The sequence below is a fragment of the Dokdonia sp. 4H-3-7-5 genome (assembly GCF_000212355.1).
Lineage (GTDB): Bacteria > Bacteroidota > Bacteroidia > Flavobacteriales > Flavobacteriaceae > Dokdonia.
Genome location: NC_015496.1, coordinates 1,326,442 through 1,441,784 on the forward strand (window position 1 = coordinate 1,326,442; position 115,343 = coordinate 1,441,784).

Here is a 115,343-nt window from a genome sequence, read left to right on the forward strand (position 1 = left end):
CACTACCGCAAATAACAATCCCAAAATCTGCCTCACCCTTTTCTACATCGCTAGCGACAGGGTGTCCAAAGTCTGGATAATCAACACTTCCATCATCGTTTGTACCGTAGTTATTAACGGTATGTCCAACTTCTTTTAAAAAATTTACAATAAGATTCTTATAACTGGTTCCTGCGTGGTCGTTACCTATAGAGATTTTCATAGTACGTTTGTTTTACACATCAAAGTTAAGGAATAGCATTCTCGTTTTATGAATAAGTGGTAACGTGATATCCTTCTTATATGAACAATAAGGTGGGTGATGGGTTTTAACTACATTATTGTATAAAGCACAACAATTGTTAATAACGTTAAGTGACTAATATGTAGTTATTTAAATCAATATTTACATAGTGAATTATCATAATTAGGGATTAAATGTTCTAATAATAGACTATTGTTAATAACCCTTGAATACCTGTTGATAGCGTTTGTCAATAACTTTTGACGGTAAATGATAACTCTACTTGCAGATTAAGATTAAAAAAACAATACTAGACTTAGGGTACACGAACCAAATTTTTCTTTGTTTAATAGTGATCAATTTTATGAGCACAAAAAGAGCCGATTTTTAATAAGTTGATAACTCGACTTATGAGCAATTTGTAATAATCTATGGTTATCAACATTTGTTAACAGTGATTCATAAACCTCATGTTTTCAGTAGAAAAACAATATCATAACTGTATGATAAGGTGTGAACAACTATCAAAAAGTGATATTTACAATAATCCTTCTTAAAAGTTATACCGCTATTCACAGTATATAATAAGCATCATTATTTTTTAAAATTTTAAAAGAAAACAAATGATATATATATATATGTGAATAACATCTAAAATTTAAAAAATTGAATTCTGTAAAATGAAACGTCTCTCTAGTAAATTCATTGAAAAAAGGGAGTGACTATTTTGTATTATCCTGGAGTGAATTACTTTTTAAAAAGGGTACTTATCTTTCTGTATCCTTGAAAAGAAGTTTGCTAGAAAGCTCAAGACATGAGTATATGCTTCTATCTTTTATAAAAAGAAGAAGGATTCGTTTCAAAAGAAAGCTTAAATGATATTTACGAGTGGTAAGAAACTGTTTTGGTTGTAGCAGGTGCTGCTGTATGACGGCTATTTGTTTCCTCTTCAAAAGCTGCATTGATATATACCACAGCGACAATTACCCCAACTAAGAATATAGCAAGGAGCAGAATCGTGTTTTTATGTATTAATTTGGAGGTATTCATAGTTGTCATCTACTTAAAGACGTAATAAAAATCAAAACGTTACAGCAAAATTAAGATTTTATTAAGATAATACTAATATTTTGTTAAAATTAGAGTGTTAAACTTTAGTATAGATCTTGTTAGGGTTGTGAGACTGCATAAAACGGTATAAGAGTTGCATTAGATATTATATCTTTAAAGTACGCTTTCGCGAAAGCGTATAAAAACAAATTAAAGTATACAAAACGTTACTAAACCTTAAATTTTTAACATAAAAGCTATAGTTGAGCTTTTTAGGACTAATTTTGTGACAGAAATAAAATAGATGAATAGCAAGAAGAGAAGGAGAGGACCAGGAAAAATATCAAACCTCTCAGAAAGAATCGTTAGAATATTAAAAGACGATCACCAAAAAACCTACAATTACAAACAAATAGCGGCCAAACTTGATGTAGACGATCCATCCAGCCGCAACCAAATTATCAAACACTTACAGCAACTTAAGGCCAAAGAGCAGATTATAGAAGAAGAACGCGGCCAGTTTAAGATTGCTTCAAATAAAAATTACCACACCGGAATTCTAGATGTATCTGGAAAAGGTGGAGGTTATGTGATGGTAGATGATCTCGAACAAGACATTTATGTACCGCCGCATCACTTAAATAAAGCTTTAAATGGTGACGAAGTAGAGGTATATATTTACCGTCAGCGCCGTAGCAAGAAGCATGAAGGAGAGATTACAAAAATAATTAAGCGCAAAACTGAAGAGTTTGTAGGCGTAGTAAAACTTCAGAAGAAGTTTGCTTTTGTACTTACTTCTGAGTCAAACAAGATGTACACCGATGTTTTTGTACCGCTTAAAAAGCTGGGCAAGGCAGAAGATGGTGATAAAGTGGTGGTAACTATAGAAGACTGGCCAGATAAGGCAGATTCTCCCTTTGGAAGAATTACAAAGGTCTTAGGAAAACCAGGAGAGCACAATACAGAAATACATTCTATCCTTGCTCAATATGGACTTCCATATGAGTTTCCAGAAGAGGTAGAAGAGTTTGCAAATAAGATAGATACGTCTATAAAAGCAGAAGAAATTGCAAAACGTCGCGACATGCGTGATGTGCTCACTTATACCATAGATCCTAAGGATGCAAAAGATTTTGATGATGCATTAAGTTTTCAAAAACTTGAGAATGGTAATTATGAGATAGGAATTCACATTGCAGATGTAAGTCATTATCTCGTACCGGGAACGATACTAGATGATGAAGCTTATGAGCGTGCAACATCAGTATATCTTGTAGATAGGGTAGTACCTATGTTACCAGAAATATTGAGTAATGGCGCTTGCTCATTAAGACCTCATGAAGAGAAGTATACATTCTCTGCAGTGTTTGAAATGAAAGCAGACTCTGGAAAAATAGTAGATTCTTGGTACGGACGTACGGTAACTTATAGTGATGCCCGCTTTGCATACGAAGAAGCACAGGCAATTATAGAAAGCAGATCAAACCTCATTCCAGCCGAAGTTTCTCTTACCGGAGAAGCCTATAAAGTATCTGATGAGCTTGTAGAAGCAACATTAGAAATGGATAGAATTGCTAAGATTATGCGCCGCCAACGCATGAAGGATGGAGCTATTTCTTTTGATAAAGTAGAAGTAAAATTCAAGCTTGATGATGACATGAATCCAGAGGGCGTTTATTTTAAAACCTCTAAGGATGCAAATAAACTCATTGAAGAGTTTATGCTATTGGCAAACAGAAAAGTATCTGAATTTATAGGAAAGCAAGCTCCTAAAAAGACATTTGTATACAGAATACACGATGAGCCTAATGATGAAAAACTAGCATCTCTTGAAAAAGTAATAGGCAAGTTTGGTTATAAATTAGACTTAAAAGATCGTAAGACTACGACCTCTTCTTTAAACCAACTTCTTACAGATGTACAAGGGAAGAAGGAGCAAAACATGGTAGATACACTTGCTATACGCACCATGAGTAAGGCAGTATACTCTACAGATAACATAGGTCACTACGGTTTGGCATTTGATTATTACAGTCACTTTACATCGCCTATACGTCGTTATCCAGATGTAATGGTGCATAGATTATTACAGCATTATCTTGATGGTGGTAAATCTGCTAGTGAAGAAGAGTATGAACAGAAATGTAAGCACTCTTCACAAATGGAGCAGCTAGCTACAAGTTCAGAACGAGATAGCATCAAGTATATGCAAGTTAAGTTCATGCAAGATCATAAGGATGAAGAGTTTGTAGGTGTTATTTCTGGAGTTACAGAATGGGGAATCTATGTAGAGATTATCTCAAACAAATGTGAAGGAATGGTGCGCTTAAGAGATATTAAAGGTGATCACTATGAATTTGACCAAGATAGCTACTCTGTAATAGGACAAAAATCTGGTAATCAAATTACACTAGGAGATGAAGTAATTGTAAAAGTAAAAGAAGCAGATCTAGTGAAGAAGCATCTTGATTTTACACTTGTGGGTGTAAAGGAAGGATTGCATCAGTAGGTAACTTATCACTTATATTAAAGTTTAAACCATCACACTATCATAAAGTGTGATGGTTTTTTTATGCTATTAATTATTCTTAAAAGTTTAGCAATTTATTAAGAAAAAGCGCACTAATTTTGTGATCTTATAGAAGAATTAAAAATCGCTCTTCTTAACCATACTACATGTCAACATCCATAGAAAATATCGAGCTTAAATATCTTACGCTCAACGATTACGAAGAACTTAAAAATGCAATGATACAGGCATATTCTAATATGCCAGACATGTACTGGAATGAGAAACAAATCACTGCACTTATCAATAAGTTTCCAGAAGGTCAAGTAGTAATTAAAATTGATGGAAAACTTGCAGGTTGTGCGCTTTCTATAAAACTCAATGAGTCTACTTTTGACAGTGTACATACCTATGAAGAAATCACAGGTAACTACACATTTAATACACATAAGCCAGATGGAGATATTCTATACGGTATCGATGTTTTTATTAAAACAGAATACAGAGGTTTACGTCTAGGAAGAAGATTATACGATTATCGTAAAGAACTTTGTGAGGAGCAAAACTTGAAGGGAATTCTTTTTGGAGGTCGTATTCCTAACTACCACAAACACGCAGATTCTGTAACTCCTAAGGAATATATTGAGAAGGTAAAGCGTAAAGAAATCCACGATCCGGTATTAAACTTCCAGATTAATAATGATTTTCACCCAGCTAAGATTTTAAAAGGATACCTACCTGGTGATGAAGACTCAGGTGAGTTTGCCGTACTTCTAGAGTGGAATAACATCTACTATGAGAAAAAATCTGTTGTTGCAGCTACACAAAAGAAGGTAGTAAGACTTGGCTTAATACAGTGGCAAATGCGTTTGTATAAAGATCTTGAAGAACTCATGCAGCAAGCAGAGTACTTTGTAGATGCAGTATCTGGTTATCGATCAGATTTTGCACTTTTTCCAGAGTTCTTTAACGCGCCGCTTATGGCAGAAAATAACCATCTACCAGTTTCAGAAGCTATACGTGAACTTGCAAAACATACAGAGGAGATTAAAAATCGTTTTTCACAGTTAGCAATATCTTATAACATCAATATCATTACAGGCAGTATGCCAGAAGTGGTAGATGATTTACTATACAACGTAGGTTATTTATGTCGTAGAGATGGAAGTACAGAGCGTTATGAAAAACTTCATGTAACTCCAGATGAGGCAAAAGTATGGGGAATGCAAGGAGGTAATAAATTACACTCGTTTGATACAGACTGTGGTAAAATAGGAATCCTTATTTGCTATGATTCTGAGTTTCCAGAACTAAGTAGAATTCTTGCCGACGATGGTATGGATATTCTTTTTGTTCCTTTTCTAACAGATACTCAAAACGGATACTCTCGTGTGCGTAACTGTGCACAAGCAAGAGCTATTGAGAATGAATGTTATGTGGCAATAGCAGGCAGTGTGGGTAACTTGCCTAAGGTGCATAACATGGACATCCAGTATGCACAGTCTATGGTGTTTACTCCTTGTGACTTTTCATTTCCAGCAAACGGGATTAAGGCAGAGGCTACACCTAACACAGAGATGATTCTTATTGCAGATTGCGATATAGACTTATTACGTAACCTCAATCAGTTTGGAGCTGTAAAGAACCTAAGAGATCGTCGTAAAGATTTATTTGAATTGAGAAGAAGATAGATTTTTAAATACGCTTTCGCGAAAGCGTAACACATTCCACAAAGAGCTGTTTTAAAACAATTTGATATTAAAACAAAGATCTGTCATACTTGTAAGAAAGAAATAACTGTAGCTTTTAGAGCGCGGTTAAACCACGCCAAAGAGTGGGTGTTTATATGTGAAACATGTTGCGATAAACATCGTAATAAAGAAGGTTACACCTATGGTGGAACATGGAAAGGGAAGAGGCATTAAGCTGTAAACTGTAACAATCTAGTAATTGTATGGTCTCTATATCAAACAAAAACAATGAATATGAAATTTATATATACCATAGTAGCGCTAGTAATTACAGCAACAGCATTTGCTCAAAATCCAGTTACAAAAGACGTAGGAGATTTTACAGAAGTAAAAGTGTATGATCGCATTGTAGTAAACCTTGTAAAGTCTACCGAAAATAAAGTGATTATTACGGGAGAAGATGTAAGCCAGGTACAAGTAGTAAACAAGGATGGAACCTTAAAAATCAAAATGGATCTTGATCTCATTTTTGACGGAAACAAAACCTTTGTACATGTGCATTACAACAACCTGCAAGTAATAGATGGAAATGAAGGAGCTGTAATAACCTCAAATGAGCTCATAGAACAAGACAAGATTGAGATTAAAATGCAAGAAGGTGCTCGTGTAAAAGTAGGATTACTTGTAAAAGAAGCGCATTTAAGAGCCGTTACAGGAGGTATAATTGAAGCAAGTGGTCAAGCAACCCTACAAAAGGTAAAAGTGAACACAGGAGGCATCTATGAAGGTAGAGATCTAGAAACAGAAACAGCCGAGATATTTGTACAAGCAGGAGGAGAAGTAGAAGCTTATGCAAGTAAACTAGCAGATCTAACGATAAGAGCAGGTGGAGATATTGTAATCTATGGTAATCCAGCAGAGGTGAAGCGTCGTCGTACTTTTGGAGGACGTATTAAAATAATGTAAGCCATTATATTTTTAGGGCAATCTTCTATAACAGGTTTGAAAGCACTTTAAATTATTAATCAATAGATATATACAAAGGATGTTTACATACGTAGGCATCCTTTTCTTTTTACTGTATGCTTTTGTCTAACTTTGTGTAAAGCACTTTCTATATGTTTCAAGATTTACACACGGCTATACCTCTAGGATTTTTCTTAGCGTTCTTGATAGGCCCTGTATTTTTTGTGTTACTAGAAACGGCGGCTACCAAAGGTTTTAGAGCTGCACTTACCTTTGATATAGGTGTTATTATTGCAGATATTGTTTTTATTGTAGTTGCTTACTTAAGTAGTTATCAACTACTCGAAAATCTAAGTAACCAGCCAGGTCTTTATGTTTTTGGAGGAGCGATATTAATCGTGTACGGACTCACCATTTATCTTAAAAAACCTACGCGCGATGCACTTGATCCTAACAGAGCAAAAATTAAGAAAGGTGGTTACGTACAACTCTTTGTAAAAGGATTTTTACTCAATTTTATAAATATAGGGGTACTTGTTTTCTGGTTAGGAATCTTAATAATTGTAGGTCCTACGGTAGAGAATGATGGTGACCGTTTACTAGGCTTCTTTATAGGAATGATAGGTGCTTATCTTATTACAGACATTGGTAAAATAGTACTTGCAAAACAGCTTAAGCGTTACTTGACACCACGTAGAATATTTAAAGTAAAAAAGTCATTAGGGCTTGTACTTATTTTTTGTGGTCTTGTACTCGTAACAAAAGGTTTTGTTCCTTCAGATGAGTTTAATATCCAGCAAGAGATGGAACGTTTTCAAGAGCTTCCAGAAATCAAGCCAGATACGATTCACTAATTAAGTATTTACAATAAAGCACAAAAAAAAAGGAACTCCGTTAGAAGTTCCTTTTTGAGGTGTCGAGCGGATTCGAACCGCTGTAGATGGTGTTGCAGACCATTGCCTAGCCACTCGGCCACGACACCTTATGTGGGTGCAAATATAGGAATAGTACTGACAAATATCGAAATGAGATATTCTTTTTTTTCTTTATAAATAATACAAATTCTTTTTACGAATTTTTGACTCGTTTTACTTCTGATAATAAAGGTATTATTGCACTCGAGTACGCTCTACAGTAACCATCTCTACATCTCCACCTATAGGAGGATTTACTTTTGATACTGCAACCGTAGCTAGCTGTATAAGAGCCTCTTCCTTAAAAAATCGTACTAAAATACGCTCGCACACTACTTCTAGTAATGCAGAAGGAATTGCCATTTCTTCTTTTACAATACGGTTAAGCAATACATAGTCTACCGTGTCTGCAAGTTTATCTGTTTGCGCACTTTTTGATAAATCTGCTTCAATCTCTACATCTACTCTGTAGTCTGATCCTATGGCAGTTTCCTCAGAAAGACAGCCGTGGTAGGCGTAGGCACGTATGTTTGTTACTCTTATTTTTCCCATGATATGGTATTGTTTATAAGTGTTCAAAGTTACAACTCAAAACATGATTTTGCATTTTTAAAGCACGAGGTTTAACCTTGTCTTATCCTCCAAACAAATCAAAAATATTACTAAGTGCTCCAGTTTTGGCCTTGTAAAACTCCGTGTATGAGCAATTTTTACATGTTACTGTGCTGTACTTTTCTGTTTGCATATTGAGCAATTTTGTTAGAAAACTACCAGTAGCACGCATTTCGCCTATTTTGTAAGTGTGGTTTTGGCATTTTACGCAAGTATAATTAAGTGGTTTCATAGTGTATTGTTGTTATAATAGATGAGTGTCTATTTTTTTAAAATGTTACACAACGACAGTTTAAACCTCATAAGCCAGTTATAAACAACAGCTTTTGATACAAAGCTTGATAAAAGAGCTATCTAGTACAATGGTTTGTATGAATGCTTCTGTATAATGATTTCAAGTTTTCGCGTAAGCAATAAAAACATCAGTGAAAACACTTATTAAATCCAACTACAAATTGATTAATTTTACCCTTACAATCATACATCATGACAGAGGATAATAAATCATTGAATTTTCTAGAACAAATTGTTGAAGAAGACCTTAAAGGGAGCTATACTAAGGAGGATTTGCGTTTTCGCTTTCCACCAGAACCTAATGGGTATTTACATATAGGTCACTGTAAGGCAATCTGTATAAGTTTTGGGCTAGGGGAGAAGTACGGGGCACCGGTAAACTTACGTTTTGACGATACTAACCCAGCAAAAGAAGAGCAAGAATATGTAGATGCTATCAAGGAAGATGTTTCTTGGTTAGGGTATCAATGGGATAAGGAGTGCTTTTCAAGTGATTATTTCCAGCAGTTATATGATTGGACTGTCCAGCTTATTAAGGATGGAAAAGCTTATGTAGATTCTCAATCTAGTGAGGCAATGGCAGAGCAGAAGGGAACACCTACACAACCTGGTGTGCCAGGACCTTACCGTGATCGTACGGTAGAAGAAAACTTAGACCTTTTTGCTAGAATGAAAGCGGGTGAGTTTAAGGAAGGAGAACATATTTTACGTGCAAAAATTGATATGGCGCATGTAAACATGTTAATGCGTGATCCTATTATTTATCGTGTGTTGCACAAAGATCACCACCGCACAGGTAGTGACTGGTGTATCTACCCTATGTATGACTGGACGCATGGAGAGAGCGATTATATAGAACAGGTAAGTCATAGTTTATGTTCGCTTGAGTTTAAGCCTCACAGAGAACTTTATGATTGGTTCTTAGACCAAGTATACTCTGGTGAGGATTTACGTCCTAAGCAGCGGGAGTTTGCACGTCTCAACCTTAACTACACGATTATGAGTAAACGTAAGTTGCTCACATTAGTTGAAAAAGGTGTAGTTTCTGGATGGGATGACCCACGTATGCCTACTATTTCTGGACTGAGACGTCGTGGTTATACAGCTGCAGCAATACGTAATTTTATAGATGCAGTAGGAGTTGCAAAGCGTGAGAATGTGATTGATGTTGCATTATTAGAATTCCACATTCGTCAAGATTTAAATAACATTGCTCCTAGAGTAATGGCAGTATTAGATCCAGTAAAACTGGTGATTACTAACTATCCAGAAGGTAAAGAGGAGTGGCTAGATGCAGAGAATAATCCAGAAGATGAGGCTGCGGGAGAGCGTAAAGTTCCTTTTAGTAGAGAGTTGTACATAGAACGTGAGGATTTTAAAGAAAATGCTGGAAATAAGTATTTCCGCCTTACTACAGATAAAGAAGTACGTTTAAAGAATTCATACATCATTAAAGGTGGTGAGGTTATCAGAGATGAGAACGGAGTTATCACAGAGATACACTGTACCTATGATCCAGAGAGTAGATCTGGAAGCGGGACAGAAGCTTCTAAGCGCAATGTAAAAGGAACACTACACTGGGTTTCTATTGCTCATGCTATTAAAGCAGAGGTACGTTTATTTGATAGACTATTTAGTGATGAAAATCCTGATGGTCATGAGGATAAAGACTTCATGGAATTTATAAATCCTAACAGTCTTACTACAATCACTGGATATCTTGAGCCAAGTCTTAAAGACGTTGAGGTAGGTGATATATTCCAGTTCCAGCGCAAGGGATATTTTAATGTAGATAAGGAGTCTACAGCAGATCACCTTATTTTTAATAGAACGGTAGGTTTACGTGATTCATGGGCAAAAGTGAAGCCTAAACAAGCACAAGGTAACACGCAAGGTCAAGCAAAACCACAGCAACAGCAAAAAGCTTCAGCTCTTAGTACGATTAATAAACTAGGTAAGAAACTTGCAAATCTACCAGAAGATAAACGTATTGCGGCTGTTGCAGATATACAAAAGTTAGCAGCGAGTTTAACAGAGGATGAGGTTAAAGGATTCTTTAATACTTCGGCAAAAAAGGTGGGTACTCGTATTGCGGGTATTGAGAGTTTGTACGCTTTCGCGAAAGCGCAAAACAAAACCATTAAGGACATTGAAGGAGCAGTAGCATTTGTTGAAAAGGCAAAAGAAGATAGCAACGATATATTACAAGAAGCAGCGTCTAAATTTTAATATCTAGGATCTATATTTTAACAGTTATTGGCATAAATGTCTCATTTAAGGATGATAAGAGACTACTTTTAACAAAGATTGTGAGTTGGTTAAAGAGATATTAACCGGTTATTAACGGAGAAAAGAAACATATCAAAATATCTTTACACTCAACCAATTTTTAATATAAAATAGAATCATATGAGTAAGTCAAGTAATACATTGTTAGCGTTAGTTTTAGGTGGTGCAATAGGTGCAGCAGCAGGAATTTTATATGCTCCAGAAAAAGGAACTAAAACGAGAAAGGATCTTTCTAAGAAAGCTAAGAAAGAGCAAGAAAAATTAGTAAAGCAACTTAAGGAAACTAGAGAGTCGCTTACAGATAATGCTCAGAAAGCTAAGTTAACTTTTGAAGAAAAGTTAAACGACTCTATTTCAACAGCGAGTCATAAAGCAGATGATGTAATCTCAACGTTAGAAACAAAACTAGCTGAGTTACGTGTACAAAATGCAAAACTTCAAAAAGATGCTGTAGTAGATAAAAATGTTGCCAAAGTGGAGAAAGCATTATCATAAGCCAAAAGAAACCAATCAGATATGGCTTTTGAAAAGTTAACAAATAACCTAAAAGGACTGACAGATAACGGGCAGGAATATGCCAAAGTCACTGCAGAATACTACAAACTAAGCTTGTTCAAGAATGGAATGAGAGGATTAGTAAGTAGTGCAAACTTAGCTTTGAGAGCAACTTTTGGTCTTATAGCAATGATGTTCTTTTCTATAGGCCTTTCAATTGTGATAGGGGAGTCTCTAGATAGCTTGAGTGCAGGATTCTTTATTGTAGGAGGAATTTACTTAGTGATTTTCTTTTTGGTATTTCTTTTTGCCGGAAAGCCTCTAGAAACTATGTTACTTAAGAAATATAGTAAACTTGCCTTTAGTGATGATTCACTTCCAGATGTTTCACTAGTAGCTCCCGTAGCAACTCAAAATATAAACACTGATGAGAGAATATAGTAGTTTTGAACAAATAGAGCATGACCTTAAAATCCTTAAACTTAAAAGACAAATAAGTGAGGAGGAAGTAAGGCTTAATGTAAATGGAGCTAAAAACGGTATGAGTTCTGGATTTTCTCCGGTATCCTCATTAGGAACTTTAGTAGGATCATTACTCCAAAAGGCGGTGGTAGCTAAATTACTAAGTACAATTTTTGGATATAAACGTGTTAAGGAAGTAAATAGAGAAGGAGAATACAAAGCTTAACTGACTTATTTTATAAATAATAAAACCCCAAGAACAGCTTGTTCTTGGGGTTTTTTATGAGCCTAATTGTAATTATTAATCTTCTTGAGCGTCTCTCTTCTTCTTATTGATAATACCTTTTGCTTCATTATCTTTTTTCATTTGCTCTCCTATTTGATTAGAAGCTACAAATGAAGTAATCATATCATTAAGCATATTACTACCAGCTTGTGGGGAGTTAGGCATTAAGATAAGGTTAGAATTAGTTTGCTCACCCATAGACTGTAATGTATCATAGTGTTGAGTAACTACAATAAGTGCAGATGCTTCTTGAGAATTAATACCCACATTATTTAGAACATCTACAGACTCTTCAAGACCACGAGCAATCTCTCTACGCTGGTCTGCAATACCTTGTCCTTGTAAACGCTTAGACTCTGCTTCTGCACGAGCTTTTGCTACAATCTTGATACGATCTGCTTCTGCTTCAAACTCTGCAGCTACTTTCTCGCGTTCTGCTGCATTAATTCTGTTCATAGCTGCCTTTACCTGCATATCTGGATCAATGTCTGTTACAAGGGTTTTAATGATGTCAAAACCATAACTAGACATAGCTTCGTTAAGCTCACGCTTTACTGCAATGGCAATATCATCCTTACGCTCAAAAACGTCATCTAATTTCATTTTTGGAACCTCCGCTCTTACTACGTCAAATACGTAAGAAGTAATCTGATCATGCGGATTTTCAAGTTTATAAAATGCGTCATACACTTTATCTTTTACTACTTGAAACTGTACAGATATCTTAAGACGTACAAAAACGTCATCTTTAGTTTTAGTTTCAACAACAACATCAAGCTGCTGTATTTTTAAATTGATACGACCTGCAATTTTATCAAATACAGGGATTTTAAATTGAAGTCCCGAGTTACGCACTCCAATGAATTTTCCAAAACGCTCCACAACGGCGGCGGTTTGCTGTTTAACCATAAATATCCCTGAGAGGATAATAAGTATGGCTAGTACTACTAATACTGGTAAAAGAATCTGTCCCATATTGGATATTTTTAAAAATTATTGATGGTGATTATTGTAATCTTAAAGATAAGTAGCCATAATCGATAAAATGTAACACATAAAATAAAAGTTTCCTGATTCCTTTTAAGTTATTATATCTTAGAGCCATTGTTTTAAGTGTAACCCTATTTTAAAAATCCCCTATGAAATATTTATTACTACTTGCTTTACTGCTTATAACGTTCACAACAATGTATGCTCAATCTTATAGGAACAACGGTAATTATAACCGTATAGGCCTTCAAGGTAAAGTTGCATTCATGGATATAGATACAAAGAACTTTGATGTACAAGGAGAAGCTGGTTTTCTAGCGGGTTTTACTACTAGAGGAAATGTGTATAATAACTGGGGAATGGTTTACGGGATTGATTTGTTAAGTACTGCGATTACAGTTCAAACAACTTCTTTAGATCAACTTACTAGTGAGGATACTCAATACAATATCATAGGTGCGCAGCTTAATCTATTACTCAGTTATAACTTAATTGCAAACCATCTAGCAGTAGACATTGGACCTGCACTACTAATTAACAGCAAAATGAAGCTTGATAATTCTAGGCAAAACACAAATATAGTAACCGGATATAACACACTTACCGCAAGTGATATACAAGAAATATCTCGAGTAAATGGTTTTGGTATCTTAGGACTTACAGGTGGTTTTGAACACGTGAGGCTCACGCTACAGTACCAATATGGATTTACAAACATCCTCAATAATCTTAATGAGCAAAACCTTGTAATTGATAACAATGCAAGAGATTTTAAAGGCAATGCATCACTAATCACTGCAGGAGTTGTATTTTATTTATGAACTATCGGTAAAAAATTAAGGCTACAAATCAATGATTTGTAGCCTTAATTAATAATGTGATGTATAACAGTTATCCTAGTGTGGTAATTGCATAACCTATACGTCGTAATGTTTCTTCTTTGCCAATGGTGGTAGCAATATCAAAAACATCAGGTCCTTGCATAGCGCCCACAAGTGATAATCTAAAAGGTTGCATTACTTTTCCAAAACCTAATTCCTTTGCTACAATCCACTCCTTAAGAGTTGTTTGAGCTTCTATTGTTGTGAAGTTAGATACACTAGATAATATAATTTTCACCTCTTCCATGATGGCCGCCGTATCTTCTTTCCAAGCTTTCTTGGCTGCCTTTTCATCAAACTCTGTTGGAGCAGTAAAGAAGTAACTTCCTAATGTCCATAAATCTTCTACAAAGATGGCGCGTTCTTTAATTAAATCAACTACGTGTGTTGTGTACTCCTCTGTAGTAGTTACATTCTTATCCTTTAAGAATGTCATAAATTGATCTGCTATAAGTGCTACAGGAGATTCTTGCATATACTGCTGCTGGAACCACTTTGTCTTTTCTGGATCAAATTTTGCTCCAGCTTTATTAACACGTTTTAAGTCAAAAGCTGCTACAAGCTCTTCTAGACTAAAAATTTCTTGTTCCGTTCCAGGATTCCATCCTAAAAAGGCAAGCATGTTTACCATGGCTTCTGCAAAGTAACCGTCTTCTCTGTATCCAGAAGAAATTTCGTTTGATTTTGGATCTTCCCATTGTAGCGGAAAGACTGGAAATCCTAGCTTATCACCATCACGCTTACTTAATTTTCCTTTCCCTACAGGCTTAAGAATAAGCGGTAAGTGAGCAAATACTGGTGCATCCCATCCAAAGGCTCTATACAATAACACGTGTAACGCTAGAGATGGTAACCACTCTTCACCACGTATCACATGAGTAATTTCCATTAAATGATCATCTACTATGTTTGCTAGGTGATAGGTAGGCATCCCGTCAGATTTAAATAACACCTTATCATCTAGAATATTAGTATCAATCTCCATAGCACCACGTATTTCATCACGTAGTTGTAATACTTCATCTTGAGGAGATTTAAAACGTATCACATAATTTTCGCCAGCGGCTATACGCTTCTCTGTTTCCTCTTGCGATAGAACGAGAGAGTTATCTAGTTTAAGGCGATTGTGCCAGTTATAGATAAAGGTTTTGCCGTTTGCTTCGTGATCTTTTCTGTGTGCATCAAGACTTTCGGCAGTATCAAATGCATAGTAAGCATTATTTGAGTCGACTAACGCTTTCGCGAAAGCGTGATACTTATCCTTACGTTCACTTTGTCTATAAGGTCCAAATCCGCCATCTTTTGTAGGTCCCTCGTCATATGAAATACCGCACCAGTCTAGACTCTCACGTATATAATCTTCTGCACCAGGTACATAGCGATTTTGATCTGTATCTTCTATACGGAGGATAAAAGTACCTCCATGTTTTTTTGCAAATAAATAATTAAAAAGCGCCGTACGCACACCACCGATGTGCAATGGCCCAGTAGGTGAAGGTGCAAATCGCACCCGAACGTTTTGAGACATAGTCTTAGATTTTGTGCAAAGATACTTTTAAGCCTTTAAAAAGGCTTAACGAATACCGTTTAAAGTTTTTTATGAAGATCACAGTGATATCTTTGTAAATGTTGACATCCTCTTAAAACATAATAAAATAGTACTTTAGAGGTTGCTATAAAGAGAATTAGGATAGATGACGAATAGATTTGAAAAAATAGAGAAGAAGCTAGAGGGATTTATTAGAAAATATTACACTAATGAATTGCTGCGCGGTGCAATATTTTTTTTTGCACTAGGTCTATTTTATTTCTTAATCACACTGCTCATTGAGTATTTTTTCTGGCTTAGTCCAGCTGGAAGAACCGTTCTTTTCTGGGCGTTTATAGTAGTAGAGGTTGCTTTACTCATCAAGTTTATAGCAGTACCACTAGCCAGATTATTTAAATTGTCAAAAGGTATCAACTACAAGGATGCTGCTAGTTTGATAGGAAATTATTTTCCAGAAGTAAGCGACAAGCTTATAAACACCTTGCAATTACATAGTGAAGTAACAGACTCAGAATTAATGCTCGCAAGTATAGAGCAGAAGAGTGAAGAGCTTGAGCCTATCCCTTTTAGACTAGCTATAGATTTTACAAAAAATAAGAAGTACCTCAAATACGCTGCTATACCTGTAGTTATATTTCTCATTGCAAACTATGCAGGGAAGGAAAAGGTTTTCTCAACAAGTTATGAGCGTGTTGTAAATTACAACGAGGCATATGAGCCACCAGCACCGTTTAGTTTTTATATAGTCAATGAGAATTTACAGGCTATTGAAAATAAAGATTTTGAGTTGCGCGTGCGCACACTGGGAGATATAATTCCTGAGGAGGCGTCTGTGAGATTTAATGATGAGGTGTATTTTCTACAGCAAATTGCTCTGGGAGAGTATAGCTATATATTTGAACAGCCTACAGAAAATATCACCTTTAATCTTAAAGGTAATAAAGTCGTATCCCAGCCTTATACTATCGAGGTACTCAAGGTTCCTGTACTTATGGATTTTGATATGGAACTCAACTATCCTGCACATACTCGCAAAGGAAAAGAGACTGTAAAAAATACGGGCAATGCAATTATTCCAGAAGGAACTACCGTTTCTTGGAATATAAGTACGAGGCAGACGGATGGAGTAGATCTTGTGCTTAAGGATACTATTATCCCTTTCGCTTTAAGCGAAAATGTGACAACCTCAAAAGTTTTCAAAGCAGTAAAGCGTATCTATAATAACACGAGTTATGAAGTAAGTACGAGTAATAGCCAACTGAAAAATTATGAAAATCTAGCATATAATTTACAAGTCTTAAAAGATCAGTATCCTCAAATATCCTTGGAAGCAAAAAAAGATACTGTAAACGAGCAGCAGAATTATTTCTACGGAAAAGTGAGCGACGATTACGGGCTTAAAAAATTACAAATTGTTTATTATCCTTCAGAGAGTGATAATAAACAGTATGACGAAATCAGTATTTCAAAGGGTAATGTAGATCAGTTTATTTATGCATTCCCTAATAATCTTGATTTACAAGAAGGAGTAAATTATGAGTATTATTTTGAGGTTTTTGATAATGATGCCATCCATCGTTTTAAAAGTACAAAGAGCACGATATATAGTTTTGTAAAACTTACAGATGATGAGCTTAAAAATAAACAGCTTGAGCAACAACAAAAATCTATAGGTAATCTTGATAAGTCCCTACAGAAGATGAAGGATAGTGAGAAGGAATTACAAGAAATCTCACGAACTCAGAAGGAGAAAAAGCAGCTGAGTTTTAACGATCAAAAGAAACTTGATAGCTTTCTTAAACGCCAGAAGCAGCAAGAGGAGATGATGAAAGATTTTTCTAAACAGTTAAAGGAGAATCTAGACGAGTTTCAAAAAGAAGAGGAGCTTACAGATGAGGATAAAGAAAAACTGAAGGAACGTCTAGAGCGTCAAGAAAAGAAAGCAAAGGAAAATGAAAAGCTCTTAAAAGAATTACAAGAGCTTCGAGAGAAAATGCCAAAAGAAGAACTCTCTGAAAAGCTTGAGGAACTTGAAAAGCAAAATAAAAATAATAAGCGCAACCTAGAGCAAATGGTTGAGCTTACAAAGCGTTATTATGTTCAGAAAAAGACCGAGCAAATTGCTCGTGACTTAGAGGAACTCGCAAAAAAACAAGAAGATTTAAGTAAGAAGGAAGGAAAAGAAAATACTAAGGAAAAGCAAGATGAACTCAACGAAGAGTTCAAAAAACTTGAGGAAGCGCTAAAGGATCTTGAAAAAGAAAACCAAGAACTTAAAAAACCTATGGACCTTCCTGGTGACGAAAAGAAACAAGAAGAAATCAAAGAAGAGCAGGAGGGAGCTAGTGAAGAACTAGAAAAACAAGAGGATCAAGAACAACAAGACGGAACACCCCAGGATAAATCTAGTGCTCAAGCGAAACAGAAAAAGGCTGCAGAAAAGATGAAGCAAATGAGTAAGTCTATGCAGTCTCAAATGCAAATGGGTGGTGAGGAAAGTCTGGAAGAAGATGCAGAGATGTTACGCCAGATACTAGATAATCTTCTTGTTTTTAGTTTTGAAGAAGAGACTATAATGATGGAATTTCGTAAGATGGATGGGAAGAATCCTAATTACGCACGTAAATTAAGAAGGCAAAATGTACTCAAACAAAATTTCAAACATATAGATGATAGTTTATATGCATTGTCACTGCGTCAGCCTAAACTCGATGAGATTATCAATGAGACCTTAGTCGATATTGATTACAGCATGGATCAAGCACTATCAAGACTTGCCGAAAATCAAATAATGCAAGGTGTAAGTAGCCAGCAATATGTTATAACTGGAACTAATAAACTAGCAGACTTCCTTAGTCAGACGTTAGATAATATGCAAAATGCAATGATGTCTGGTAGCGGCTCCGGTAAAGGAAAGGGTATGGGCATGGGTTCTGGCAGTGGAAGTGGGGAACAACTGCCTGATATCATACAGAGTCAAGAAGAACTCAATAAGAAAATGGGTGAGGGTAAAAAACCCGGAGATGGAAATGAAGGTGAAGGTAAGGAAGGAGAATCTGGTGAAGGTTCTGAAGGTAAAGAAGGACAAGGAAAAGGAGGCGGTGATCAACCTGGATCTGAAGGCGAGGGAGGAAAAGAAGGCGAAGGTGAAGGTGGTCAAGGTGGAGGAAAAGGCTCGAGTAATAGTGATTTAAAAGGTGATGGAAATGGCGAGAATGGAGGTGGAGAAAATGGAGATGGACAAAGCGATGAGTATGAGCAGGGACTTCTTTATGAAATTTATAAAGAGCAGTCTAAGTTAAGACAACAACTAGAAGATGCTATTCAAAGGGAAGGTCTTGGGGATAATGCAGAGAAGCTGGTAAAAGATATGAAGGATGTTGAGCAGCAATTATTAGATAAAGGTTTTAATAATGAAACGTTACAACGTATGACTAATCTTAAGCACGAACTACTTAAACTTAAAGAGGCAACGTTGCAACAAGGTGAAGAGAATAAGCGTGAAGCAAATACCAACGTAAAGGAGTTTGCAAATCCTGTGAATAGTGCGCTCGAAAAAGCCAAAAAGTATTTTAACACGACAGAAATATTAAACAGAAATGCACTTCCGCTTAAGGAAGAATACAAGCGTAAAGTGCAAGATTACTTCCAGAAAAACAATGATTGAATTTAATAGTACAAATGATTTTGAATTATCAAATCCTGAAGAGTTACTTCAGTGGTTAACATCTGTGATAGAATCCGAGCAAAAACAAATGGGGGAGATCAATTACATTTTTTGTGATGATGCCTACTTGCATAAACTCAATGTTGAATATTTGAATCATGACACGCTTACAGATGTAATCAGTTTTGACTACACGAGTGGAGATGTAATTAGTGGGGATGTATATATTTCTGTAGAGCGTGTTGAGGATAATGCTGCAGATTTTAAAACCTCTTTTAAAGACGAATTAAGCCGTGTTATGGTTCATGGACTACTGCACTATTGCGGTTATAAAGATAAGAGTGATGATGAGGCTAAGGAGATGAGAGCAAAGGAAAATTTATATTTATCAGTTAGATAAGTAGTAATTTTCTTACAGCGCTCTATTTCAAGGTTTAACATCTGTCCCAGCGGGAAGTTGTGTTAGAGAGAATTAAAGGCTGTATCTTTGCACGCCTTTAAAAGAATGTATATAACGCTTTCGCGAAAGCGTAACTTCTCTTAGAGATATTAATATTTTAATGTTCCACGTGAAACAATGAGTCTATTTCAAGATACATACGATGTTATAGTAGTAGGTGCTGGCCATGCAGGTTGTGAGGCTGCCGCTGCTGCTGCAAATATGGGAAGTTCTACACTTCTTATAACTATGAACCTACAAACCATTGCCCAAATGAGTTGTAATCCTGCTATGGGAGGAATTGCAAAAGGGCAAATAGTAAGAGAGATTGATGCACTAGGAGGATATAGCGGTATCGTATCTGATAAGACAGCGATTCAATTCAAGATGCTTAACAAATCTAAAGGTCCTGCAATGTGGTCTCCACGTGTGCAATCTGATAGAATGAGATTTGCAGAGGAGTGGAGAATGAAGCTTGAGGGAACTAAGAATCTTGATTTTTATCAAGAGATGGTGAGCGGTCTGATTGTAGAAAATGATAAAGTTGTTGGTGTAAAAACCTCTCTTGGTATTGAAGTAAGAGGAAGATCTGTGGTGCTAACTAATGGTACTTTTTTAAATGGATTAATCCACATAGGAGATAAACAATTTGGTGGAGGTAGAGCAGGTGAAAGAGCAGCTACTGGAATTACAGAACAACTAGCGGGGTTTGGATTTGAATCTGGAAGAATGAAAACAGGTACACCTCCACGAGTGGATGGTAGATCGTTAGATTTTTCTAAGATGATTATTCAGCCAGGTGATGAAGTCCCAGAGAAGTTTAGTTATAGTAAAGAAACAAGCCCGCTTACACATCAGCGTCCTTGTCATATGAGTTATACTTCTCTAGAAGTGCATGATATTTTGAGAGAAGGATTTGATCGCTCACCTATGTTTAATGGTCGAATTAAATCTCTCGGGCCAAGATATTGTCCGTCTATTGAGGACAAGATTAATCGTTTTGCAGATAAGGATAGACATCAATTATTTATAGAGCCAGAAGGGTGGAATACATGTGAGATTTATGTGAATGGATTTTCAACATCACTTCCAGAAGATGTCCAGTTTAAGGCTTTAAAGTCTGTCGCTGGTTTTGAGAATGTAAAATTCTTCCGTCCTGGTTATGCAATCGAGTATGATTATTTTCCGCCTACACAGTTAAAGCATACCTTAGAAACTAAGCTTGTGAGCGGACTGTATTTTGCTGGACAAATTAATGGAACCACTGGATATGAAGAAGCAGCTTCTCAAGGATTAATGGCTGGTATGAATGCACACCTTAAAGTGCATGAGAAAGATCCTTTCATGCTCAAAAGAGATGAGGCGTATATAGGAGTTCTTATAGATGATTTAATTACAAAAGGTACAGAAGAGCCGTATAGGATGTTTACTTCTCGTGCTGAGTATAGAACACTATTGCGTCAAGACAATGCAGATGAGCGTCTCACGCCTATGTCAAATGCTGTAGGTTTAGCCTCTGAGGAACGTCTCATTACCATGGAAAAGAAGCAAGCGGAATCTAATGATCTTGTTAATTTTTTTGAAGAGACAAGTATTCTTCCTGAAGAGGTAAATGATATACTAGAAGAAAGAGGATCTTCTCCTATGAGACAATCTGATAAAATGTTCAAAGTATTTTCTAGACCTCAAATCACGCTTGATGATATGAAAGGCTTTGAGAAAGTAGCTGCTTATATTGAGGAGAAAGATCTTGATCGTGATGTATTAGAACAAGCAGAAATTAAAGTTAAGTATGCAGGTTACATTGCAAAGGAAAAGGCAAATGCAGACAAGCTACAGCGATTAGAAAATATTAAAATTCCAGAAGGTTTTGATTATACAAAACTGAAGTCGCTGTCTTTTGAGGCTAGGGAAAAATTATCTAAAATTAGACCAACTACAATTTCTCAAGCATCACGAGTGAGTGGAGTTTCTCCTTCAGACATAAGTGTAATGTTAGTTTATATGGGACGATAATTTTTAAATAGTATACGTTCCACGTGAAACAAAGTTGATGAAAGAAGATTTTAAAGTAAAGGATCATTCAGTTAGTGGAGAAGAATTTACGCTAGAGTATGATGAGAAATACCATATGTATTTCACAAATCCTAAGCCGGATATTTCTAAGCTTCCTTCATATTATGAAAGTGAAGATTATATATCTCATACAGATGGAAAACGATCTTTATTTGAAATCGCATATCAAACTATAAGAGGAATCACGCTTTCGCGAAAGCAAAAACTTTTAAAAAAGTTTCATCCTGACCAAGGTTCTGTTTTAGACATAGGAGCTGGAACTGGAGATTTTTTGGAATTTCTATCTAAAAGAAAATGGAATGTAAAAGGAGTAGAGCCAAATGCTAAAGCTAAAAAGCTTGCTCAACATAAAGGACTCGATATGTATAACACTATCGATGAAGTAGGAGGGGAGTTATACGATGTGATAACTATGTGGCATGTGCTAGAACATGTTTACGATTTACAAGAGCAAATAGCATGGTTGAAAAAGCAACTAGCAAAAAATGGAATTATATTTATTGCCGTTCCTAATTTTGAATCTTATGATGCTAGTTATTATAAATCATATTGGGCAGCTTTTGATGTGCCAAGACATTTATACCATTTTTCAGAAACTGCTATAAAAAGACTTTTTGCAGAACAAGATTTACAATTAGTAAAAACACTACCTATGAAATTTGATTCCTTTTACGTGAGTCTTCTTTCAGAAAAGTATAAAAGTGGTAAAATGAATTTCTTCACTGCATTTGTAACTGGATTCAAGTCAAATCGTAAAGCAAAGCAGTCTGGAGGTTATTCATCTCATATTTATGTTCTAAAACACGCTTAAATTGCAAATAAGCGCTTTTAAGGGCTTTTGAGTACACATGCCTTAAATGGATATGGCTAAATGTTGAAACCGTTTAAAAATGGTCTTTTAAGGCTTCGTTTTTAATAAAATTTTATTATTAATTCCTTTTTTGACCATAGCTTTTTCTTATGAGAGCTTATTTCAACCAATTTTCATCTTTTTATATTTAATCTGGAATTGAGAATTTAGTTTTCAATGTTTCTGTTTAAAATGCATTTAGTTATAAAATGTTCCACGTGAAATATTTTCAATTAACAATATCAATTTTCAAATCACACAATTACTATCCCTTGTAATGTGTTTATCAAACTTCCTGGTTATTTTATTTCTGATTTCAATTTTAATGCTTTCAGTATATCGTATTTATTAATCACGAATTACTTCATTATTTTAAATTGTAGCGTTCTTTATATATCCTCTAAATGTAGATTTCAAAAGATTCAATTTTTATTGAATAACCGATGACTTTAAGTCTATCTACATTTATTTGAGAATCAAAATGGAAATAGGCATGATTTTAATTAAGTTTTGATGGATTCTACCTATTTTCGCACCAAATAATCAAAATAACACAATGAAAAAAATAGGAATGCTACTTGTTACTGCTATGATGGCTGTAGCCTGTCAAACAGAGAAAACTGGTTTTGTAGATACTGAAGAGTTACTTACAGAATATGCAGAGCTTAAAAGCGCAAAGGATCTTTTTACAAAACAAAATGACGAAATCATGGGCGAATTAGAGCTTAAGATTAAGTCTTACCAAATCAAAGAAGACTTGTTTAGAAAAAACGGACCTTCTATGTCACGTAAGAAACAAGAAGAAACTTACAACGAACTAGGAGCAGAGGCACAACAATTACAACAAGAACGCCAGGTAAGAATAGGACAACTACAAGTAGAAAGCCAGAAAGTAATAGATTCACTTATTACAAAAGTGAAGGATAAAGTAAAGGCTTACGGAAAGACAAATGGTTACTCTTATATCTATGGATCTAACGATGCTGGAAGTGTTCTTTATGGTAAAGATGAATTGAATCTTACAGAAGCAATTCTTACAGAAATGAATGGAGAATATGCTCCGAAAGAAGACTAAACACTAGTGTTTAAAATAGCTTTTAAAGCGATGAGAAATCATCGCTTTTTTTATGCCTAATTTTGATGATTTTTCTCATCAATAAATGACTAGATTCCGCCGTAAAATCTACGTGCGTTTAATCAAGTTAATCAAGCTTATTTAAATAAGATTTCACTAACCAAATGGTACTGCTTAGCGGGGTAGAAATCGCACCGGCAGATTATAGAGCCTTTAAATGTTCTCGTTTAGTAAAAGATCTGAGATTGTCTGAGTATATAGACAAAGGACACTGTTGATTGTTTGTCTAAAAATATATTTAGATAGAACTAAATATAGAGATACCTATTTGATATAATCAACTCTTACGATGTAGAAATCGAGTTAATTTTATAGAAAGGTCTGTCATGATAATCTTAGCATTTCCATTGCGTTCTATATGATACGAAGCCTCTTGAATGGCTTCTACGATAGGAAATATATTATTATTATGTACAAAAGGAGCAAATTTTGAGAGATCAAAACCGGTCTCTGTTTCCATAAAAACAAGATCATTTGCCTTGTAATTTTTAAGCAAAGCTTGACGGAAAAATTGTACACAGTAAGCAAGAAAATTTTTCTGTGTTTCACGGCCAGATTTTGCTATGATTTCGCTCCACTCCATGAGTCCTAAAACGGCCTCTTTTTTACCCTTTGCTTGGAAGGCTGTACGTACCCAAGTAACAAACCATTTTTCAAACTGAATATCGTCTCCATCGTGGTGCAATAAATGCATCGCTTGCTGGTAATCTCCTTGTGCTTGATGGGCTATTTTATGAGCTTCGGCATCTGGAGTTTTATGATGAGTAATTAAAGCATCTGCAATTTGTGGTTCGCTTAATCTTGGGAAATGTAATACTTGGCATCTTGACTTTATTGTGTCAATAATGCTGTCTTCATTTTCAGAAATAAGAATAAACAACGTTTTTGCTGGTGGCTCCTCTAATAGTTTGAGAAGTTTATTTGACCCGGCAGTATTCATTTTATCAACTGCCCAAATGATCATTACTTTATAACCACCTTCATATGACTTTAAAGCGAGAGCTTTATTAATTTCAGAAGCTTCATCTACACCTATCTGTCCTTGTTTTTTTTCAATACCAAGATGCTGGTGCCATTCAAAGAGATCACCATATGGGTTTTCTGTAATAAACGAGCGCCACTCTCTCATAAAATTATTAGAGACAGGATGGCTTTTTACTTCGGGAGTAGTTGCCACAGGAAAAGCAAAGTGCAAATCTGGATGCGATAAGTGCTCAAACTTTAAATTACAAGCTTGCGATCCTCCCTCATTTTCGCCTTGAGCGTTATTACATAAAATATATTGTGCATAAGCAATCGCCATGGGTAAAACCCCTGTGCCAGATAAACCTATGAAAAGTTGAGCATGAGCAATACGCCCCGCATCAACACTTGTTGTGAGATGATTTTTAATAAAATCTTGTCCGATAACGTTTGAAAACAGCATAGCGTCAAATATAAAGGAATCACTGCATTTTTTATCCTCTGTATCTATTATATTTGCTAGTAAAACCAATGAAAATGATCACAGTAGACGACTTTAATTTTGAGAATAAAAAGGCATTAATACGTGTAGATTTTAATGTTCCCCTTGATGAAGATGGTAATGTTACTGATACTACAAGAATTGAGGCTGCAAAACCTACAATCTTAAAAGTATTAGAAGATGGAGGATCTGCTATTCTTATGTCTCATTTAGGTCGACCTAAAAACAAAGAAGAGGAGTTTTCTTTATCTCAGATTTGTAGAATTGTTTCTGAAGTCATTGGTGTAGAAGTAAACTTTGTGGAGGATTGTGTAGGTGCAAAAGCCACAGAGGCAGCATCTAACCTCGAAATGGGTAAAATATTACTATTAGAAAACCTCCGTTACTACAGCGAAGAAACAGCTGGTGATGTTGACTTTGCAAAGCAGTTAAGTGAGTTAGGAGATATTTATGTAAATGATGCCTTTGGTACTGCACACCGTGCGCATGCTTCTACTACTATCATTGCTCAATTCTTTCCAGATGCAAAATGCTATGGTTATTTACTAGCAAAAGAAATAGAGAGTCTTGATCGCGTTCTTAATAATAGTGAGAAGCCAGTACTAGCTATTCTTGGTGGTTCTAAGGTGTCTTCAAAAATTACGGTTATTGAGAATATCCTTGATAAAGTAGATGAGATGATTATAGGTGGAGGTATGGCTTTTACTTTCATTAAAGCACAAGGAGGTACCATAGGAGACTCTATTTGTGAAGATGATAAAATGGAGCTCGCTCTTGACATTCTTAAACAAGCCAAAGAAAAAGGAGTACAGATTCACATACCAGTAGATGTTATTGCTGCAGATGATTTCTCAAATGATGCAAACACAAAGGTGTGTGATATCATGAGTATCGAAGATGGATGGCAAGGCCTTGACGCTGGACCAAAATCTCGCGAACTTTTTGACGAGGTAGCAAAGCGTGCAAAAACTATTTTATGGAATGGACCATTAGGAGTTTTTGAGATGGAAACATTTGCAGGAGGAACTATTGCACTAGGGCATAGTATTGCTGCAGCTACAAAGGATGGCGCGTTCTCACTAGTAGGTGGAGGAGATAGTGTTGCCGCTGTAAAACAATTTGGTTTTGATACAAAAGTAAGCTACGTCTCTACTGGAGGCGGTGCAATGCTTGAGATGCTAGAAGGTAAAACACTACCAGGTATAGCTGCTATACAAGAATAATTAACAACACATCAATTGATAAGGCCACCTCTTGAGGTGGTCTTATTATTTATATCCCTAACAGAAGTTGTGCTGGCTAGAAGTTATATTTCCTCTCTTTAAAACCATACGATTTTCCCGTATCTTTCGTTTCTTGACTATGACTTTAATGCAACATAATTTTAAAATATCCCTAGTAGCTTCTATACTCTTGTTTTCCGCTTTCGCGAAAGCGCAAGACACTCTCTCATATGAGGCTTATAAACAGAAAGCTCCGGTTGTAAAAGAAGATAAAAAACCGGCACTCCAAAGAGATACTATCAAAGTAGTAGATACTGTCATTACCAATACAATCTCTCAAGATTTACCTCAAGTATTACTGGATACACAAGTGAGAGATTCTATAACGTTCAACTTACCAGATAATCCTCAGGCAGCACTTATAGATATGCGTTGGCGTAAGGAACTGGCAAGAATGGATCTATTTGATTCTATAAATAATATACGTGAAAGTCACACGTACCAGCCAGAAGTAAACTTAGAACTTCCTACAGACACACTAAAAAAACGCCTTGCCGAAATAAATGCGCGTACTCCATTTAACGTGGAGTATAACCCGTCGCTAGAAAGTGTTATAAATCGATATTTAAAGCGCCATAAACCTACGATGGAGAAGTTAATGGCAGTGAGCCAGTTTTACTTCCCTATGTTTGAGGAGCGTCTCGATAAGTATGACATCCCTCTAGAGATGAAATATCTCGCCATTGTAGAAAGTGCACTGCGACCTAGAGCAAAATCTAGAGTAGGAGCAACGGGATTATGGCAATTTATGTTTGCAACGGGTAAAATGTTTAACCTTGAAGTAAACAGCTATGTAGATGATCGCATGGATCCTATTGCAGCAACAGAGGCTGCTTGTGCTTACCTATCACAACTCTATGATATTCATGGCGACTGGGATCTTGCACTGGCTTCTTATAACTCTGGTCCAGGAAATGTGTCTAAAGCCATAAGACGTTCTGGAGGTGCTACAAATTACTGGAATATTAGAAATAATCTACCTAGAGAAACCGCTGGTTATGTACCTGCGTTTCTAGCCACCATGTATCTTTTTGAATATGCAGATGAGCATGGATACACACCAGAAAGAGCTCCTGTAAATTACTTTGCAACAGATACCATTCACATAAAACAAAGTATTGCGCTAGATCAGGTTTCTAGTATTGTGGGAATTCCTTTGGAGATTGTTCAATTTCTAAATCCGCAGTATAAATTGGATATTATTCCAGTGGTAAAGGACAAGAAATATTACGTGCGACTTCCTATTGAGAGTGTGGGTAAATTTGTACAAAATGAACAGGCTATTTACGCTTTTGCGAAAGCAGAACTAGACAAAAGAGAAAAACCATTACCAGAAGTGCTTACGGCAAGCTCTCAGGTGAGATACCGAGTGCGTAGCGGTGATTATCTAGGAAAGATAGCAAGCAAATACGGTGTAGGTGTAAGCCAAATCAAGAAGTGGAATAACCTACGATCAAATGCTCTTAAAATAGGGCAGCGATTAACTATTTACCCAAGAAAACCTGTTACCAGTAGCTCCTCAAGTAGCAGTAAAAAAACAGTCTCATTTAAAGGAAAGAAAACATATATCGTTCAAGACGGTGACTCGCTTTGGAAAATTGCAAATAAGTTTCCTGGGGTAAGCATTGATAATATTAAAGTTTGGAATGATATTAGTAGTAGTAAACTGAAGCCCGGAACGAAACTACGTGTTTCTAAATAAAACAATTATGAAAAAGTTACTTCTCTCCTTAAGCCTATGCTTTACAGCAGTACTTGCTGCGCAAGAAGTAACTCTTAAACCTTATGATGCTGAGGCTTATACAGTAGTAAATAGTGAGGGGAATGTAAATAGTATTATAAAAAACCCTGTTTATACGTACTTGATAGATAATTATAAAGCCATTTCAGAAAAGGAAATCATTCTGCCAAATGGAGGAGGGGATTGCGGATTCACACAAACTTTTGAAAATGGAATCATTTACACAAAACGCAATTGTGGAGACGCAGCACTTGCCACTGGAGAAGTGCTCAGCATAGCAAACCCTAATAGAGAATCTGTGCTGTTGTGGGTAGAGTCAGTTAATAAGATTTTTGGTGATTATGGTCAGAATCATTGGAACTTTGACCTTACAGAATACAGACCAACCGACAATTTATTAGGCGGATTTTTTACAATTAAGAGAGATATAGATTACACTACGGTCCTTGTGATGTCTGGATGTTAATCGTTAATAATAGCAATATGATAAAAAGATTATTTTTAAGTGTAGTAGTGGCATCCTTACTTTTTTCTTGTGGGGATAATGACGGTAAACCCATTTTAAGCCAGTCTGTAGGTAATATTAACAATGTTAAGGTGATTGTGACTAAGGATCAATGGCAGGGAGCTATAGGAGACGCGCTACGCGATGTCTTAGCAGATCCGGTGTACGGATTACCACGTGAGGAGCCTAAGTTTTCTATAGATCAGATTCCGCCAGAAGCTTTTAGTGGTTTTCTACTCAAAAACAGAATTTATCTAAAAATAAAGCCAGCAGATAGTGCCTCTTTAACCATAGTAAAAGACCCATATGCACGCCCACAAACAGGGATAATTGTTACTGGAAGAAGCCAGACACAAATTGCAAACCTGATTATTGATAATGAGGAACGTATTGTAACTGCTTTTAAAGAACAAGAGCTTGTTGCAAACCAAAGTCGAATTAAAAAGGCGCTGAAGAAAACAGATTCTTTACAAAAGGTATTTGGAGTAAAACTTAACTTTCCTAACGCATATAGATATGCAGAACAGAAACCGGATTTCTTCTGGATGCGCAAGGAACTTAAGCGCAGCGGTAACATGAACATCACAGTATATGAAGTGCCGCTAGAGGCAATAGATAAGGATACCTTAACAATAAAGAATATCATACGCATGCGTGATTCTATAGGAGGAAAGAAAATACCAGTAGATGACGGTCGCTTTATTACAGAACGAGCTTTCTCACCATACTTACAAGAAACAGAGATAGATGGAAAGCTAGCTTATGAAACTAAAGGAACATGGGAAGTAGACGGTCGTTATATGGCTGGACCTTTTGTAAACTATGCCGTAAGAGATGAAAAAAATGGGAGATATTTGATATTAGAAGGTTTTATATTCTCCCCATCACAAGACCAGCGTGATAATATGTTTGAGCTTGAGAGTATCTTAAAAAGTGCTAGGTTGAGGTAGGGTAATTAATTTAATAGAATAGATGTGATTAAACTTTTAAAGTTTAAAAATTTCACTCTTTAGAATAGGGAGTCACTTTTTGACTGATACTCTAGCCTTAATTTTTAAAAACAAAAAAACCGCATAACTCAAAGAGCTATGCGGTTTTTCTATATAAGAAAGAGCGAGTATTACTTCTTCTCTTCTATCATATCGTCTTCTTCGTCCTTAGACGCTTTCTTAAATTCTTTGATACCGCCACCTAAGCCGCGCATCATTTCAGGGATTTTCTTACCTCCAAAAAGTAATAAAACAACTAATACAATAAGTCCTATTTGCCAAGGGCCTACCATTCCTAAAAATATTGCTAAAAAATTCATCTTCATCTGTTTTAGAAAAACAAAGATAGTAAGAAAACAGACATACGAGCGTTAAAGTGATAAAAAGGACTTAATTGACGTTGAGTGGTTATCGCAATCCAATTTTCGCGAAAGCGTAAAGACATCAATTATTTCATATCTAAAAAGTATATTTGTATCTCAAATGGCAGAAAAAAAAGAGAAGAAAAAAAAGATTGCAAAAAAGCTACTGCACAAGTATCGCTTAGTTATTCTCAATGAAGATACTTTTGAGGAGCGTATTTCTTTTAAACTCACACGACTCAATGTGTTTATTCTAGTAGGTATATCTGCTATTATTCTTATTGCACTTACCACTTTACTTATCGCATTTACACCATTAAGGGAATATATTCCTGGTTACTCAAGCACAAAACTCAAGCGCAATGCGACGCTACTCGTTGCAAAAACAGATTCTATAGAAAATGCAATTAGAGTAAATGAGCAATACTACTCTTCTATACGTAGAGTATTGAGTGGTGATGTAGAAGAGCTAGAATTTGATAGAGATTCTATACGCGATGCCGTATTTAATGATGAAGAAATATATGTGCTTCCAAGTAGAGAGGACAGTTTATTGAGACAAACTGTAGAACAGGAAGACAAGTACAATGTGTTTGATAAAGCTATTGAGGATACAGATTTCTCACTGTTTCCTCCAGTTAAAGGAACCATATCATCTGAATATAATGCTAGTCAAAAACACTTTGCAGTAGACATTGTAACTGTAAAAGATGCTCCTGTAAAAGCCGCAGCAGATGGAACTGTGATTTTTGCCGAGTGGACTGCAGAGACAGGTCATGTACTTATCATCAATCATGGTAAGAACCTTATTACCGTATATAAACACAATGCTTCTCTTAATAAGTCACAAGGAGCCTTGGTTCAAGCAGGAGAAGTTATTGCCACGGTGGGTAATACAGGTGAGTATAGTACTGGACCACACTTACATTTTGAGTTGTGGAGTAATGGGTACCCTATAAATCCGACTAATTTTATAGATTTTAACTAATGTCGATAAAGTCTTTTGGAGCAAAAATTTTTGCGTCGTACATACAGCGAAGTATAAAAAAATGGGCAGACAACCCTATTGAGACTCAGCACAAGGTTTTTGAGAGTCTTATAGATGCTGCTCAGTATACGACCTTTGGTAATGATCACCGTTTTGATACGATAAAGTCACATGCAGATTTTGTAAAGCAAGTTCCCATAAGAGATTATGAAGACTTGCGCTACTATGTAGATAAAATGGTCGCTGGAGAACCAGATATACTCTGGCCAGGCAAACCTCTTTACTTTGCAAAAACTTCTGGAACTACTTCTGGAGTAAAGTACATTCCGCTTACTAAGGATAGTATGAAAACGCACCCTAACAGTGCGCGTAATGCAATTCTTTCTTACATCGCAGAGACAGGAAATACAGACTTTGTAGATGGTAAGATGATTTTTTTACAAGGAAGCCCAGAGATGACCGAAAAGAATGGCATCAAACTAGGCCGCCTTTCTGGTATTGTCGCACACTATGTGCCTAATTACCTACAGAAGAATAGGCTCCCTAGTCTGGAAACTAATTGTATAGAAGACTGGGAGCAGAAGGTAGATGCGATTGTAGCTGAAACTATAGATCAAGATATGACACTCATAGGAGGGATTCCTCCGTGGGTACAGATGTATTATGAACGTCTTATCCAGAAGAGCGGTAAAACCGTGGGAGAGCTCTTTAAAAACTATCAGTTATTTGTGTACGGAGGTGTAAACTACGAGCCTTACCGTCGCAAGCTAGAGGATCTTATAGGAAGAAGCGTAGACAGTATTGAGTTATATCCAGCCAGTGAAGGGTTTTTTGCCTTTCAAGATACGCAAACAGAGAAAGGAATGCTGTTGCAATTAGACAACGGTATCTTTTATGAGTTTGTAAAAGCAGATGAGTTTTTTAATGAAAACCCAACAAGAATAACGCTTAAGGATGTAGCGCTTGACGTAAATTACGTGATGATCATCTCTACCACAGCAGGACTGTGGGCATATAATATAGGTGATACTGTGATGTTTACAAGTCTCAAGCCGTATCGTATTATGGTTTCCGGGAGAATCAAGCACTTTATTTCGGCTTTTGGAGAGCATGTGATTGGTAAGGAAGTAGAGCAGGCCATGCTTGAAGCATCTGCAGGAACAGATATTAAAGTGACAGAGTTTACGGTAGCACCTCAAGTAGCACCTCAAGAAGGATTACCTTATCATGAGTGGTTTATAGAATTTGAAAATGAAGGGAGTGGTGATTTACACGCTTTCGCGAAAGCGTTAGACTCCTCACTACAAGCTCAAAACTCATACTACCTTGACTTAATCACTGGAAAGGTACTGCAGCCGTTAAAAATTACTAAAGTGGTAAAAGATGGCTTTAATGATTACATGAAATCTCAAGGAAAGCTGGGAGGACAAAATAAAATACCAAGACTTTCAAACGATCGAAAGATTGCTGATGTATTGCAATCAAAATAGTATTTAATAGGTAAGCTGGCTATGAAATTACCATGGTCAAGTTCTATTAAGTACCTTTATCCCCAATTATGAGCACACAAAAAAAACAAGGCCGTACTAGAGCCCAAGAGAGCAGCAGCGCTATAGAACGCATGTATATTACAATGCGTCACCTTTTTAACAGAGGATTTTATAAACCTATGGGAGTCTCTGGTGAGACACTTAGAGAGTCACTTCTTATATTAAGACCAGAAATTTACGGTACCATTGCCGAAGAAAAAGTAGAGCTTGACGGTCTTCTTTACGTTATTGATAGACTTCCAGAAGGAATAGAGCAATGCAGATTCATAAACTTAACAAGTGATGAAGGCTATAAAAACAGCCACTTTGAACCTATTATTCCAGCAAAGCGTCGTCGCAATTGCTACCGCATAGATGAAGAACAAATGAACATCGAGATCACGCGTGGTCGTTCTGAAATTTATGATATTCTTACACACGTGACGTTCTTATTTATTGAGTCTCATAAGATCATGAAGCGTGTCCTCATAAATGATGAAGGCGCAGTGATACGTGACTGGGAAAAGCTAGAAAAAGCAGTATTAAACAATGAAGAGCTAGATCAAAATAGCTGGGAGATCGCAACTACGCATACTGCAAATATCTTAGGACGCACCTTTGCCGAAGTTCGCGCAATTGCACCTCTTTTCAACACGCGTACTAACAATAGGCGCTTCTTTGAGCTTATATACTGGTTAGGTAAACTCGCCATAGCAGAGGTACTTAAAGAAGAGAAACGCACAGTTACCTTTAGTCCTGTCTTAAGAGAGCGATTAGGTCATCACATACACGGTGAGATCTGGGCAAATGATATTAAAGCGACTTTAAAGAAAAATAATCTTTTAGGTAGACCTCTTCATATTATTAGTGCAAACATGCACTCTGTTATGAACACTTTATATGCACCACTTGCACTTAAGTCTGAACTTAAGAAAAAGTCTAAACTGGAGGTATATGAAATGCTTAGTAATAGTGGCAACGGAGCTCTACGCGCCAAAGTAGAGAGAGCTGCATTGCAGAACGGTATGATATATCTACCAGATGATAGTGGTACAAATATCAATGTTCAGATTTTTGATATGTGTAAGCTACCAGTAGCTGAAAATGATTTCTGTAGCAATGATGTAAAAAAGGAGCAGCAGCCCGTTATTATCGTAATGGACTACGCTTTTGGAGAGCAAGCTTATGAAACTATGGAAGAGCTTCTCAAACCGTATGAAGAGGGAGAGGACAAAACCTACTTAGATGTAGATTCTGTTTCTATTATGGGAAAAGCTGGTATCTTAGAAGGTGGAAAGGGGGATCTTATGATACCAAGTGCACACCTTTTTGAAGGAACAGCGGATAATTATCCCTTTGAGAACGAACTTACTAAAGAGGATTTTGAAGGACACGGATTAGAAGTGTTTGAAGGTGCTATGGTTTCTGTATTAGGAACATCACTACAAAATAGAGATATCCTTAAATTCTTCCATGACAGTACGTGGAGTGTGATAGGTCTAGAAATGGAAGGAGCACACTATCAAAAAGCGATACAAGCAGCCGCAAAACTACGTAAGAGTATACAAGAAGATGTAAAAGTAAGATATGCGTATTATGCTAGTGATAACCCATTAGAAACGGGTAGCACACTCGCATCTGGCGGATTAGGAACTACAGGAGTGAAACCTACCTACCTAATCACCGAAAAGATATTGCACCAACTATTTACTTCTAGTAAGTAAGATAATATAACTAATATTCAATTTTAAGTAAGCTCATGAGTGATCACTACAATCAGTCTGGAAATCAGCAAGAAATGGACCTCTCAGATATATTTACTTTGATAGGTAGACTATTCAAGAATGTGATTTATTCTTTTTTTAGAATATTTGATTTTGTTATCAAAATGTGGTGGGTTTTTTTATTACTCATCGTTGCTGGAATAGCAATAGGGTTCGTTTTGAAGGAAGAGCCATCTTATGAGGCAAACCTATTACTTAAAACTAATTTTACTAGTCAAGCATATGTTTATACAGCAATAGAGCAGTTTAACAATAACCTTGAAGAAAATGATGAAAATTTTATAGTATCGCTAGGTAAATTACCAGAAAGCTTTAGTATTAAAGAAGTTAGTGTAGAGCCTGTAGTTGAGGTGATAGACCTAGTAAATTATATAGGTGAAAATGATGGTGCATTAGGAGAAATGACTAGAGAGTTTAAACTCAAGGATGATCGTGAATTATTTGCAACAGATAGGTTTTTATCTAAGTTTAAATTTCACAAACTGCAAATAGTATTTGACAGTGATAAAAATTTAGAAGACATTGAATCTTTCCTATCATTTATTAACGATAATCCATATGCTAAAGAACTTAAAAAAGAAGGCCTTAAAAACCATATGGCCTATCTTGAGAGTCAAGAACAATCCATTGTTCAGATAAATGAGCTTATTAACTCTTTAAATAAGGACAACAGTATAAGTAAGCAAGAGGGTAGAGAGGGTTTCTATTTTAATAATCAAAGCGAGAACGTAGCATCACTATTTGATACTAAATCAAATCTAGTAGAAGATCTAGAAATTGAAAAAAATGACTTTATAAGCTACACTGATGTTGCTGTTATCGTAAGTGATATACAGGCATCAAAGAAATCATCTATAGCAGATAACTTGATTATTATTTATCCATTAGGATTTGTGATTATATTTTTAATAGTCTCGGGGATATTAAGTATTTACAGATCATACAAGCGTGAAACGTATGCATTAAAAGGATAGTTTCTCCCACACATTAATAAGAATTTATGAGTAATAAAGTAGCATTAATTACCGGTGTAACTGGTCAAGATGGAGCGTACTTAAGTGAGTTTTTACTAAAGAAAGGCTATGAGGTGCACGGTATTAAACGCAGATCATCTTTATTTAATACAGATAGGATAGATCATCTTTATGAAGACCCACATATCGATAATCAGCGATTTTTTCTTCATTATGGAGACCTTACGGATAGCACAAATCTGTTTAGAATCATACAAGAAGTACAGCCAGATGAGATTTATAATCTGGGCGCAATGAGCCATGTACAGGTATCCTTTGAGATGCCAGAGTATACAGCAAATGTAGATGGATTGGGAGCACTAAGACTCCTTGAGGCAGTGAGAGCTCTAGATCTTGAAAAAAAGACGCGTATTTATCAAGCAAGTACATCAGAATTATATGGAAAGGTACAAGAAGTACCACAGTCTGAGACAACACCTTTTTACCCAAGAAGTCCTTATGCAGTAGCAAAGTTATATGCATACTGGTCTACCGTAAACCATCGTGAAGCTTACAATATGTTTGCGTGTAACGGTATTTTATTTAATCACGAGTCTCCAGTAAGAGGAGAAACTTTTGTGACTAGAAAGATTACTAGAGCCACATCAAAAATAGCTTTAGGGTTACAAGATAAAATGTATCTAGGAAATCTAGACGCAAAGCGTGACTGGGGTCATGCTAAGGATTATGTGAGAATGATGTGGATGATCTTGCAGGCAGATGAGCCAGAAGATTGGGTAATCGCCACGGGAGAGACTACGACGGTACGTGACTTTATAAAAATGTCATTTGCTCATATAGGTGTTACGTTATCTTTTGAAGGAGAAGGAATTGATGAAAAAGGAATCGTTACCGCATCAGAAAGTGCAGATTATCCTGTAAAAATAGGGCAAGTAGTTGTTGAGGTAGATCCCAAATACTTTAGACCTACAGAGGTAGAGCTTTTAATAGGTGATGCTTCAAAAGCCTATAATAAGCTTGGATGGAAACCAGAATATAAACTACAAGGACTGGTAGATGATATGATGCAAAGCGACCTAAGGTTAATGAAAAAAGATAGCTACCTGAAAGAAGGCGGATATAAAACGATGAATTATTTTGAGTAATATATCAATACCTAAAAACGCTAAAATATTCGTTGCAGGACATCGCGGCCTAGTGGGAAGCGCTATTGTAAATACACTTGAAGCAAAAGGTTATAAGTGTATAATAACACGAACTCATAAGGAGCTTGATTTAACAGATACTGTTGCAACGCAACTCTTTTTTGAAAAAGTAAAGCCGGAATATGTTTTCCTAGCAGCTGCCAAAGTGGGAGGGATAATTGCAAATAATACCTACCGAGCAGATTTTCTGTACGTGAATCTCATGATTCAAAATAATGTGATTCATCAGAGTTATGTACACGGAGTTAAGAAGTTATTGTTTTTAGGAAGTACTTGTATTTACCCTAAAAATGCACTACAACCTATGCCTGAAGAGGCGCTACTTACGGGCGCTTTAGAATATACAAATGAGCCGTATGCTATTGCAAAAATAGCAGGAATTAAACTCTGCGAGAGTTATAATCTGCAATATGGAACGGATTTCATTTCGGTGATGCCTACTAATCTATATGGATTTAATGACAACTTCGACTTAGAGAAATCTCACGTGCTACCAGCATTAATAAGAAAAATTCATCTTGCGAAATTACTCTCTGAAGGAAAGAATGATGAGGTTTGTAAGGACTTAGATGTTTCCGCTTTCGCGAAAGCGCAACCTATACTAGAAAAGTTTGGTGTTACAGCCGAAAGTGTGGAGATATGGGGAACAGGAACGCCTAGAAGAGAATTTTTATGGAGTCAAGATATGGCAGATGCTTGTGTACATATCTTAGAAAACACAAGTTTTGACGATTTAAAGGGAAGCACAACCGAAGTAAGAAATACACACATAAACATAGGTACAGGAGAAGATATATCTATAAAAGAACTAGCAACGCTTATCAAAGAAACGATAGGTTTTCAAGGAGCGTTAATTTTTGATAGTTCAAAACCAGATGGCACTCCGCGCAAGCTTACAGACGTAAGAAAACTTAATAGTTTAGGCTGGAAACATACGGTAGCGCTTGAGGATGGAGTTAATAGATTATATAGCTGGTATTTAGATATTAAGAACCGATAAAAATGTCATTTTACAATACACTTAAATTTATAGTTACACATCCTCTTAATAAGAAAAACCCTGTAGCTGGCCTTGTACGTTTTGGTAAATGGCAGTTAAAGAGTAGGCTTCTTAACAGGCCTATTATTTGCAACTTTGCTACTAAAAGTAAGCTATTAGTCTCTAAAGGGATGACTGGAGCAACCCAAAATATATACTGTGGCCTTCAGGAATTTAATGATATGGCTTTCCTTCTTCATTTTCTGCGAGATACGGATCAATTTATCGACATAGGGGCAAACGTAGGTAGTTACAGTATACTTGCTTCATCAGAGATAGGTGCTACCACGTTTGCTGTGGAACCAGTTCCTAAGACCTTTAAAAGCTTACAAAAAAATATAAGGCTGAATAATAGCCAAGATATAACCAACTCTTTTAATATGGGTGTGGGCAGTAGTAAAGGGAAGATTTTATTTACTGCCGGATTAGACACAATGAATCATGTAGCTATAGAAGGAGAAAAAAATACTATAGAGGTCCTTGTAGACACATTTGATAGTCTGTTTGAATTAAATAAAACTACTCTCGTTAAGATAGATACAGAAGGATTTGAATCTGCCGTTTTAGAAGGAATGGAGAAATCAATCTCAAATAGCAACTTGCAAGCTATAATCATTGAGTTAAATGGACTATCTAAAAGATATGGGTATGATGATAATAAAATTCATAATAAGCTCATAGAAAGCGGTTTTAAGCCATATGATTATAATCCTTTTGCACGCACTTTAAATTTACGCACATCGTACGGACAATATAATACTTTGTATTTACGTGATTATAAATTTATTTTAAACAGAGTTCAAGCGGCTCCATCATTTAAGATTCATAATACTGAATTTTAAATGTAACAATCACATAAGAGTTTGAAAAACTTTCATAAAATTAAGGCGTTAATTCATTCCTCATTTGGGAAGAGAATTTCTGTAAATTACATCTCGCTTCTACTTATTCAAGTTACAAACCTAGTATTACCTATAGTTACTTTTCCTTATCTCATCTCAATATTAGGCTTGCAGAAGTTTGGGTTGATAATGTTTGCACAAGCCATTTGTTCTGTACTCTACATTTTTGTTGACTATGGGTTTAGTCTCAGTGCAACAAGACAAATAACGCTACAGAGATCTGATAAGGAAGAAATGGCAACTGTTTTTTCCACTGTCCTTCTTATAAAAATTGTAATCGCTACAGGTGTATTTATATTATACGCTATTACTGTTTTTGTTGTGCCCAAATTTCAAATTGAAAAAGAAGTGTTTTTATTAAGCTACCTTATGGTCTTTGGACAAGCGTGCTTTGTAGATTGGTTTTTTCAAGGAATAGAAAAGATGAAAGTGATGGCACTCTTGAGTATTCTAGCAAAAGGAGTTTTTACACTTCTTATATTTGTGTTTATACGTGATGTGTCAGATTATATTCAAGTTTCATTCTTTATGGGTATAGGATATATTCTAGCAGGAATTCTAAGTATTATTTTAGCTTTAAAATATGTTTCTATTGTTAAACCTAGTTTAACCTTAGTAAGAAAATTATTGAAGGAAAGCTTTAGTTTATTTGTGTCTAACCTCGCTGCTAGATTGATTAATACTATTCCCATCTTAGTGCTAGGTTTCTTTGTTAATGAGTCTACAGTAGCTATTTACACAAGTATGGAAAAGCTTATCACAACTTCAAAAGGGGTTTTTGTTTCTCTATATCAAGCGTTATTTCCATGGTTAGTTAGTCAAACACGTTTAAAGCAGAGAGAATACGTAATAAAAATGTTACCTATAGTGGGTTTAATTGCAATTATGGTTACACTACCCTTCCTAATTTGTGGAGGATGGCTGTTAAACATATTGTATGATAATGTAGCTATAAATGAAAATAGTTATCTTTTCTACATACTTGCACTTAATATCATTTTCACTAGTTATTTTATGTTATTTATTGCCCATTATTTTCCTGCTGTTGGTGATTTTATGTCTCGATTGAAGACATTGGCTTTCTCAGCTGTTTGCGGGATCATAATAGGCTTAATCTTTATCAGTCAGCTTGAAATTCTTGGAGCCGTTATTACAGCCGTCTCTATAGAGGCCATCCTCTTAATATTCTCGATATATTATTTCATTAAAACGAAACCCGTTGGAATTATCTAAAGATAAAAAGTTGATTATTATTCAAACGGCTGTCCCAGATTATAGGAAAGGTTTCTTTAAAGCCTTGAGAGATAATCTAGGGCATAATTTTGTGTTGTATAGTGGTAAATACTATTTTGAAAAATCTATACAGTCTGACGCGACAATCCCTCATAAGAAGACTAAGAACACCTATCTCTTTAATGCGAGATTTTTAATTCAGTTTGAAGTCATAAAAATAATAGCGAGTGATAATCTGTTAGTGCTCGAACTCAACCCAAGAATAATTTCGAATTGGATACTATTGATAGGTAGAAAAATTTTAGGTAAACAAACGATACTGTGGGGACACGCATGGCCACGACAAGGTAAAAATGCTAGTACTGATAGTTTAAGACATCTCATGCGTAAGCTAGCAAGGGCTATTGTGGTATATACTCATAAACAGCAATTAGAACTTCAAGAGAAAATGCCCCGTAAAATCATTCTCGCAGCACCTAATGCGCTTCTTAATAAATCTCAAATGGGTGCAACTGCTGGAAGTCCTAAACATCTTATTTATGTGGGGCGTTTAACAGTAAGTAAAAAAGTACTTTTTCTTGCAAAGGCATTTAGCAAAGCATTTAATGATATTCCAAACGATGTACAGCTTTTTATTGTAGGAGATGGAGAAGAAAAGGAGGCTCTAGAATCATTTATAATAGAAAACAACTTGTCACACAGAATACATTTGCTGGGCCATATAAATGATATAGCTCGATTGAGAGAATTATATAGCAACAGTTATTTTAGTGTTTCTCCTGGTTACGTTGGGTTGTCTGTAACTCAAAGCTTTGGTTTTGGTGTACCTATGATCGTTTCACGAGATGAAAACCATTCCCCAGAAATTGAAGCAGTTCTAGACGGTGTAAATGCTGTTTTTTTTGATACTAATAGCGAATTTAGCTTTCGCGAAAGCTTAATAAACGTGTATAGCAATATTGATTTGTGGACATCGAAAAGAAATGAAATTTCCGCATTTTGCGCCAAAAATTATTCTGTAGAAACAATGGCTCAAGTATTTTGTAAATTGTTGAATACATATAGATAAAGAGTTTCTGTAATTATTAGCCAGTCAAGCGAGGCTTTTTTACTAGTACTCAACAAAAAAAGATAATCTCAAATAATTTTCAATTAAATGGATATAACAAGGAGTCAAAATAGCATCAAATTAGTAGATGGTGCTCTCTTGTTATTATTTGCTTCTATTTTATTACCCTCTAATATAAAATCGATTGCAATCGGCCTTTTTGCTGTTGTGAGTTGTACACATTTTTTTAGAAGTGGAAACACCTTTAATACTAAGTTTTTCTTTTTAAATAGTGCCGTTTTTACAGTTATGGTATTTACGTTATTCTATAGTGATAATCTTGAGTATGGAGTACAGAGACTTATCATGTTTCTATCTCTTGTAGTTTTCCCACTTTGTTTTTCTATGTACTCTCAAAGAGATATTAACTTCTTATATAGAAATAAGTATAAGTACTTGTTTTCATATATAATTACAGTGGTTCTATTTAATGTAATACCTTTTTTGTGGTTTTATATTACTCATTATAGTTTTATAGAAATGCTAGAACACTTTCCTATGACCATGAAATTAAATGTAGGAAAATATGGAATGCATGCTATATATCTATCCATGCATTGTAGTGTTGCTCTTATCTTTTCAGTGTATTTATTACAGGCCATATCAACAAAATGGAAAATAATTGGCTTAATTGTCTTAGATCTAATATTAATTTGTTTCTTACTAATTTACGCAAAGAAAGGGTCAATGATTGGTTTAACTATAGTTGCTTTTCTCTTTATACTCTTTCGACGAAAAAAGATAACTATAAGGCCTTATCTTTTTGCTTTAATAGGACTAATGGTACTCATAGTCGCAATTCCGCGCACTCGAGATAAATTTTTAGAATTTAAAAAAATTGAGGCAGTCTATGAAGGAGCTCCTACCTCCACAAATATTAGATATACTATTTATAACGTTGCTAAAGATGTTATACTAGATAGCCCTATTTTAGGTTATGGAGTAGGGGATTTTAGATCAGTTTTAACTGATAAATATCAGGAATTAGAAATACCAGTATTGCAAGAAGGAAGATATAATGCACATAATCAGTTTCTAAGTTTTTTGATTATTGGTGGTGTAGTAGCACTTCTAGCTTTCTTATCTACGCTTATAATAAACTTTATCTTTGCAGTTAGGTTTAACAACGAATTACTAATTCTATTTATCATTTTTTATGGCATTTTAATGCTTACCGACAATATTTTAGAGAAGGAGGCAGGTGTTGTATACTTTTCATTATTCTTTAATTTTCTTACTGCCAAATCGCTATTTGCAATTCCTAATCACAATGGCTTGAAAAGATAATTAGTATGGGTATAGTTGGGAATATTCAAGTTTAAAGATGTATGCTAGGTAAACTCATATTGATGTTATCTTATCTAATGATAAGTATATTTCTATTTGCAACATTCAGTGCAGATACTTCTGTATGGATATCATTTTTTTTAAGTAATCTTTTATTATTTGGAATGTTCTGGTGGCATTTGTATCAAGAGAAAGAGTTTTCTCCTTTTATTTCTGTGTTTCTTGTCTTCAGCTTTCTTTTTTTTATACTTTCTCCGCTTCTCCAAATAGGAGAGTTAAACCTTACAAATGGAGTTTTTGTAACGAAATTAAAATACTCCAAAGCGGCAATTGTACACACAAATGTGCTTGTAATCATATTTAACCTGACCTTTGCTATTGCATATCTTTATTTTAAAAAGTCTCGAAAACTGAGAGTTATTCCAGTTTATGATCAGACTAAATATAAAACCCTACCGGTACTAATTAGTATAGTCACTATCGCTACGGTGCTCGTTTTTATTGCTAGCTTCGGTTTTGTACAAGAAGAAATAAGAAGACATAGTGGGACCCCGTCATCTGCGTCGATAGGGATGCTTTTGTTGTGGAAAAAGGTGCTATTTATGATGCCATTTGCAGGAATCGTACTATGCTTTCAATATTTTGAGAAACGAAAAAAACTACCAATAAACATTATCATTGTAGTCTTACTTTTCTTAATTCTTGGAGCGTTTTTATTATGGTTTAAAAATCCTTTAACGGAAAAGCGCAACGCTTTAGGCCCCATCTACATTTGTATTATCTTCTTGATAGCACCTAGATTACTTAATAGCAATGTTAAAATGACGCTATTTATGTTCTTTTCTATGATTATAGTTTTTCCACTCTCTGCCATGCTCACGCATGTAACGGCTACGTTTAAGGAGATTTTAGACAAACCTAGAGTGTTATTGGACAGTTTTGAAGGATATGGTATAGGTCAGGTTTTTAATACCTTACACTATGATGCTTTTATAAATATTACAGCCACCCTAGATTACGTGAAATATGAGGGCTTTTCATACGGAAATCAATTGTTAAGTGGCTTATTATTTTTTGTTCCTCGTAGTTTATGGGAGGCAAAACCCATAACCACTGGAAAGTTAGTAGGTGAGCACCTTATTGAATATCATGGATTCCATTACAGTAATTTATCTAATCCATTAGTATCTGAGGGTTACATTAATTTTGGCATTTTTGGAGTCATTATGATGGCTATTGTTCTTGCAATCACATGTATAAAGCTTCTTTCATGGTTTAAAAGCGACGACTATCTCAAGAAGATTTTAGCACTCTACTTTTCTATTCATTTATTATTCTTATTGAGAGGTGATTTTGCAAATGGATTTTCATATTACGTAGGCATATTTGTCGGAGTTTATATACTTACACGCTTTATACAATATATAATGGATCAGATGTTTTTAAACCAGTTATTATGGAAGGCAAAACATAAGCAACAAATATAAAGAAGCTTTATACTTTGCAAATTTATAAATTAATGTAGGCATCATTTTGAACTGTGAAAGTGATTAAATTATCTGCATTTTTGATTGTTTTCACTTCTAATATCTCTCAGTAAGAAATGCATATAGTTCAAATACATAATAGATATAAAGAAATAGGCGGTGAAGACATCGTTGTAAGTCGAGAAAAATTAATACTAGAAGCAGCAGGTCATAAAGTCTCTCAATATATTGTAAACAACAATAATATTAATACGCTTTCGCGAAAGCTAAAAACCGCAGTATCACTACCATATTCATTCTCTCAAAAGAAAGTAATTAAAGCATTCTTACAAGAGAATTTACCAGATGTGGTGCACGTCCATAATTTTTTACCTATAATATCACCTTCGGTTTTTTACGCTTGCAAAGAGCTTCACATACCTGTAGTAGTTACTTTACATAATTACAGAATACTATGCAGTAACGGGCTTCTTTTTAGAGATGGAAAACCTTGCGAAGATTGTATAAAGAGTAAGTGGGGCATTCCTGCTATTAAAAATGGTTGTTATCAAGAATCTAAGATTGCAACGGTATTCCCAGTACTTAGTAACGCCATGCATGGACACCTACATACATGGTCCTCTTATATTGATAAAGTGATTCTGCTAAGTGAGTTTTCTAAAAATATTTTTAAAAAATCTCACATAACTTTTAGAGAGCAACAAGTTATAATCAAGCCAAATTTTACAGAAGATAGAGGCTACCTCTACGATAAAGAGAATTATATGCTATTTGTAGGGCGTCTCTCAGATGAAAAAGGAATTGTAAACGTAATAGAAGCTTGTATTAAAGCAAATAAAAGACTCAAAATTGCGGGTTCAGGTCCCCTTCATGAAGTAGTTGAGAATTATTCTTACCTACATAATAATATAGAATTTGTAGGAAATCAAGATGGAGAAGAGTTATCGAGCTTATATAAAAATGCTCAAGCATTAATCACAGCATCTAAGATGTACGAGACTTTTGGGTTAGTTATCATAGAATCATTCTCCTTTGGCACCCCAGTGATTGCGCCATCATTTGGAAATGCTGGGCAATTAGTTAAAGATCAATACAATGGATTACATTACAAGTTAGACGATATTGATAGTCTTACAGAAGTGATTGAAAAAGTAGATCATCTAGATCAAGAAATTATGAGAAATAACGCCCGTGAAACATTTCTGAAAAACTATACACCTCAACAGAACGTATCAAAATTGCTAGATGCTTATAAATCCGTTTTGTGATTATGAGATTCAATTAAACTATTTTTACAAGCCCTATGAATGACCTACAAGGAAAACACATCACGCTTATCTCCTTAAACTTCTATCCAGAAGACACGGCAATAGGACTTTACAGCACACAACTAGCAGAATATCTGGAATCACAAGGGGCTTTGCTTTCGGTGATTACAGCATTTCCTTATTACCCAAAATGGGAAATAGCAGAAGCATATCAAAACCAAGGAACTTATCTGCATGAGAAAAAAGGAACCATTAATATTTACCGTTATAAGCAGTTTACTCCCAAGGAGCCTACATTCTTAAAGCGCGTTATTCACATAGCCGACTTTACCATAGGGTCAAGATTTAATTTTAAACAAATCACAGAATGTGATATTGTGATTTCTGTAATCCCTTTTACGAGTAGCGCATGGTTAGGTAATACGCTTTCGCAAAAGCGTAATGCAAAACACTGGATTCATATTCAAGATTTTGAATTTGATGCGGCTTTTCAGTCGGGTCTTGCCTCTGGCAATGAGAATACAAGTTTTGCTTATAAAACTTTGATGAAATTAGAGCGTAGTATTCTTAATAAAGCAGATTGTGTAAGCACCATAAGTTATACAATGCTGGCCAAACTCAAAGAGAAAACCACTTCCGAAAACTACTATCTCCCCAACTGGATAGATGAAGACGAGAGTGACCCTTTAAAGGCTGAAGAACATTCTTATTTCTCAAAAGAGAAATTTAGTATCTTATATTCAGGTAATGTGGGAGACAAGCAAGACTGGCAATTATTCACTAACGTAATCAAAGCATTAGATTTTAATAAGTTTGAAGTAATTGTAGTAGGAGCAGGGGCAAAAATGGAGGTTCTCAAGGAAAATCTAAAAGACACTAAAGTAAAATTCTACGCACCAGTTCCATTTATAGAATTGTCAAGTTTACTCGCTAGTGCAGATGTGCATATTTTATTTCAAAAAAGTGAAGTTGTAGATACTGTTATGCCTTCAAAAATTCTAGGTATGATGGCTAGTGCTAAACCATCTATCATAACTGGTCACCCGGATGCAGAACCGGCTAAGATCATAACTGATTCAAATGGTGGGATTTATAATTCGGTTATTGACTATAAGTTAATATTGAGTCAGCTAGACACTCTTAACTTGTCTCCAGATACAGCTATGACTATGGGTGCAGCTGCAAGAAAGTATGTACTTGAAAAATTTGCAAGGAAACCTATTTTAGAAAAATTTACTCAAACCCTGAGTAGGTTATAGGGCTTAGGCTTTACAAGCAGGCAATACTTCCTTACTTTTACGAACACAGATTTTCAAGTCTGTATAGATTAATCAATCAATTATGAAGAGAGTTTTAGTTACAGGTGCTGCAGGATTTTTAGGATCTCATTTATGTGATAGGTTTATTAAAGAAGGTTTTCATGTAATTGGTATGGATAACCTTATAACGGGGAGCTTATCAAATATTGAGCATCTCTTTAAGTTAAAACAATTTGAGTTTCATCATCACGACGTTACGACATTTGTACATGTGCCAGGTGAATTAGATTATATTCTACATTTTGCATCACCTGCGAGCCCTATAGACTATCTTAAAATACCTATACAGACACTTAAAGTGGGTTCTTTAGGGACACACAATCTATTAGGATTAGCCAAGGTGAAAAATGCCCGTATTTTGATTGCATCAACATCAGAAGTTTATGGTGACCCACTTGTACATCCTCAAGATGAAAATTATTATGGGAATGTAAATACTATAGGACCTAGGGGAGTATATGACGAGGCAAAACGTTTTCAAGAATCTATCACGATGGCTTATCATCGTTTTCACGGTTTAGAAACTCGTATCGTACGTATATTTAATACATATGGACCTCGCATGAGGCTTAATGATGGTAGAGTAATACCTGCCTTTATGGGGCAAGCACTTAGGGGAGAAGATTTAACGATATTTGGTGACGGTTTACAAACACGTTCTTTCTGCTATGTAGATGATCAAGTGGAAGGGATTTACCGCCTACTATTGAGTGATTATGCATTACCAGTAAACATAGGCAATCCAGATGAAATTACAATAAAAGACTTTGCTGAGGAGATTATAAAACTCACGGGAACAGATCAAAAAGTAATTTATCAAGATCTACCAGTAGACGACCCTATGCAACGTAAACCAGATATTTCTAAAGCAATCGAAATATTAGATTGGGAGGCGAAAGTAGGTCGTACAGAAGGGATGAAAAAGACATTTGACTATTTTAAAAGTTTACCCCAAGAGCAATTATATAAAAGTGAGCATAAAGACTTTTCAAAACACATACGTAAGTAAGTATGGCGCAACGCGTAGGTAGGTATTCCTTTTACATAAGGCCCGCAATTTATGTTATAGATTTAGTGATAATTTTATTACTCGCTAAGGTCTGCCTCATCATGAATGAAAATTTTGTGGTGTTCTCATTATACATTACAACTACTTGGATTTTTTCAACAATCAAGTCAGATTTTTATGAAGTTTATAGGTATACTAAGCCCACACGTATTGTATCCCTATTACTACTACAGTTATTCATTTTTGCATTACTTGTTTTTGCGTTCTTTGGTCTATTTCAAAAAATAGACGCCTCTTTAGTAGCTGTATTTCTATATGTTTTATATGTTTTTGTAGGCGTAGGAATCAATAAGTTTGGAGTGTTCTATTTGTTAAAGACATATAGAGCGGTTTTAGGAGGTAACCACCGTCGCGTTGTTATTTTAGGGTGGAATGTACAGGTCAAGGAGCTTAAAAAGTTTTTTGATGAAAATAAAAGATATGGTTACGTAGTGAGTAGCACCTTTGACATTAAAGATCCAAGTGTATCTCTTGATAGCATATTTAATTACATATTAGAAAATAATGTAGATGAGGTTTACTGCTCTGTAGAGCAGTTTACAAATGAAGAGTTAAGAGAAATATCTGAATTTACAGATAATAATCTTAAGATATTAAAATTCATTCCAGACAGTCGCGAGATCTTTACAAAGAAATTAGAATATCAGTACCTTGGGATTACTCCTATCTTATCACTACGTACTATCCCCATAGATAAACCGCTTAATCAGTTTATTAAGCGCGCGTTTGACATTATTCTTTCTGTTGCTGTACTTGTAGGAATATTAACATGGCTTACGCCTTTACTTGCTATTTTAATTAAGCTCGACTCTAAAGGGACTGTATTTTTCAAACAGAAACGTAACGGATTAGACTATCATGAGTTTTACTGCTATAAATTTCGGTCTATGCGAGATAATGAAGAGGCAGATATTGAACAAGTGAGCAAAAACGACAGTCGTATAACTCGTGTTGGTAGGTTCTTGCGTAAAACCAGTATGGATGAGTTACCACAATTTATTAATGTTCTCAAAGGAGATATGTCTGTAGTGGGCCCTAGACCTCATATGGTGAGACACACACATATGTATGCGGAGCGTATAGATAAGTTTATGGTACGTCACTTCATAAAACCGGGAATTACAGGACTTGCACAAGTAAGTGGTTATAGAGGAGAAATAGAGACCGAAGAGGATATAGTAAACCGCGTAAAATTTGACATATTCTATGTAGAAAATTGGTCACTCTTTTTAGATATTAAAATTGTTTTTAATACAATTTATAAAGCTATTGTAGGAGATGACAAAGCTTATTAAAAAAGACGCTCAACCACTGGTTTCCATTATCACACCGCTGTATAATGCAGCACCTTTTATTGCGCAGACCATCGCGAGTGTACAAGACCAGACATATCAAAACTGGGAGCAAATTATTGTTGATGATTGCTCGACAGATAGTTCTGTTGATGTTGTAAAAGCCTTGGCAGGTTTTGATAATAGAATTAAGCTTATTACGCTTTCGCGAAACAGTGGTGCCGCACAAACTCGCAACATTGCAACAGAAGCTGCCCAAGGAAATTTCATCGCATTCTTAGACTCAGATGATTTATGGCACCCAAAAAAGCTAGATAAGCAAATTGCTTTCATGCAAGAAACAGGTTGTGACGTTTCTTATACCAGCTATGTGCATATAGATGAAAGTGGAAAGCCACTTGGTAAACGCATCGTGGCATTACCAAAACTCACTTACAAAAAGCAACACAGCAATAACTATGTGGGAAATCTCACAGGTATTTATAATGTAACCTCAATAGGTAAAATAAGCGCTCCAGACGTTAGAAAAAGACAAGACTGGGCGCTGTGGTTAGATGCTATAAAGAAGAGCGAAAAACCCGCCTTAGGTTTGCAAGAGGACTTGGCTTTTTATAGAGTACGTGAAGGCTCGATGAGCTCAAATAAATTAAATCTTGTTGAGTACAACTACCAGTTTTACAAAACTTGCCTAGGATATTCTCATGTAGCAGCCACACTATACTTAGTACGCTTTTTTTGGGAGTATTTTGTAATGAGACCTAAATGGATACAGCGATATGATGTCTAGGAGACTAAAGATATAAACTGTTTGAGCTTTCCTCTATTACTACGGTCCATGACATCTACTTTTTCATACCTAAGTTTTAGCCCACTTTCAAGATATTTGGCGGTAGTCTTTTCAATATTTATTTTCTCGTGAGCATTAAGTGGTCTTTCAGAGATATAAATAAATGTAAAGGAATCTTGAGCAGTTTGCTCAATAATGAACTCACTTACATTGCCATCTTCCTCTATAATGCTTTTGGTTACATAATAAAATGTTAGTCCAGGAACTACTTTACCGCTAGGAAGACGTGCAATATCACTTGTTCTACCTTGTAGGTTTTCTAAAATAGGTTTTTTAAGTGTGCTCTGCGGTGATAAAGATCCCATATCACCTATATCATAACGTATAAAAGGATGTGCTTTATTATAAAAAGATGTGATTACAATACGCCCTACCACACCATGAGGTACAGGCTTATCGTTATCATCAAGAATTTCGATAAATAACAGTTCACTGTCTATCTCAAGCTGATTCTTCTTGTTTTGAAAGGCTATAAGTCCTACTTCTGAGGCTCCATATTCATTAATGATTGGGACATTAAATTGCTCCTCCATTAATTTTAAATCATCAGGAAATAGCATTTCACTGGTGACAATACATGCTTTAAGAGTCGGACAAATATCGGTGAGTATAATTTGGTGCTTTCTCAGATACTTAGCAAGTAATACAATGCTACTTGTGTAGCCATTTATATAGTCAAAAGGTGTCTTGCTGAATTTTTTAACCATACCGGCAAGCTTATGCTCGCAAAGATCAAAAATGGGGAAACGATACCTGTTACCTAGTTTGTCCTTGAGTCTTTCCTTTTGATAGGCAATTGTTGTGAGTGGAATCCCATAAAAACGAGCCTGTTTTGAAGTGTCTAGATCAATACTATACCAGTTATATCTTTTTTGGAAACTCACCCAGCTCAATGCATGAGCGTCTTTATCTTTTGCAAAAACAAAAGGATGTCCAGAAGATCCAGAGGTCTTACCTACGTACACCGTCTTGCGGTCGTAGTTTTGAGAAAGCCTATTTTCAAGAGGCTGTTGTAGATTTGCTTTTGTTAACACTGGCAGTGTTTCCCAGTCTTTCTCACCTCTTTCGGTAAGAAGACTCCTGTAAAAAGAATTATAAATCTCGTGATGGGTAACTATCTTTTTTTTCTGCTCAGATATATATGCTGCATATTCACTTTCTGGGATATCTATGATACGTTGCAATTCCGCTTTCGCGAAAGCGGTATCAAATCCTTTCATTTTTAAAGCCCAGTTGAATAAATTCACATCGTCTTAATTAGGGAGCCAAAATACAAACATTTATTTTTGTCTAAACGCAAAATATACCATAATGAATATCTTAATCTTAGGTTCTGGAGGACGCGAGCATACATTTGCTTATAAACTAGCACAGAGCGAGCAATGTGATTCTCTTTTTGTTGCACCAGGAAATGCAGGTACTGCTCAAATTGCAACTAATGTTGCCATAGGCATGACCGATTTTGAAGCTATCAAAACTTTAGTGATTAAGGAACAAATAACAATGGTTGTTGTAGGACCTGAGGATCCGCTTGTGCAAGGAGTATATGACTTCTTTAAAGCAGATGATGCTCTAAAAAACGTTGCTGTCATTGGACCAAGCAGGGAAGGAGCAGAACTTGAAGGGAGTAAGGAGCGAGCGAAGGAATTTATGATTGCTCATGATATTCCTACGGCTGCCTACGAAGCCTTTACGGTAGAAACACTAGAGAAAGGACAAGCGTTTTTAGAAACTTTAAATCCTCCATATGTATTAAAAGCAGATGGTCTTGCGGCGGGTAAAGGAGTTTTAATCATAGAGGATCTTAATGAGGCAAAGGAGGAACTAGCAAGCATGCTTGGTGGTAAATTTGGCGATGCAAGTACGACCGTAGTGATTGAAGAGTTTCTAGACGGAATCGAACTTAGTGTGTTTGTACTTACAGATGGTAAAAATTATAAAGTGCTTCCTACAGCCAAAGATTATAAACGTATAGGTGAAGGTGATAAAGGACTTAACACTGGAGGAATGGGTGCAATAAGCCCAGTTCCATTTGCAGATGATGCTTTTATGAAAAAAATAGAAGACCGTATTGTGAAGCCTACGGTTAATGGTCTTACTAAAGAAAATATAGATTACAAGGGATTCATATTTATTGGTATTATAAAAGTAGGGGATGAACCTAAGGTAATTGAGTACAATGTACGCATGGGTGATCCTGAGACAGAGGTAGTATTACCACGTATTCAGTCTGATCTTGTATCACTTTTCAAAGCGGTGGATAATCAAACATTAGATAAGCAAGAATTTAAGGTAGATGCTAGAAGTGCGGCTACAGTAATGCTTGTTTCTGGAGGATATCCAGAAGCTTATGAAAAAGGAAAAGTAATCACAGGGCTTGAAAAAATTGAAGGATCTATTGCTTTTCATGCAGGAACAACAGAAAAAGATGGCGCAGTGGTTACTAATGGCGGTAGAGTGATTGCTATCACTTCCTTCCATGAAGATTACAGAGAGGCCATAAAAAAATCCTACCAGAATATAGAAAAACTACATTTTGATAGGATGAATTATCGTACAGATATAGGTTTTGACCTATAGTAAATTAAAGGTTGCTTTCTAGCTCGCTGTTTTTACCTAAGAAACCGTGAGCTTTTGCTTCGCGGTATTCTGTATCGTTATCGTCATACTTTTTAATTTCCATAATCCAGTATACGATTGCAGCTGCACAAATGAGCATAAATAACCAGTTTACTCCGTTAGCAAGCCACCAGTTGCTCAATTCTAATTCGGCAAGGGCGTTAAAAGGTGCAAATAAAGTTGCTTCTGCAAATTCTTCAATGCCTTCGAAAAATCCTGTCAAACTCATAATGTTGTATGTTTACAATATTGAAATCTTAATTATGCATCTAGTAAAGATGTTATTGCAAAAATAGGAAAAAAACTAGCTATGCTCACAAGATTTTTTGGGACTTCAAAACCACTCGCTATTGCCGTTGTTTTGATATATATGACCTTAGGGTTTTTCTATAGCCACAGAGGTATAATTACAGAACCATTTTCATGGACAAGTACATCTAAAACATTGGGCATGTGGGTACTTTATGTGCTCACTATGTTTATATTAAGTTTTGTTTCTCAAAAAAATGACCTTACTAAGCGATCTTCATATGGAGTACTCTTGTTTGCAGCATTTAGCCTGGCATTACCAGTCGCTCTAAAGGATCACGCCATATTAATAGCTGGTTTCTTTATCTTAATTGCGCTACGTAGGATCATCAGTTTCAAGTCAGAATTACACATGGAGCGCAAAATTTTTGACGCGGCACTGTGGATATTATTAGCCTCTCTAGCTTTTTATTTTAGCTGGTTGTACGTTATAGCAATTTATCTAGCGTTATTATTTTATAGAATCACGGTAGTAAGGTATCTGTTTATTCCGCTACTAGCATTACTGAGCTTTAGTGTAATTTATTATTCTATTCTATTGTTTCAAGTGGGTGATCCTTCTGAGGTGTCATTATCATTTCAATCTATATCACTAGATTTTACAGCTTATAATAATTTACAGGTGCTCGCGGCAATTGCTTTCTTCATAGGGACATTATTGTGGACTATATGGAAATATCTAGGCGAACAACGAAGGGCTTCTACGGGATCAAAAAGTAGATACTCGGTTATTTTAGGAATACTAGCTGTGGGACTAGTGGTAATCTTATTTACCACCACAAAAACAGGGGCAGAGTGGTACTTTATTATACCCGTAATGACCATCATTGTAAGTAATTATCTCGAAAATACAGAGAGCTTGCTATTTAAGGAAAGCTTATTATGGTTTATCATATTATTACCTATCATAATACATCTACTACCTTAATTTGACAGCTCTTGTTTCTAAATCCAATGCTACTTATAACAAGTAAAGGCAGGTCGCTATGCCAACTCAAAAAATAATATCTTTGTAGACCATGCCTATCACCCGTATGCCTCAGAGGATTTATACCTTGTATGGAGCACTCCGCATTATAGAATAATTACATTATAGAAAACAATTATATGTTTACAGAAAAGGCAAACGCCATTTTTAAAGAAGCAATCGACACTTATCATTTAGTAAATACGGTAGATCAACCTTTTATCAATAAGTATGATAAGGGAGAAGATTTATTGGGTCACCTATTATACAGAAAATGCTGGATAGATACGGTGCAGTGGCATTATGAAGACATTATTCGTGATCCGCAGATTGATCCAGTAGCAGCCTTGACTCTAAAACGTAAGATTGATGCGTCTAACCAAGATCGCACAGACATGGTTGAATATATAGACAGCTATTTTCTTGAAAAATATAACAGTGTTGAGGTTAAAGAGAATGCTACAATTAATACAGAAAGTCCGGCTTGGGGAGTAGATCGTTTATCCATTCTAGCGCTCAAAGTATACCATATGGACGAGGAAGCAACTCGCACAGATGCTAGTGATGCACACCGAGCAGCTTGTAAAACTAAACTTGACATATTACTTGAGCAACGCGTAGACCTTTCGACAGCGATAGATACCTTGCTTGAGGATATCTCAAAGGGAGATAAGTACATGAAAGTCTATAAGCAGATGAAGATGTACAATGACGATGAGCTCAACCCAGTCCTTCGCAACATTAAAAAATAATTATCTGTTGAAGGATTTAGTTTAAAATCGATAAACCCTTCACAAGTCTAGCGAGATAATGGTTCAACAAAAACACATGCTCATCATTCGTCTCTCTGCAATGGGAGACGTTGCGATGACGGTGCCTGTGGTGTACGCTTTCGCGAAAGCGAACCCAGAAATAAAAATATCCTTCCTTTCAAAACCTTTTTTTAGGCCTATTGTAGAAGCAATACCTAATGTCACATTTATCTCAGCAGAAGTAAATACCATACACAAAGGTGTAAGCGGTATGTGGAAATTATCGCGCCAACTTAAAAAGTTAGGAATTACACATGTCGCAGATTTGCACAATGTAATTCGGTCAAAAATGCTGCGTAAGTTTCTTAATCTTCCCAGCGTTTGTCTAGATAAAGGTAGACCAGATAAAAAGGCGCTTACTAGAAGCACAGATAAAGTCTTTAAAGCCCTTAAGACCACAATAGCAAGATATCAAGATGTTATTGAAGGGTTAGACGGACATCATTTTATACCAGAACCACTCCCTAAACCTAACAAACAAGATCAGGTTGTAGAGTTTACTGCTGGTTGTCATAAAAAGTGGATTGGTATCGCGCCTTTTGCAGCACACCAAGGAAAGCAATATCCACTAGACTTGATGGAACAAGTAATTAGACAGCTAGATGATAAAAAAGAATACAATTTATTCCTTTTTGGAGCACCAGATGAGGAGGAGATACTTAAAGACCTTTCGCAAGGTTGCATAATGACAAAGGTGGTTGCCGGAAAACTCAAATTTAAAGAAGAAATTAATCTTATTAGTCAGCTAGATGGTATGCTCGCTATGGATAGCGGTAATGCACACCTAGCAGCAATGTATGGGATTCCTACCGTAACGTTGTGGGGAGTAACGCACCCACATGCAGGATTTGCACCATTTAATCAAGAAGTAAACTGCCTACTTTCAGATAGAATAAAGTATCCAGAAATACCGACTTCTATTTATGGAAACGTAGTGCCAGAAGGGTATGAGAATGTGATGACGACTATCTTACCTGTTGATATTGTTGATAAAATCACGGATACGATCTAACATAAAAGTATTATGCACGCATAATAAGATTGATTATATTTGTTTAAATTGAATGTTATGAGCACAACAAAACCTACCCTAAAAGATTTACTTGGAATTACACATCCTATCATTATGGCACCTATGTTTTTAGTGTCTAATGTAGCGATGCTCAAAGCCGGAATGGAAAACGGAATTGCTGCTTGTGTGCCAGCACTCAATTATAGAACGATAGATGAGCTTAAGGCTGCAATTACTGAGCTTAAGGCTGCCAAAGTTCCAGGAGGAGCATTTGGTATTAATCTCATTGTAAATAAGTCAAACATGAAATATCCTGCACAGCTGGAAGCGGCTTGTGAGCTAGGAGTAGACTTTATAATTACATCCTTAGGATCCCCACAGATGGTGATTGAGCAAGCAAAACCTAAGGGAATCAAAGTGTTTTGTGATGTAACAGACCTTGGCTATTCAAAAAAGGTGGAGGCTATGGGATGTGATGCGCTCGTTGCTGTAAACAATCAAGCAGGAGGTCACAGAGGTAACATCGCTCCCGAAGCACTGATAAAAGAACTTGATGAAAATTGTGCAATTCCAGTAATCACCGCTGGAGGCGTTGCAAATAAAGCAGATCTCGAACGCGCTATGTCTTACGGTGCTATAGGAGCAAGTATAGGAAGCCCTTTTATAGCATCAGAAGAGGCTCCAGTATCACAAGAATACAAACAAGCTTGCGTAGATTTCGGTGCTAAAGATATCGTGATGACTCAAAAGATTTCTGGTACACCTTGTACTGTCATAAACACGCCTTACGTTCAAAAGATAGGGACTAAGCAAACGTGGTTAGAAGGCTTACTTAACAAAAATAAGAAGCTTAAGAAGTGGGTAAAGGCTATACGCTTTGCAAAAGGAATGCGTGACACCACAAAAGCCGCTCAGAGTGCTACATATAAAACAGTTTGGGTAGCTGGGCCATCTATAGAAGAAACGACTGCTATAGAGCCTGTGGCAACTATTATCAAGAAGTTTATATAGAAGTGCGCTTTCGCGAAAAAAGGAACTGTCATCTCGACGTTAAGAGAGATCACACAAGCGGCTTAGGAATATAGCTCCATAGGAAACGTTATGCGATTTCTCGTCGCTCGTACCTCGCTCTGTCCAAATGACTACAGATTGTCATCTCGACGTTAGGAGAGATCACACAAAGAGCTTGAGTAGCAGATTTTCAAAAAGTTTAATCACTTCAAATAGCCAAAATCTTTCAAATCTTGTGAAGTATGTATTTCATGAGCAACGCAATCTTTTAAGATCAAATTCTTAGTAGAAACATTAAGAACGTCTGTATAATAATGATCTGTGAGTATGATTCCTTTTTTCGCTTTAAGCGAAATTAAAAACTCTTTTATTTTCTCCTTGTAAAGTGGTTCTATCATAGAGAAAGGTTCATCAAGCATCAAAAACGGATGGTTGAGGTTTGCGACAAGTAGTAATTCTAGATAGCGTATTTCTCCCATGGAGAGTAGACCTGCCTTTCTTGAAGCAATTTTCTCAACAAATGAAGCTCTAAAGATGGCGTCTTGATCATCACCGTTTTCATGAAATAGCGGAATAATATCTCTTACTTTTAAATGCTTGGGTAAGAAACTTTCTTGTGGTAAGTAACCAATAAGTTGCTCAGGTATGACGGTTTTAGGTGCTATGGATGTACCATTTATGCTAAGCTCTAAGCGCGTAGGTTTAAGTGTTCCAAAAAGAATTTTGAGAAGGGTAGATTTTCCAGAACCATTTTTTCCAAAAAGTCCTAAAACATCTCCTGTACTAAGAATAAAAGATACATCTGTGAGTATGGTTTTCCTTCCAAAGTTTTTGTAAAGACCGTGTACGTTAAGTTCATTTTTCATAGAAAGGGAAGAACAAATACAGTGAGTATACAGGCAAGAACAAAATTTACTGCCCATGCACGTAGTATCAAATAGCGCTTTGTAAAGCCAATATTATAATACATATAATATTGCTGCTTCTGAAAATATGCAAATGCCAAAACGCCTAAACCAGTGCCGAAAACTCCAAAAATAATGATGGTGGTAAATATACCTACAGCGATACGTTCACTAGCGGGAACGTGAACAAGCCCAAACACTAAGCAAATGCCTGCGGCGTATAAAGTTACATCACGGTAATAGGTCCACATGGATTAAATGTATTCTTACAAGTCTAATCATATATTCAAACAAGATATATCTATATAAACCAAGATAACTGAACTTTAGTATAACATCAACACCCAAAGGTGAGTACAGCGAGAGCTGCATGTGTTTTAAGTACGCTATATTTTATAAACGCCTTTACCATCATGTTGAGCTATAACAAGAGTATTAAATTCCTTTAAAAATGATTTTTTGTCTAAGAGATGCTGTTCTGCAGTTGCTCTTAGTCCTTTTTTGAGCGTAGCATTTTTCTTAAGAATGGAAACTAAAAACCAAATAAGTATAGCTATTATTAAGACTCCTAGTGTGAGCATTGTCATTTCTATAATATGCTTCTCTGAATAAGTAACACGTTTTCCAGCTATAAAAATGTTGTAAATAGCAAATAATCCAACTACTGCAAAACCTACATATCTTACATTATAGGTAGTCTTCATAAACAATATATAGCGATCAACGTGGGATTGAAGTTCTTGAGCGGGTAGGGTAGATAATATTCGAAACTCTTGTTGATTTACGTCCATAATTTTGTCCAATAAGTAAAGTGATAGCTTTTGTGAAAATTTTCATTCTCCTAAAAAGAAGCGTGCAATATATCTACAAATGATAAGTACATGCAAGTGTTTAAAAAGAAAAAACTCATTAAGTAGCTATACCTAATGAGTTTTAAAAATATGTTATCGTAAAAGACTAGACACCATCATAATCTACCACAATCGAAGCTGAAGTAGGATGCGCTTGGCAGGTAAGTATTAATATCATAAGTTTTTGTACTTTAAAGAAACCTCATAAGAAATGTAATATTTTTTATGTTCTGGATCTTCTGTTAAAATATAAATTTTTGAGGCCTCTCTTAGTACGTCCTCAAAGGATTTCCATACAGAAAATACAATATCAGTACTGAAGATAATATTCTCCTTTATTTTGCTTTTTTGAACTCTTTTGACTTTATGTCTATACTTCTTGATATAATAAGCTTAATTGAGGTGGTGAAGGGTAATTTGTAGTTCCTATAATACCCTTTTGAAGCTTTCCGTCTTTAAAAAAATAATTATAATAACTGTCATTTTTACAATCACACTTCTCCTTTTTGAATAAGAACATTTCAATCCTATTTGAGTCATCTGTTTTAGGTATTATATTCCTAATAACATTATTGCCTTCTTCAAATATGATATTGACAATAGTACCTTGAGCAATAGTGTACGTATTCGATAATAAAGCCAAGGCTAATAAAGCAATTAAGTTGCTGATTTTCATATTTTTTAATTTGGACAGTTACTTGTGGTTGCTGGATAATATTGATTCAAAGCGTATTTTAAAACCTCTGGCATATTTTGAGTAGACAATAAGTACCCTCTTAAAATGTCAGTTTGATCTTTATTTAGGTCTAGCTCTTCCTAAAGCCATTTTTTATACTTAGTCTATAATCGTATCACTAACAATCCATACTCTTTCAACTTGAACGAGACATCCAGTAGCATCTTTATTACCAACATAGATATAGATGGAATACTCATTAAAATAATCTGGATATGTTTTACCTTCATTAATTTTTCTAAAAACGGAATAAGATTTTATATTGTCCTCATCAATTTGTTTGTATTCTATGTCATATTTAGTGTGCTTATTTTTATTATGTTGAAAAGTATACTTTCCTTCTAGAGTATATATCTCTAATTCTTTTTTTAAACTAATTGTATCTTGTCCATCATCGAATATCAAAATCACTTGTTCTGGTTTCTGTGAAAATAATATCTGTGGAAGAAATAATATTAAAAAAAAGGTATATTTCATTTTATTCACAATTAAAATTATTTCGAACAGAAATAACGGAGAGTCTTTCTGTTTCGTTTAAGCTTGTCCAAGCTACTGTAGAATTCTCATACAAACCAGTTGCATAATTTAACTCTCCAGAACCCATTAGTCCGTCCCACAATAGAGCATCGTAAACTTCCTCTGGTTGATTTGGGTCGAACTCTCTTAAGGCACTTTTAATTATATCTCTGTAATGTTGAGCCATTGCCTCATGTTGAGGAGATGAAGGGTTCTGTCCTTGTGGAATATTCCATCTGCATCTAGTGTAGTAGTCATAAAGGCCAGGGTAGTCATTTCTCAACTGAATAACTTGGTTAGGGTTTAAATTTATACTCGGGTGTTGTGATATAGATAAAAGCTTTCTAAAAATTTCAGCATGTATCAATTCATGAATGAACGTTCTAGCTATTGACAAACTTGGTCTGTCAAGGTTATTTGGGTTAAATTCTAAAGTTATCAAATAATTCTCAGGAGCACTTGTTTGAGCATTCACATTATCTTGAAGATTTGGATTCGCAGCAAGTTTCAAATTTGCAACGCTCATATCACCATCGAAATTATTTAGATAATTTGCAAAAGTTTCTGCACCTCCAGCTTGAATATACATGTTCCTAAGGCAATCATTGTTTAAAAATGTCGCATCCTCAATTATCTGCTCATCAAAATCCACTTCAAAATCCATACCACAACTATCGCTTAGTTGGTCTATAAGGGTGTTTGCAAAAGCTAGCTCAGGATCATTAAGCGTTACCTCATTTTGATTTACAAATTGGTTAATTTGATTTTTCAAATCACAGTTTTCATTTAGACAATCAGCTTCACTATCAGTAAGTCCAATAATCATTTCCAACTCATTAAATGCTACAGGAACAAACTTCTTAAAAGAGAATTAGTTTTAATGATGCATTTTTAAAGTTTGTAAATTTTTTGTCGTGCCTAAATATATAGCATTAAAATATACAAACTCCTGACTACCAGCATCTCTTACAAAATAAATTTGCTTAGAATCACTAAGATATTCGTGTAGTTCACAGGATGTAAAGGTACTCAAGTCAGATCGAGACAAAACTATCGTGTCGTCTGGAAGCGATTTTTCCATTTGATTTAGGGGAACTTTATCAAAAGCAACTTCATTTAAAGGTAAGAAATTGTAAGTATCGAAAGAAAAGCGCTTGTCTGAACTAGGAATATATATTTCTAAGCTGTAATTATGATTTTTACCAACCATAAGATTTGTCGACTCATCCATATAAATAAAGACAGAATCTTTTTGAGCATTCAGATAGATTGTATTTAATATAAAAATTATAAAACACCATTTTGCTTTCATCTAGTTACAATTTTGATTATAATTAACCCTTCGGCAACTTCTGCGTCCGTTAAGATTTGGTTTTGTGACATTACTGCTGTTCCTTCTGTTACACGAGCAATACAGCTGCTGCATATGCCGCCATGACAAGAGTGTGGAGCTTCTATGTCTTGATCTAAGGCTTCATCTAGAATAACGGCATCCTTCTTCATGATAGGGAATTGATCCAATCTTATATCAACATTAAGGATGTTAAGGACATTGCAAGTAGTGTTTTCACCAAGGAGGGTATCCTTTTCATGAGATTTGCAACCTATTAAGATTAATGACGTAAAAAACAAATTAATTACAAGGTGGCGTATTTGTATCATTTTGAAACTAATGAGTTTGTTTTATTCTAAGATTTTTCTAAAACCCTAGAATCTTTAATCGCCCAAAAGTTCTTTTCTTTTTTTAGTTTGACCCATCTTAATGACGAACTTAAATAACCGTAGTCAATTCCTATTAAGACAAAAGCTTCATCGAGAAGTGGATCGTAATTTATTTGAGAGAATTTGATAATGGCTCTATTCTCCTTAAAAAAGAGGTTTCTATCAGTACTTTCCTTAATGACGGAAATATTAAAATTTCTTTTGACGTGTTTTAAGTTTTGAAGACTAAAAGTTTCAACTTTTTGGGAGACATTTTGTATTTTTTGGTTTTCAATATTTGCTTTAGGTTTTTCGAAAAGAATTTTATCAAAACCCACATTAATTGGAATTTGGAATAAAGAGTCTAAGGCTTTTTGAGATATATTATTATTTTCCTTTTTGTAGGGAGGAGGGAATGGTTTTACGAATTTATCACAAAGTGCCGAATATATTTTAGTATCATTATTAACACAAGATACTGAAGAAAGAATAATAAAGAAAAAAATTAGTCGCATACCGTACTATTTGAGATTGCTATATCTGTGAGTGCTTCAAATTCGTTAGCTAAAGGTTCCATAGCTAAAAGATTACTGGCGTCCCATTTGGAAAGACCAGTCCAAGCGATAGATTTATAATGATCTAGGCTGTAATTATTGTTGTCAAATTGTCTCAATGCTTGGGAAATTTTATCTACATAATTTAATGTCATATATATGTGATCAATGTCACCAGCATCATTGTCGTAAAGAGGTGAGTAGTATGTGTAAAGCTGAAATAGTTGAGGCCGATCGTTTATATCGGCATTTACTTCGTGAACTTTAACAAATCTAGCTATTTCAGCGTGTATGGATTCGTGCATTATTGCACCAGCCATCTCTAAGGGAGAAAGAGCTACGTCTTCAAAATAGATAACGATGTTATTTGGATCACTGTCGTCAGTACATTGATCATCAGTACTTGAGCATTCTCCAACAGCAAAAGTTAAATTAAACTTAGGATCGTTAACAAATTTACCTACAGTTTCTTTCCATAGAGAAGAACTATTCTCTTTTAAAGTATTGTATGTACAAAGAAGACTTGGATTGTTAATAAAACTTGAATCAAGTATCACTCTCTCATCAAAATCCACTTCAAAATCCATACCACAACTATCGCTTAGTTGGTCTATAACGGTGTTTGCAAAAGCTAGCTCAGGATCATTAAGCGTCACCTCATTTTGGTTTACAAATTGGTTAATTTGATTTTTCAAATCACAGTTTTCATTTAGACAATCAGCTTCACTATCAGTAAGATTAAGGACTCTTTCAAGAGATTTATAAGGAACTGGTATTATAGCCATATTTCCAGAAGGGCCACAACCAGAAGAACGCATATTTTTTATTGTGATTTCTGTAATATTTACTGTGCCATCACTACAAGAGGTCGTAAGTATAGTGGAACCTTTAAAACCTGCTGTACATTCTGTAGATGTACCATAGTGACAATTACAAATACTACAACCTTGGGTCGAAATACTTGTGTTACAAGTGACACTTCTAGAACTATTTCCGCTTGGTCCAGTACCAACACCTGAATCATCACCACTTGTTCCGCCTCCTCCAGAAGTATCACCATCATCTACGGGGTCACCATGCCCGTCATTTGTATCACTACTCCCATCTTCCATTTCTTCTTCTCCACAATAACCAGAAGAAGATATTGGTACTACGATGGGAAGTTCAGAGCAGTCATTCATATTTCTTACACTGTCGTCAAAGTCTGCAAGCAAATAGGTACGTATAAAACCTGTAAAAGATTCCATATTTACTTCTTCGATATTATAACGCTCTTTAAATTCTGGCGTCATTGCATACTCAACAATATATGGAGTGGGACTCTGGTCTTCAGAAGACTGGCTAATCACAAGATTAAAAAATCGGTTCTCGTGTTGCTTGTTTGTTCGTAAAGCAAATGTGTAGTTTACGTTGCCTATTGTGTCTATAACTTGCTGTATGTTGTCAAGGGGTACTTCTCCGAAATCTGTTATAATAGCACTACCACCTTTATTATTTCTTTGCTTTCTCCCGACATCCTTCTCTAGAAACTCTAAAAGCTTTGGATTATCTTTTATATCTATAGCTCTAGTACTATATGAGTTGTCGTGGTGATCAGGTAAAAGAGTGATTTCTTCAATGTTTTCGCTGTTATCAAAACTTTCATCACTTTCACAACTTGTAAACAAATTAAAACAAATTATAGTCTAAGATAGTGTTTTGATTTCATAAGTGATTGATTAGTTAGGTGTTAAATGTAGTCAACATTGTTTTTTCCTACAAATTATTTTCAGTTATTTTATTAAACAAAAAAGACCTGACAGCTTTTAAAAGCTGTCAGGTCTTTACGAATTCATTCTGATTACTATGAGAGTTTTCTTTCTTTTCTTTTAAAAACCTAGCGACTACACATCATCATAATCTACCACAATCGATGCTGAGGTAGGATGCGCCTGGCAGGTAAGTATTAACCCTTCGGCTACTTCTGAGTCTGTTAAGATTTGGTTTTGTGACATAACTGCCGTTCCTTCTGTTACACGCGCAATACAGCTGCTGCATATTCCTCCTTGACAAGAATGTGGAGCATCTATGTCTTGATCTAAGGCTGCATCAAGAATGACAGCATCTTTCTCCATAGTAAACTCAAATTCCTCATCGTCGCAAACTACTTTGATAGCAGTTTTACCATCTAGGTTGGCATCTATAGTTACCTCTTCTGTACTTGCTGTAAAAAGTTCGAAGTGTATATTTTCTTCCTTAGTGTCATTTTCCTTAAGCACTTTAGAAACTTCTTTGATCATGGCTTCTGGACCACATAAGAAGTACTCGTTAAAGTCATTTGCCGCATATTTGTTTTTCACTACAAAATTAACTGTAGCCTTCATAATACGTCCAAAATGTGCTCCATCTACTCGTGTTTGAGAGTAAATAAACTCTATAGAGAAACGATCTTTGTACTGGTCACGTAAAGCAATTAACTCATCGCGGAACATGGCTTCTTCTTCGGTGCGGTTTCCGTACACTAGAACAAACTTACTATCTGCAGACTGTGATAAAGTAGTCTTAATCATTGATAAGATAGGCGTGATTCCTGATCCTGCGGCAAAGGCTGCGTAGGTTTGCGCTTTCGCGAAAGCGGAATTTTCAATTTTAAATCGTCCTTCTGGTGTATGAACATCCATGGTATCACCTTCCTTTAACTCACGGTTTGCATAGGTGGAAAAAGTACCATTCTCAACTTCTTTTATCGCAACAGTAAGTCCTTCTTGAGGAGTACTGCAAAGAGAATATGCGCGACGAACTTCCTCACCATTAATTTGAGTTTTTAAAGTTATATATTGTCCTGCAGAGAAGTTGAAATCTTCTTTTAGTGAATCTGGAACAGCAAAAGTTACTGCCACAGATTTTTCTGTAACGCGCGTAATGCTTTGTATATGAAGTGTATGGAATTGTGACATTATGTTTTTTTTGTAAAAATACAAACGATTGCGTTTTGTATGTAACATTATCGAGAGTTTAAATACCTATACCTCGCTAAATAACCTGTAATTATGGTAAAACAATTTATAAGTCTAGAGTGGAAGGCTTTTTTTAGAAGTGCTTCTTTTCAAACCAACCTCGCTCTCAAGATCTTGATGATTTTTGGGGTTTTGATGATGATATTGTACTTAGGAGGTGCAGGTGTAGGACTCTATTTCCTTCTTGAGAAAATGGATCTCGAACCATTTACTACGGTAAATATGTTTATGATTTATTATGTAGTAGGTGATCTTATTATACGATACATGGGTCAGAAAATGCCAGTAGTAAATATCAAGCCGCTGTTACTACTGCCTTTTAAGAAAACCAAAATTGTGAAATTTGCACTAGGGAAGACGGTACTTTCTTTCTGGAACTGGATGCATGCATTTTTCTTTATTCCATTCTCTATTGTATTAATTACACAAGGCTTCAATCCGCTGGGAGTATTGGTATGGCACATTGCAATGTTCTGTTTTATATATGCAAATAACTTTATCAATGTCTTTTTGAATGATAAGTTGTGGTTAGTAATAGGTATGGGAGCACTTTTTGCACTTCTAGGTGCTGCTCAGTATTATGAATATTTTGATATTACTGCTTTCACTCAGCCATTCTTTCAAGGGTTGTATGAAACTAAGTGGACGGTTATTTTCCCCATAGCACTACTTGCTGTGGTTGCAACCATCGCTTTTAAATATTTCTTAGCACGATTATACCTTGATGCAGGGCTGGCAAAAAAGGTGAGTGAAGCAAGCGGTGGAGATTTAGAATGGTTAGACCGTTTTGGGAAACAATCTACATTTCTCAAAAATGACATTAGACTCATAATGAGAAATAAACGCTCTAAGACTACGGTCTTTATGAGTATGATGTTTTTGTTTTATGGATTGTTGTTTTTTGGAGATGCTATAGAGGTTTATAGTGGTCCGTTCTGGATGATGTTTGCGGCAGTGTTTGTGTCAGGAGGGTTTTTGTTCAGTTTTGGTCAGTTTGTTCCATCATGGGATAGTGCTTACTATCCGCTCATGATGACGCAAAATATCGCTTATAAAGAGTATTTAAAATCAAAGTGGTTACTAGTGGTAATTGCCACCCTTATCTCTGCGATACTTTGTATTCCTTATGTTTATTTTGGAGTAGATGTACTACTCGCCATCATTGTAGGCGCCATTTTTAATATGGGAATTAACGCTCACTTGGTATTACTGGGTGGCGCGTTTATAAAAACGCCTATAGACTTACAGAGTGGTAAAAAAGCCTTCGGTGATAAGAGTTCTTTTAACCTTAAAACATTATTCGTGAGCTTGCCAAAAATGCTCGGCCCAATGGCGTTGTATGCTATAGGTCACTTTACAGTAGGTCCTATGCTAGGATATGCACTTGTTGCTATAGTAGGATTGATAGGTTTTGCCTTTAGGGATAAAGTGTTTAACCAGATTATTAAAATATATAAGAGCGAGAAGTATAAAACGCTTGAGGCTTACAAACAAACTAAATAACACAGATTATGATTACTATAAACAACTTATCAAAATCATATAACGGAGTAACAGTTCTCAATCTTGAAGGGTTTGAGATTCCTAGAGGTCAATCTTTTGGACTTGTGGGTAATAACGGAGCTGGTAAAACAACTCTCTTCAGCTGTTTACTAGATCTTATACAACCTAGTTCTGGGTATATAGAAAATGGAGGTGTAAAAGTACACGAAAGTGAAGACTGGAAAACACACACTGCATCTTTTATAGACGAGACTTTTCTCATAGGTTACTTAACACCAGAGGAATACTTTTACTTTATAGGAGACTTGAGAGGTGAGAATAAGGCAGATGTAGATGCGTTACTCGCAACTTTTGAAGACTTCTTTAATGATGAGATTATAGGAAAACGCAAGTATTTACGAGATCTCTCTAAGGGAAATCAGAAAAAAGTGGGTATTGTGGCTACGCTTATTGGCAAGCCTGATGTTATTATTCTTGATGAACCTTTTGCAAATCTTGATCCAACTACGCAAATAAGGCTTAAAGGAATCATCAAGCAAATGGCAATTGATAAAGAAGTAACGGTACTAGTTTCTAGTCATGACTTACAGCACGTTACAGAAGTTTGTGAGCGTATAGTTGTACTTGAAAAAGGAGAACTTGTAAAAGACATTATTACCTCACCAGCGACTCTTAAAGAGCTAGAAGCTTATTTTGCTGGTAATGAAGTAATCACAGAGGCGTAAGTTTTGGGTAAAAAAAATGGTCACAATAAAGTAACCATTTCCTAAGTTCCCCAACTTAATTGTTCAAACCTTTTAAGTGGTCTGAACTGTAAATGTACTAAAGTGCTTGCAATCAATGATGAACATAGGGTAATTTTTCTAAAAAATTTTCAAACGATTGCGTAAATATCTTTCTCAATGGTTATTTTTATTACGGAAGGCGCTTCTTACTAAATGAATGTTATTTAATTACTGATGGAAATCTTCGTTTTTTCGAAAAGAAACGTATTTTTACGAACCTCCATACTAATTACGGTAAATTACAGTTCCCTTTAGTAAAAACAAATAAGGTTTGAAATTACTCTTAAAACGTTTATTCTTTATTGGTGTTACTACACTATCTCTATCGAGTTGTTCTCGTAAGAACGATTCTTTTTTGAGCCGTAACTTCCATGCGGTTACAACAGAGTTCAATACATTGTATAATGGAAATGTAGCGCTTGAAGAAGGTAAAAATGCTCTTGTACAAACCTTCAATGATGACTACTGGGATATCTTACCTATTGAGCGTATTGCCTTTGAGGAAAACACTGCGTTAGGAGAAGAAAATAGAGATCCTAATTTTTTGCGGGCAGAGGAAAAAGCTATAAAAGCAATACAAAACCATGCTATGAAAATAGATGGAGAGGAACGCAACCCACAAATGGATGAAGCTTTCCTTTTATTAGGTAAAGCACGTTACTACGACCAGCAATTTGTCCCTGCTTTAGAGGCTTTTAATTATGTGCTAGCATATTACCCTAAAAGTAACAATATAGCACAAGCTAAGATCTGGAAAGAAAAAACAAATATCCGCCTTGAAAATAATGAGGTGGCTATTAAAAATCTTAAGCAAATCTTTAAAGTAGAAAAAAACTTAAAAGATCAAGACATTGCAGATGCTCATGCCATGCTTACACAAGCATATCTTAATCTTGGTATTCAAGATAGTGCATTTCAATATATACAAAGCGCGGCAAAGCTCACAAGAAAATCTGAAGAGCGCGGACGCTATAATTATATTTTAGGCCAATTGTATAATAGAGTAGGTGAGTATTCGCTTGCAAATGAGGCTTTTCAAGATGTTATAGATCTTAATCGTAAAATTCCACGTAAGTATTATATAAATGCGCATTTAGAGCAAATACGCAATTATGACTATAATCTAGTAGATACACTAGTTATAAGGGAACGACTTGATAAAATGGTAGGTAATCGTGAGAACAGACCCTTTTTAGATAAAATCTACTATGCAAAGGCAGATTTCTTTATGAAAACAGGGCGAGAAGACTCTGCTATTGCAAATTATAATAAGTCGTTAAGACAAAGTAGTACAGATGATTATTTGCTTTCTAGAGATTATCTAGCACTTGCAGACTATAGTTTTGAGCAAGCCGCTTATAAAATTGCAGGAGCTTATTATGATAGTGTGATAGGTAAGATAAATGATCGTAGCCGTGAGTATCGAACTATTACAAAAAAGCGTGAGAACCTTAATGATGTTATAGATTATGAAAACCTTACACAGCGCAATGACAGTATTATTGCCCTAGTTACACTTTCTGGAGATTCGCTTGCAGCTTATTTCGACAACTATATTGCTCAAATTAAAGCAAAGAAAGCGGCAGATTCTATTGCGCGCATTGATAACATACGAAATAATGAGTTTTTTAATGCTTCAAGCAGTGGCGGAAGGGCAATAGGAGGTGAGCCAGGAGAATTTTATTTCTATAATGATGTAGCTGTTTCTTATGGGAAACAGTCTTTTGAAAGAAGATGGGGAAAACGTCGTCTGGTAGACGGGTGGAGGTTATCTTCCGTGCAGGCTGTACCTCTTAACTCAAGTACGTTACCCGTTGCATTAGATAACCCGGACCTTGATGGTGACAAAGAAATGACTGCGGCAGATTATATTGCAAGCTTACCAAGAGAAAAAAAGCAGGTAGATAGTTTGTTAAAAGAGCGTGACTTTGCATACTTTCAGCTAGGGCTTATTTACAAAGAGAAGTTCAAAGAATATCCTTTGGCAGCGCAGCGATTAGAAAAATTGTTGGCTTTTAATCCAGATGAAAAATTAGTGCTTCCTGCATTATACAATCTCTACCAAGTGTATGGGGCTATGGACGCTTCCGCGAAAGCGAACATTTATAAAAATAAAATCACAGCAGAATACCCAAATTCTCGTTATGCCACTCGTATTAATAACCCAGATACGCTATTAGAGGCAGATGCAGAGTCGCCAGAAGAAGTATATAAAGAATTATATAAGAGGTTCCAATATCAAAACTTTGTAAACCTTGAGAGTGACTTAAATAAAAGAATAGATCAGTTTTATGGGAATCCATATTTGCCGAAATTTGAATTACTAAAGGCTACAGTCGCTGGTAGATATGAAGGTTATGATGCTTATAAAAAAGGGTTGAGCTATGTGGCACTTACTTACCCTCGCACAGAAGAAGGAAAAAAAGCACAAAGCTTATTGCAAAATGCGCTGCCTACCTTGAAGTTCGATCAGTTTGATGACGAGGCAATTGCAATTAACTATAAAATAGTCTACCCATTTAATAACAGTAATATTCAAGGAGCAAAGGATTTACAGAAGAAGCTTTTAGAAAGCTTTGATGAGGTGGGTTATACAGAGCTTTCAACCTCTATTGATGTTTATGATGCACAACAATCGTTTGTTGTAGTTCATTTTTTAAGTAGCCGTAGTCAGGCAGAAGGTCTAGTAGAGTTGCTTAGTACTAATAAAGATATTTTGATAACATTACCTAGTATGGTAATCGCTTCAGAGAATTATAAAATAATTCAAATGCATAAAAATCTTGATGCTTATAAAGCGCAAGATTCAAATTAACTGACTAATTTTTTACCGATGTTTTCAGACAATAAGAAAGGAAAAGGACCTGACCTCACTAACCAGCAGAACCGCATAAGCCAGGGCACAACTCTCAAAGGAGATGTTACCTCAGAAGGTGGTTTTCGTATTGATGGTGAGATACATGGTAATATTACATCACCTAATAAAATTGTTATAGGAAAAACAGGTGTGGTCATAGGAACTCTTATTTGTAATGATGCAGATGTAGAAGGTAAGATAGAAGGTAAATTAGAAATTAAAAACCTTCTTTCTATTAAAACAGCTGCTCATATTGAAGGCGAAGTAATTACGGGTAAACTGGCTGTAGAGCCAGGAGCAACCTTTAATGCATCTTGCGTTATGAAAGGAAGCGTAAAATCATTGTCAAATGGCAAAGGAAAAGAAGAACGTTCAGCTTAATAAATGGGTGAAATTTTCCACCATACCTTTCCAGATGGGTGTAACCATCTACTTAGGTAATTTATTAGGAAAGTGGCTTGATGTGCGGTATGATGCAAATTGGCTAGAGACTACAATAACATTATTATCAGTTTTTCTTTCCATTTATATAGTAATCAAAGGAGTAATACAACTTAACAAGTAGTCGTGATAAAAAAATTACTCTTGTATGTAATCATTGCTGTAATCACTTTTTTTATAAGTTACAGCTTGCATAATTACTTGCTAACGTCACTAGATAGCTCCCCTCCTTACAGCTTGAGAGATGTATATATCTTTCATGCTTCATTATCTCTATTTTTTGTTTTAACATTTGAGCTCATAAATTATTTTTTAAAAGAGTTTAAGGATCAAATAGGATTTTTATACCTAGGATCTATAGTTTTAAAAATGATGCTCTTCTTTGTAATTTTTAGAGAATTGCTGTCTACAAGCTTGCAATTAACAAAGTCAGATAAATTATCATTACTCATTCCTATTGCTATTTTCATAATTTATGAGGTGATGGTGGTTGTTAAAATGCTAAACAGAGCGGATTAATTTTGAAATAATTAAGAAATGCATTTTATTTTCAAGAAAATGAGTATTTTTGCACAAAATTTAAGGTTACGTTATTTATTGAAAATTTAAGAATGAAGGTAGCATCAAAATCAATCACACTTTTAGTATTAGTTTTTGTTCTTAGTATTCCCTTTTACGCTTTCGCGAAAGCGGATGCTGGAAAGACTGGAGAAAAAGGAAATCCAGTTAATACTAAAGAGGAGGTAAAGGCTTATATACAGCATCACTTAAAGGATTCTCACGACTTCCATTTATTCTCAACTTTTGATGATAATGGAGTAGAGCATCACTGGGGTTTCCCACTTCCTGTAATGTTATGGGGAGAAAATGGTTTTACTGCGTTTATGTCTTCTGAGTTTCATCATGATGATGAAGGACAGGTAATCGTAACTAAAGGAGAAAGCCGCTTTGTGAAAAATCACGGTCGTATCTATGAACTTGAAGCAGGAGCAACAAGTCTTGCGTATGATGAAGATCACCACGCTACAAATGCTTCAAAACCTTTTGATCTTTCCATCACAAAAAGTGTTTTTGGTATCTTACTAATAGGACTTTTAATGTTGATCTGGTTCTCTGGATTAGCAAGACAATACAAGAAAAAGAATATCCCAACAGGATTTGCACGAGTACTTGAGCCTCTAGTAATTTATGTAAGAGACGAGATCGCAAAACCGAACATTGGGGAGAGCTACAGAAAATTTACTGGATACCTTCTTACGGTATTCTTCTTTATCTGGATACTCAACCTTGTAGGGTTAATGCCATTTGGTTTTAACGTTACAGGTCAGATCGCGGTAACTGCAGCACTTGCTGTTATTACACTAGTGATTTACGTATTTAGCGGTAACAAGCATTTCTGGGGTCACATGTTATGGATGCCAGGTATACCTTACGTGTTCAGACCATTATTAGGTATTATCGAGCTTGCAGGTACATTGGTTATTAAGCCATTTTCACTGTTAGTACGTTTATTTGCAAACATCACGGCAGGTCACACGGTTGTTATGAGTCTTATTGCGGTGGGAATCTTATTGCAAGATTCACTTAGCGTTGCAGGTTCTACTATTGTGTCATTATTCTTGTCACTATTTATTATGCTTATCGAATTGCTAGTAGCATTTCTACAGGCGTATATATTCACTACATTGTCAGCTCTATTTATTGGTATGGCTGTAGCAGATGATCACCATGACGAGGAGTTACATGATGAGCATGGTGAAACGATAGAGGATACAGAAGTTATTAGAAAGAACTTCACTTAATTAAGAATTTTTATTTGTTTAATTTTTTATATACACTATTATGTCTTTAGCATTAGTACAAGAAGTAGCACCAATGATCCCAAATTTAGTGGGAGCTGGTTTAGTAGTAATTGGAGGTGGTATCGGTCTTGGTAAGATTGGTGGAGCTGCAATGGAAGGAATTGCTCGTCAGCCTGAGGCTGCTGGTAAGATCCAGACTGCGATGATTATCGTTGCTGCACTTTTAGAAGGACTTGCATTTGGTGCCCTAATTTTAGGAGCTTAATCCAAATCAACCTTAAAATTCAACTTCCTGTAACGGTTGGTTACAGGAGTTGAATTTAATTAAACAAAGAATAAAAGAACAAAGAATCACTTTTGAGATGGAACAATTATTAGAAAATTTTTCACTTGACCTGTTTGTAAAACAAACTATCCTTTTTTTACTTATCATTCTATTGATGGTGAAATTTGCTTGGAAGCCTATCATGAATGCACTTAATGAGCGTGAAGAAGGTATACAAGGAGCTCTAGATGCTGCCGAAAAGGCAAAACTAGACATGCAAAACCTTCAAGCAGATAACGAGAAGCTTTTAAAAGAAGCACGTGCAGAGCGTGAGTCTATGCTTAAAGAAGCTCGTGAGATGAAGACAAAAATGATTGATGATGCTAAAGCAGAAGCTAAGCTTGAAGCAGACAAAATGGTAGCACAAGCACAAGCAGCAATCGAAGCTGAGCGTAAGAGTGCTATTGCAGACCTTAAAGGTCAGGTTGCAGCATTATCTGTAGAGATTGCAGAAAAAGTTGTAAAGAGTGAACTTTCAAATAAAGGAAAGCAACTAGAGCTCGTAGATGAGATGCTAGGAAACGCAACTTTAAACTAATAGAATTTAAGCCGCCATCACTATGAGCAGAGCAGCAATAAGATATGCAAAAGCAGTACTAGATCTTGCAAAAGATAATGGTACTATTGAGGCAGTTTTAAATGATATGAAATCTGTTACAGCAACGCTAGAAGGAAGTAAAGGTCTTCGCAATGCTCTTAACAGTCCGATTATCAAAACAGACGATAAACGTGCAGTACTACGTCAAGTATTTACAGACGGAACAAAAGAGACTCTTGGTCTTATTGATGTTCTTGTAGATAATAAAAGAGCTAACTTGTTAGGCGGCGTAGCACAAAGTTTTATTACAGAATATAATAAAGCAAACAAAATTGAGGCTGCAACGGTAACAACCGCAGTAGCTTTAACACCAGAGCTAGAAACTAAAGTGCTAGCAAAAGTGACTGAACTTACTGGAAGTACAAACGTAACCTTAACTAATGTAATCGACGAGAGCATTATAGGAGGTTTTGTACTACGTGTAGGTGATACGCAATACAATGCGAGTATCGCTAGCCAGTTAGGCAAATTAAAAAGAGAATTTAGTAATAGTTTATAAATAAACGGCTCATCGTACGGTGAGAAAATTTTCGCGAAAGCGGACTTATAAATTTAGATCAAATGGCAGAAGTTAAACCAGCAGAAGTTTCGGCAATTTTAAAGAAACAACTTTCAGGTTTTGAAGCAACAGCTTCCCTTGACGAAGTAGGAACAGTATTGACCGTGGGTGATGGTATCGCTCGTATTTACGGACTTGCAAACGCCCAGTATGGTGAGCTTGTTGAGTTTGAAAGTGGTCTTGAAGCAATTGTTCTTAACCTTGAAGAAGATAACGTAGGGGTTGTACTCTTAGGTACTTCTTTATCTATTAAAGAAGGTGATACCGTAAAACGTACACAACGTATCGCATCTATCCAGGTAGGTGAAGGTATTACTGGACGTGTGGTAAACACATTAGGTCTTCCTATTGATGGAAAAGGACCTATTGCTGGACAAACTTATGAGATGCCACTTGAGCGTAAAGCGCCTGGTGTTGTTTTTCGTGAGCCAGTAACAGAGCCATTACAAACAGGAATCAAAGCAATTGATGCGATGATACCAGTAGGTAGAGGGCAGCGTGAGCTTGTAATTGGTGACCGTCAGACAGGTAAGTCTACTGTTTGTATTGACACTATCCTTAACCAAAAAGAATTTTACGATGCTGGTGAGCCAGTACATTGTATATATGTAGCCATCGGGCAAAAAGCTTCTACAGTTGCACTTATTGCAAATGTACTTGAGGAGGCTGGAGCAATGGCTTATACAACTATAGTTGCAGCAAACGCATCAGATCCTGCAGCAATGCAAGTGTATGCACCATTTGCAGGAGCAGCGATTGGAGAATATTTTAGAGATACAGGTCGTCCAGCATTAATCATTTATGATGATTTATCTAAGCAAGCAGTTGCATACCGTGAGGTATCATTACTACTTCGTCGTCCACCGGGACGTGAGGCATACCCTGGAGATGTATTCTTCTTACACTCTAGATTACTTGAGCGTGCTGCAAAGGTGATTAATGATGATGCTATTGCAAAAACAATGAATGACCTTCCTGATAGTCTTAAGCCTATCGTAAAAGGAGGAGGATCACTTACTGCACTTCCTATCATTGAGACGCAAGCAGGTGACGTATCTGCTTATATCCCTACAAACGTAATTTCTATTACAGACGGGCAAATCTTCTTAGATGGAGATTTATTTAACTCTGGTGTACGCCCAGCTATTAACGTAGGTATCTCGGTATCACGTGTAGGAGGTAACGCACAGATTAAATCAATGAAAAAAGTATCAGGTACTTTAAAACTGGATCAAGCAGCTTTCCGTGAATTGGAAGCGTTTGCAAAGTTTGGTTCTGATCTTGATGCTGCTACCCTTAACGTAATTGAAAAAGGAAAGCGTAACGTAGAGATACTTAAGCAAGCAGAAAATACACCGTTTACAGTAGAGGATCAAATTGCAATTATTTATGCAGGGTCTAAAAACTTACTACGTAACGTACCAGTAAATAAGGTTAAAGAATTTGAAGCAGATTATATCGAATTCTTAAACGCTAAGCATAGAGGTATCCTTGATACACTTAAATCTGGAAAACTTACAGACGAGGTTACAGATACATTAGTAGCTGTTGCAAAAGACCTATCTGCAAAGTATATCTAAGAGTATTTCGCTTTCGCGAAAAATGTAATTCAACAACTCCCGCGCGAGCGGGAGACTTGTCAAAATTAAAGACAAATCGTGATGTTCAAGATGTAATGCTTGAGACTACGGGAATTTAAAGAAGATGGCAAACTTAAAGGAAATAAGAAACAGAATTTCATCGGTATCTTCTACGATGCAGATCACTAGTGCCATGAAAATGGTATCTGCTGCAAAGTTGAAAAAGGCACAAGATGCAATTACAGCAATGCGCCCATATTCTGATAAGCTTACTGAGCTTTTACAGAACTTAAGCGCTACACTAGATGCAGATTCTGGAAGTAAACTTGCAGAAGATCGTGAGATAAAAAAGGTACTTATAGTAGCTATTTCATCAAACAGAGGTCTTGCAGGAGCTTTTAATACAAATATTATCAAAGGTGTTAATGCACGTGTTGCCGCAAAGTATGCTGGTAAAGAAGTGCACTTAGTTACATTAGGAAAAAAAGCTGATGCTATTTTAGCAAAGACTTTTAAGGTAATCGAAAATAACAATGATATTTACGATGATCTTACTTTTGATAATGTAGCCGCAATTGCAGAAGATCTAATGGCTCGTTTTGAAGCTGGTGAATACGATCGCATTGACATTATCTACAATAAATTTAAGAACGCAGCAACTCAAATTGTAACTCCAGAGCAGTTTCTACCTATTGTAGCAACCGTACAAGAGGAAGCAGCAGCAACTGCAGATTATATCTTTGAGCCTTCTAAAGAGGAAATCGTTGAAGGATTGATCCCTAAAGCTTTAAAAACGCAACTTTTTAAAGGAATTAGAGACTCTGTAGCATCAGAACACGGAGCGCGTATGACTGCCATGCACAAAGCAACAGACAACGCAACAGAGCTTAGAGATGCGCTTAAATTACAATATAACAAAGCACGTCAAGCAGCTATTACAAACGAGATTTTAGAGATCGTAGGTGGAGCAGAAGCTTTGAATAACTAGTACTGATTTAAATATCACTATTATAATTTATATAGTAAGCCCCAATCGGAAACGGTTGGGGTTTTTTTTTGCAAATCATTTTGGGGTAATAGCGCATAGACGCTGCATTTAAATGAAGTCATATCCGCAAGAATAATCTTTACTATCTTTATGGCAAGGGTTTTGAATATAAACTCAAAACAACCAATTATGAAAATGTACAAACTAGTAGCGCTTTTAAGCATAGGATTCTCCTCATTATTACTCACACAATGTAAGTCTACTGCTGTGTCAGATACTCAACAAACTATGATCCTATCTCAACCAGCTTTTGCATCAAGTCCAGCATATTATAATACGTATGTTGCTGGCATGGCTCAGGGAGGCTCGGGAATAGAGTTCTATTTAAACATAGAAGCATTAGAAGCAGATGTGGTATTAGAAAACGTATATTTTCGCGAAAGCGTAGGAAAAATTATGCGCGGTAGTGATAATTATGTCGCTCGCTTTAGAACTGACCAAGGTCCCAATCAAGATCTAGTGATGTCTGATAATGTAGAAGATGAGGCGGTAAATACTCCTCCTGTTCAAAATGACGTATTTCCATTTACATTATCACCATCTGAAGCTGGTATAACTTACCGTGATAATGGAGTGCTTAAATACGCTAAAATCGCGAAGGTTGTAGAGAAAGAAACTAAAGCCTACCCTCGTCAGAAACCACGTGGTGGTCGTAACTAGTTGCTAGTATAATTTCTGTACTTTTGGCTACTTAAATACATAATTATTTGAGTTCTCTTAAAAGCCTTTTCAAACACACCTTTGTGTATGGTCTCGCGACGGTATTACCGCGCGTTCTTACGGCTCTACTCACACGTCTCTATACTGGATATTTACCAGACAAGGAGGCCTTTGGAGAAGTGACTATCGTATTTTCTTATGTGATGATACTCAACGTGCTTCTTACGTATGGTATGGAAACAGCTTTTTTTAGATTTTTTAATGATGATAAGTATAGTGCTAAGACGCTATCTACATCCCTTATAGCCTTACTGGTTTCTACAGTTGCATTCACGATTATAGCATTTTTGGGTATTGATACGCTATCTCAAATATCCGACGTTCCTGCTACGTACTGGAGGTGGGTGATACTAATTATTGCATTTGATACGCTTACCGTAATCCCTTTTGCATACATGAGAGCGCAAAAGAAGTCGGGAACATATGCATTTATAAAATTGCTCAATGTTGTAATCTCAACAGGACTCTCTGTAATATTACTAGTATGGCTACCTGGTTTAGATGGTGTTTCTAGTTGGTTACCTTCAGATAAGATAGAGCTCGTTTTCATAGCATTTTGTTTACCAAGTGTTCTCACTTTTTTAATTGTAATCAAGCCATATTTTGTAAAGTGGTCTTTTGACGTAGGCTTGTGGAAGAAGATGGTTACGTATGGAGCACCTATATTGTTAGCAGGGCTTGCTTTTGCAATAAATGAATCTTTTGATAAGATCTTATTAGAAAAATTACTACCAGAAGATATTGCCAAAGGGGAAGTGGCTATTTATGGAGCCTGCTATAAACTATCCATTGGCATGACTTTGTTTGCTACTGCATTTAGAATAGGGATTGAACCTTTCTTTTTTAGCGAAGCAAAAAATGAAAATGCACAAGTCATGTATGCTCAGATTACAAAGGCATTCGTAGTCTTAGGCTCTATTGCATTATTTGCTTATGTGGTCCTCGTAGACGTTGTAAAAGTGATGTTGCTCGATGGAGAAGAGTACTGGGAAGGCATGTACATCGTGCCACTCATTCTCGTAGCATACCTCTTTTTTGGAATTTATCAAACGCTGTCCGTATGGTATAAAGTGACAGATAAAACTAGGTATGGTGCATACATTTCTGTTGGCGGTGCTATTCTCACTATTGTTATAAATGTAACGTTAATACCTAGAATAGGATATCTCGCGAGCGCAATTGCAACCTGCAGCGCATACGGATTAATGATGATTGTGTCGTATCTCATGGGACGCAAACATTTAGCAGTTCCTTATGATGTAAAAAATATACTTTTGTATCTAGTCATGAGTATTACATTTTCTTGTGTGTTCTTCTATGGTTTTAGAGATTATTTTGGTGTTGGGAGCTTGCCATTGTATCTTGTAGGAGTCGGTATGATTGTAGTACTAATAGGCTTTATTAGCTTTCGCGAAAAAGAGCTTTTATTAAGATTATTGAAAAGAAAATAAAGTCAACTCTTAGTTTAATAAAAACACCGCAGCTGCGGAATTGAAATAGATTATAATGAAGATTAAAGTAATTAATAAAAGTGAACACGCACTTCCTCACTATGAAACCATTGCTAGTGCAGGAATGGATTTACGTGCAAATATCACAGAGTCAATCACGATAGGTTCATTAGAAAGAGCCATTGTTCCTACCGGAATATTTATGGAACTTCCTATAGGTGTTGAGGCACAGGTAAGACCACGTAGCGGACTAGCTGCCAAAAAAGGGATCACCGTACTCAATGCTCCAGGAACCATAGATGCAGATTATAGAGGAGAAGTAGGAGTAATTCTTGTAAACCTTTCTAATGAGCCGTTTATAATTGAAAATGGTGAACGCATTGCACAAATGGTCATAGCAAAGCACGAGCAAGCACAATGGGAAGAAGTTACAGAACTTTCAACCACAGATCGTGGTGAAGGCGGTTTTGGGAGTACTGGGGTAAAATAAATTCCTACGTAGGTAAGAATTGCTCTCTCTAAAAGCAATAAGTATTAAATTCCATGTAAATGGATTAAGTAAAGATTTATAAAAGATGAAGATAATAGTACCAATGGCCGGACTCGGCTCGAGATTAAGACCACATAGTTTAACGATACCAAAACCTTTAATTCCTGTAGCAGGAGCACCTATTGTACATCGTTTAGTGCGTGATATTGCAAAAATACTGAAGCAGCCGGTAGATGAAATTGCTTTTATACTTGGAGATCCTACCTTTTTTGGTGATGCAGTGATCAAGCAGCTTGAGGAACTTGCAGAAAGCCTTGGTGCAAAAGCATCTATCTATCGTCAGGGAGCTCCTCTAGGAACCGGTCACGCAATCATGAGTGCAGAGCCTTCTTTAAGCGGTCCTGCGGTAATCGCATATGCAGATGCATTAATACGTGCAGACTTAGAGCTAGATCCTGAGGCAGATAGTGTTATATGGACAAAGAAAGTCCCTAATCCTGAGGCTTACGGAGTTGTAAAACTTAATGATAAAGAAGAAATTGTAGAGCTTGTAGAGAAGCCAGAAACATTTGTATCTGACCAAGCTGTTATAGGTATATATTATTTTAAGGATGTAGCCGTTCTTAAAGAGAAGCTTCAAGAAGTGTTAGATGAAAATCTAATGAATGGAGGTGAATACCAGATTAACGATGGTATAAAGAAAATGATGGCCGAAGGGCGTATTTTCAAAACTGGAACCGTTACAGAGTGGATGGATTGTGGTAATAAAGAAGTAGCTATAGATACTAATTCTAAGATGTTACAGTTCTTACACGATGAAAAAGAAGAGCAACTAATTGCAGACTCTGTGGTAAATGAGAACTCAACTATTATTGAACCTTGTTTTATAGGTGAAAACGTAGTTCTTAAAAATTGTACTATAGGTCCGGGTGTTGCGATAGGAGCTGGCACAACTATTGAAGATAGTACTATAAGCCATAGCTTAATCCAGCAAGATAGTGTTATAAAAAACGCACAGTGGACAGAAGCCATGATAGGTAACAAAGTACAGTATAACGGAGAGCACACGCGTGTAAGTCTTGGAGACTACACAGTGATGAAATAATCTAAAGTGATGAATAAAGGAATTTACATACTCATATTAACGGTGTTTTTTACGCTTTCGCGAAAGCGTATGAACGCACAGCAACCGCAAGAGGTAACACCTTTTGCAGATGAGAATGTGGATGACTTAGGTGATGTGTCAGATGCTTTTCAAACAGCTTTTTTTGAAGCCCTTAAGCAAAAGGGGATTGAAAATTATGAACGCGCCATCACATCATTAAATAAGTGTATCGCTGTAGAACCTGAGCTTGCCATATTATATTTTGAGAGAGGGAAAAACCAAGTATTTCTCAAAAATTATGATGAGGCTGCCTCAGATTTTAATACTTACTTAGATATCAAACCTAATGATGTAGATGTTTTAGAGGCATTATATGAAGTTCACTTTCAGCAGCAAGATTATGATGCAGCAGCTACTACAGTAAAAAAGCTTATAGGGTTTGATGTGCAGTACAAGGAAGATCTTGCGCGCATCTATACAAGTACGAAGCGATACGAAGAAGCTCTTGACCTCATTGAAGAGCTAGATGATGAGATAGGAAGTGACATATATCGAGATCGATTAAAGAGCAAATTATATGCGCTTTCTGGTAATACAAATAGACAGGTAAAGGAGATAGAACAGAATATTGCTTCTAATCCAAAGAGCGAGGCAGAGTACCTCAAACTTATATTACTGTACAGTGAGCAAGGGGACACGCAAAAGGCATACGAAACTGCACTTGAGCTACAAAAGGTAAATCCTTATGCAGACGAAGTGCACTTAGCTTTATACAAGTTCAACCTTAATGATGGGAAGATAGATGAAGCAATTGCTTCTATGCAAAAGGTACTTGAGAGTACGCGTATGAGTCCGCCAGCAAAGCATCGCGTGCTTAATGATTTTGTACTCTTTGTAAATAGAAATCCTAAGTACGAGCCGGAGCTAGAGCGAGCCATTGCAATTTTTGACACCCAAGTAGCAGATGCAAATATTTATCAAGAACTAGCTACGTATTACATTCAAAAAGGAAATAAAGCGAAGGCATTGCCATACCTTACTAAAGCGTTAGATAGTGAGCCAGAAAATCTCGAACTGATAAAAAACACAAGTTTATTATTGCTAGACGCTGGTAGTTTTGAAAAAGTAGAAGATGTAGTGGCAGATGGTCTTGATTTATATCCATCGCAGCCGTTATTGTATCTTACTTATGGCGTAGCATTAAATAAACAAGGTAAGTTCAAAGCTGCTATTGATCAGCTGGAACTTGGTGTAGATTATATTATTGAAGATTTGATCATGGAGATGGACTTTTACAAACAGCTGGGAGATGCACACACGGGTGATGGTGATGCTGCAAAAGCAGCCCGTTATTACAGCAAGGTAAAAGAACTTAAAGCACAAGGAAATTAATGAAGAAGCTAGGCTACATATTATTAGTAATAGTGCTCGCAAGTTGCGGTGGTGCAAAGAAAGTTACTACCACAGAGACAGTAGAAGATATTTCTTCTAAGCGTCTTGTAAAGGAATATTATAATAATGCGATAGATTTTACAACTTTTGATGCTCGTACAAAAATCAAGTACAGAGATAAAAAAGGTACAAAGCCTACAGTTACTCTTACTATCCGTATTGAAAAGGATAAGCAAATCTGGATGAATGCCTCATTGATAGGCTTTTCTGGTGCTCGTGCTTTAATAACTCCACAGAAGGTGCAGTTTTATGATAAGCTCAACAATCAATACTTTGATGGGGATTTTGCATTTTTAAGTCAGTATCTAGGTGTAGAAATAGACTTTTTCCAACTGCAGCGTTTACTCACTGGGCAAACAGTGTATGACTTGAGAGAAGGTAAGTACACGTTTAAAGAAACTCAAAATGGCTACGAAGTTATCCCGAGAAAGCAACTGGATGAAGTCAATCTATTTTTTGGCATTAATACTCAAAACTTTGTTACACAAGAGCAACGTATAGAGCAAAAGGATAATGGAGGATCGCTTGATATTGCTTATGGCGATTATAAAGAAGTAGGAACCAAGATATTTCCATTCTTATTAGACATCCTTGCAGATGATGGTAAAAACCAGTTTCAAGTACAAATAGAGTATCGTGATATAGATTTAAACGGAGAGGTACGCATGCCATTTTCTATTCCTTCTGGATACCAAGAAATCAAGCTCAATGCAAAAAAATAAGTTCGCATACATCTTTATTGTAAGCTGTTTCTTGACATTATTTATGTCACAGGCAGCTCTTGGGCAGTCTGCAAAGCAAAGACAGTTAGAACAGCGCAGAGAGGCTCTTAAAAAGGAAATGCAGCAGTTGCAACGCTTGCGCGAAACAAATAAAAAGAAAGAGGTTTCTATCCTCACACAAGTAGAAGATCTTGATACAAAAATTAGACTGCGTTCAGATCTTATAAAAGTTACTAATAGTCAGGCTAATTTACTTACTCGAGAGATTAATGAAAACCTCGAGAAAATGGAAAACTTACGTAAGGAACTTGCCATTCTCAAGGAGGATTATAGTGATATGATTCGTAAGTCTTATAAAAGCAAGAGTGGTCAAAGTAAGATTATGTTTCTCTTATCTAGTGAGAGTTTTAAGCAAGCATATAAGCGTACGCAATACATGAAGCAGTATGCAAATTACCGAAAGAAACAAGGCTTGCAGATTAAGGAGCGCACCACACTCATTCAAGAAACAAACAAGAAGCTAGTGAAACAAAAAGGCGATAAGGAAGCACTTATTGCAGAAAATAGAATTGCTAGAAGAGAGCTTGATAAAGAGAAAGAACGTCAAGACGAACTTGTAAAAGAGATTCGTAAAAAATCAAGTAGCTACATTGCCCAGATTAAAACAAAACAACAAGAGGCAGATCGTATAGACAGACAAATAGATAAACTCATTGCAGATGCTATTGCAGCGAGTAATAAAAAAGCCGGAAAGTCGGCTAGCAGTAAGACATTTGCTATGACTCCTGCAGAGGTTGCGCTTGCTAAAGAATTTTCTGGAAATAAAGGTAGATTAATATGGCCAGTAGTGCGAGGTAGAGTGACGCGTCGCTTTGGTAAATCTGCACACCCTACGCTTCCAGGAATTACACTTACTAATAGTGGTGTAGATATCGAGACAGATCCAGATGCAGCTGTGAGAGCTGTGTTTGCAGGAGAGGTTACTCAGATACAAGATATGCAAGGAGGTACTATCACTGTTTTTATACGTCATGGAGATTACCTCACTGTCTATACAAATCTTAAGAGCATTAAGGTGAAACAAGGAGATAAGATTTCTTTTAAACAGGAGATAGGTCAGGTAACGCGCAACGCTTTTAGTGGCAAGAGTATTCTTAAATTTTCGGTGCGTAAAAATACGTCAAAGCTTAATCCAGCAGACTGGGTACTTAATATGTAATGTTCTTTTTGTGCTTTCGCGAAAGCGTACTTGAAATTCTACATCTGAGTAACTTTAGCACAACCATAACACTTTTTAATATTCTCTTATAACAAGAAGGCTCTCATTATAAGTAGCTTAGTGGTGAACTTAAAAAAAGAAGATTATGAACAGCACAGAACTAGAAGGAAAGTGGAATCAAGTAAAAGGAGATTTCAAACAGAAATACGGAAAGCACTTTGACGACGATGAGACATTTGCAGATGGAAAATTTGACGAAGTTGTAGGTCGCATCCAAGAAAAAACTGGAAAAACCAAAGAAGCTATTAAAGAAGAAGTAGAAAAGTGGTAATAGTAAACCACAAGTATAAAAAAAGCCTCCAATTGGAGGCTTTTTTTATGTTATATAAATAAAGCTTTAAGCTCTGTTGCATCTTCTGGTTTCATTTTACCAGCCAGCACAAGAGATAATTGCTTACGTCGCAGTGCAGCGTCATATCGTTTCTTCTCAAGATCAGACTCTGGAATTACTTGTGGTACTAGAACTGGAATTCCTTGCTCATCTACGGCGACAAAGGTGTAAATTGCTTCATTTGCCTGTGATTTTAAGCCGCTCTCACGGTCTTCTATCCACACATCAATCACTATCTCCATAGAGGTCCTAAAGGCGCGAGAAATCTTTGCTTCTACAGTTACTACACTTCCTAAGGGAACCATGCGGTTAAAGGCTACGTGGTTTACAGATGCAGTTACTACAATACGACGTGAGTGTCGTCTTGCAGCAATACTTGCAGCTCTATCCATACGAGCGAGTAACTCACCTCCAAAGAGATTACCCAAAGGGTTAGTCTCACTAGGTAGGACTAAATCTGTTAGTGTTGTTTTTGAATCAGTAGGCGTACGTGCTTCCATTACATTTCAATTTTGGCGCAAAGGTACGTCAAACTCGAAAGGTGAAAAATGAAAATCTAATAAAGGATTATTCCATTTCTTGCACAAGAAGCCATGCTTCTTTGTTATCCGTACTGCGTATAGACTTTAACGCGGCCAGTGCTTCTTGAGAGTCTATATAGCTTCCATATACTACTTGATGAAGACCATATTTATTAGTCCCTATCTTGCGAGCTTTAAAGCCTTGTTCTGTAAGTTGGTCCACACGTGTTTGTGCATTTTCTTCCATACGGAAAGCTCCCGCAACAATGTGATAGCTTCCTACAGGCTTAGTAAGCGATAGCTTAATCGCTGGTAGCGGATTAGGTATTTCAAAAGTAGCTTCTTGAATTTTATCTTCTAGTTGCTCCTTTGCCTCTTGATGAGAAACATAGTTATGCTGCTCTACATCTTTTACATAGTTAAATCCTACAGCGCCTATAAGTCCAAAAGCTATTACAGCCGCAGCTGCATATTTCACCCATGAGCTCGCTGCCTTGCGTTCTGGGGTAAAAGCTATAGGAGTTGTACTTTCTAGAGCAGTAACTTCTTCTTTGTAAACTTCTCTTAAAATCTCTGGAGAGGTAAATGAAGAAAGACCAAAAGAATCTGTAAGATAATTAAGGTGGTATGATGGCTCAAACTGTAACCTGCTTTCTGCATCTAGAGAAAGTGTCCCTATGTTTGATAGTGTCTGTGCTTCTCCCTTGTGAAGACCGTCAAAAAGAAAACGCACGTATGATTTAATACGAGTACTCGCTTCCTCATGAGGTATCATCTCAGTTTTAGAAATATAATTTGCTAGCAATCCATCGCTATCTGTAAGTTGCGCGTTAAAAGAAAGTTTCTTCTTAGGCGGGTAGAAGGCATGGGTTGTTGAGTGAATCTGTGCACTCTGGATTTGAGTCAAAAACGCCCCAAAACCAGGTAATATCACACATTCATATCTATATAATAAATCGCTTATGTACTGATCTAACTGCATAATTCAAAATTAATCAAAATGCATAGCCCTCCAAGATTTAGTGATTTATTTTATTAACAGATATAATAGTTGTTACTTAGTTGTCTTAAAATCAACAGTTAATGTCCGAAAAAGAATTACTTTCCTTGCTTGCATTACAGCATACCCCTAATCTAGGTGATGGGACCATCAAGAAATTAATACAACAATTTGGGAGTGCAGAGGAGGTACTAAAACAGCCTAAAACCACGCTTCTCAAAATTGATGGGATAGGAAATCATAAACTCAGCGCCTTTGGTGAGGAGAAATATTACGCTTTCGCGAAAGAAGAACTTTCCTTCATACAGTCTAATGATATTAAGGCAACTACCTACACAGATCCAGACTATCCACAGCGGTTGAAATATTGTATAGATGGACCTGTTGTGCTCTTTTCTCGAGGAAACATTAACTGGAATAATCCGCGAATCATTAGTATTGTGGGCACTCGTAAGATTACCACTTATGGTGAGCATTTCTTAAAAAAATTCATCAAAGAGATAGCTCCGCTTAATCCGCTTATTATTTCTGGTTTTGCTTATGGAGTAGATATTACAGCTCATAAAGCGTGTATTGACAACGGTTTACAAAATATAGGCGTACTTGCTCACGGCCTTAATCAAGTGTACCCTAAAGTACATAGTAAGTATATGAGCGGAGTAGAAGCAAACGGTGGTTTTGTTACAGATTTCTGGAGTCGTAGTAGTTTTGTGCATACTAACTTCTTGCAGCGCAATCGGATTATAGCTGGTCTCTCTGAGGCTACTATTGTGATTGAATCTGCAGAGAAAGGAGGATCACTCGTAACTGCAGATTTTGCAAATGGCTATAATCGTGATGTTTTTGCGGTACCTGGACGTGCAGACGATAAGCAAAGTTTAGGATGCAACAATCTCATCAAACAGCAACGGGCAAATCTCATGACAAGCGCAGCCGACCTTGTGTATATTCTCAACTGGAAACTAGAAGAAGAGCAGCAGCCAGCCGTTCAAAAACAACTTTTTGTAGAACTTACAGATGAAGAAAAGGTCGTTTGGCGATTCCTTAACGAGAATGGAAAGGAGCTTATGGATATTATTGCTCTTAACTGCAAGCTACCCACTTTTAAAATCGCGAGCATATTATTGCAGATGGAACTTAAAGGAGTGGTAAGACCTTTACCTGGGAAGTTGTTTGAGTTGACGTAATCCTTGAAATATTTTAAGAGGTTTGGTTATGAGTTAGTTGCTCTCATCGTAAGTGAGTACTTTATATATAATGCACTTATAAGAGGTTGAGAACATTTTCGCGAAAGCGAAATTAAAACACAACCATCTAATAATTAGTTGTTTATATTTTTGGCACGCCGTTTGAATACTGTTAAGGGAATCAAAAAACAAACAGTATGAAAACGATCAAAAAATTATTTGCAGTAGCGCTTATCGCAGCTCTATTTACTTCTTGTTATACAGAAGAGATCGTAGTAGTAGATCCTTATGTTGAAGTAAATAGTGGACCTTCACTTAACCAAGTGTTGAGTCAGTATGAAATATTTTATGTAGATATTGATGCATCTTCCGGTAATCTTGCCGTACCATTTTTACAAAAGGCATTCACAGTATCCTTTAGAAACGGAACCATCTTTGCAAACAATAACTTATCTGGTCTAGGTCAGAATGGTGGAGGATTTGGTATTGATGTGGGAGCTTATGACACCTTTGGGTATGAGCTAGATGCTTATCATGATCTAGATGGAGATTATTCTTTTGATGTGCGTGTATTATCTGGTAATGAGATAGAGTTATTTCACCCGTCTACAGGAGCAGTTTATATCCTTGTAGGATATCAAAGAAGCACTTTTGACTATGACTTGGTTTTCTATAATAATATCCACTACTTCTTACAAGAATTTGAAGCTTGGGAAAAAATCTACACCAGTGAAGAAGGAGAAATAAATCCTTTTGATAATGAGAATTTCTTACAGTTTTTACCTGCGGGGGTTTCTGGCAACTTTAGAAGCTCTGAAGATGGTAGTGGTACATCTATAAATAATATCTTTTGGGATTATGATGGTATCTACGATGTAAATGATGTGCCTGGAGATTTCTACTTAAAGACTTTAACATTAGATTATAATTTTCCAGACAATGAGTTCTTTGACCTTACCGTTATTGATGATGAAACGATAGAGCTGTTTCAAGTAAATACAGGAACTACATACCAGTTTAGAGGTAGAGGGTATATCCAGTTTAGAACAGCAACAGATGGAAAGAGTAAAAATGCGCCGAAACTTCGTAAGAAAACGGCAGACATTAAAGCAGAAATAAAAGCGCTTACCGCAAAGAAGGCAGCAGCGCTTAAAAAGTAATAATTACCGCACTAGCTACGGCAGTGTGATTCAAAAATTTTTGGTTGGTTATTTAGTTGGAGAATCCTTACCTAAGTGTTACTTAGTGTGAGGATTCTCTTTTTTTGGGAAGTGGCTCATGTGAATGAGATTTTACAAAAACATAGATAATCTACCTAAATGTTAGGTAAGGGTTAATATATGTTGAGATTTACTAAAGTCATCATAACAATAGATTGATAAGTCTAGCTTTTTTGTAACTTCCGTACTCAATAAAAACACTAACTAAATATTATAATTATGGGATTATTTTCATTCATTAAAAATGCAGGAGCAAAAGTTTTTGGAATAGGAAAAACAGATGCAGAAGAAGCAGCCGAAAAAGCAGCAGTAGCCGAAGAAAAAATTGCAATGGCAAATGCTAAAGCAGCAAGTAACATGGCAGAAACAATTAATGACTTAGGTCTTGATGTTGACAACCTTGATATTTCAATAGATGGAGATGTTGCTGTAGTTACTGGAAGCGCGCATGATCAAGCAACTAAAGAAAAGGTAATCCTTGTAGTAGGAAACTCTACAGGTATTGCAACGGTAGATGATAGACTTACAGTAGAGAATCCAGAGCCAGAAGCTCGTTTTTATACAGTTGAAAAAGGAGATTCTTTAAGCAAGATCTCAAAAGAGATGTACGGAGACCCAATGAAGTACCCACAAATCTTTGAAGCAAACAAGCCTATGCTTAAGGATGTAGATAAGATTTATCCAGGTCAAGTATTACGTATTCCTCACTTAGAGAAATAAAAGAAAGCGCTCAAGCGCGATTATAGACTAATTAAAAGAACAAATATGAAGGACGATAGTCTGGAATGTTTGTTCTTTTTTTATGTGTAGTAATTAAGATAGCTGACTAAAAACATCCAAAACTTCTTTAGAAAGGTTCATTAAGAAAAATAGCCAGAAAATAACGGCTATAATTACAAAAACGCGAGCCTTAGCGAGCTTAGGGCTATGAGGTTCCTTTCTAGCTTTGAGATATTTGATGATAGTAAGTATACTAGATGCAATAAATAAGGCAACCGTAAATCCTAAGAGAAAATCAGGTAAATCATTGTCTGAAGCTTTTATGCGTTTTAAAGCGAGGTGTACAAGAAATGAAATAACCATCAAGATACCGTAGTAGGTCGCTTCTTTACTATTTTGATGTGTCAAATCCCGTTTAGACATACTACTATTACCTATTTATAAAAGTTCATTTGATCGATATAGGTATGTACCTCAGGTGGTAATAAAGGTCTTATGTTTTTACCATCCTTAATAGCCTTACGAATCATTGTAGAAGAGATTTCCATGATAGGAGCATCTACTTTGTGAATCTTTAAATGGTTGTCAAACTGTGTTTCAACCGTGCCTTCAGAGATTCTAGGGTATACGTAAATGTCGTGACGCTCAAGAATCACCTCGTAGTTTTTCCACTTATGAAGACTTTTAAGATTGTCTTCCCCCATGATTAAGCAAAACTCGTGCTTAGGATACTTTTCTTCCAGATGAGCTAGTGTGTTTACCGTATAGTTAGGTTGCGGTAAATTGAATTCAATATTGCTTGGCTCTATTTTGTCATAGGTTTCAAGAGCTTCTAAAACCATCTGATAACGGTGATTGTTATCTAGTAAGCTACTCTTTTTCTTAAACGGATTGTGTGGCGTGATGACCATCCAGATTTTATCTAGGTCGCTATACTCTGCCATGTGATTTGCAATCGCAAGATGCCCTACGTGAATAGGATTAAATGTTCCGAAGTAGAGACCTATTTTCAATGGAGTAGTATTTAAAAATTATTTCTTGCTTAGAGGATTTGCATCAAATGTGATACCGTCCCATCCGTACTGCATGAAGTTTCTAATGTTTTGATGATCTGTGCCGTTTGGATTGCTCAAAACATCTTCTCTGTAATATGCGCCAAAACAGTGTAGTGTGTCACTTTTATTCAATCTTTGATCTTTTGCAAAACCAAATAACTTGCAAGAGCCATTGCTCTCACCGCTTTCATTACGAATGTCTCCATTTGTAAAGGAGCTAGGCGTAAAAGTATATAGTGACTCTATAATCGCCATGGTATCTGTAAACTCAATCTCGCTTGGTCTAGTAGCAAGTTTGGTTTTAAAATCTTGTAATGTCATCTCTATGTTATTTTACAAAATCAGTAACAAGTGTTACTGCCTCGCTAAGTGCTTTGTCTAGATTGTCATTAAGGATGATATAATCAAACTGTGGTGCCGTAGCGAGCTCTACAGAAGCTTTTGCGATGCGCATGTTGATCTTATCCTCACTCTCTGTGCTACGCTTCTTGAGGCGTATTTTAAGCTCGTCTACACTAGGTGGTTTCACAAACACAGCAAGTGTTTTATCTGGAAATTTCTTTTTGATACGTAAACCTCCCACTACATCAATATCAAAAATCACATGTTTGCCCATGGCCCAGATACGTTGTACCTCGCTCCACAATGTTCCATAGAAGTTATCACGGTATACTTCTTCCCACTCTAGAAAGTCGTCGGCCTTGATGTGATTTTTAAATTCTTTCAGATCTATAAAATAATAGTCCTTCCCATTTTTTTCTTCTCCACGAGACTCACGACTCGTTGCAGAGATACTAAACTCAAGGTTTAATTCTTCTTGTGCTAGAAGGTGTCTTACTATCGTTGTTTTTCCGCTTCCTGAAGGTGCCGAAAATACGATGAGCTTTCCTTGATGATCACTATTATTATCTTCTGGTTGCTTTGCCATTAGAGTACATTTAAAACTTGCTCCTTTATTTTTTCTAGTTCGTCTTTCATTTGCACTACCAACTGCTGCATCGGTGCATAGTTAGACTTAGATCCAACGGTATTAATCTCACGACCTATTTCTTGGCCTATAAAGCCAAGTTTCTTACCGTTAGAATCATCAGATTCTAGTGCTTCTGTAAAGTAATCTAGGTGATTCTTTAAGCGAACTTTTTCCTCAGTAATGTCATATTTCTCTAGGTAATAGATAAGCTCTTGCTCAAAGCGATTCTCATCTACATTTACTTTAAGATCAGAAACAGCTTTTTCAAGCCTTACTTTTACATCACTCAGTCTATCTACATCAAGTATAATAACCTCCTCCAGCAAGCGCTGTAGGTTTGCAATACGTAGTTCAAACTCTGCTTTAAGAGAGTTTCCTTCGTCTAGACGGTATTTATTTATTTCTTTAAGTGCTTCCTCTAAATTTGATACAATCGATGTGTACTCATTTTCATCTAGCTCTTCACGTTCCGTTTTTAAAGCATCAGGAAGGCGCATTGCCATTTTAAGAAGTTCTGTCTCACTAGGGTTACCACTCACAGCATCAGAGAGCTGAGCCATATAAGCGTTTACCACCGTTCCATTAATCACAGTGTTGGTGTTTTCTCCAGTACTTTCTACATACAGACCTACATCAATCTTACCACGCTCGAGTGCTTTTGCAACCATATTGCGCAAGGCAAGTTCTTTCTCACGATAGGTAGAAGGTATACGAGCATTGAGATCTAGATTTTTGCTGTTAAGCGATTTGATCTCTATTGTAATTTTTTTTCCAGGAAGTTGTAGTACACTTTTCCCAAAACCTGTCATCGATTTTATCATTTGGCAAAGATAAAGGTTCAGTTATTAATTATGAATGGGGTTTGTACGCTTTCGCGAAAGCATAATTGTATTACCATAATCTTGTAATTAAAAGCATTTAAGTTGTACTTAAAAACAATCCTTCAAGAGTCTGGTGAATGCAATCAAATTTTCGCGAAAGCGAGACAATGCTATTTTATTTTGTCAGTCATATACGATCGCACTTGGTAATTTGCTAAAATCACGTAAGCGATAAGTGCGACATAACCGCCGTATGCTGCATAAGGGCTTTCAAGAAAGAACAGACAGCTGCAAATTGCAAAAAGCGCAATGGTGCCTATGCCATATTTTTGAGCCAAAAACGAGTATGCACTATTCCATGTGGCTTGATCTCTCATCCACCATTCTGGAGATTTTGCTAAGAATGAGTTACCCATTGACGGTGGGAAGTAACGCGTATTTATATATAATGCCAGACTTATGAGTGCTGGTGCCAGTGTGGTAAGTATTGTAGGGAAGTCCATTAATCTAATTTACGTAACCATATATTTCTATACCCTACACCACTCTTATCACCGTGATCTTGCAGTACGATAGGACCGTCACCGTGCGGGTTGTTTTTAGGGTAGCCTATGTACTCTGTGCTTCCTTGTAACTCATAGTGATCTTGAACAAGTACACCATTGAGTAATACTGTGAGCGTACCTGCTTTTGTTCTTTTTCCTGCACTGTCAAATTCTGGCGCATGGAAGACAATGTCATAGGTGTTCCACTCTCCTGTAGGTTTTGCAGCCATCACGTCTGGTGCTTTTTGCTTGTAAATAGAGCCCACCATACCATTTACATAGGTATCATTGTCATTGTTATTTAAGATTTGCACTTCGTACAAGCCTTGAAAAAATACGCCACTATTACTTCTGTTTTGGTTAGTCTGTGTGTTGTTCGGATCACTGCGCCATTCTAGGTGTAATTGTACGCTCCCGAAGTCCTCTTTGGTGACAATATCTCCCGTTTTATCCTTTACGGTCATACTTCCGTCTTGATTAATCGTCCACTTAGGAGCGCCGCCATCGTTTTTACTTTTCCAGGCGTTGAGGTTTGTGCCGTCAAACAATACCACAGCATCACTCGGGATACCGGTCTGCCCGTTTATGGCAACCTTTGCAGGTTTTGGACCCCATACTTCTGTTTGTTCTGGTTTTGTAGGTTCGTTACCCACATTTCCTGAGCCACAAGATGTAATGGTCAGTGCTGTTACTATAATTCCTAAATGGTATAATTTCATAATCTATAATTCTTTTATTGTAATGTTGCGGTACCATACTTTGTCTCCGTGATCTTGTAGACCTATGTGACCTTCTTGGTATTTCCCAAAGCCTTTCCAGTCTGCAAACTTAGTCTTTGCAACCATAGCATCCCACTCTTCACCATTTACTGGGAAGGTATATGCTTCTTTGCCGTTAAGGCTTACTTTACCTAGGTTACTATCGTGATTGATAGAAAGCGTTACGCTGTTCCACTCACCAGCGGGATTGATCATACCATCTGCGGGTTTTATCATATCATAAAGTGACCCTGCTTTATGTGTGCCATTGGCAACCTTTGCATCTGGGTGACGCTCGTCATCTAGCACTTGTATCTCTGGACCAGTTTCATAAGCTTCTTTAAACTCAGGCGATTCTTTTACACCCCAAAAGATGCCACTGTTACCACCTTCTGAAACTTTCCACTCGAGCTTGAGTTCAAAGTTTTTATAGGTGTTTTTTGTAATGATGTTTTTACCACCTTCTTCCCCAGGTGTAAAAGCCATTGCTCCATCTTCTATGGTCCAGTTGTCGTGCATACCGTCTGTACCATATCCTTTCCAAGCGTTGAGGTTAGAGCCGTCGAAGAGTACGGTTGCCGGTGCTTCTGTCACTGTTTCTACTTCTTGAACCTCTTGTGCTGTTGTAACTTCTTTTTCTTTACAGCTTAAAGCGAAAATTGCCACCGCTGCGATATAAATTGTTTTTTTCATAATACTGTTTTAAAGTCCAAGTATCTTCTTCAACTGCTCTTTATCAATATCTTCACCTGCAAAATCATCAAAGCGTTTTTGTGTTGCTTCAATAATATGTGAAGCGATAAAAGGCGCACCTTCTCGAGCTCCTTGCTCAGGACTTTTTACACAACATTCCCACTCCATCACTGCCCAAACATCACAACCGTATTCTGTGAGTTTTGTAAAAATGGTTTTAAAGTCTATCTGTCCATCGCCTGGAGAGCGGTAACGCCCAGCGCGATCTTGCCAGTCACTGTAACCGCCAAAAGTACCACGCCTCCCATCTGGTTTAAACTCAGAATCCTTTACGTGAAAGGCTTTTATAAACTCGTGATAATGGTCTATATATGCGATGTAATCTAGCTGCTGTAATACAAAGTGACTCGGGTCATATAAGATATTACAACGCTTGTGATTACCTGTAGCTTCTAGAAAACGTTCAAAAGTCACTCCGTCGTGTAGATCTTCACCAGGGTGAATCTCATAAGCCACATCTACACCACACTCATCATAAGTATTGAGTATAGGTAACCAGCGTTTTGCAAGCTCCTCAAACCCCATCTCAACAAGTCCTGCAGGACGTTGTGGCCAAGGGTGCATTGTATGCCAAAGCAGCGAACCACTAAACGTAGCACTCACATCAAGACATAGATGTTTACTTGCGTGTGCTGCGCTTATTACTTGCTTGCGAGCCCACTCAGTACGTTTCTTTGGGTTGTTTTTACAATCGTCTGGAGCGAAGTTATCAAACATCAAATCGTATGCAGGATGTACCGCAACTAGTTGTCCCTGCAGGTGAGTCGATAGCTCTGTAATCTCAAGCCCATAGTCATTTACTTTACCCTTAAGCTCATCACAGTAGGTTTTACTCTCTCCAGCCGTGGTGAGGTCAATTAATCGATTTTCCCAAGTTGGGATTTGTATTCCTTTATACCCAAGGTCTGCTGCCCATTTGCACAATCCGTCTAGCGAATTAAATGGTGCTTTGTCATCCATAAACTGGGCGAGAAATACTGCGGGTCCTTTTATTGTTTTCATTGGATATATTTATTTTATTCCCGCGAATGCGAGAATCTTTTCTATTGTTATTTTTTACGCTTTCGCGAAAGCGTACTTATACTACTCTAGGTCTACCCACACATTCCCATCACGATGAGATTGCACGGCTTTCTGAATAAAATTCATTCCTCGTACACCATCTGTCATCCCCGGAAACTCACCTGAATTGTAGTCTTCTCCACGTATTGCCTTAGCAACACCTTTATAGATATTACCCATCGCATCAAAAATTCCTTCTGGGTGTCCCGGAGGTAGTTTTGTGCCATCTAGCGATAGCGCACTGTTATAAGCGTGGCCTGGTTTAAGCACGCGCATAGGTTGTCCATCTTCTAATAAATAAAGATAGTTGGGTTTTTCTTGCTCCCACTTGAGTCCAGCTTTTGTACCATAAATAGCTACGGTAAAATTGTTTTCTTCACCTGTTGCTATTTGGCTTGAGCGTAACACTCCTTTTGTGTATTCATCTAAGCGCAGTAATACGGTACCGTCTATGTCCATCTCATTATCTGCATACAGATGGTTGAGGTCTGCAAGTACAGATTTAATTTTCTTACCAGTGACAAACTCCAGCATCTGGTAAGCGTGAACGCCTATATCACCCAGACAGCAAGAAATGCCAGATTTCTCGGGCATTAAACGCCAGGTGCTATTGCGTTGCTCCTTGTCGTGTATGAGGTTATTAATCCAGCCTTGGTAATACTGAGCGTCTACTTTTTGTATCTCGCCTAGTTCTCCATTTGCTATCATTTCCCTCATTTGGCGTACCATAGGGTAGCCAGTGTAGGTATGTGTAAGCCCAAATACGTTACCATTCTTCTTTTGGATAGCCTCGAGCTCAAGCGCCTCTGCGTGCGTCATTGTCATAGGCTTCTCACAGATCACGTTAAAGCCAGCTTCTAGGAGCTGCTTTGCCATCGGGAAGTGTAAAAAGTTAGGCGTGAGTATAGACACCACCTGTATACGCTGGTCTGCTGGTAAGGCAGTTTCTTTTTCTATAAGCTCCGTTAAATCTTTATAAATACGATCTGTCGGGATGCCTATTTGAGCAGCAAATTCTTTGCTTACTTCAATATCTGGATTAAAAGAACCACCTACTAGTTGGTATGCATCAAACATACTAGCCGCCACTCGGTGTAACACACCTATTAAACTATCTCCGCCGCCACCTAAGACGCCCCATCTTATTTTATTACTCATTGTGCTGTGTTTTTTAATTTTTAATTACATCGAGTATATGAATATTTCTCTTAAAAAAGTCTGCCTTTTAGGGTAGGGGGAAGACTTTTTTTAGACCTTGCTACTACTCCGTATATTCTATTTTCTCACTCTTAAATAATAGTGCAAAAATCACAAATACTGCTGCTGCAAAAATTGCTGGGAATACCCATACAGAGTTCCAATCGTGACCTTCACCTAGAATATTTGCATCAGTTATTATCCCAGTTATATAAAAACCTACGGCCATACCCACTCCGTATGTCGCAAGTGTGATAAGCCCTTGCGCAGCACTCTTGATTTTTGGTCCGGCTTTACTATCTGTGTAAATCTGTCCAGATACAAAGAAGAAGTCATAACAGATTCCGTGAAGTGCAATACCTAATACTACTATTGAAAACAGATCGCCTCCGTTACCATAGGCAAAAAGCATGTAACGTATAGCCCAAGCAAGCATTCCTACGAGGATAGTCTTCTTAAACCCAAACTTCTTAAAGAAAAACGGAAGTAATAACATGAATAATATTTCAGAAGCTTGCCCTATAGTAGTCCAAGCCGTAGAATTTTCCACACCAGATTCCGTTAAGAATGGACTTAGGTTTGTATAATAAAAAGCTAATGGGATACAGATAAGTACAGATGAAAGAAAGAAAACAAAAAAGTTTCTGTCTTTTAAAAGTCCTAATGCTTCGAACCCCAAAATATCTTTAATAGTCACTTTTTCTCCTTTTGCACTTGGTGGTGTTTTAGGTAAGGTAAAACTAAAAACACCTAATACTACAGAAACAATGGCTGTCATTAAAAATGTATTGGCTAATAAACCTTGTTTAATTCCGTCTTCTGAGTCCCAAGAGAAAGCAAAACTTATAAAAAGTCCCGCAATGATCCAGCCTATAGTTCCCCATACGCGTATGAATGGAAAATCTTTTGAAGGATCTTTCATTTGATTAAACGCAACGGAATTTACAAGTGCTAGTGTAGGCATGTACGCAATCATATACCCAAAAACATAAGGGTAAAAAGTAGAGAAGTCAGAGGATTGAGACATTAGGTACATGAGAACAGCACCTATCAAGTGTAAGACACCAAGGATACGTTCTGCATTAAAATATCTATCGGCGATTAAACCTATAAAAAAGGGTGCTATAATTGCTCCCCAAGACTGTGTAGAGAAAGCTTCTCCAATCTCTGCCCCATCGGCGCCAAGGTTACCTAAAAATGTACCTAAGGTCACAAACCAACCTCCCCAAATAAAAAACTCGAGGAACATCATAAAGGATAATTGAAACTTAGTCGTTGATTTCATATTGCTTATTTAAGATTGTCTATTGATTTTTGAACAAGTGCCTTGGTAAGTGCGATACCTTCTTTTGGGTCTTCTAGTGGTCCCTCATATTCTGTACCCACATATCCTTCAAAACCGCTATCTGCAACGATTTGCATTATGCGTGCATAGTCTAGTTTTGTCTCGTTACCATTTTCATCAAAGTTATACGACTTGGCAGATACCCCTTTTGCAAAAGGCATAAGTTCTACGATACCTTTATAAGTATCATACTCTTCTATACAAGGCGCTCCCCATCTTGCTCCACCTTCTCTTTTTACACAAAAATTTCCAAAATCAGGTAATGTACCAGCATAATCAGAATCTACTTCCGTCATCACAGCGGCCAGCTTTGCTCCGTCACTAGACCATCCACCATGATTTTCGATTACAATATTTACACCTACCTTTTCTCCATATGCACTAAGCTCTCTTAATGATGAGACAGAGTATTCGTGCCATTTTTTTGGGTCTTCTTCTCCAAAAAGATTAGCACGGACAGAATGAGCGCCAATTATTCTAGCAGCACCCATCCAGTATTTGTGTACAGCAATAGCTTCTTCACGTTTTGAATTATCTGGATCAGCAAGTTCTCCATCACGATCTACCATGATAATGACATTATCTATTCCCGCTGCATCAGATTGCTCTTTCATCTCACGAGCCCAGTTCATTATTTTTTCTTCATAATCACTCTTGTCCTGTAATTCTGGATATAATTGTGTTACGTATTCAACACCAGTAAAGCCTAAATCTTTTGCAATTTGAGGGAAGTTCTTTGGGTTCATTGTGCCATCAAGAAATGGTTTGTGAAGTGACCATTGAGCCAGCGAGTGTTTAAAAACGGGTGCTACTTTTTGAGTATTTTCAATTTTTGCTTTCGCGGAAGCGTTATCACCCTCTTTTTTTTGATCTGTTTTACAAGAAATGAGTGTAAAGGCGCATAAAAATGTTCCTAGAAGATATTTTTTCATAATATAATTTAATTGGAGGGTAGAACTATAACGTTTTCGCCCGTGAATTACTGTTAAATCTAGTGTTTGACTAAGGTAACCTTTTTCTCATATTAACAAAAAACAACTTAAAATTTATATATTTGGTAAACTACATCACAAATTTTTTTCATTAATACAATATATAGTGAATACAGCTAACGAAAACGAAATGTACGACGCAATCGTCGTAGGCTCAGGGATCTCCGGAGGATGGGCAGCAAAAGAGTTATGTGAGAATGGTATGAAAACGCTTGTTTTAGAGCGTGGTCGTATGGTTAATCACATAGAAGACTATCCTACAATGCATAAAGACCCTTGGGACTTTGAATTAAAGGGTAATAATAGCGTAGAAGTAGATGCTCGTTATGAGAAGCAATCTCGTACTGGGTATGTGCATAAAGCTGAGCATAGACATTTTTTTGTGGATGACGTTGATCATCCTTATAATGAGACCAAACGTTTTGACTGGATACGTGGTTACCACGTAGGAGGACGTTCACTTATGTGGGGACGTCAGAGTTACCGTTTATCTGATATTGACTTTGAAGCAAATAAAAAGGAAGGTATTGCTGTAGACTGGCCAGTACGTTATAGCGATATATCTCCTTGGTATGATAAGGTTGAAGAGTATATCTCTGTTTCTGGAGAAAACCTAGGACTTGAGGTGTTACCTGATGGTAAATTCTCACCTCCAATGGAGCTTAACTGTGTGGAGGAAGTGCTTAAGAAAAACATGGCCGAAAATTATAAAGACGGTCGTTTACTTACTATAGGCCGTGTTGCTCACATTACAGGGTCAAAAACTTATGACGGGCGTTCTGCCTGCCAGTTTAGAAATCGTTGTATGAGAGGGTGTCCTTTCGGGGGATACTTCTCAAGTAATTCATCCACACTACCAGCTGCAGAACGCACAGGGAATATGACGTTACGTCCATTTTCTATCGTTACAGAAGTGATGTACGATGATAAAACAGGTAAGGCAACTGGAGTAAAAGTTACCGATCAAGAAACCATGGAAACCATGGAGTTTAAAGCAAAGACCGTTTTCCTTTGTGCATCTGCCATTGCATCTGCTAGTATTCTTATGAACTCTAAGAGTGAGCGTTTTCCTAATGGAATGGGTAATGACTCTGGAGAGTTAGGTCACAACTTAATGGATCACCACTTTAAAGCAGGAGCAACTGCAAAGTGGGATGGAGATAAAGACAAATATTACAAAGGACGTCGCCCTAATGGGCTATATATTCCACGTTTTAGAAATATAGGAGGAGTGACAGATCAGAAAAACTTTAAGCGTGGTTACGGTTATCAAGGTGGAGCTGGACGTGGTGATTACCAGCCACAAATTGCTGAGGCAGGATACGGTGCAAAGCTCAAAGAAGAGATTCAAAAACCAGGAGGATGGACTATGAGCCTTATGGGCTTTGGAGAGTGTCTTCCTTACCATGAAAACAAAATGACGCTGGATTACAATGATCTAGATAAATGGGGACAACCTAAAGTAAACTTTGACGCAGAGTGGAAAGAGAATGAGTGGGAAATGCGTAAGGATATGATTGCAAGTGCAAAAGATATGCTTAAAAAAGCTGGATTTACAGATATCCAGACTATGGATGATCCTAGTGCTCCGGGTAACGGAATACATGAAATGGGTACGGCTCGTATGGGTCGTGATCCTAAGACATCAGTTTGTAACGGTAATAACCAGTTACACGCTGTTCCTAACGTTTATGTAACAGATGGAGCGTTTATGACCTCTGCAAGTTGTGTAAACCCATCACTCACATATATGGCTTTTAGTGCACGTGCCGCAAATCACGCTGCAGCTCAAATCAAAAAAGAAGCGTAAGATGAAAAGAAGACAGTTAATAAAGAACTTAGGATTAGGTGGAGTCGCACTTGTTGCAACACCTACTATATTGAGCCTTTTACAAAGTTGCAAAGCAGATGGACCTGTATTTGAGCCTGTATTTTTAAGCAATTCTCAAGGTAAAGCGTTAAGGCATATTGTAGATTTAATTATTCCTTCTGACGAGACAATCCCAGGAGCGGTAGATGTAGGTGCGCACAAGTTTATAGATACTTACTGGAATCAAGCAGTAGATGCAGAAGGTAAAACGCAAATTCTAGCAGGATTTGATGCGCTTGCAAATAGATTGCAAGATGCATCTGGTAAAACATTTGACGATGCAGAAGCGGAGGATTATGACGCCCTGTTGGCAAAGTATCTTACATCTTCAAAAGAGCAAGAAGCTGTATTTCAGAAAAGCCTTGGTGAGTTTTATCAAGCCTATCAAAATGATAAAACAGTTAAGGTAGATCCAGATGCTGGAGCATTCAGTCTTTTAGGAAATATAAGAGGAATGGCTATATGGGGATGGAAAGCCTCAGAAGAAATAGGAGAAAATGTTCTCGCTTATGAGCCTATTCCAGGTAAACAAATAGGTTGCTTACCGCTAGAGGAAGCAACAGGAGGAAAGACATATTCTCTATAATTACTAGATGTGTAATTAATGGAATGCTATAAATGACAATGTTGCAAGAATTTTAATAAATTATGGACAGAAGGAAATTTATACAAAAAGGAGCTCTCACGGGTTCCTTTTTAGGTTTAGGTAGTTTCGGGGTAAATGCTATGGTTAAAGGGATAGAAGATGTCTCCGCTTTCGCGAAAGCGAAAAATGGAGCACATTCTTTTAATCTCAATTATGCACCACATGTAGGGATGTTTAAAGAGCTCGCTGGCGAAAATGTGATCGATCAGCTTCACTTTATGGCAGATCAAGGATTTACTGCCTTTGAAGACAATGAGATGCGCAACCGTCCTGTTTCCGAACAAAAAGCGATGGCGCTTGTCATGAAAGAACGCGGAATGACCATGGGTGTTTTTGTTGCTCACAAAATACACTGGACAAAACCAAACCTAGCCAGCGGAAAACAAGAATGGCGTGATGAGTTTCTGGCAGATATCAAAAGTTCTATAGAAGTTGCAAAGCGTGTAAATGCAAAATGGATGACCGTGGTGCCTGGTCACGTAGACTTGCGTCAAAATATTGATTTTCAAACGGCAAATGTGGTAGAGACTTTAAAACAAGCTGCAGCGATTCTAGAACCACATGGAATTGTAATGGTGCTTGAACCATTAAATTTTAGAAATCATCCAGGACTCTTTCTATCTAAGTCGCCACAAGCATACCAGATTTGTAAAGCAGTAGATAGTCCGTCATGTAAGATTCTTTTTGATATTTATCATCAGCAAATTCAAGAAGGAAACTTGATTCCTAACATAGAACAGTGTTGGGACGAGATTGCGTATTTCCAGATAGGGGATAATCCAGGGCGCAATGAGCCTACCTCTGGAGAGATTAACTATAAAAATGTATTTAAATACATTCATAGTCGTGGTTTTAAAGGAGTTTTAGGAATGGAGCATGGCAACAGTATCAAGGGGAAAGAAGGCGAGCAGCGTGTAATAGATGCGTATGTGGAGAGTGATCTCTTCTTATAAATTATTTTTTAAAATAATACAATCAGAATCTCTTCGTTTGATAACGGAGTGTGTAGGATTTACTACTTTTACTCAAAACCCTAGCAGATGAGTTCATCCTTTGAGAAATACCAGAAAAGACGATTGATTACCTCCTATTTTTCGGTGGTGATTAGTATTGCTTTGGTACTATTTTTACTGGGAATACTAGGATTACTAGTGCTTAACACCAAAAAAGTAGCCGACTATTTTAAGGAAACTATTGCAGTGGGTGTTTACTTTAAAGATGGAGCAAAAGATGTGGAAATGAAGCAGCTTGAGAAGTCTTTGTCGCTTGCAGAATACACGAAGTCCATACAATTTGTATCAAAAGAAGAAGCTGCCGAAGCGCATAGCGAAGCGCTAGGAGAAAACTTTGTAGATTACCTTGGAGAAAATCCACTACAAAATAGCATAGATTTATATCTTAATGCAGATTACGTGTCTGCTGAAAAAGTATCAGAAATCGCAGCAGAAATTGCTTCTAAAAACTTTGTAGAGGAAGTGACGTATGACAAGCCGTTAATCTCACTCCTTAACGACAATATTAAGAAAATGAGCCTGTGGATTCTCATTATCTCAGGGATATTCACTTTTATAGCAGTGTTGCTTATTAATAGTTCTATACGATTATCCGTATATGCTAAGCGATTTACCATAAAAACCATGCAGATGGTTGGAGCGACTAAAAAATTTATACGCAGGCCTTTCGTTTGGAAAAGTGTGCGTTTAGGGATTATAGGAGCGCTTATAGCTATAGCAGGGATGGCTGGAGTATTGTATTATGCAAACAAGACTTTTCCTCAACTCACATTACTTGATGATCCACTTCTACTAGGAGCACTTTTTGGAGGGGTATTTATGATGGGTATCGTGATTACTTGGTTTAGCACCTTTCTTGCAACACAACGTTTCTTAAATTTGCGCACAGACGAATTATACTACTAGCAGTATTAAAGTATTACTATGGGAGAACAAAAACGTAAAGAAGTTATTAAACAAGAAACCGAATTTATCTTTGGTAAGAAGAATTTTACCTGGATGCTTATTGGACTTGGCGTGATTGCCTTAGGCTTTATACTAATGTCTGGTGGTGGTAGTGACGACCCTAATGTTTTTAATCCTGAGATCTACTCATGGAGACGTATACGTCTAGCACCTGCTGTGATTCTCATAGGTTTTGGTATAGAAGTATATGCGATACTACTTAACCCTAATAAAGGGAAGTAACACTTGCCCCTTATAACGACAATCTTATCTTTGCGGTTATGGATAACTTAGACGCATTAATCCTTGGTGTAATTCAAGGTCTCACAGAGTTTTTACCAGTTTCTTCTAGTGGTCATTTAGAACTAGGGAAGGCAATCCTAGGAGACACTTCTGTCCCAGAAGAAAGCTTGATGTTTACCGTTGTTGTGCACTTTGCAACGGCACTTTCTACCATCGTAGTCTTTAGAAAAGATATAGTAGACATTTTAAAAGGACTATTTTCATTCAAGTGGAATGAAGAAACAAAATTCTCTGCAAAAATTGTGTTATCTATGATTCCTGCAGTAATTGTAGGATTGTTTTTTGAAGAACAACTTGAAGCACTTTTTGGTGGAAATATTATGCTTGTAGGCTGTATGCTTCTTGTAACTGCGGTATTATTATACTTTGCAGACAGAGCAAAAGATACTCACAAAAATGTAACTTTTTCAAATGCATTTATTATTGGTGTTTCTCAAGCAGTGGCTATGATTCCTGGTATTTCTCGTAGTGGAGCGACTATATCTACCTCTGTTTTATTAGGTAATGATAAGAGCAAAGCAGCGCGTTTTTCATTTTTAATGGTGATCCCACTTATTTTTGGGAAGATTGCAAAAGACCTTATGGATGGAGCGCTTACCTCACAAACGGGTAACGTATCTGTACTAATAATAGGCTTTGTAGCTGCCTTTGTAGCAGGACTTGTAGCTTGTACGTGGATGATTAAATTGGTTAAGAAAAGTAAACTCTCTTGGTTTGCTATTTACTGTCTCATTGTAGGAGTAATTGCAATAGGATTTTCCATCTATAATCAAGCTTAATATTTTTTATCTCTAGTTCTCGTCTTCTGATGTAAAGTGAAACATTGAATACTGTAATTCAATAGCTTCAGTATGGTTTGCAGCTGGATTATAGATTCCAGCCTTTAGATAATATCCATTTGCAATACTATTATCGTCTATCCAGTTTGTGCCTACCTCAGGGCTGTAAGTATCATCTATGAGCGTTTGACCTCCCTGGGCTACAATAAGATGTACAACACCATTACCTTTTTCAATAATGATTTTTAAAGGCTCACTATTATAGTTTACACCATTGACAAAAGAATAAAAATCTTTATCAAATTCTGTATCACTCGAGCTTACTTCTGGATCTCTTCGTACGACAGTTTCTAGTTCATCATTGTGCAATTCAAGTCTAAAGAAAGGCTTATTAGAACTACCACCTCTATTATGAACCTGCGCAATGGTTATTCCTTCTGTAGGAATATCTAAGTATACTGCTTCAAATTCCATGCGAGATGGTGTTGTTAATGGACCTTCTGAGGATTGTTTAAACTCGGTTCTTCTTCCTTTTTCTAGTTGGCACTTCAAATTTAAAATGGCTCCGTTATTAGAAGAATAAAAATACTCGTCATCTGGCTGCCCACTTTCAAAAATGTCATCGAGATCTTCATCGTCAGTATCACAAGGGCCAGGTGTACAACCACCCGTATTGAAACTATTTTCTATAACTAAATTTGGCTCAAATGAGAAGGCCTCGGTGTCTAGAGCATTGTCTTCATCTGTTGTACCATCGTCATCTGTTTCATCTGTGGGTGTAACTATAGGAACAGTAACTTCTACTGCATCATCAGACGATCCATCATTAGATGAGCATTGCGCGCACATTAGGCTTAAACTTACTAAAACAATAATTCTTTGTAACTGGGACATATCTTATTTTAAAGTATATCTCTTATTTATTACGGAGATAAGGAAGTGATTTCCTATAAAAATATATCATTAAACCACAATTAGAGTATTTTGATATCATAAAAAGCATAATAAGTTATGCGTGATATTTCTAGTTAAATAGCATTATCTTGATAACTTTGCCTCCTAGTCCCTAACAAAAACTACAAAACCAAGCTGGCTATGCTTACAGATCAAGATTATAAAGATGGGCAAGTACTCATTTTTGACAAACCGCTAGAGTGGACCTCATTCCAGCTGGTTAACAAAGTGCGCTGGCTTATACGTAAGAATCTTAATATAAAGAAGATAAAAGTAGGCCATGCAGGTACGTTAGATCCTTTGGCAACTGGCCTTATGATTATTTGTACGGGTAAGTTTACAAAGCGCTTACACGAGTTCGTTGGGCAAGAAAAGGAATATACGGGCACCATTGTTTTAGGTGGTACTACGCCTAGTTATGATCTTGAGACAGAAGTAGATCAAACTTTTTCTACAGAACATATTACTGATGAGGATATTTACGCTTTCGCGAAAGCGTACCAAGGAAACATCATGCAACGCCCACCTGTATTTTCTGCACTCAAAAAGGAGGGCAAACGCTTGTATGAATTTGCACGAGCAGGAGAAGAAGTAGATATTTCTAAACGTGAGATTAATATCTCATCTTTTGAAATCACTCGCATTGCAATGCCAGAAGTAGATTTTAAAGTGCGCTGTAGTAAAGGAACATATATTAGATCGCTAGCATTTGATTTTGGCGAAGGACTCAAAAGTGGAGCTCATTTGAGTGCATTGAGAAGAACCAAAATAGGTAATTACAACGTAGATGATGCACAGTCTCTTGATGGATTTATAGCCGAAATTACAGCTGCATCCACAGAAGAATAATTTGTGAAACACTGTTATTAGGCGATTCAGCTATTTTACTTTTATTTTTTTAGTTCTTTATGAAGATCTCTCATTCTGATAAGGCTTTACTAATTACCGTTACGGGGGCAAGTTTACTTGTGCTTATATTTTTCTTTCTGGGAGTAAAACCATATCAAGGAGAGATAGAGGAGTTTATAGAGATTCCTGTAATTACTGAGGAGGTAGTAGAGGAGCTTCAGGAGCAACAAGAAGATCAAGTTCAAGAGCGTCGTATTTCAAGAACAAACCAAGCCTACAATACCGCTCAACTTAGAAAGGAAAATAGAAGCTTTGAAGATGATGACGAAATTAGAAAAGCAATAGAAGCTCAACAGCAGAATAGTGTAGAGCAACTTAATGACGACAATGAGGCTAAGCTTAAGGCGCTTCAAGAAGCTCGAGAAGGTAATCTAGAAGCAAAAAGAGAAGAGGTACAAGCGGCTATAGATGCTCGAGAAGCTGCACGTAATAAGAAAAAGAAAAGTGCTTACAGACAGAGTACGGTTTCTTACGATCTAGTAGGCCGTACTGCAATAGTTTTACCTAATCCTGTGTATACCTGCGATGCTTACGGTAAAATAGTAGTGAATATCACCGTAAATGATAAAGGGACTATCATAGATAAGGATTATAATAAAAGTGCCTCTACAAGTTCAAACGGATGTCTCATAGATCAGGCAATGGAGTATTTAACTAGAGCTTACTTTGATAAAGGAAATAAAGCCACACAATTAGGGAGTGTGACTTTTGATTTTCAAGGGTAAGAGCTTACTTAAGTAGTTTAAGTAAATCTTGGGCAGTTCCTTGTCCTTTGTCTTTGTTATACCACACTTGTAAATCTTCTTTAAATTCTGGAGTTAACTTACCGTGAGCTTCTTTATAATCATTGACCATTTTTGTGGCCTCAGATGGACGTGGTCCCCAGTCTGCTATCACTTCATTTGTGTCGCTATTTACAGCGATAAGTCTCGGAATAGAACGCCCTCCATTATATAAAAATTGATCCATAAGATCAAGATTCTCATCTCTAAGAATAACTTTAAATGTAATGTTAGGGTTGAGGTCTGCAAACTTTTGCATTATAGGCATCGTTTGAGCAGCGTCACCACACCAGCTCTCCGTAAGTACTAGCCAAGTTACATCTCCTTTAAAATCTCTAATTTGTTGCTGCACATCATCAGAGAGCTTGAGCGTCTTGTCTAGACGTTTCATGCGTTTGTGATTAAGCATTGTATAGTTATGTAGCGCCTCTGTCACTTCTGGACCTGTATTAGTTCCTTCTAGGGCGTGAGTCTCTGTAAGTACTCTATAATCATGATATGAAATAGCTTGAGAGAGACCCTCTGCTATTAATTGTGTTGTTGTTTTTTCCATTGTTTCCATAGCTCATATGTCGTGAGCTCTGCTACAAACTTACTATCTTTCACTTTAGAATCCCAAATGAAGCAATGATGACAAAAAATAAATGCAGTTGGTGTGTAGGTGATGATCTCTATGAAGCGTATCATGATAATGAGTGGGGTACTCCCTTGAGAGATGAGGATTTGCTTTTTGAGTTTCTAGTATTAGAAACTTTTCAAGCGGGATTGAGTTGGATTACTATTTTAAAAAAGAGAGAAAACTTTAGGGTTGCCTTTGATAACTTTGACTACAAGCGTATTGCAGCTTATAAAGAAGATAAAATCCAGTCATTATTGCAAGATGCCGGCATTATCAGAAATAAATTAAAAGTGCGTGGTACAGTCACAAATGCTAGGCTATATATGGAGATTCAAGAAGAGTTTGGGAGTTTTTCTAAGTATCTATGGGCTTATGTAGATAATACTCCTATCCAAAATGAGATACAGTCATACAAAGAAGCACCAGCAAATACTCCGCTGAGTGACGCCATATCAAAAGACCTCAAAAAACGCGGATTCAAGTTTGTGGGAAGCACCATTATCTATGCATTTATGCAAGCTATTGGTATGGTAAATGACCATGAAGTAAGTTGCTTTAGATATAACAAGGTGCAGTAGGGACGCAAGGTATTGCGTCCCTACTGTAGATATTCAAGAAATAAATCTCTCGGAATTTCGGCGGCACCTAGGCTCGCTAGATGGTCTGTATACATCTGGCAATCGATGAGGTGGTAATTTTCTTTTTCTAGCCTTCGCGAAAGCGTAATAAATCCCACTTTACTGGCATTGCTCATGGTTGCAAACATGCTTTCTCCACAAAATATTCCTTTCTCCTTTAGATCTATTCCATAAAGACCTCCGACTAATTTTTTATCATGCCAAACCTCAACGGAAATAGCATGACCTAGCTCGTGTAATCTGAGGTATGCATCTATAATATCATTAGTAATCCACGTGCCATCTTGACCGTTGCGCTTAATGCGTTTACAAGCAAGTATGACTTCTAGAAAATTCTGGTTATAGGTAACTGTAAAGTGATTGTCTCGTAACACTTTTCGCATAGATTTTGATACGTGTACGTCACTAGGTTTTACTACCATACGCGGGTCTGGCGTCCACCATAAAATAGGCTGTCCCTCATTATACCAAGGAAAAATGCCAGAATTATAAGCAAGTAATAACCAGTCTGTAGTGAGATCACCACCTACCATAAGTAACCCTTCCTCGTCTGCCAGATGGTGTTCTGGAAACCAAGGGTCATTATTCCAATGTTGATCTTCTGGGAGTAAAAGCACGAGTATAATTAATAGCTATACACAAAGATAACTAGGCTTTGCTTCTATTAAAAGTATCAATTAACTTAAAATTTCTTCTCGTATGCCACACATAGCCTATTGCAAGTGGCGTGTAAAGTGCAATAATTAAGGCGATATAGGTGATGTCTGTGAGAAAGTAGTAGGCAGAAGATAATATTACAACACCTACAATTGCAACCTCCAAAACTGCATGACGTATGCGTTTTGAGAGTTTTGCTTTGAGCTGGTTTATAGTAAAGGTGGTAGTGACCCCGCATCGGTTACATTTTTTTGAAATGCTTGCACCTATTTGTTTTGAAAGTTCAGGACGTGTGCCTGCAAGAACATTTAAGCTCAAGTGGTTATGGCAACTTTTACAAACTCCGTATACAATCATAGGTTGATAAAGGTGTAAAAATAAAGAACCCAAAACAAGTTAATTGTTTTGGGTTCAAATATCAATACGTTGACCTTTATCGTCTTAAAATGGTAGATCGTCGTGATCGTCACTATTTAAGTTTGTTGCAGGCTCAAATGAATCTGCAGGAGGCATAGGAGGAAGTGGTTGACCACCACCTGCATTTTCAGCAGATACATTCTCAATGCGCCATCCTTGGATAGAGTTAAAATACTTAGTCTCACCTTGTGGATTTACCCACTCGCGTCCTCTTAAGTTAATGCTCACTTTTACATTTTGACCAACAGCATAGTTGTTCAAAAGATCTGTTTTATCTTGTACAAACTCCACCATAATGTGCTGTGGGTATTGCTCTTCTGTCGTTACGACAAGTTCTCTTTTTCTAAAGCCGTTGCTCCCAAATGTTTGAGTCTCACCGACCATCTTTACTTTACCTTGTACTTCCATCGCGTTCAATTATTAGGGTGTAAATTTATGAAAATCCTAGCGTTTTGCGAGCAGAACTCTCCACGCATTATCCACATTTTTTTTATCTAAATATTCCTTTGCCAGTTTATGCACCGTTTCCTCACTTGCTGTGGCAAGATTTGTTCTTAAATCTTCATGTTGTGCTATAAAGTCAGAAATCTCATCTTCGGTAGGTAGCTGCTCTACATTACCTAACGTACCTAAGTCGTTACCAGTGAGTATCGTACTATTTCTTATTTCTTGAGGGATCATATCCACCCCTATGCCAGTTCTTAAAACAGGTTTAGGCACTTCAAAAAGTCCATCTTTTGCTCTACTATACCAGTTTGCACCCATACGTGAGACTTGATCTATCTTGAGAGGATCTATTGCTCCATGAGCATCTAGTACCTCCTCATCAATATGCATTTTTAAAATCTCGCAAATTACAAGATTTCCCGCGCCACCTTGATCACCTAGTGGCTTTACCTCAATTACTTTACACTCAAACTGTACAGGAGCCTCTGCAACGCAAGGAGGTTGCACCATCTCAGATGGTTTTTCAGTAAGTCCAGACTTTGTAAACTCGTTTACACCTTTTGCATAAGCCGTACTTGCAAGTGACATTTGTTGCACCATTGCATAGTTTACAATGTTTACAGTACATTCAGGTACTTCAAGTACGTTATCTAGCGTGTGTTTTGTGGTGTTATCACGACCACTTCTAGAAGGTGAATACACAAGAATAGGAGGATTTGCCCCAAAGACATTAAAAAAGCTAAAAGGAGCAAGATTTACTTTACCATTCTTATCTACCGTACTTGCAAATGCAATAGGACGCGGTCCCACAGCACCTGTAAGGTGAGCAAATAATTGTGGAACTGGAATTTCTTTAGGATCTATCGTGAGCATACATATTGATTTTAAAAGTGTATCAAAAATAGGAATTCTTTAAGGGTATTAATAACGCTTTCGCGAAAGCTTAACAACAACCTCTATAGCACTATAAGAAAAGGTGTCTAGCAGCTCTATTAATAAGTCTTTCGTGTATGCTGTTTAAGAATAACTTATTAATATAGGGGTTTACGCCCTTGTAAATTCACGCTATTATATCCCTTAGAGATCCATAAATCTGGTTCATATTTGTAATGTATTAATCACTTAAAAAAATATGTCATGAATACAAATACGGAAGAGTGGGGACTTCTAGAAGAAATTTTTCAAGATGAGGAATTTGATGTTTCTTATTTCTCAATAGAGTTTCCAGATGGTAGCTCATATGAGTATCAAGGATAGATGATAAGCCACCATACATTGTTTTGAGCTGCCTTTATATAGGCAAATAAGACCTGCTATTGTTTGAGGGAACGATAGTAGGTTTTTTTATACTCCTTTTTTCATAACTTTAAAACACAAAATAAAACAACACAACCTATGGATATTTTCAGTAAAATTAAAGAGAAACTCAGTAATGAGTTTATAGATATTGTCGAGTGGTTAGACTATACAGATGACACCATTGCTCACCGTTTTGAGCGCTATCAAAATGAGATAAAAAATGGTGCAAAGCTTGTTGTACGTGAAGGACAGACGGCAGTGTTTGTAAATGAAGGCCAACTGGCAGATGTGTTTACACCTGGAACGTATGATCTAACAACTCAGAATTTACCAATTTTATCTACTATTAAAGGTTGGAAATATGGCTTTAACTCTCCATTTAAAGCAGAAGTTTATTTTGTAAACACACACTTATTCACAGATGAAAAGTGGGGAACTAAAAACCCAATTACGTTAAGTGATGATCGTTTCGGACTTGTAGAAATTCGCGCTTTTGGAACCTATGCCTTTAAAATTGCAGATGCTGGAAAGTTTATTGTAGACATCGTAGGGACAGATAACAACTTTACAAATTTTGAGATTAATGAGCACCTCAAAAGTCTCATTGCAACAAGATTTACAGATACGGTAGGAGAAGCAAATCTTCCTATAGAGCTGTATGCTGCAAATACTTCAGAGCTTTCTGAGACGTGCCAAGAGGTAATGAAGCCAGAGTTCATGTCTGTAGGTATTTCTCTTGAGAAGTTTTACATCGAGAATGTATCGATGCCAGAAGACCTCAAGAAAGAAATATTTGAATACAGTCGTCTGGATAAAATAGATCTAGATAAACTTACTAAGTTTAAAACTGCAAAAGCTATAGAAGCTGCAGCGACAAATGAAGGTGGTACTGCAGGAGCAGGAATGGGTATGGGAATGGGCTTTGTACTTGCACAACAAATGGGCGGAATGATGTCTCCACAAATGGGCGGACAACAACAAGCACAACCACAAATGAATCAAGGTGGAATGATGCCGCCACCTATGCCAGCCGCAGTACAATATTTTTATGCGGTAAACGGTGCGCAACAAGGACCCGTAAGTATAGATCAACTCAAGGCTTTATTTGCAAACCGCACTATCAATAAGGAGAGTCTTGTGTGGAAGCAAGGAATGGCTGCATGGACTGCATTGCAAGAGGTGGAAGAGCTTAAGTCTTTCTTAGGAGGTAACACACCGCCGCCGTTACCACAATAATATTGTATAACTAAAACCTTTTGAGGTGCGTATTCCTAAATATGCACCTTTCATTATTCCTATATGGAAGAAACACCCATTCATAAAACTGAACTTAAAAAAGCCTGTATAAATTGTGGTGCAGAGCTTAAGTATAAGCCAGGTACAACGTCTATTACCTGTGAGTACTGCGGGCATCAAGAAAAAATATCACTTGAGACCAGTAAGTTTGAAGAACTAGAGCTTTATCCTTATTTGGATAAAATGGGAGATCAAAAAAACAGCGAAGAAATCTCAATGCTTCACTGTAAAAACTGTGGGGCAAACCAGCATGTAGAAGAACATTATAAATCCCTGCATTGCGTGTATTGCAGTATGCCGCTCATACTTGAAGATATGCGAAAGGAAAACTGGATTTTGCCAGGAGCTGTATTACCATTTCAAATAGATCAGGGTGCCTCGTTTACTATTTTTAAAAAGTGGGTAAATGGGTTGTGGTGGGCTCCTAATAAATTAAAGAAAGCTTCACTAGATCCACAATTTACAAAGGGACTGTATTTACCTTACTGGACCTTTGATGCGCAGCTTGCTGCAAACTATACGGGCCAGCGAGGGGAGTACTACTATGTGACAGAAACCTATCGAGATAGTAAAGGAAAAACGCAATCTAGACAGGTGCAAAAAACGAGATGGTATCCTGCTTCTGGCAGTGTATCTGGATTTGTAGATGACACCTTGGTAGAAGCCTCAAAACAACGAGCAGGAAGAGTTCCTTCTAAAATTGCTAGATGGGATCTTAAAAAATTGCAACCCTTCAACAGCGGGTTTTTATCTGGTTTTGTGACAGAAAAATATACGATTCCTCTCAAAGATGGTTATGGTAAATCTCGTGATGTTGCAAAGCAAATAGCATCTACTTGGGCAGCTAGAGACATAGGAGGCGATACACAACGAGTGTCATCTATAGACATGAAGCTCGCAGAGGAGACGTTTAAACACATTTTATTACCCGTTTATGTGAGTTCATACCGCTATAACGGTAAGGAATATAACTTTTTTGTTAATGGAGAAACGGGAGCACTCTCTGGAAAACGACCGTATTCATTCTGGAAGATTTTCTTTGCGATACTAGCGGGTCTTATGGTGATAGGAGTTATTGTTTTGCTAGGAAATAATGGCCAGCAGTAATGTAGATTATTAACTAACTCATGAGCTATGTAGTCTCTGTGTCAAAAGTCAACTATGGAAGATAAGCAAGATAAAAATTTAACTTGGAGTGATTTTACTAAGGTAGAAATGCGAGTAGGCACCATCTTATCTGCAGAGGTTTTTGCAGAGGCTAGAAATCCATCCTATAAAATGGTTGTGGACTTTGGTGAGCACGGTAAAAGAAAAACATCTGCACAAATCACGGAGTTGTATACGACTCAAGAACTAGTGGGAAGGCAAGTGGTTGCAGTCCTTAATTTTCCTCCTAAGCAAATTGCAACAATGATGAGTGAGTGTCTCGTTTTGGGAGGGTTGGGAAATGAGAAGGATGTTATTTTAATAGCTCCAGATAGAGAAGTAGCAAATGGCACGCAAATAGGTTAATGACTTTCAACTTCCTCAAAACAAGTGTAGACTATGAGTTGAGGTCATTATAAAGCTTTGTTAAAGATGATGTTATATGTTGTTAATACCGCTTTCGCGAAAGCGTAATCTAATTACTTTTACTTCATATTAATAACAGCGATGAAGACATGTTCTTGTCGTTTTAAATTACCATTTATGAAATTTACAAGGAAAGCAAGCGCTCATTGGGCAGGAAGTGGAAAGGAAGGTAAAGGATCAATATCAACAGAAAGTACTGTATTAGATAAAGCACAATATGCATTTGGGACAAGATTTGAAGATGGAGTAGGGACTAACCCAGAAGAGCTTATAGGTGCTGCACATTCCGGTTGTTATACAATGCAATTGAGTTTCTTGTTAAATGAAGAAGATTTTGTTGCAGATAGTCTTGACACAGATGCTCACGTAACTTTTGAAGATGGCGAAATCACCACCATCAAGTTAGTAACCAAAGGTAAAGTGCCAAATATTTCAAAAGAGAAATTTGAAGAGATTGCTCAAAAAGCAAAGGAAGTATGCCCACTGTCTAAACTTATGAAAGCAGAAATCACATTAGACGCCACATTATTATAGTAAATAGCTTTTTATAAAATGAAAGTCCGCTATGAAATGTATCATAGCGGACTTTTTTTTATGGAATACTGTGTTACTTACGCCTTACCATAATCATGCTCATCTTGCCATTTTTTGAGCTCTGCCCATTTTCCTAGTGCTGCCATTTCTGCTTGCATAGGCCATGTCCCTGGACGATGTATTTCATAGCGTTTTCCACCAGAATTAAGTACTTCCTGGCACTTCTCTACAGAAGTGCTTGCTAGTGCTGCCCAAGTTTTAATATCATGATTATGAAATAGCTCTGAGATTTTTGGTCCTATGCCCTCTACGATGGTGAGGTCATTCTCTCTTACTTTTTTCTTCCCGTAGGCACCTTTTGCAACTGCTGCATCAAACGGTACGCCTATAATACCTGTAGATGGTGATGGTTCACTAGTATTTGTATTTTCAATAACTGTTTTACTTGTAGCTGCCCCTGCCGCAAATGAACTTGCGATGCTCGCGGTACTAGTTGCCGCCAAGGGAGCTTTTTTTGCTAGACTAAGCTTAGACTCACTTGAAGCTAAATCTGCCTCTAAGGATGTAGTTTTACGAGTACACGCATCTAGATCTGCTTGTAGTGACGTTGTTTTGCGTTTGCAAGCATCAAGATCTGCGCTGTAGTCTATTGTTTTATTATTACTACTGCCAAAAAGGCGACCCAATAAATATCCTAAAATACCGCAGATGACACCCGCGATGAGTGGCCATATCCAGCAAGCTATGTTTGAAAAATCCATAATTATTTTGTTTTTGGTCTGTTAGTTTAGTGTGATGACTGCGCGTCTGTTTTTATTGTGTCCTTCCTCAGTATCATTTGTTTCAATAGGGCTACGCTCTCCTTTTGAAACTGTTTTGATTTTTGATTCCGGAATACCGTTGTTTGCAAGGTATGCCTTTGCAAACTCTGCTCTTTCTAATCCTAATCTATCGTTAGTTGTGAGGCTACCTTGACTGTCTGTGTGTCCTTCAACAGTGATGGTTGCACCTTCTTTTTTATCAAGATAACAGCTTATGTCTCCTATTTGTAAGCGTTTTTTCTCGCTTAGTGTTACAGAGGCTTCTCCATAATTGAAGTACAATACTAGTGGGTCTGCTCTTAGGCTATTCTCTATGTCTTGTAGTGCCGTATTAGTAGCATCAAGATCTCCATTTGCCTGGTTAAAAATCCTGTATTCTATAGGGCCTTTGTAAACGTTGCCATCAGAAACTATTGATGCGCGTAGCTCTCCGTATGTGTTAATACGGCTGGAGGGAATTCCTTGATCAACAAAATAGTTTTTTACCGAATTTGATCTAGCAAGTCCAAGATCTGCAAATGCTGAGGTGTTTTTTTCTCCACTATCATAATATCCTGTGATATCTATCATCTTATCTTCATTACCGGCAGTCTCAAAATATGTTTTGAATTGATTTACACCATCTGTAACTTCTCCAGAGATAGGAGGTAGTATTGAAAATGATGAAGTGTTGAAGTTAAAATTGTCGTTGCTAGTAAAAGCAAATTTCCCATCGGGCCCTTTAAGATTAAAGGCCATTGAGGTTGCTACTTCTGGGGTAGCTACTGCAGGAGGATTGTTAATAGTTGTTTCTCTTTGATTGTTTTGTGAATCACTACTTTGAGTAGTGTTACAACAAAAAATCCATGCGAGAATCATACAAATAACAATCGTAAGCAGCATACCTAGAAGGTATCACATTTTCTTACTCATTTGGTTGTTTTTTAGGTGGTTACTGTTTCTTAAAGTTAGTTAAAATATTAACACTTACAACTTTTGAGCTTTGATATTCAGTAGATTATGTATTTGCTCGATGATTTTAAGAGATTAATCGAATAAAAATTATCAATTTCTAACGCAAGACGTAGGTTTTATACTGTTTTACTCATATTGAGAAGAGTGGGTTTGATGTGTTCAAATTTTCGCGAAAGCGCATAAAAAAACCGCTTCCTTATTATGGGAAACGGTTTTTGAGAACGTTATTCTTTATCTTAAAGAGATAGTCTCCTATAAGTCAAATTTAATTCCTTGGGCAAGTGGAAGCTCTGTCGTGTAATTAATAGTGTTAGTCTGTCTTCTCATATATACTTTCCAAGCATCTGATCCAGACTCGCGGCCTCCTCCAGTGTCTTTCTCACCTCCAAAGGCTCCACCTATCTCTGCACCAGAAGTACCTATGTTTACGTTTGCAATACCACAATCTGATCCTGCAACGCTTAAGAAGCGCTCTGCCTCGCGAAGATTGTTTGTCATAATAGCAGACGAAAGTCCTTGTGCAACGCCGTTTTGAAGCTCTAAAGCATCCATTACATCACCTTTGTATTTTAATAAGTATAATACAGGAGCAAAAGTCTCGTGTTGTACAATCTCATAATCATTACTAGCCTCTGCAATCGCTGGCTTTAC

General features: G+C 36.7%; 118 protein-coding genes, 1 tRNA gene and 1 pseudogene (2 of these 120 only partly in view). 75 read left to right on the plus strand and 45 right to left on the minus strand.

The window, feature by feature from the left end; translation table 11 throughout:
* Both rpiB and KRODI_RS15585 read right to left on the minus strand, forming a co-directional pair.
* Positions 1-202: the 5' end (the start) of a ribose 5-phosphate isomerase B gene (gene rpiB, locus KRODI_RS05785; RefSeq protein ID WP_013750649.1), read on the minus strand. Its footprint begins 230 nt before the window's first position; the window shows 202 of its 432 coding nt (coding positions 1-202); its start codon is at positions 200-202; its stop codon lies beyond the left edge, outside the window.
* 903 nt (positions 203-1,105) lie between these two features.
* Positions 1,106-1,273, minus strand: a complete 168-nt coding sequence (locus KRODI_RS15585) for a hypothetical protein (RefSeq protein ID WP_158307000.1) — start codon at positions 1,271-1,273, stop codon at positions 1,106-1,108.
* 304 nt (positions 1,274-1,577) lie between these two features.
* Between KRODI_RS15585 and rnr the strand changes: the two genes are divergently transcribed.
* From rnr to KRODI_RS05805, 4 genes are all read left to right on the plus strand, one after another.
* Entirely contained in the window at positions 1,578-3,782 is a 2,205-nt protein-coding gene (gene rnr / locus KRODI_RS05790) for a ribonuclease R (protein ID WP_013750651.1), read from the plus strand.
* 167 nt (positions 3,783-3,949) lie between these two features.
* A complete protein-coding gene (locus KRODI_RS05795; RefSeq protein ID WP_013750652.1) occupies positions 3,950-5,473 on the plus strand; it encodes a carbon-nitrogen hydrolase family protein in 1,524 nt (507 codons plus the stop codon).
* A gap of 294 nt (positions 5,474-5,767) precedes the next feature.
* On the plus strand, positions 5,768-6,439 hold the full coding sequence (locus KRODI_RS05800) for a head GIN domain-containing protein (protein ID WP_041295636.1): 672 nt from the start codon (positions 5,768-5,770) through the stop codon (positions 6,437-6,439).
* Between the two features lie 152 nt (positions 6,440-6,591).
* On the plus strand, positions 6,592-7,293 hold the full coding sequence (locus KRODI_RS05805) for a LysE family translocator (protein ID WP_013750654.1): 702 nt from the start codon (positions 6,592-6,594) through the stop codon (positions 7,291-7,293).
* Between the two features lie 57 nt (positions 7,294-7,350).
* Here the strand turns inward: KRODI_RS05805 and KRODI_RS05810 are convergent.
* From KRODI_RS05810 to KRODI_RS05820, 3 genes are all read right to left on the minus strand, one after another.
* Positions 7,351-7,421: transfer RNA gene (locus KRODI_RS05810), tRNA-Cys, on the minus strand.
* Positions 7,422-7,548: 127 nt separating this feature from the next.
* Positions 7,549-7,905: a dihydroneopterin aldolase gene (gene folB / locus KRODI_RS05815; RefSeq protein WP_013750655.1), complete on the minus strand. Its 357-nt coding sequence runs from the start codon at positions 7,903-7,905 to the stop codon at positions 7,549-7,551.
* Positions 7,906-7,987: 82 nt separating this feature from the next.
* On the minus strand, positions 7,988-8,197 hold the full coding sequence (locus KRODI_RS05820; RefSeq protein WP_013750656.1) for a zinc ribbon domain-containing protein: 210 nt from the start codon (positions 8,195-8,197) through the stop codon (positions 7,988-7,990).
* Positions 8,198-8,451: 254 nt separating this feature from the next.
* On the opposite strand from KRODI_RS05820, the gene KRODI_RS05825 reads away from it, so the two are divergent.
* From KRODI_RS05825 to KRODI_RS05840, 4 genes are all read left to right on the plus strand, one after another.
* Entirely contained in the window at positions 8,452-10,488 is a 2,037-nt protein-coding gene (locus tag KRODI_RS05825; RefSeq protein WP_013750657.1) for a glutamine--tRNA ligase/YqeY domain fusion protein, read from the plus strand.
* Positions 10,489-10,668: 180 nt separating this feature from the next.
* On the plus strand, positions 10,669-11,043 hold the full coding sequence (locus KRODI_RS05830; RefSeq protein ID WP_013750658.1) for a YtxH domain-containing protein: 375 nt from the start codon (positions 10,669-10,671) through the stop codon (positions 11,041-11,043).
* A 21-nt stretch (positions 11,044-11,064) separates the two neighbouring features.
* Entirely contained in the window at positions 11,065-11,484 is a 420-nt protein-coding gene (locus KRODI_RS05835) for a hypothetical protein (protein ID WP_013750659.1), read from the plus strand.
* Positions 11,471-11,731: a DUF6327 family protein gene (locus tag KRODI_RS05840; RefSeq protein ID WP_013750660.1), complete on the plus strand. Its 261-nt coding sequence runs from the start codon at positions 11,471-11,473 to the stop codon at positions 11,729-11,731. The genes KRODI_RS05835 and KRODI_RS05840 overlap by 14 nt, the downstream gene beginning before the upstream one ends.
* Positions 11,732-11,806: 75 nt before the next feature.
* Here KRODI_RS05840 and KRODI_RS05845 read toward each other — a convergent pair whose 3' ends face one another.
* On the minus strand, positions 11,807-12,766 hold the full coding sequence (locus KRODI_RS05845; RefSeq protein WP_013750661.1) for an SPFH domain-containing protein: 960 nt from the start codon (positions 12,764-12,766) through the stop codon (positions 11,807-11,809).
* 164 nt (positions 12,767-12,930) lie between these two features.
* Here KRODI_RS05845 and KRODI_RS05850 point away from each other — a divergent pair, with 164 nt between their 5' ends.
* Entirely contained in the window at positions 12,931-13,602 is a 672-nt protein-coding gene (locus KRODI_RS05850) for a hypothetical protein (RefSeq protein WP_013750662.1), read from the plus strand.
* A gap of 70 nt (positions 13,603-13,672) precedes the next feature.
* Here KRODI_RS05850 and gltX read toward each other — a convergent pair whose 3' ends face one another.
* Positions 13,673-15,190, minus strand: coding sequence for a glutamate--tRNA ligase (gltX, locus tag KRODI_RS05855; RefSeq protein ID WP_013750663.1), 1,518 nt, complete (start codon positions 15,188-15,190; stop codon positions 13,673-13,675).
* 166 nt (positions 15,191-15,356) lie between these two features.
* On the opposite strand from gltX, the gene KRODI_RS05860 reads away from it, so the two are divergent.
* The 5 genes from KRODI_RS05860 (at position 15,357) to KRODI_RS05880 (ending at position 23,318) form a co-directional block, all read left to right on the plus strand.
* Positions 15,357-18,878 carry a DUF4175 family protein gene (locus KRODI_RS05860; RefSeq protein ID WP_013750664.1) on the plus strand — a complete coding sequence of 1,174 codons (3,522 nt, stop codon included), beginning with the start codon at positions 15,357-15,359 and terminating at the stop codon, positions 18,876-18,878.
* Positions 18,871-19,278 carry an rRNA maturation RNase YbeY gene (ybeY, locus tag KRODI_RS05865; RefSeq protein ID WP_013750665.1) on the plus strand — a complete coding sequence of 136 codons (408 nt, stop codon included), beginning with the start codon at positions 18,871-18,873 and terminating at the stop codon, positions 19,276-19,278. Before KRODI_RS05860 ends, ybeY begins: the two co-directional genes overlap by 8 nt.
* 177 nt (positions 19,279-19,455) lie before the next feature.
* Complete coding sequence (gene mnmG / locus KRODI_RS05870; RefSeq protein WP_013750666.1) at positions 19,456-21,333, plus strand: tRNA uridine-5-carboxymethylaminomethyl(34) synthesis enzyme MnmG; 1,878 nt, start codon at positions 19,456-19,458, stop codon at positions 21,331-21,333.
* A 37-nt stretch (positions 21,334-21,370) separates the two neighbouring features.
* Complete coding sequence (locus KRODI_RS05875; protein ID WP_013750667.1) at positions 21,371-22,204, plus strand: class I SAM-dependent methyltransferase; 834 nt, start codon at positions 21,371-21,373, stop codon at positions 22,202-22,204.
* A gap of 595 nt (positions 22,205-22,799) precedes the next feature.
* Positions 22,800-23,318, plus strand: coding sequence for an OmpH family outer membrane protein (locus KRODI_RS05880; protein ID WP_144782565.1), 519 nt, complete (start codon positions 22,800-22,802; stop codon positions 23,316-23,318).
* Between the two features lie 337 nt (positions 23,319-23,655).
* Here KRODI_RS05880 and KRODI_RS05885 read toward each other — a convergent pair whose 3' ends face one another.
* Complete coding sequence (locus tag KRODI_RS05885; protein ID WP_041295822.1) at positions 23,656-24,804, minus strand: ATP-binding protein; 1,149 nt, start codon at positions 24,802-24,804, stop codon at positions 23,656-23,658.
* 74 nt (positions 24,805-24,878) lie between these two features.
* Between KRODI_RS05885 and KRODI_RS05890 the strand changes: the two genes are divergently transcribed.
* From KRODI_RS05890 to KRODI_RS05905, 4 genes are all read left to right on the plus strand, one after another.
* Positions 24,879-26,066 (plus strand): phosphoglycerate kinase, encoded by a 1,188-nt coding sequence (locus tag KRODI_RS05890; protein ID WP_013750671.1) that lies wholly within the window; start codon positions 24,879-24,881, stop codon positions 26,064-26,066.
* 139 nt (positions 26,067-26,205) lie between these two features.
* The gene (locus tag KRODI_RS05895) at positions 26,206-27,828 is read left to right on the plus strand and encodes a lytic transglycosylase domain-containing protein (RefSeq protein ID WP_013750672.1); all 1,623 of its coding nucleotides are present in this window, start codon (positions 26,206-26,208) and stop codon (positions 27,826-27,828) included.
* A 7-nt stretch (positions 27,829-27,835) separates the two neighbouring features.
* Complete coding sequence (locus KRODI_RS05900) at positions 27,836-28,333, plus strand: hypothetical protein (protein ID WP_013750673.1); 498 nt, start codon at positions 27,836-27,838, stop codon at positions 28,331-28,333.
* 17 nt (positions 28,334-28,350) lie between these two features.
* Positions 28,351-29,322, plus strand: a complete 972-nt coding sequence (locus tag KRODI_RS05905) for a DUF4837 family protein (protein ID WP_013750674.1) — start codon at positions 28,351-28,353, stop codon at positions 29,320-29,322.
* A gap of 170 nt (positions 29,323-29,492) precedes the next feature.
* Here the strand turns inward: KRODI_RS05905 and tatA are convergent, their stop codons facing one another.
* Positions 29,493-29,681, minus strand: coding sequence for a twin-arginine translocase TatA/TatE family subunit (gene tatA, locus KRODI_RS05910; RefSeq protein WP_013750675.1), 189 nt, complete (start codon positions 29,679-29,681; stop codon positions 29,493-29,495).
* Positions 29,682-29,844: 163 nt separating this feature from the next.
* Between tatA and KRODI_RS05915 the strand changes: the two genes are divergently transcribed.
* The 16 genes from KRODI_RS05915 (at position 29,845) to KRODI_RS05990 (ending at position 48,994) form a co-directional block, all read left to right on the plus strand.
* Positions 29,845-30,711 carry a M23 family metallopeptidase gene (locus tag KRODI_RS05915; protein ID WP_013750676.1) on the plus strand — a complete coding sequence of 289 codons (867 nt, stop codon included), beginning with the start codon at positions 29,845-29,847 and terminating at the stop codon, positions 30,709-30,711.
* Positions 30,711-32,201 carry a GH3 auxin-responsive promoter family protein gene (locus tag KRODI_RS05920; RefSeq protein WP_013750677.1) on the plus strand — a complete coding sequence of 497 codons (1,491 nt, stop codon included), beginning with the start codon at positions 30,711-30,713 and terminating at the stop codon, positions 32,199-32,201. Before KRODI_RS05915 ends, KRODI_RS05920 begins: the two co-directional genes overlap by 1 nt.
* 68 nt (positions 32,202-32,269) lie before the next feature.
* Positions 32,270-33,964, plus strand: a complete 1,695-nt coding sequence (locus tag KRODI_RS05925; protein WP_013750678.1) for a DUF6909 family protein — start codon at positions 32,270-32,272, stop codon at positions 33,962-33,964.
* 35 nt (positions 33,965-33,999) lie between these two features.
* On the plus strand, positions 34,000-34,998 hold the full coding sequence (locus tag KRODI_RS05930; RefSeq protein WP_013750679.1) for a hypothetical protein: 999 nt from the start codon (positions 34,000-34,002) through the stop codon (positions 34,996-34,998).
* A gap of 26 nt (positions 34,999-35,024) precedes the next feature.
* Positions 35,025-36,143, plus strand: coding sequence for a GDP-mannose 4,6-dehydratase (gene gmd, locus KRODI_RS05935; protein ID WP_013750680.1), 1,119 nt, complete (start codon positions 35,025-35,027; stop codon positions 36,141-36,143).
* A 7-nt stretch (positions 36,144-36,150) separates the two neighbouring features.
* Entirely contained in the window at positions 36,151-37,203 is a 1,053-nt protein-coding gene (locus KRODI_RS05940; RefSeq protein WP_041295823.1) for a GDP-L-fucose synthase family protein, read from the plus strand.
* Between the two features lie 2 nt (positions 37,204-37,205).
* The gene (locus KRODI_RS05945) at positions 37,206-38,084 is read left to right on the plus strand and encodes an FkbM family methyltransferase (protein ID WP_013750682.1); all 879 of its coding nucleotides are present in this window, start codon (positions 37,206-37,208) and stop codon (positions 38,082-38,084) included.
* Between the two features lie 21 nt (positions 38,085-38,105).
* The gene (locus tag KRODI_RS05950) at positions 38,106-39,377 is read left to right on the plus strand and encodes an oligosaccharide flippase family protein (RefSeq protein WP_013750683.1); all 1,272 of its coding nucleotides are present in this window, start codon (positions 38,106-38,108) and stop codon (positions 39,375-39,377) included.
* Positions 39,364-40,446, plus strand: a complete 1,083-nt coding sequence (locus KRODI_RS05955) for a glycosyltransferase (RefSeq protein WP_013750684.1) — start codon at positions 39,364-39,366, stop codon at positions 40,444-40,446. The genes KRODI_RS05950 and KRODI_RS05955 overlap by 14 nt, the downstream gene beginning before the upstream one ends.
* Positions 40,447-40,533: 87 nt before the next feature.
* Positions 40,534-41,772, plus strand: coding sequence for an O-antigen ligase family protein (locus KRODI_RS05960; RefSeq protein WP_013750685.1), 1,239 nt, complete (start codon positions 40,534-40,536; stop codon positions 41,770-41,772).
* A 62-nt stretch (positions 41,773-41,834) separates the two neighbouring features.
* A complete protein-coding gene (locus tag KRODI_RS05965; protein WP_049783431.1) occupies positions 41,835-43,259 on the plus strand; it encodes a hypothetical protein in 1,425 nt (474 codons plus the stop codon).
* 116 nt (positions 43,260-43,375) lie between these two features.
* Positions 43,376-44,527, plus strand: coding sequence for a glycosyltransferase family 4 protein (locus KRODI_RS05970; protein ID WP_013750687.1), 1,152 nt, complete (start codon positions 43,376-43,378; stop codon positions 44,525-44,527).
* Between the two features lie 35 nt (positions 44,528-44,562).
* A complete protein-coding gene (locus KRODI_RS05975) occupies positions 44,563-45,786 on the plus strand; it encodes a glycosyltransferase (RefSeq protein WP_013750688.1) in 1,224 nt (407 codons plus the stop codon).
* 82 nt (positions 45,787-45,868) lie between these two features.
* Entirely contained in the window at positions 45,869-46,855 is a 987-nt protein-coding gene (locus KRODI_RS05980) for a UDP-glucuronic acid decarboxylase family protein (protein ID WP_013750689.1), read from the plus strand.
* 2 nt (positions 46,856-46,857) lie between these two features.
* Complete coding sequence (locus KRODI_RS05985; RefSeq protein ID WP_013750690.1) at positions 46,858-48,210, plus strand: undecaprenyl-phosphate glucose phosphotransferase; 1,353 nt, start codon at positions 46,858-46,860, stop codon at positions 48,208-48,210.
* Positions 48,194-48,994, plus strand: a complete 801-nt coding sequence (locus KRODI_RS05990) for a glycosyltransferase family 2 protein (RefSeq protein ID WP_013750691.1) — start codon at positions 48,194-48,196, stop codon at positions 48,992-48,994. Before KRODI_RS05985 ends, KRODI_RS05990 begins: the two co-directional genes overlap by 17 nt.
* On the opposite strand, the gene KRODI_RS05995 is transcribed toward KRODI_RS05990, so the two are convergent.
* Entirely contained in the window at positions 48,991-50,274 is a 1,284-nt protein-coding gene (locus tag KRODI_RS05995; protein ID WP_013750692.1) for a phenylacetate--CoA ligase family protein, read from the minus strand. The genes KRODI_RS05990 and KRODI_RS05995 overlap by 4 nt on opposite strands.
* A 91-nt stretch (positions 50,275-50,365) precedes the next feature.
* Between KRODI_RS05995 and purD the strand changes: the two genes are divergently transcribed.
* Positions 50,366-51,634 (plus strand): phosphoribosylamine--glycine ligase, encoded by a 1,269-nt coding sequence (gene purD / locus KRODI_RS06000; RefSeq protein WP_013750693.1) that lies wholly within the window; start codon positions 50,366-50,368, stop codon positions 51,632-51,634.
* A 4-nt stretch (positions 51,635-51,638) separates the two neighbouring features.
* Here the strand turns inward: purD and KRODI_RS06005 are convergent, their stop codons facing one another.
* Positions 51,639-51,902, minus strand: coding sequence for a DUF6341 family protein (locus KRODI_RS06005; RefSeq protein WP_013750694.1), 264 nt, complete (start codon positions 51,900-51,902; stop codon positions 51,639-51,641).
* A gap of 81 nt (positions 51,903-51,983) precedes the next feature.
* Here KRODI_RS06005 and KRODI_RS06010 point away from each other — a divergent pair, with 81 nt between their 5' ends.
* The 4 genes from KRODI_RS06010 to KRODI_RS06025 all read left to right on the plus strand — a co-directional run bounded on the left by KRODI_RS06010 (position 51,984) and on the right by KRODI_RS06025 (position 55,784).
* Complete coding sequence (locus tag KRODI_RS06010; RefSeq protein WP_013750695.1) at positions 51,984-52,910, plus strand: DUF6427 family protein; 927 nt, start codon at positions 51,984-51,986, stop codon at positions 52,908-52,910.
* Positions 52,911-53,089: 179 nt separating this feature from the next.
* Positions 53,090-53,701 (plus strand): DUF4254 domain-containing protein, encoded by a 612-nt coding sequence (locus tag KRODI_RS06015; RefSeq protein ID WP_013750696.1) that lies wholly within the window; start codon positions 53,090-53,092, stop codon positions 53,699-53,701.
* A gap of 76 nt (positions 53,702-53,777) precedes the next feature.
* The gene (locus KRODI_RS06020; protein ID WP_013750697.1) at positions 53,778-54,773 is read left to right on the plus strand and encodes a glycosyltransferase family 9 protein; all 996 of its coding nucleotides are present in this window, start codon (positions 53,778-53,780) and stop codon (positions 54,771-54,773) included.
* Between the two features lie 57 nt (positions 54,774-54,830).
* Positions 54,831-55,784 carry an NAD(P)H-dependent flavin oxidoreductase gene (locus tag KRODI_RS06025; RefSeq protein ID WP_013750698.1) on the plus strand — a complete coding sequence of 318 codons (954 nt, stop codon included), beginning with the start codon at positions 54,831-54,833 and terminating at the stop codon, positions 55,782-55,784.
* A gap of 203 nt (positions 55,785-55,987) precedes the next feature.
* Here the strand turns inward: KRODI_RS06025 and KRODI_RS06030 are convergent, their stop codons facing one another.
* The 11 genes and pseudogenes from KRODI_RS06030 to KRODI_RS06080 all read right to left on the minus strand — a co-directional run bounded on the left by KRODI_RS06030 (position 55,988) and on the right by KRODI_RS06080 (position 63,983).
* Positions 55,988-56,650: an ATP-binding cassette domain-containing protein gene (locus KRODI_RS06030; RefSeq protein WP_013750699.1), complete on the minus strand. Its 663-nt coding sequence runs from the start codon at positions 56,648-56,650 to the stop codon at positions 55,988-55,990.
* Complete coding sequence (locus KRODI_RS06035) at positions 56,647-56,940, minus strand: hypothetical protein (RefSeq protein WP_013750700.1); 294 nt, start codon at positions 56,938-56,940, stop codon at positions 56,647-56,649. The genes KRODI_RS06030 and KRODI_RS06035 overlap by 4 nt, the downstream gene beginning before the upstream one ends.
* Positions 56,941-57,075: 135 nt before the next feature.
* The gene (locus tag KRODI_RS06040) at positions 57,076-57,480 is read right to left on the minus strand and encodes a hypothetical protein (protein ID WP_013750701.1); all 405 of its coding nucleotides are present in this window, start codon (positions 57,478-57,480) and stop codon (positions 57,076-57,078) included.
* Between the two features lie 430 nt (positions 57,481-57,910).
* Positions 57,911-58,216 carry a hypothetical protein gene (locus KRODI_RS06045; RefSeq protein WP_013750702.1) on the minus strand — a complete coding sequence of 102 codons (306 nt, stop codon included), beginning with the start codon at positions 58,214-58,216 and terminating at the stop codon, positions 57,911-57,913.
* A 159-nt stretch (positions 58,217-58,375) separates the two neighbouring features.
* On the minus strand, positions 58,376-58,753 hold the full coding sequence (locus KRODI_RS06050; protein WP_013750703.1) for a hypothetical protein: 378 nt from the start codon (positions 58,751-58,753) through the stop codon (positions 58,376-58,378).
* A gap of 1 nt (position 58,754) precedes the next feature.
* Positions 58,755-59,618, minus strand: coding sequence for a hypothetical protein (locus KRODI_RS06055; RefSeq protein WP_013750704.1), 864 nt, complete (start codon positions 59,616-59,618; stop codon positions 58,755-58,757).
* A 51-nt stretch (positions 59,619-59,669) separates the two neighbouring features.
* Positions 59,670-60,104, minus strand: a complete 435-nt coding sequence (locus KRODI_RS06060) for a hypothetical protein (RefSeq protein ID WP_013750705.1) — start codon at positions 60,102-60,104, stop codon at positions 59,670-59,672.
* Positions 60,101-60,295: pseudogene (locus KRODI_RS15520) on the minus strand (2Fe-2S iron-sulfur cluster-binding protein); the annotation flags it as partial. The pseudogene KRODI_RS15520 and the gene KRODI_RS06060, both read right to left, overlap by 4 nt.
* Before the next feature lie 185 nt (positions 60,296-60,480).
* Positions 60,481-61,008: a hypothetical protein gene (locus tag KRODI_RS06070; RefSeq protein ID WP_013750706.1), complete on the minus strand. Its 528-nt coding sequence runs from the start codon at positions 61,006-61,008 to the stop codon at positions 60,481-60,483.
* Positions 60,999-62,714, minus strand: coding sequence for a hypothetical protein (locus KRODI_RS06075; protein ID WP_013750707.1), 1,716 nt, complete (start codon positions 62,712-62,714; stop codon positions 60,999-61,001). The genes KRODI_RS06070 and KRODI_RS06075 overlap by 10 nt, the downstream gene beginning before the upstream one ends.
* 216 nt (positions 62,715-62,930) lie before the next feature.
* On the minus strand, positions 62,931-63,983 hold the full coding sequence (locus KRODI_RS06080) for a ferredoxin--NADP reductase (RefSeq protein ID WP_013750708.1): 1,053 nt from the start codon (positions 63,981-63,983) through the stop codon (positions 62,931-62,933).
* Positions 63,984-64,076: 93 nt separating this feature from the next.
* On the opposite strand from KRODI_RS06080, the gene KRODI_RS06085 reads away from it, so the two are divergent.
* The 20 genes from KRODI_RS06085 (at position 64,077) to KRODI_RS06180 (ending at position 83,031) form a co-directional block, all read left to right on the plus strand.
* The gene (locus tag KRODI_RS06085) at positions 64,077-65,546 is read left to right on the plus strand and encodes a DUF5687 family protein (RefSeq protein WP_013750709.1); all 1,470 of its coding nucleotides are present in this window, start codon (positions 64,077-64,079) and stop codon (positions 65,544-65,546) included.
* A gap of 8 nt (positions 65,547-65,554) precedes the next feature.
* Positions 65,555-66,271 (plus strand): ABC transporter ATP-binding protein, encoded by a 717-nt coding sequence (locus KRODI_RS06090; protein WP_013750710.1) that lies wholly within the window; start codon positions 65,555-65,557, stop codon positions 66,269-66,271.
* 331 nt (positions 66,272-66,602) lie between these two features.
* Complete coding sequence (locus KRODI_RS06095) at positions 66,603-69,146, plus strand: tetratricopeptide repeat protein (RefSeq protein WP_013750711.1); 2,544 nt, start codon at positions 66,603-66,605, stop codon at positions 69,144-69,146.
* 18 nt (positions 69,147-69,164) lie between these two features.
* Positions 69,165-69,569 (plus strand): polymer-forming cytoskeletal protein, encoded by a 405-nt coding sequence (locus tag KRODI_RS06100; protein ID WP_013750712.1) that lies wholly within the window; start codon positions 69,165-69,167, stop codon positions 69,567-69,569.
* Entirely contained in the window at positions 69,538-69,753 is a 216-nt protein-coding gene (locus KRODI_RS06105) for an AtpZ/AtpI family protein (protein WP_013750713.1), read from the plus strand. The genes KRODI_RS06100 and KRODI_RS06105 overlap by 32 nt, the downstream gene beginning before the upstream one ends.
* Before the next feature lie 2 nt (positions 69,754-69,755).
* On the plus strand, positions 69,756-70,148 hold the full coding sequence (locus KRODI_RS15805; RefSeq protein WP_013750714.1) for a DUF6168 family protein: 393 nt from the start codon (positions 69,756-69,758) through the stop codon (positions 70,146-70,148).
* A 92-nt stretch (positions 70,149-70,240) separates the two neighbouring features.
* Positions 70,241-71,431: a F0F1 ATP synthase subunit A gene (atpB, locus tag KRODI_RS06115; protein WP_013750715.1), complete on the plus strand. Its 1,191-nt coding sequence runs from the start codon at positions 70,241-70,243 to the stop codon at positions 71,429-71,431.
* Between the two features lie 40 nt (positions 71,432-71,471).
* Positions 71,472-71,696 carry an ATP synthase F0 subunit C gene (gene atpE / locus KRODI_RS06120; RefSeq protein WP_013750716.1) on the plus strand — a complete coding sequence of 75 codons (225 nt, stop codon included), beginning with the start codon at positions 71,472-71,474 and terminating at the stop codon, positions 71,694-71,696.
* A 97-nt stretch (positions 71,697-71,793) separates the two neighbouring features.
* Positions 71,794-72,294: a F0F1 ATP synthase subunit B gene (locus KRODI_RS06125; RefSeq protein WP_013750717.1), complete on the plus strand. Its 501-nt coding sequence runs from the start codon at positions 71,794-71,796 to the stop codon at positions 72,292-72,294.
* Positions 72,295-72,316: 22 nt separating this feature from the next.
* Entirely contained in the window at positions 72,317-72,853 is a 537-nt protein-coding gene (gene atpH / locus KRODI_RS06130) for an ATP synthase F1 subunit delta (protein WP_013750718.1), read from the plus strand.
* 62 nt (positions 72,854-72,915) lie between these two features.
* On the plus strand, positions 72,916-74,493 hold the full coding sequence (gene atpA / locus KRODI_RS06135; RefSeq protein WP_013750719.1) for a F0F1 ATP synthase subunit alpha: 1,578 nt from the start codon (positions 72,916-72,918) through the stop codon (positions 74,491-74,493).
* Positions 74,494-74,617: 124 nt separating this feature from the next.
* Positions 74,618-75,481: an ATP synthase F1 subunit gamma gene (gene atpG, locus KRODI_RS06140; RefSeq protein ID WP_013750720.1), complete on the plus strand. Its 864-nt coding sequence runs from the start codon at positions 74,618-74,620 to the stop codon at positions 75,479-75,481.
* A 189-nt stretch (positions 75,482-75,670) separates the two neighbouring features.
* Complete coding sequence (locus KRODI_RS06145) at positions 75,671-76,201, plus strand: hypothetical protein (RefSeq protein WP_013750721.1); 531 nt, start codon at positions 75,671-75,673, stop codon at positions 76,199-76,201.
* A gap of 47 nt (positions 76,202-76,248) precedes the next feature.
* A complete protein-coding gene (locus tag KRODI_RS06150; protein ID WP_041295640.1) occupies positions 76,249-77,712 on the plus strand; it encodes a lipopolysaccharide biosynthesis protein in 1,464 nt (487 codons plus the stop codon).
* 55 nt (positions 77,713-77,767) lie between these two features.
* Positions 77,768-78,202, plus strand: a complete 435-nt coding sequence (dut, locus tag KRODI_RS06155) for a dUTP diphosphatase (RefSeq protein WP_013750723.1) — start codon at positions 77,768-77,770, stop codon at positions 78,200-78,202.
* A gap of 85 nt (positions 78,203-78,287) precedes the next feature.
* On the plus strand, positions 78,288-79,307 hold the full coding sequence (locus KRODI_RS06160; RefSeq protein WP_013750724.1) for a sugar phosphate nucleotidyltransferase: 1,020 nt from the start codon (positions 78,288-78,290) through the stop codon (positions 79,305-79,307).
* Between the two features lie 9 nt (positions 79,308-79,316).
* A complete protein-coding gene (locus tag KRODI_RS06165) occupies positions 79,317-80,699 on the plus strand; it encodes a tetratricopeptide repeat protein (protein ID WP_013750725.1) in 1,383 nt (460 codons plus the stop codon).
* Positions 80,699-81,481 carry a DUF4292 domain-containing protein gene (locus tag KRODI_RS06170; RefSeq protein ID WP_013750726.1) on the plus strand — a complete coding sequence of 261 codons (783 nt, stop codon included), beginning with the start codon at positions 80,699-80,701 and terminating at the stop codon, positions 81,479-81,481. Before KRODI_RS06165 ends, KRODI_RS06170 begins: the two co-directional genes overlap by 1 nt.
* Complete coding sequence (locus KRODI_RS06175; RefSeq protein ID WP_013750727.1) at positions 81,468-82,700, plus strand: murein hydrolase activator EnvC family protein; 1,233 nt, start codon at positions 81,468-81,470, stop codon at positions 82,698-82,700. The genes KRODI_RS06170 and KRODI_RS06175 overlap by 14 nt, the downstream gene beginning before the upstream one ends.
* 145 nt (positions 82,701-82,845) lie before the next feature.
* Entirely contained in the window at positions 82,846-83,031 is a 186-nt protein-coding gene (locus tag KRODI_RS06180; protein ID WP_013750728.1) for a CsbD family protein, read from the plus strand.
* A 50-nt stretch (positions 83,032-83,081) separates the two neighbouring features.
* On the opposite strand, the gene KRODI_RS06185 is transcribed toward KRODI_RS06180, so the two are convergent.
* Entirely contained in the window at positions 83,082-83,591 is a 510-nt protein-coding gene (locus tag KRODI_RS06185; RefSeq protein ID WP_013750729.1) for an acyl-CoA thioesterase, read from the minus strand.
* 67 nt (positions 83,592-83,658) lie between these two features.
* A complete protein-coding gene (locus KRODI_RS06190) occupies positions 83,659-84,594 on the minus strand; it encodes an SPOR domain-containing protein (RefSeq protein WP_013750730.1) in 936 nt (311 codons plus the stop codon).
* Between the two features lie 101 nt (positions 84,595-84,695).
* On the opposite strand from KRODI_RS06190, the gene dprA reads away from it, so the two are divergent.
* The 3 genes from dprA to lysM all read left to right on the plus strand — a co-directional run bounded on the left by dprA (position 84,696) and on the right by lysM (position 87,739).
* Positions 84,696-85,799: a DNA-processing protein DprA gene (gene dprA / locus KRODI_RS06195; protein ID WP_013750731.1), complete on the plus strand. Its 1,104-nt coding sequence runs from the start codon at positions 84,696-84,698 to the stop codon at positions 85,797-85,799.
* 197 nt (positions 85,800-85,996) lie between these two features.
* On the plus strand, positions 85,997-86,959 hold the full coding sequence (locus KRODI_RS06200) for a hypothetical protein (RefSeq protein ID WP_013750732.1): 963 nt from the start codon (positions 85,997-85,999) through the stop codon (positions 86,957-86,959).
* Positions 86,960-87,238: 279 nt separating this feature from the next.
* Positions 87,239-87,739, plus strand: coding sequence for a peptidoglycan-binding protein LysM (gene lysM, locus KRODI_RS06205; RefSeq protein ID WP_013750733.1), 501 nt, complete (start codon positions 87,239-87,241; stop codon positions 87,737-87,739).
* A gap of 93 nt (positions 87,740-87,832) precedes the next feature.
* Here the strand turns inward: lysM and KRODI_RS06210 are convergent, their stop codons facing one another.
* The 12 genes from KRODI_RS06210 to KRODI_RS06265 all read right to left on the minus strand — a co-directional run bounded on the left by KRODI_RS06210 (position 87,833) and on the right by KRODI_RS06265 (position 97,177).
* On the minus strand, positions 87,833-88,162 hold the full coding sequence (locus tag KRODI_RS06210) for a hypothetical protein (protein WP_013750734.1): 330 nt from the start codon (positions 88,160-88,162) through the stop codon (positions 87,833-87,835).
* A gap of 11 nt (positions 88,163-88,173) precedes the next feature.
* Positions 88,174-88,752 (minus strand): nicotinate (nicotinamide) nucleotide adenylyltransferase, encoded by a 579-nt coding sequence (gene nadD, locus KRODI_RS06215; protein WP_013750735.1) that lies wholly within the window; start codon positions 88,750-88,752, stop codon positions 88,174-88,176.
* An 18-nt stretch (positions 88,753-88,770) separates the two neighbouring features.
* Positions 88,771-89,115, minus strand: coding sequence for a HopJ type III effector protein (locus KRODI_RS06220; RefSeq protein WP_013750736.1), 345 nt, complete (start codon positions 89,113-89,115; stop codon positions 88,771-88,773).
* A 7-nt stretch (positions 89,116-89,122) separates the two neighbouring features.
* Positions 89,123-89,722, minus strand: coding sequence for a guanylate kinase (gene gmk, locus KRODI_RS06225; RefSeq protein WP_013750737.1), 600 nt, complete (start codon positions 89,720-89,722; stop codon positions 89,123-89,125).
* Positions 89,722-90,585: a YicC/YloC family endoribonuclease gene (locus KRODI_RS06230; protein ID WP_041295642.1), complete on the minus strand. Its 864-nt coding sequence runs from the start codon at positions 90,583-90,585 to the stop codon at positions 89,722-89,724. The genes gmk and KRODI_RS06230 overlap by 1 nt, the downstream gene beginning before the upstream one ends.
* Before the next feature lie 170 nt (positions 90,586-90,755).
* Entirely contained in the window at positions 90,756-91,088 is a 333-nt protein-coding gene (locus KRODI_RS06235; RefSeq protein ID WP_013750739.1) for a hypothetical protein, read from the minus strand.
* On the minus strand, positions 91,088-91,849 hold the full coding sequence (locus KRODI_RS15480; RefSeq protein WP_013750740.1) for a DUF1080 domain-containing protein: 762 nt from the start codon (positions 91,847-91,849) through the stop codon (positions 91,088-91,090). The genes KRODI_RS06235 and KRODI_RS15480 overlap by 1 nt, the downstream gene beginning before the upstream one ends.
* Before the next feature lie 3 nt (positions 91,850-91,852).
* Positions 91,853-92,581, minus strand: a complete 729-nt coding sequence (locus KRODI_RS15485; RefSeq protein WP_013750741.1) for a DUF1080 domain-containing protein — start codon at positions 92,579-92,581, stop codon at positions 91,853-91,855.
* A gap of 9 nt (positions 92,582-92,590) precedes the next feature.
* Positions 92,591-93,643, minus strand: a complete 1,053-nt coding sequence (locus KRODI_RS06250; RefSeq protein ID WP_013750742.1) for a sugar phosphate isomerase/epimerase family protein — start codon at positions 93,641-93,643, stop codon at positions 92,591-92,593.
* 81 nt (positions 93,644-93,724) lie between these two features.
* Positions 93,725-94,861 (minus strand): Gfo/Idh/MocA family protein, encoded by a 1,137-nt coding sequence (locus tag KRODI_RS06255; RefSeq protein WP_013750743.1) that lies wholly within the window; start codon positions 94,859-94,861, stop codon positions 93,725-93,727.
* Between the two features lie 103 nt (positions 94,862-94,964).
* On the minus strand, positions 94,965-96,185 hold the full coding sequence (locus tag KRODI_RS06260; protein WP_013750744.1) for an MFS transporter: 1,221 nt from the start codon (positions 96,183-96,185) through the stop codon (positions 94,965-94,967).
* A gap of 5 nt (positions 96,186-96,190) precedes the next feature.
* On the minus strand, positions 96,191-97,177 hold the full coding sequence (locus tag KRODI_RS06265; protein WP_013750745.1) for a sugar phosphate isomerase/epimerase family protein: 987 nt from the start codon (positions 97,175-97,177) through the stop codon (positions 96,191-96,193).
* 190 nt (positions 97,178-97,367) lie between these two features.
* On the opposite strand from KRODI_RS06265, the gene KRODI_RS06270 reads away from it, so the two are divergent.
* The 6 genes from KRODI_RS06270 to KRODI_RS06295 all read left to right on the plus strand — a co-directional run bounded on the left by KRODI_RS06270 (position 97,368) and on the right by KRODI_RS06295 (position 102,793).
* Positions 97,368-99,047: a GMC oxidoreductase gene (locus tag KRODI_RS06270; protein WP_041295826.1), complete on the plus strand. Its 1,680-nt coding sequence runs from the start codon at positions 97,368-97,370 to the stop codon at positions 99,045-99,047.
* A gap of 1 nt (position 99,048) precedes the next feature.
* Complete coding sequence (locus tag KRODI_RS06275) at positions 99,049-99,693, plus strand: gluconate 2-dehydrogenase subunit 3 family protein (RefSeq protein ID WP_013750747.1); 645 nt, start codon at positions 99,049-99,051, stop codon at positions 99,691-99,693.
* Between the two features lie 62 nt (positions 99,694-99,755).
* The gene (locus tag KRODI_RS06280) at positions 99,756-100,706 is read left to right on the plus strand and encodes a hydroxypyruvate isomerase family protein (RefSeq protein WP_013750748.1); all 951 of its coding nucleotides are present in this window, start codon (positions 99,756-99,758) and stop codon (positions 100,704-100,706) included.
* Positions 100,707-100,793: 87 nt separating this feature from the next.
* Complete coding sequence (locus KRODI_RS06285; protein ID WP_013750749.1) at positions 100,794-101,672, plus strand: cell division protein FtsX; 879 nt, start codon at positions 100,794-100,796, stop codon at positions 101,670-101,672.
* 18 nt (positions 101,673-101,690) lie between these two features.
* On the plus strand, positions 101,691-101,954 hold the full coding sequence (locus KRODI_RS06290; protein WP_013750750.1) for a DUF3098 domain-containing protein: 264 nt from the start codon (positions 101,691-101,693) through the stop codon (positions 101,952-101,954).
* Between the two features lie 38 nt (positions 101,955-101,992).
* Entirely contained in the window at positions 101,993-102,793 is an 801-nt protein-coding gene (locus tag KRODI_RS06295) for an undecaprenyl-diphosphate phosphatase (RefSeq protein ID WP_013750751.1), read from the plus strand.
* 12 nt (positions 102,794-102,805) lie between these two features.
* Here KRODI_RS06295 and KRODI_RS06300 read toward each other — a convergent pair whose 3' ends face one another.
* Positions 102,806-103,687, minus strand: coding sequence for a polysaccharide lyase family 7 protein (locus KRODI_RS06300; RefSeq protein ID WP_013750752.1), 882 nt, complete (start codon positions 103,685-103,687; stop codon positions 102,806-102,808).
* 201 nt (positions 103,688-103,888) lie between these two features.
* Between KRODI_RS06300 and truB the strand changes: the two genes are divergently transcribed.
* Both truB and KRODI_RS06310 read left to right on the plus strand, forming a co-directional pair.
* Positions 103,889-104,596, plus strand: coding sequence for a tRNA pseudouridine(55) synthase TruB (gene truB, locus KRODI_RS06305; protein WP_013750753.1), 708 nt, complete (start codon positions 103,889-103,891; stop codon positions 104,594-104,596).
* 59 nt (positions 104,597-104,655) lie between these two features.
* Positions 104,656-105,381 carry a hypothetical protein gene (locus KRODI_RS06310; protein WP_013750754.1) on the plus strand — a complete coding sequence of 242 codons (726 nt, stop codon included), beginning with the start codon at positions 104,656-104,658 and terminating at the stop codon, positions 105,379-105,381.
* A gap of 4 nt (positions 105,382-105,385) precedes the next feature.
* On the opposite strand, the gene KRODI_RS06315 is transcribed toward KRODI_RS06310, so the two are convergent.
* Positions 105,386-106,000 (minus strand): thioredoxin family protein, encoded by a 615-nt coding sequence (locus KRODI_RS06315; protein WP_013750755.1) that lies wholly within the window; start codon positions 105,998-106,000, stop codon positions 105,386-105,388.
* 68 nt (positions 106,001-106,068) lie between these two features.
* On the opposite strand from KRODI_RS06315, the gene KRODI_RS06320 reads away from it, so the two are divergent.
* Positions 106,069-106,635, plus strand: coding sequence for a DNA-3-methyladenine glycosylase I (locus tag KRODI_RS06320; protein WP_041295644.1), 567 nt, complete (start codon positions 106,069-106,071; stop codon positions 106,633-106,635).
* Between the two features lie 20 nt (positions 106,636-106,655).
* Here the strand turns inward: KRODI_RS06320 and aat are convergent, their stop codons facing one another.
* The 4 genes from aat to KRODI_RS06340 all read right to left on the minus strand — a co-directional run bounded on the left by aat (position 106,656) and on the right by KRODI_RS06340 (position 109,089).
* On the minus strand, positions 106,656-107,312 hold the full coding sequence (aat, locus tag KRODI_RS06325) for a leucyl/phenylalanyl-tRNA--protein transferase (protein ID WP_013750757.1): 657 nt from the start codon (positions 107,310-107,312) through the stop codon (positions 106,656-106,658).
* Between the two features lie 31 nt (positions 107,313-107,343).
* The gene (locus KRODI_RS06330; protein WP_144782468.1) at positions 107,344-107,709 is read right to left on the minus strand and encodes a hypothetical protein; all 366 of its coding nucleotides are present in this window, start codon (positions 107,707-107,709) and stop codon (positions 107,344-107,346) included.
* Between the two features lie 84 nt (positions 107,710-107,793).
* Positions 107,794-108,177 carry a DUF3127 domain-containing protein gene (locus tag KRODI_RS06335; protein ID WP_013750759.1) on the minus strand — a complete coding sequence of 128 codons (384 nt, stop codon included), beginning with the start codon at positions 108,175-108,177 and terminating at the stop codon, positions 107,794-107,796.
* Between the two features lie 36 nt (positions 108,178-108,213).
* The gene (locus KRODI_RS06340) at positions 108,214-109,089 is read right to left on the minus strand and encodes a flavin reductase family protein (protein ID WP_013750760.1); all 876 of its coding nucleotides are present in this window, start codon (positions 109,087-109,089) and stop codon (positions 108,214-108,216) included.
* A gap of 522 nt (positions 109,090-109,611) precedes the next feature.
* Here KRODI_RS06340 and KRODI_RS06345 point away from each other — a divergent pair.
* The 4 genes from KRODI_RS06345 to KRODI_RS06360 all read left to right on the plus strand — a co-directional run bounded on the left by KRODI_RS06345 (position 109,612) and on the right by KRODI_RS06360 (position 112,917).
* Complete coding sequence (locus tag KRODI_RS06345) at positions 109,612-110,751, plus strand: SPFH domain-containing protein (protein ID WP_013750762.1); 1,140 nt, start codon at positions 109,612-109,614, stop codon at positions 110,749-110,751.
* Positions 110,752-110,814: 63 nt separating this feature from the next.
* Positions 110,815-111,918: a hypothetical protein gene (locus KRODI_RS06350; protein WP_013750763.1), complete on the plus strand. Its 1,104-nt coding sequence runs from the start codon at positions 110,815-110,817 to the stop codon at positions 111,916-111,918.
* A 54-nt stretch (positions 111,919-111,972) separates the two neighbouring features.
* On the plus strand, positions 111,973-112,323 hold the full coding sequence (locus KRODI_RS06355; RefSeq protein WP_013750764.1) for a tRNA-binding protein: 351 nt from the start codon (positions 111,973-111,975) through the stop codon (positions 112,321-112,323).
* A 177-nt stretch (positions 112,324-112,500) separates the two neighbouring features.
* Positions 112,501-112,917: an OsmC family protein gene (locus KRODI_RS06360; protein WP_041295646.1), complete on the plus strand. Its 417-nt coding sequence runs from the start codon at positions 112,501-112,503 to the stop codon at positions 112,915-112,917.
* A gap of 77 nt (positions 112,918-112,994) precedes the next feature.
* Here the strand turns inward: KRODI_RS06360 and KRODI_RS06365 are convergent, their stop codons facing one another.
* The 3 genes from KRODI_RS06365 to KRODI_RS06375 form a co-directional block, all read right to left on the minus strand.
* Positions 112,995-113,678 (minus strand): hypothetical protein, encoded by a 684-nt coding sequence (locus KRODI_RS06365; RefSeq protein WP_013750766.1) that lies wholly within the window; start codon positions 113,676-113,678, stop codon positions 112,995-112,997.
* Positions 113,679-113,699: 21 nt separating this feature from the next.
* The gene (locus KRODI_RS06370) at positions 113,700-114,620 is read right to left on the minus strand and encodes an OmpA family protein (RefSeq protein WP_013750767.1); all 921 of its coding nucleotides are present in this window, start codon (positions 114,618-114,620) and stop codon (positions 113,700-113,702) included.
* Between the two features lie 324 nt (positions 114,621-114,944).
* Positions 114,945-115,343 carry the end of an aldehyde dehydrogenase family protein gene (locus KRODI_RS06375; RefSeq protein WP_013750768.1) on the minus strand. 1,155 nt of this gene lie beyond the right edge of the window, so the window shows 399 of its 1,554 coding nt (coding positions 1,156-1,554); its start codon lies beyond the right edge, outside the window; it ends in the stop codon at positions 114,945-114,947.

Coding starts and splice junctions, on each gene's coding strand:
- KRODI_RS06085 (WP_013750709.1), top strand. CDS start 64,077: ATGGTAAAACAATTTATAAGTCTAGAGTGGAAGGCTTTTTTTAGAAGT.
- KRODI_RS05900 (WP_013750673.1), top strand. CDS start 27,836: ATGAAAAAGTTACTTCTCTCCTTAAGCCTATGCTTTACAGCAGTACTT.
- KRODI_RS06105 (WP_013750713.1), top strand. CDS start 69,538: ATGGCAAAGGAAAAGAAGAACGTTCAGCTTAATAAATGGGTGAAATTT.
- KRODI_RS06040 (WP_013750701.1), bottom strand. CDS start 57,480: ATGGACGTAAATCAACAAGAGTTTCGAATATTATCTACCCTACCCGCT.
- KRODI_RS05800 (WP_041295636.1), top strand. CDS start 5,768: ATGAAATTTATATATACCATAGTAGCGCTAGTAATTACAGCAACAGCA.
- KRODI_RS06300 (WP_013750752.1), bottom strand. CDS start 103,687: ATGTCCCAGTTACAAAGAATTATTGTTTTAGTAAGTTTAAGCCTAATG.
- KRODI_RS05840 (WP_013750660.1), top strand. CDS start 11,471: ATGAGAGAATATAGTAGTTTTGAACAAATAGAGCATGACCTTAAAATC.
- tatA (WP_013750675.1), bottom strand. CDS start 29,681: ATGAATTTTTTAGCAATATTTTTAGGAATGGTAGGCCCTTGGCAAATA.
- KRODI_RS05945 (WP_013750682.1), top strand. CDS start 37,206: ATGTCATTTTACAATACACTTAAATTTATAGTTACACATCCTCTTAAT.
- dut (WP_013750723.1), top strand. CDS start 77,768: ATGAAGATTAAAGTAATTAATAAAAGTGAACACGCACTTCCTCACTAT.
- KRODI_RS05880 (WP_144782565.1), top strand. CDS start 22,800: ATGAAAAAAATAGGAATGCTACTTGTTACTGCTATGATGGCTGTAGCC.
- atpG (WP_013750720.1), top strand. CDS start 74,618: ATGGCAAACTTAAAGGAAATAAGAAACAGAATTTCATCGGTATCTTCT.
- KRODI_RS06025 (WP_013750698.1), top strand. CDS start 54,831: ATGAGCACAACAAAACCTACCCTAAAAGATTTACTTGGAATTACACAT.
- atpH (WP_013750718.1), top strand. CDS start 72,317: ATGAGCAGAGCAGCAATAAGATATGCAAAAGCAGTACTAGATCTTGCA.
- gmd (WP_013750680.1), top strand. CDS start 35,025: ATGAGTAATAAAGTAGCATTAATTACCGGTGTAACTGGTCAAGATGGA.
- KRODI_RS06345 (WP_013750762.1), top strand. CDS start 109,612: ATGGATATTTTCAGTAAAATTAAAGAGAAACTCAGTAATGAGTTTATA.
- KRODI_RS06060 (WP_013750705.1), bottom strand. CDS start 60,104: ATGAAAGCAAAATGGTGTTTTATAATTTTTATATTAAATACAATCTAT.
- atpB (WP_013750715.1), top strand. CDS start 70,241: ATGAAGGTAGCATCAAAATCAATCACACTTTTAGTATTAGTTTTTGTT.
- KRODI_RS05860 (WP_013750664.1), top strand. CDS start 15,357: ATGACGAATAGATTTGAAAAAATAGAGAAGAAGCTAGAGGGATTTATT.
- KRODI_RS06090 (WP_013750710.1), top strand. CDS start 65,555: ATGATTACTATAAACAACTTATCAAAATCATATAACGGAGTAACAGTT.
- KRODI_RS06020 (WP_013750697.1), top strand. CDS start 53,778: ATGCTCATCATTCGTCTCTCTGCAATGGGAGACGTTGCGATGACGGTG.
- lysM (WP_013750733.1), top strand. CDS start 87,239: ATGGGATTATTTTCATTCATTAAAAATGCAGGAGCAAAAGTTTTTGGA.
- ybeY (WP_013750665.1), top strand. CDS start 18,871: ATGATTGAATTTAATAGTACAAATGATTTTGAATTATCAAATCCTGAA.
- dprA (WP_013750731.1), top strand. CDS start 84,696: ATGTCCGAAAAAGAATTACTTTCCTTGCTTGCATTACAGCATACCCCT.
- KRODI_RS06320 (WP_041295644.1), top strand. CDS start 106,069: ATGACAAAAAATAAATGCAGTTGGTGTGTAGGTGATGATCTCTATGAA.
- folB (WP_013750655.1), bottom strand. CDS start 7,905: ATGGGAAAAATAAGAGTAACAAACATACGTGCCTACGCCTACCACGGC.
- KRODI_RS05885 (WP_041295822.1), bottom strand. CDS start 24,804: ATGCTGTTTTCAAACGTTATCGGACAAGATTTTATTAAAAATCATCTC.
- KRODI_RS06010 (WP_013750695.1), top strand. CDS start 51,984: ATGCTCACAAGATTTTTTGGGACTTCAAAACCACTCGCTATTGCCGTT.
- KRODI_RS06190 (WP_013750730.1), bottom strand. CDS start 84,594: ATGCAGTTAGATCAGTACATAAGCGATTTATTATATAGATATGAATGT.
- KRODI_RS06210 (WP_013750734.1), bottom strand. CDS start 88,162: ATGTCTAAACGGGATTTGACACATCAAAATAGTAAAGAAGCGACCTAC.
- atpE (WP_013750716.1), top strand. CDS start 71,472: ATGTCTTTAGCATTAGTACAAGAAGTAGCACCAATGATCCCAAATTTA.
- KRODI_RS05930 (WP_013750679.1), top strand. CDS start 34,000: ATGAGTGATCACTACAATCAGTCTGGAAATCAGCAAGAAATGGACCTC.
- KRODI_RS06255 (WP_013750743.1), bottom strand. CDS start 94,861: ATGAGTAATAAAATAAGATGGGGCGTCTTAGGTGGCGGCGGAGATAGT.
- KRODI_RS05830 (WP_013750658.1), top strand. CDS start 10,669: ATGAGTAAGTCAAGTAATACATTGTTAGCGTTAGTTTTAGGTGGTGCA.
- KRODI_RS06250 (WP_013750742.1), bottom strand. CDS start 93,643: ATGAAAACAATAAAAGGACCCGCAGTATTTCTCGCCCAGTTTATGGAT.
- KRODI_RS05990 (WP_013750691.1), top strand. CDS start 48,194: ATGACAAAGCTTATTAAAAAAGACGCTCAACCACTGGTTTCCATTATC.
- KRODI_RS06280 (WP_013750748.1), top strand. CDS start 99,756: ATGGACAGAAGGAAATTTATACAAAAAGGAGCTCTCACGGGTTCCTTT.
- KRODI_RS06260 (WP_013750744.1), bottom strand. CDS start 96,185: ATGAAATCAACGACTAAGTTTCAATTATCCTTTATGATGTTCCTCGAG.
- rnr (WP_013750651.1), top strand. CDS start 1,578: ATGAATAGCAAGAAGAGAAGGAGAGGACCAGGAAAAATATCAAACCTC.
- KRODI_RS06175 (WP_013750727.1), top strand. CDS start 81,468: ATGCAAAAAAATAAGTTCGCATACATCTTTATTGTAAGCTGTTTCTTG.
- KRODI_RS06200 (WP_013750732.1), top strand. CDS start 85,997: ATGAAAACGATCAAAAAATTATTTGCAGTAGCGCTTATCGCAGCTCTA.
- KRODI_RS15485 (WP_013750741.1), bottom strand. CDS start 92,581: ATGAAAAAAACAATTTATATCGCAGCGGTGGCAATTTTCGCTTTAAGC.
- KRODI_RS06335 (WP_013750759.1), bottom strand. CDS start 108,177: ATGGAAGTACAAGGTAAAGTAAAGATGGTCGGTGAGACTCAAACATTT.
- KRODI_RS06370 (WP_013750767.1), bottom strand. CDS start 114,620: ATGCTGCTTACGATTGTTATTTGTATGATTCTCGCATGGATTTTTTGT.
- KRODI_RS06350 (WP_013750763.1), top strand. CDS start 110,815: ATGGAAGAAACACCCATTCATAAAACTGAACTTAAAAAAGCCTGTATA.
- KRODI_RS06180 (WP_013750728.1), top strand. CDS start 82,846: ATGAACAGCACAGAACTAGAAGGAAAGTGGAATCAAGTAAAAGGAGAT.
- KRODI_RS06015 (WP_013750696.1), top strand. CDS start 53,090: ATGTTTACAGAAAAGGCAAACGCCATTTTTAAAGAAGCAATCGACACT.
- KRODI_RS06220 (WP_013750736.1), bottom strand. CDS start 89,115: ATGACATTACAAGATTTTAAAACCAAACTTGCTACTAGACCAAGCGAG.
- KRODI_RS15480 (WP_013750740.1), bottom strand. CDS start 91,849: ATGAAATTATACCATTTAGGAATTATAGTAACAGCACTGACCATTACA.
- KRODI_RS06100 (WP_013750712.1), top strand. CDS start 69,165: ATGTTTTCAGACAATAAGAAAGGAAAAGGACCTGACCTCACTAACCAG.
- KRODI_RS06235 (WP_013750739.1), bottom strand. CDS start 91,088: ATGGACTTCCCTACAATACTTACCACACTGGCACCAGCACTCATAAGT.
- KRODI_RS05970 (WP_013750687.1), top strand. CDS start 43,376: ATGCATATAGTTCAAATACATAATAGATATAAAGAAATAGGCGGTGAA.
- KRODI_RS15585 (WP_158307000.1), bottom strand. CDS start 1,273: ATGAATACCTCCAAATTAATACATAAAAACACGATTCTGCTCCTTGCT.
- KRODI_RS06070 (WP_013750706.1), bottom strand. CDS start 61,008: ATGCGACTAATTTTTTTCTTTATTATTCTTTCTTCAGTATCTTGTGTT.
- KRODI_RS06265 (WP_013750745.1), bottom strand. CDS start 97,177: ATGAAAAAATATCTTCTAGGAACATTTTTATGCGCCTTTACACTCATT.
- KRODI_RS05905 (WP_013750674.1), top strand. CDS start 28,351: ATGATAAAAAGATTATTTTTAAGTGTAGTAGTGGCATCCTTACTTTTT.
- KRODI_RS06030 (WP_013750699.1), bottom strand. CDS start 56,650: ATGAAAAATGAACTTAACGTACACGGTCTTTACAAAAACTTTGGAAGG.
- KRODI_RS05845 (WP_013750661.1), bottom strand. CDS start 12,766: ATGGGACAGATTCTTTTACCAGTATTAGTAGTACTAGCCATACTTATT.
- KRODI_RS05895 (WP_013750672.1), top strand. CDS start 26,206: ATGACTTTAATGCAACATAATTTTAAAATATCCCTAGTAGCTTCTATA.
- KRODI_RS05980 (WP_013750689.1), top strand. CDS start 45,869: ATGAAGAGAGTTTTAGTTACAGGTGCTGCAGGATTTTTAGGATCTCAT.
- KRODI_RS06230 (WP_041295642.1), bottom strand. CDS start 90,585: ATGATAAAATCGATGACAGGTTTTGGGAAAAGTGTACTACAACTTCCT.
- KRODI_RS06005 (WP_013750694.1), bottom strand. CDS start 51,902: ATGAGTTTGACAGGATTTTTCGAAGGCATTGAAGAATTTGCAGAAGCA.
- KRODI_RS06310 (WP_013750754.1), top strand. CDS start 104,656: ATGAAGATCTCTCATTCTGATAAGGCTTTACTAATTACCGTTACGGGG.
- KRODI_RS05795 (WP_013750652.1), top strand. CDS start 3,950: ATGTCAACATCCATAGAAAATATCGAGCTTAAATATCTTACGCTCAAC.
- KRODI_RS06035 (WP_013750700.1), bottom strand. CDS start 56,940: ATGTGGACCTATTACCGTGATGTAACTTTATACGCCGCAGGCATTTGC.
- KRODI_RS06315 (WP_013750755.1), bottom strand. CDS start 106,000: ATGGAAACAATGGAAAAAACAACAACACAATTAATAGCAGAGGGTCTC.
- KRODI_RS06160 (WP_013750724.1), top strand. CDS start 78,288: ATGAAGATAATAGTACCAATGGCCGGACTCGGCTCGAGATTAAGACCA.
- KRODI_RS06365 (WP_013750766.1), bottom strand. CDS start 113,678: ATGGATTTTTCAAACATAGCTTGCTGGATATGGCCACTCATCGCGGGT.
- KRODI_RS06285 (WP_013750749.1), top strand. CDS start 100,794: ATGAGTTCATCCTTTGAGAAATACCAGAAAAGACGATTGATTACCTCC.
- KRODI_RS05890 (WP_013750671.1), top strand. CDS start 24,879: ATGATCACAGTAGACGACTTTAATTTTGAGAATAAAAAGGCATTAATA.
- KRODI_RS05995 (WP_013750692.1), bottom strand. CDS start 50,274: ATGAAAGGATTTGATACCGCTTTCGCGAAAGCGGAATTGCAACGTATC.
- KRODI_RS05925 (WP_013750678.1), top strand. CDS start 32,270: ATGAGCACACAAAAAAAACAAGGCCGTACTAGAGCCCAAGAGAGCAGC.
- KRODI_RS05805 (WP_013750654.1), top strand. CDS start 6,592: ATGTTTCAAGATTTACACACGGCTATACCTCTAGGATTTTTCTTAGCG.
- KRODI_RS06170 (WP_013750726.1), top strand. CDS start 80,699: ATGAAGAAGCTAGGCTACATATTATTAGTAATAGTGCTCGCAAGTTGC.
- KRODI_RS06340 (WP_013750760.1), bottom strand. CDS start 109,089: ATGCTCACGATAGATCCTAAAGAAATTCCAGTTCCACAATTATTTGCT.
- gltX (WP_013750663.1), bottom strand. CDS start 15,190: ATGTCTCAAAACGTTCGGGTGCGATTTGCACCTTCACCTACTGGGCCA.
- atpA (WP_013750719.1), top strand. CDS start 72,916: ATGGCAGAAGTTAAACCAGCAGAAGTTTCGGCAATTTTAAAGAAACAA.
- KRODI_RS05850 (WP_013750662.1), top strand. CDS start 12,931: ATGAAATATTTATTACTACTTGCTTTACTGCTTATAACGTTCACAACA.
- KRODI_RS06055 (WP_013750704.1), bottom strand. CDS start 59,618: ATGATTATTGGACTTACTGATAGTGAAGCTGATTGTCTAAATGAAAAC.
- KRODI_RS06045 (WP_013750702.1), bottom strand. CDS start 58,216: ATGAAAATCAGCAACTTAATTGCTTTATTAGCCTTGGCTTTATTATCG.
- KRODI_RS05820 (WP_013750656.1), bottom strand. CDS start 8,197: ATGAAACCACTTAATTATACTTGCGTAAAATGCCAAAACCACACTTAC.
- KRODI_RS06165 (WP_013750725.1), top strand. CDS start 79,317: ATGAATAAAGGAATTTACATACTCATATTAACGGTGTTTTTTACGCTT.
- KRODI_RS06080 (WP_013750708.1), bottom strand. CDS start 63,983: ATGTCACAATTCCATACACTTCATATACAAAGCATTACGCGCGTTACA.
- KRODI_RS05960 (WP_013750685.1), top strand. CDS start 40,534: ATGGATATAACAAGGAGTCAAAATAGCATCAAATTAGTAGATGGTGCT.
- KRODI_RS05975 (WP_013750688.1), top strand. CDS start 44,563: ATGAATGACCTACAAGGAAAACACATCACGCTTATCTCCTTAAACTTC.
- KRODI_RS06355 (WP_013750764.1), top strand. CDS start 111,973: ATGGAAGATAAGCAAGATAAAAATTTAACTTGGAGTGATTTTACTAAG.
- KRODI_RS06145 (WP_013750721.1), top strand. CDS start 75,671: ATGAAAATGTACAAACTAGTAGCGCTTTTAAGCATAGGATTCTCCTCA.
- KRODI_RS05915 (WP_013750676.1), top strand. CDS start 29,845: ATGGCAGAAAAAAAAGAGAAGAAAAAAAAGATTGCAAAAAAGCTACTG.
- KRODI_RS06050 (WP_013750703.1), bottom strand. CDS start 58,753: ATGAAATATACCTTTTTTTTAATATTATTTCTTCCACAGATATTATTT.
- KRODI_RS06275 (WP_013750747.1), top strand. CDS start 99,049: ATGAAAAGAAGACAGTTAATAAAGAACTTAGGATTAGGTGGAGTCGCA.
- KRODI_RS06185 (WP_013750729.1), bottom strand. CDS start 83,591: ATGGAAGCACGTACGCCTACTGATTCAAAAACAACACTAACAGATTTA.
- KRODI_RS05835 (WP_013750659.1), top strand. CDS start 11,065: ATGGCTTTTGAAAAGTTAACAAATAACCTAAAAGGACTGACAGATAAC.
- purD (WP_013750693.1), top strand. CDS start 50,366: ATGAATATCTTAATCTTAGGTTCTGGAGGACGCGAGCATACATTTGCT.
- KRODI_RS06330 (WP_144782468.1), bottom strand. CDS start 107,709: ATGATTGTATACGGAGTTTGTAAAAGTTGCCATAACCACTTGAGCTTA.
- KRODI_RS05825 (WP_013750657.1), top strand. CDS start 8,452: ATGACAGAGGATAATAAATCATTGAATTTTCTAGAACAAATTGTTGAA.
- gmk (WP_013750737.1), bottom strand. CDS start 89,722: ATGGCAAAGCAACCAGAAGATAATAATAGTGATCATCAAGGAAAGCTC.
- KRODI_RS06270 (WP_041295826.1), top strand. CDS start 97,368: ATGTACGACGCAATCGTCGTAGGCTCAGGGATCTCCGGAGGATGGGCA.
- KRODI_RS06290 (WP_013750750.1), top strand. CDS start 101,691: ATGGGAGAACAAAAACGTAAAGAAGTTATTAAACAAGAAACCGAATTT.
- KRODI_RS05965 (WP_049783431.1), top strand. CDS start 41,835: ATGTTATCTTATCTAATGATAAGTATATTTCTATTTGCAACATTCAGT.
- mnmG (WP_013750666.1), top strand. CDS start 19,456: ATGAGTCTATTTCAAGATACATACGATGTTATAGTAGTAGGTGCTGGC.
- KRODI_RS05875 (WP_013750667.1), top strand. CDS start 21,371: ATGAAAGAAGATTTTAAAGTAAAGGATCATTCAGTTAGTGGAGAAGAA.
- truB (WP_013750753.1), top strand. CDS start 103,889: ATGCTTACAGATCAAGATTATAAAGATGGGCAAGTACTCATTTTTGAC.
- KRODI_RS06360 (WP_041295646.1), top strand. CDS start 112,501: ATGAAATTTACAAGGAAAGCAAGCGCTCATTGGGCAGGAAGTGGAAAG.
- KRODI_RS05985 (WP_013750690.1), top strand. CDS start 46,858: ATGGCGCAACGCGTAGGTAGGTATTCCTTTTACATAAGGCCCGCAATT.
- KRODI_RS06295 (WP_013750751.1), top strand. CDS start 101,993: ATGGATAACTTAGACGCATTAATCCTTGGTGTAATTCAAGGTCTCACA.
- KRODI_RS05920 (WP_013750677.1), top strand. CDS start 30,711: ATGTCGATAAAGTCTTTTGGAGCAAAAATTTTTGCGTCGTACATACAG.
- KRODI_RS06125 (WP_013750717.1), top strand. CDS start 71,794: ATGGAACAATTATTAGAAAATTTTTCACTTGACCTGTTTGTAAAACAA.